This is a genomic window from Xanthomonas sp. 3498 (assembly GCF_014199795.1).
Taxonomy (GTDB): domain Bacteria; phylum Pseudomonadota; class Gammaproteobacteria; order Xanthomonadales; family Xanthomonadaceae; genus Xanthomonas_A; species Xanthomonas_A rydalmerensis.
In genome coordinates this window covers 971,555-1,064,868 of sequence record NZ_JACHOH010000002.1, presented here as the reverse complement: position 1 = coordinate 1,064,868, position 93,314 = coordinate 971,555, and the positions used below count along the sequence as shown (strand labels likewise).

71 protein-coding genes and 4 tRNA genes (1 of these 75 cut by a window edge) are annotated in these 93,314 nt (G+C 68.1%); 33 read left to right on the top strand and 42 right to left on the bottom strand.

Annotated features, from left to right (window positions below):
* From GGR66_RS09650 to GGR66_RS09635, 4 genes are all read right to left on the bottom strand, one after another.
* Positions 1 to 2,282, bottom strand: a 2,282-nt coding sequence (locus GGR66_RS09650) for a condensation domain-containing protein (protein WP_184448071.1), incomplete at its 3' end; no start/stop codon positions are given.
* The gene (locus tag GGR66_RS09645; RefSeq protein ID WP_184448070.1) at positions 2,279 to 3,982 is read right to left on the bottom strand and encodes a cyclic peptide export ABC transporter; all 1,704 of its coding nucleotides are present in this window, start codon (positions 3,980 to 3,982) and stop codon (positions 2,279 to 2,281) included. The genes GGR66_RS09645 and GGR66_RS09650, both read right to left, overlap by 4 nt.
* A 22-nt stretch (positions 3,983 to 4,004) precedes the next feature.
* On the bottom strand, positions 4,005 to 7,196 hold the full coding sequence (locus GGR66_RS09640; RefSeq protein WP_184448069.1) for a non-ribosomal peptide synthetase: 3,192 nt from the start codon (positions 7,194 to 7,196) through the stop codon (positions 4,005 to 4,007).
* A 114-nt stretch (positions 7,197 to 7,310) separates the two neighbouring features.
* Entirely contained in the window at positions 7,311 to 9,626 is a 2,316-nt protein-coding gene (locus GGR66_RS09635; protein ID WP_184448068.1) for a M28 family peptidase, read from the bottom strand.
* A 519-nt stretch (positions 9,627 to 10,145) separates the two neighbouring features.
* Here GGR66_RS09635 and GGR66_RS09630 point away from each other — a divergent pair.
* The 4 genes from GGR66_RS09630 (at position 10,146) to GGR66_RS09615 (ending at position 14,026) form a co-directional block, all read left to right on the top strand.
* Positions 10,146 to 11,054, top strand: coding sequence for a CmcJ/NvfI family oxidoreductase (locus tag GGR66_RS09630; protein WP_184448067.1), 909 nt, complete (start codon positions 10,146 to 10,148; stop codon positions 11,052 to 11,054).
* A gap of 81 nt (positions 11,055 to 11,135) precedes the next feature.
* Positions 11,136 to 11,393 (top strand): hypothetical protein, encoded by a 258-nt coding sequence (locus GGR66_RS09625; protein ID WP_160969572.1) that lies wholly within the window; start codon positions 11,136 to 11,138, stop codon positions 11,391 to 11,393.
* 74 nt (positions 11,394 to 11,467) lie between these two features.
* The gene (locus tag GGR66_RS09620; RefSeq protein ID WP_184448066.1) at positions 11,468 to 12,934 is read left to right on the top strand and encodes a hypothetical protein; all 1,467 of its coding nucleotides are present in this window, start codon (positions 11,468 to 11,470) and stop codon (positions 12,932 to 12,934) included.
* Positions 12,935 to 12,994: 60 nt separating this feature from the next.
* Positions 12,995 to 14,026 (top strand): alpha/beta fold hydrolase, encoded by a 1,032-nt coding sequence (locus GGR66_RS09615; protein WP_184448065.1) that lies wholly within the window; start codon positions 12,995 to 12,997, stop codon positions 14,024 to 14,026.
* Positions 14,027 to 14,141: 115 nt separating this feature from the next.
* Here the strand turns inward: GGR66_RS09615 and GGR66_RS09610 are convergent, their stop codons facing one another.
* The 6 genes from GGR66_RS09610 to GGR66_RS09585 form a co-directional block, all read right to left on the bottom strand.
* The gene (locus GGR66_RS09610) at positions 14,142 to 15,014 is read right to left on the bottom strand and encodes a TauD/TfdA family dioxygenase (protein ID WP_255421635.1); all 873 of its coding nucleotides are present in this window, start codon (positions 15,012 to 15,014) and stop codon (positions 14,142 to 14,144) included.
* 1,302 nt (positions 15,015 to 16,316) lie between these two features.
* Positions 16,317 to 16,904, bottom strand: a complete 588-nt coding sequence (locus GGR66_RS09605) for a hypothetical protein (protein ID WP_255421634.1) — start codon at positions 16,902 to 16,904, stop codon at positions 16,317 to 16,319.
* An 881-nt stretch (positions 16,905 to 17,785) separates the two neighbouring features.
* Positions 17,786 to 17,956, bottom strand: coding sequence for a CsbD family protein (locus GGR66_RS09600; RefSeq protein WP_184448064.1), 171 nt, complete (start codon positions 17,954 to 17,956; stop codon positions 17,786 to 17,788).
* Positions 17,957 to 18,251: 295 nt separating this feature from the next.
* Positions 18,252 to 18,803, bottom strand: a complete 552-nt coding sequence (locus GGR66_RS09595; protein WP_184448134.1) for a CPBP family intramembrane glutamic endopeptidase — start codon at positions 18,801 to 18,803, stop codon at positions 18,252 to 18,254.
* 751 nt (positions 18,804 to 19,554) lie between these two features.
* Entirely contained in the window at positions 19,555 to 21,693 is a 2,139-nt protein-coding gene (gene glgX / locus GGR66_RS09590) for a glycogen debranching protein GlgX (RefSeq protein ID WP_184448063.1), read from the bottom strand.
* 237 nt (positions 21,694 to 21,930) lie between these two features.
* A complete protein-coding gene (locus tag GGR66_RS09585) occupies positions 21,931 to 22,632 on the bottom strand; it encodes a pirin family protein (protein WP_160969586.1) in 702 nt (233 codons plus the stop codon).
* Positions 22,633 to 22,782: 150 nt separating this feature from the next.
* Between GGR66_RS09585 and GGR66_RS09580 the strand changes: the two genes are divergently transcribed.
* From GGR66_RS09580 to GGR66_RS09570, 3 genes are all read left to right on the top strand, one after another.
* Complete coding sequence (locus GGR66_RS09580; protein ID WP_160969588.1) at positions 22,783 to 23,718, top strand: LysR substrate-binding domain-containing protein; 936 nt, start codon at positions 22,783 to 22,785, stop codon at positions 23,716 to 23,718.
* A 352-nt stretch (positions 23,719 to 24,070) separates the two neighbouring features.
* On the top strand, positions 24,071 to 25,060 hold the full coding sequence (locus GGR66_RS09575) for a VTT domain-containing protein (RefSeq protein ID WP_184448062.1): 990 nt from the start codon (positions 24,071 to 24,073) through the stop codon (positions 25,058 to 25,060).
* Between the two features lie 364 nt (positions 25,061 to 25,424).
* Entirely contained in the window at positions 25,425 to 26,219 is a 795-nt protein-coding gene (locus tag GGR66_RS09570) for an SDR family oxidoreductase (RefSeq protein WP_184448061.1), read from the top strand.
* 222 nt (positions 26,220 to 26,441) lie between these two features.
* On the opposite strand, the gene GGR66_RS09565 is transcribed toward GGR66_RS09570, so the two are convergent.
* The 9 genes from GGR66_RS09565 to GGR66_RS09525 form a co-directional block, all read right to left on the bottom strand.
* Positions 26,442 to 26,518 (bottom strand) — tRNA-Arg (locus GGR66_RS09565).
* Positions 26,519 to 26,688: 170 nt separating this feature from the next.
* A tRNA-Arg gene (locus GGR66_RS09560) sits at positions 26,689 to 26,765 on the bottom strand.
* Positions 26,766 to 26,827: 62 nt separating this feature from the next.
* Positions 26,828 to 27,691 carry an alpha/beta fold hydrolase gene (locus GGR66_RS09555; protein WP_184448060.1) on the bottom strand — a complete coding sequence of 288 codons (864 nt, stop codon included), beginning with the start codon at positions 27,689 to 27,691 and terminating at the stop codon, positions 26,828 to 26,830.
* Positions 27,691 to 28,500 (bottom strand): bifunctional hydroxymethylpyrimidine kinase/phosphomethylpyrimidine kinase, encoded by an 810-nt coding sequence (gene thiD, locus GGR66_RS09550; protein WP_017913172.1) that lies wholly within the window; start codon positions 28,498 to 28,500, stop codon positions 27,691 to 27,693. The genes GGR66_RS09555 and thiD overlap by 1 nt, the downstream gene beginning before the upstream one ends.
* Before the next feature lie 47 nt (positions 28,501 to 28,547).
* Complete coding sequence (locus tag GGR66_RS09545; RefSeq protein ID WP_160969598.1) at positions 28,548 to 29,216, bottom strand: YoaK family protein; 669 nt, start codon at positions 29,214 to 29,216, stop codon at positions 28,548 to 28,550.
* 84 nt (positions 29,217 to 29,300) lie between these two features.
* Positions 29,301 to 29,753, bottom strand: a complete 453-nt coding sequence (locus GGR66_RS09540; RefSeq protein WP_184448133.1) for a hypothetical protein — start codon at positions 29,751 to 29,753, stop codon at positions 29,301 to 29,303.
* A gap of 41 nt (positions 29,754 to 29,794) precedes the next feature.
* A complete protein-coding gene (locus GGR66_RS09535) occupies positions 29,795 to 31,195 on the bottom strand; it encodes a PhoH family protein (RefSeq protein ID WP_160969602.1) in 1,401 nt (466 codons plus the stop codon).
* Positions 31,196 to 31,277: 82 nt separating this feature from the next.
* Positions 31,278 to 31,757 (bottom strand): peroxiredoxin, encoded by a 480-nt coding sequence (locus GGR66_RS09530; protein WP_010343914.1) that lies wholly within the window; start codon positions 31,755 to 31,757, stop codon positions 31,278 to 31,280.
* Positions 31,758 to 31,818: 61 nt separating this feature from the next.
* Positions 31,819 to 32,394 carry a glycine cleavage system protein R gene (locus GGR66_RS09525; protein ID WP_087943489.1) on the bottom strand — a complete coding sequence of 192 codons (576 nt, stop codon included), beginning with the start codon at positions 32,392 to 32,394 and terminating at the stop codon, positions 31,819 to 31,821.
* Positions 32,395 to 32,561: 167 nt separating this feature from the next.
* On the opposite strand from GGR66_RS09525, the gene dapA reads away from it, so the two are divergent.
* A complete protein-coding gene (dapA, locus tag GGR66_RS09520) occupies positions 32,562 to 33,470 on the top strand; it encodes a 4-hydroxy-tetrahydrodipicolinate synthase (RefSeq protein WP_184448059.1) in 909 nt (302 codons plus the stop codon).
* Positions 33,471 to 33,487: 17 nt separating this feature from the next.
* Positions 33,488 to 34,012 carry a hypothetical protein gene (locus tag GGR66_RS09515; RefSeq protein WP_048489026.1) on the top strand — a complete coding sequence of 175 codons (525 nt, stop codon included), beginning with the start codon at positions 33,488 to 33,490 and terminating at the stop codon, positions 34,010 to 34,012.
* 461 nt (positions 34,013 to 34,473) lie between these two features.
* On the opposite strand, the gene fdxA is transcribed toward GGR66_RS09515, so the two are convergent.
* The 5 genes from fdxA to GGR66_RS09490 form a co-directional block, all read right to left on the bottom strand.
* On the bottom strand, positions 34,474 to 34,797 hold the full coding sequence (gene fdxA / locus GGR66_RS09510) for a ferredoxin FdxA (RefSeq protein WP_017909525.1): 324 nt from the start codon (positions 34,795 to 34,797) through the stop codon (positions 34,474 to 34,476).
* A 92-nt stretch (positions 34,798 to 34,889) separates the two neighbouring features.
* Positions 34,890 to 35,789, bottom strand: coding sequence for a 2-dehydro-3-deoxygalactonokinase (locus tag GGR66_RS09505; RefSeq protein WP_184448058.1), 900 nt, complete (start codon positions 35,787 to 35,789; stop codon positions 34,890 to 34,892).
* Positions 35,786 to 36,709, bottom strand: a complete 924-nt coding sequence (locus GGR66_RS09500) for an SMP-30/gluconolactonase/LRE family protein (protein WP_184448057.1) — start codon at positions 36,707 to 36,709, stop codon at positions 35,786 to 35,788. Before GGR66_RS09500 ends, GGR66_RS09505 begins: the two co-directional genes overlap by 4 nt.
* Before the next feature lie 4 nt (positions 36,710 to 36,713).
* A complete protein-coding gene (dgoD, locus tag GGR66_RS09495) occupies positions 36,714 to 37,865 on the bottom strand; it encodes a galactonate dehydratase (protein WP_160946586.1) in 1,152 nt (383 codons plus the stop codon).
* Positions 37,862 to 38,482 (bottom strand): 2-dehydro-3-deoxy-6-phosphogalactonate aldolase, encoded by a 621-nt coding sequence (locus tag GGR66_RS09490; RefSeq protein ID WP_184448056.1) that lies wholly within the window; start codon positions 38,480 to 38,482, stop codon positions 37,862 to 37,864. The genes dgoD and GGR66_RS09490 overlap by 4 nt, the downstream gene beginning before the upstream one ends.
* A gap of 276 nt (positions 38,483 to 38,758) precedes the next feature.
* Between GGR66_RS09490 and GGR66_RS09485 the strand changes: the two genes are divergently transcribed.
* The 9 genes from GGR66_RS09485 to folE2 all read left to right on the top strand — a co-directional run bounded on the left by GGR66_RS09485 (position 38,759) and on the right by folE2 (position 55,891).
* Entirely contained in the window at positions 38,759 to 39,721 is a 963-nt protein-coding gene (locus tag GGR66_RS09485) for a LysR substrate-binding domain-containing protein (RefSeq protein ID WP_160969612.1), read from the top strand.
* 285 nt (positions 39,722 to 40,006) lie between these two features.
* Positions 40,007 to 42,943 carry a TonB-dependent receptor gene (locus tag GGR66_RS09480; protein ID WP_184448055.1) on the top strand — a complete coding sequence of 979 codons (2,937 nt, stop codon included), beginning with the start codon at positions 40,007 to 40,009 and terminating at the stop codon, positions 42,941 to 42,943.
* Positions 42,944 to 43,026: 83 nt separating this feature from the next.
* The gene (locus GGR66_RS09475) at positions 43,027 to 44,964 is read left to right on the top strand and encodes a sialate O-acetylesterase (RefSeq protein ID WP_184448054.1); all 1,938 of its coding nucleotides are present in this window, start codon (positions 43,027 to 43,029) and stop codon (positions 44,962 to 44,964) included.
* A 17-nt stretch (positions 44,965 to 44,981) separates the two neighbouring features.
* Positions 44,982 to 46,673, top strand: a complete 1,692-nt coding sequence (locus tag GGR66_RS09470) for a DUF5597 domain-containing protein (protein ID WP_326520969.1) — start codon at positions 44,982 to 44,984, stop codon at positions 46,671 to 46,673.
* Positions 46,674 to 46,726: 53 nt separating this feature from the next.
* A complete protein-coding gene (locus GGR66_RS09465) occupies positions 46,727 to 49,609 on the top strand; it encodes a TIM-barrel domain-containing protein (RefSeq protein ID WP_184448053.1) in 2,883 nt (960 codons plus the stop codon).
* Between the two features lie 529 nt (positions 49,610 to 50,138).
* Positions 50,139 to 51,632 carry a xylulokinase gene (gene xylB, locus GGR66_RS09460; protein ID WP_184448052.1) on the top strand — a complete coding sequence of 498 codons (1,494 nt, stop codon included), beginning with the start codon at positions 50,139 to 50,141 and terminating at the stop codon, positions 51,630 to 51,632.
* Between the two features lie 34 nt (positions 51,633 to 51,666).
* Positions 51,667 to 53,007 (top strand): xylose isomerase, encoded by a 1,341-nt coding sequence (gene xylA / locus GGR66_RS09455; protein WP_184448051.1) that lies wholly within the window; start codon positions 51,667 to 51,669, stop codon positions 53,005 to 53,007.
* 90 nt (positions 53,008 to 53,097) lie between these two features.
* On the top strand, positions 53,098 to 54,525 hold the full coding sequence (locus tag GGR66_RS09450) for a sugar porter family MFS transporter (RefSeq protein ID WP_160968947.1): 1,428 nt from the start codon (positions 53,098 to 53,100) through the stop codon (positions 54,523 to 54,525).
* 418 nt (positions 54,526 to 54,943) lie between these two features.
* Complete coding sequence (folE2, locus tag GGR66_RS09445) at positions 54,944 to 55,891, top strand: GTP cyclohydrolase FolE2 (protein WP_184448050.1); 948 nt, start codon at positions 54,944 to 54,946, stop codon at positions 55,889 to 55,891.
* 262 nt (positions 55,892 to 56,153) lie between these two features.
* Here the strand turns inward: folE2 and GGR66_RS09440 are convergent.
* Positions 56,154 to 56,228: transfer RNA gene (locus GGR66_RS09440), tRNA-Glu, on the bottom strand.
* A gap of 30 nt (positions 56,229 to 56,258) precedes the next feature.
* Here GGR66_RS09440 and pcnB point away from each other — a divergent pair.
* The 6 genes from pcnB to pgi all read left to right on the top strand — a co-directional run bounded on the left by pcnB (position 56,259) and on the right by pgi (position 61,935).
* Positions 56,259 to 57,677, top strand: a complete 1,419-nt coding sequence (gene pcnB / locus GGR66_RS09435; RefSeq protein WP_160969037.1) for a polynucleotide adenylyltransferase PcnB — start codon at positions 56,259 to 56,261, stop codon at positions 57,675 to 57,677.
* 8 nt (positions 57,678 to 57,685) lie between these two features.
* Positions 57,686 to 58,183 (top strand): 2-amino-4-hydroxy-6-hydroxymethyldihydropteridine diphosphokinase, encoded by a 498-nt coding sequence (folK, locus tag GGR66_RS09430; protein ID WP_184448131.1) that lies wholly within the window; start codon positions 57,686 to 57,688, stop codon positions 58,181 to 58,183.
* Between the two features lie 31 nt (positions 58,184 to 58,214).
* A complete protein-coding gene (gene panB, locus GGR66_RS09425; RefSeq protein WP_184448049.1) occupies positions 58,215 to 59,033 on the top strand; it encodes a 3-methyl-2-oxobutanoate hydroxymethyltransferase in 819 nt (272 codons plus the stop codon).
* Positions 59,030 to 59,869 carry a pantoate--beta-alanine ligase gene (panC, locus tag GGR66_RS09420; protein ID WP_160968955.1) on the top strand — a complete coding sequence of 280 codons (840 nt, stop codon included), beginning with the start codon at positions 59,030 to 59,032 and terminating at the stop codon, positions 59,867 to 59,869. The genes panB and panC overlap by 4 nt, the downstream gene beginning before the upstream one ends.
* Before the next feature lie 174 nt (positions 59,870 to 60,043).
* Positions 60,044 to 60,424: an aspartate 1-decarboxylase gene (gene panD, locus GGR66_RS09415; RefSeq protein ID WP_160968957.1), complete on the top strand. Its 381-nt coding sequence runs from the start codon at positions 60,044 to 60,046 to the stop codon at positions 60,422 to 60,424.
* Positions 60,421 to 61,935: a glucose-6-phosphate isomerase gene (gene pgi, locus GGR66_RS09410; RefSeq protein ID WP_184448048.1), complete on the top strand. Its 1,515-nt coding sequence runs from the start codon at positions 60,421 to 60,423 to the stop codon at positions 61,933 to 61,935. Before panD ends, pgi begins: the two co-directional genes overlap by 4 nt.
* 64 nt (positions 61,936 to 61,999) lie before the next feature.
* On the opposite strand, the gene GGR66_RS09405 is transcribed toward pgi, so the two are convergent.
* A complete protein-coding gene (locus GGR66_RS09405) occupies positions 62,000 to 63,964 on the bottom strand; it encodes an alkaline phosphatase PhoX (protein ID WP_184448047.1) in 1,965 nt (654 codons plus the stop codon).
* A 463-nt stretch (positions 63,965 to 64,427) separates the two neighbouring features.
* Here GGR66_RS09405 and GGR66_RS09400 point away from each other — a divergent pair, with 463 nt between their 5' ends.
* The gene (locus tag GGR66_RS09400) at positions 64,428 to 66,974 is read left to right on the top strand and encodes an exo 1,3/1,4-beta-D-glucan glucohydrolase (RefSeq protein WP_326520975.1); all 2,547 of its coding nucleotides are present in this window, start codon (positions 64,428 to 64,430) and stop codon (positions 66,972 to 66,974) included.
* Between the two features lie 112 nt (positions 66,975 to 67,086).
* Positions 67,087 to 68,649, top strand: coding sequence for a sodium/sugar symporter (locus tag GGR66_RS09395; RefSeq protein WP_160968975.1), 1,563 nt, complete (start codon positions 67,087 to 67,089; stop codon positions 68,647 to 68,649).
* A gap of 28 nt (positions 68,650 to 68,677) precedes the next feature.
* Here the strand turns inward: GGR66_RS09395 and GGR66_RS09390 are convergent, their stop codons facing one another.
* From GGR66_RS09390 to GGR66_RS09380, 3 genes are all read right to left on the bottom strand, one after another.
* Positions 68,678 to 70,471, bottom strand: coding sequence for a sensor domain-containing phosphodiesterase (locus GGR66_RS09390; RefSeq protein WP_184448045.1), 1,794 nt, complete (start codon positions 70,469 to 70,471; stop codon positions 68,678 to 68,680).
* A 69-nt stretch (positions 70,472 to 70,540) separates the two neighbouring features.
* Positions 70,541 to 71,107 (bottom strand): response regulator transcription factor, encoded by a 567-nt coding sequence (locus tag GGR66_RS09385; RefSeq protein WP_160958516.1) that lies wholly within the window; start codon positions 71,105 to 71,107, stop codon positions 70,541 to 70,543.
* Positions 71,104 to 72,327 carry an ATP-binding protein gene (locus GGR66_RS09380; protein ID WP_167087634.1) on the bottom strand — a complete coding sequence of 408 codons (1,224 nt, stop codon included), beginning with the start codon at positions 72,325 to 72,327 and terminating at the stop codon, positions 71,104 to 71,106. The genes GGR66_RS09385 and GGR66_RS09380 overlap by 4 nt, the downstream gene beginning before the upstream one ends.
* A gap of 125 nt (positions 72,328 to 72,452) precedes the next feature.
* Here GGR66_RS09380 and ispG point away from each other — a divergent pair, with 125 nt between their 5' ends.
* The gene (gene ispG / locus GGR66_RS09375) at positions 72,453 to 73,718 is read left to right on the top strand and encodes a flavodoxin-dependent (E)-4-hydroxy-3-methylbut-2-enyl-diphosphate synthase (protein ID WP_017913396.1); all 1,266 of its coding nucleotides are present in this window, start codon (positions 72,453 to 72,455) and stop codon (positions 73,716 to 73,718) included.
* A complete protein-coding gene (locus tag GGR66_RS09370) occupies positions 73,699 to 74,424 on the top strand; it encodes a phosphatase PAP2 family protein (RefSeq protein ID WP_048489048.1) in 726 nt (241 codons plus the stop codon). The genes ispG and GGR66_RS09370 overlap by 20 nt, the downstream gene beginning before the upstream one ends.
* 26 nt (positions 74,425 to 74,450) lie before the next feature.
* Here GGR66_RS09370 and GGR66_RS09365 read toward each other — a convergent pair whose 3' ends face one another.
* From GGR66_RS09365 to GGR66_RS09325, 9 genes are all read right to left on the bottom strand, one after another.
* The gene (locus GGR66_RS09365) at positions 74,451 to 75,635 is read right to left on the bottom strand and encodes a TPM domain-containing protein (RefSeq protein WP_184448044.1); all 1,185 of its coding nucleotides are present in this window, start codon (positions 75,633 to 75,635) and stop codon (positions 74,451 to 74,453) included.
* Between the two features lie 2 nt (positions 75,636 to 75,637).
* Positions 75,638 to 76,327, bottom strand: coding sequence for an aspartate/glutamate racemase family protein (locus GGR66_RS09360; protein WP_184448043.1), 690 nt, complete (start codon positions 76,325 to 76,327; stop codon positions 75,638 to 75,640).
* Between the two features lie 131 nt (positions 76,328 to 76,458).
* Complete coding sequence (locus tag GGR66_RS09355; RefSeq protein ID WP_326520968.1) at positions 76,459 to 77,367, bottom strand: DMT family transporter; 909 nt, start codon at positions 77,365 to 77,367, stop codon at positions 76,459 to 76,461.
* The gene (murB, locus tag GGR66_RS09350) at positions 77,361 to 78,404 is read right to left on the bottom strand and encodes a UDP-N-acetylmuramate dehydrogenase (RefSeq protein WP_184448042.1); all 1,044 of its coding nucleotides are present in this window, start codon (positions 78,402 to 78,404) and stop codon (positions 77,361 to 77,363) included. Before murB ends, GGR66_RS09355 begins: the two co-directional genes overlap by 7 nt.
* Positions 78,401 to 79,456, bottom strand: a complete 1,056-nt coding sequence (locus GGR66_RS09345; RefSeq protein ID WP_160968989.1) for a quinone-dependent dihydroorotate dehydrogenase — start codon at positions 79,454 to 79,456, stop codon at positions 78,401 to 78,403. Before GGR66_RS09345 ends, murB begins: the two co-directional genes overlap by 4 nt.
* 8 nt (positions 79,457 to 79,464) lie before the next feature.
* On the bottom strand, positions 79,465 to 80,238 hold the full coding sequence (locus GGR66_RS09340) for a class I SAM-dependent methyltransferase (RefSeq protein ID WP_184448041.1): 774 nt from the start codon (positions 80,236 to 80,238) through the stop codon (positions 79,465 to 79,467).
* Complete coding sequence (locus tag GGR66_RS09335) at positions 80,235 to 80,516, bottom strand: DUF4190 domain-containing protein (RefSeq protein WP_184448040.1); 282 nt, start codon at positions 80,514 to 80,516, stop codon at positions 80,235 to 80,237. Before GGR66_RS09335 ends, GGR66_RS09340 begins: the two co-directional genes overlap by 4 nt.
* Before the next feature lie 66 nt (positions 80,517 to 80,582).
* Positions 80,583 to 82,115, bottom strand: coding sequence for an aldehyde dehydrogenase family protein (locus GGR66_RS09330; RefSeq protein ID WP_160968995.1), 1,533 nt, complete (start codon positions 82,113 to 82,115; stop codon positions 80,583 to 80,585).
* 231 nt (positions 82,116 to 82,346) lie between these two features.
* A tRNA-Arg gene (locus GGR66_RS09325) sits at positions 82,347 to 82,423 on the bottom strand.
* Between the two features lie 352 nt (positions 82,424 to 82,775).
* Here GGR66_RS09325 and GGR66_RS09320 point away from each other — a divergent pair.
* The 3 genes from GGR66_RS09320 (at position 82,776) to GGR66_RS09310 (ending at position 87,078) form a co-directional block, all read left to right on the top strand.
* Positions 82,776 to 83,114 (top strand): hypothetical protein, encoded by a 339-nt coding sequence (locus GGR66_RS09320; RefSeq protein ID WP_237475396.1) that lies wholly within the window; start codon positions 82,776 to 82,778, stop codon positions 83,112 to 83,114.
* A gap of 554 nt (positions 83,115 to 83,668) precedes the next feature.
* Entirely contained in the window at positions 83,669 to 86,113 is a 2,445-nt protein-coding gene (gene thrA, locus GGR66_RS09315) for a bifunctional aspartate kinase/homoserine dehydrogenase I (RefSeq protein WP_184448039.1), read from the top strand.
* 29 nt (positions 86,114 to 86,142) lie between these two features.
* Entirely contained in the window at positions 86,143 to 87,078 is a 936-nt protein-coding gene (locus GGR66_RS09310) for a homoserine kinase (RefSeq protein WP_255421633.1), read from the top strand.
* A 291-nt stretch (positions 87,079 to 87,369) separates the two neighbouring features.
* Here the strand turns inward: GGR66_RS09310 and GGR66_RS09305 are convergent, their stop codons facing one another.
* A complete protein-coding gene (locus GGR66_RS09305; RefSeq protein ID WP_184448038.1) occupies positions 87,370 to 87,984 on the bottom strand; it encodes a hypothetical protein in 615 nt (204 codons plus the stop codon).
* Here GGR66_RS09305 and thrC point away from each other — a divergent pair.
* Positions 87,974 to 89,275, top strand: a complete 1,302-nt coding sequence (gene thrC / locus GGR66_RS09300; protein WP_160968999.1) for a threonine synthase — start codon at positions 87,974 to 87,976, stop codon at positions 89,273 to 89,275. The genes GGR66_RS09305 and thrC overlap by 11 nt on opposite strands.
* Positions 89,276 to 89,312: 37 nt before the next feature.
* Here the strand turns inward: thrC and GGR66_RS09295 are convergent, their stop codons facing one another.
* Together GGR66_RS09295 and GGR66_RS09290 are read right to left on the bottom strand one after the other, a co-directional pair.
* The gene (locus GGR66_RS09295; RefSeq protein ID WP_160969001.1) at positions 89,313 to 89,627 is read right to left on the bottom strand and encodes a hypothetical protein; all 315 of its coding nucleotides are present in this window, start codon (positions 89,625 to 89,627) and stop codon (positions 89,313 to 89,315) included.
* 299 nt (positions 89,628 to 89,926) lie between these two features.
* Positions 89,927 to 90,682: a helix-turn-helix domain-containing protein gene (locus tag GGR66_RS09290; RefSeq protein ID WP_184448037.1), complete on the bottom strand. Its 756-nt coding sequence runs from the start codon at positions 90,680 to 90,682 to the stop codon at positions 89,927 to 89,929.
* A gap of 111 nt (positions 90,683 to 90,793) precedes the next feature.
* Here GGR66_RS09290 and hisS point away from each other — a divergent pair, with 111 nt between their 5' ends.
* Entirely contained in the window at positions 90,794 to 92,194 is a 1,401-nt protein-coding gene (hisS, locus tag GGR66_RS09285) for a histidine--tRNA ligase (RefSeq protein WP_184448036.1), read from the top strand.
* Positions 92,195 to 92,300: 106 nt separating this feature from the next.
* Here the strand turns inward: hisS and GGR66_RS09280 are convergent, their stop codons facing one another.
* Positions 92,301 to 93,314, bottom strand: partial view of a hypothetical protein gene (locus GGR66_RS09280; RefSeq protein WP_255421632.1) — the 3' portion only. It continues 213 nt past the right edge of the window; 1,014 of the gene's 1,227 nt are visible here — the last part of the coding sequence; its start codon lies beyond the right edge, outside the window; it ends in the stop codon at positions 92,301 to 92,303.

Sequence of the window (93,314 nt, the reverse complement as noted above, 5' to 3'; positions counted from 1 at the left end):
GGATCCTTGTGCGCCCCCGGCGGCGCCAGGGCCAGGGTGGCCCCGTTCAGCAGTGGCCAGAAGAACTCCCAGACCGATACGTCGAAGCCGAAGGGAGTCTTCTGCACGACGACGTCGCGGGCGTCGAGGCGATAGGCCTGCTGCATCCAGACCAGGCGGTTGACGAGGGCGCGGTGCTCGTTCTGGGCGCCCTTGGGGGTTCCGGTGGACCCGGAGGTGTAGATGACGTAGGCCAGATGACGGGCGTGCAGGCCGAGGGCGTGCGGATCCGGATCGGTCTGCGGCTGTTGGTGCCAGGCCGGATGCGGGTGGTCCAGGTCCAGCACGTGGCGGCCCGGCAGGGCCTCGTCGCCGAGGGCGATGCGGCCGGCGGCATCGACCAGCAGCAGGGCCGGATCGGCGTCGTCGAGGATCTGCTGCAGGCGTGCGGCGGGATAGTCCGGATCCAGCGGCACGTAGGCGCCGCCGGCCTTGAGGATGGCGAGCAGGCCCACGACCATGGCGAAGGAGCGCTGCACGCACAGGGCGACCAGGCCATCGGGGCGCAGGCCCTGGGCGATGAGGTGGTGCGCGAGCTGGTTGGCCTGTGCGTTGAGCGCGGCGTAGCTGAGCGTGTGCGTGTCCAGGACCAGGGCCGTGGCGTGCGGGCTGCGTTGCACCTGCTCCTCGAACAGCTGGTGGAGGCAGCGATCGTCGGGATAGGGGGCCGTGGTCTGGTTCCAGGTCTCCAGCAATAGCTGGCGTTCCTGCGGCGCCAGCAGGTCGATGCGGGACAGGGGCTGGTCTGGTGCATGTACGCTTGCCTCGAGCACGCGGACCAGCGCGTCTGCCATGCGCTCCATCGAGGCATCCTCGAAGAGGCTGCGGTTGAAGCGCCAATCCACGATCAATCCCGCATCCGACGCAACGGCGTCCACCTGCAGGTCGAACTTCACCGGAGCGCCGGGGTTGTCCAGTGCCTCGACGTCGATGCCAGGCAGGCGCAACCCGGCGCGCTCCTGTGTTTGCAGCGCCAGGAAAATTTGCACCAACGGCGTGTAGGCGGGGCTGCGCCCCGAGCACAGGGTGTCGACCAGGGTGTCGAAGGGCACGTCACGATGCTGCAGCGCTTCGATCACGGCCTCCCGGCTGAGCGCCAGGGCATCGGCGAACGTCATGTCGCCGCGCATTGGCACGCGTAGTACCAGCGTGTTGACGAACAAGCCGACGACCGTTTCCAGTTCCTTGCGTTGCCTGCCACTGACGGGGAAACCAAGAGTGATGTCGTCCTCGTTGCTGTAAGCAGACAGGACAGTGGTCAGTGCCGCATGCAGATACATGAAAAGCGTGGCGTTGCTGGCCTGGCATAGCGTCTGCGCGGCTTGCAGCCAGCGTTGCGGCAGAATCCGGCGGACGGTGCCGCCGTCGTAGACCTGGACTGCAGGCCGCGGTTTGTCCAGCGGCAGGCTGTGCAGCGCCGGCAAACCAGCCAGCTTTGCTTTCCAATAGTCGAGCTGCGCCAACTGTTCGGAACCCTCGGCCTGCTGGTTGCTCCATGCTGCGTAGTCGATGTAGTGGAGGGTCGGTGCCGGCAGCGCCGGCGGCGTGCCGGCGGAAAGCGCCGTATAGAGCGCGCTGATCTCGTGCTCCAGAATGCCGATGGACCACTCGTCGCCGGCGATGTGGTGGATATTCAGCAGCAGCATCCAGTTGCCGTTGCCGAGGTCGCTGCAGGTGGCGCGGAGCAATGGTCCGGCGGCAAGGTCGAAACGCCACCGGTTCTCGCGCTGCAGCAAGCGCTGCAGGGCATGCTCGGCCTCATCGGAGGTGGCCATGGAGAGATCGAGGTGCTCGAATGCCACGCGCCCTGTGGGCTGCACGCATTGCCGCACCTCGCCATCTTCCTCGGCAAAGACGGTCCTCAAGGCCTCGTGGCGCGCCACCAGCGTATCCAGCGCGGCCTGCATGTGCGCGGCATCGAAACTGCCGCGCACGCGGTAGACCCCGACCATGTTGTATGCGCCATTCGCCTCCTCCAGCATGTGGAGCAGCCACATGCGGCGTTGCGCCGTGGATGCCGGAGCCGATGTCCTCGTCTCCGGGGCCAGTGCCGGGATGCCCGCGACATGCCGCGTCTCCGACTTGGCCAGTTGTTGCAGGATGTCCTGCTTGTGCCGGCGCAAAAGATCGAGCAGTGCGCGATCCGGGGTGGGACCATCGAAGTGGACGCGCAGATCGCCGTTGTTCTCGGCCAGACGGATGCCGCTGCGAACGCATTCGCTCAGGAGATCGTGAATGTTCATGTGCGCGCAGACGTCCGTTCCAAGGTGAAAGGGTTCATGGCGGGCTGGCGGCTGCCTGGGGGGCTGTCGCGTTCCACGCAAAAGGCATCGCTCGGAGTGTTTTGGGTGGTGGACGCGATCACGCCGTTGTCGAACTTCAGCACCTTGTCGGCGAGATGGAAGTAACGCTCGTCGTGACTGACCACGATCGAGGTCTTGCCCAGCTTCTTCAGCCCGGGCAGGAAGGTGCCGTAGAAGAACTCGCGAAACTCCACATCCTGGTCCGCGGCCCACTCGTCGAAGACGTAGATCTCCGACTGCTCGAAGTAGGCAATCAGCAGGGCCAGGCGCTTACGCTGGCCATAGGACAGCCTGGTGGTGGACAGGCGTCCGTGCTCGACGCTGACCTTGTCGGAGAGATGCAGCCTGTCCAGCCAGTCTCGCACCTGCTCGGGCTCAATCTCCTTGCCGTGCTTCGCCACCAGCGTTTCGAACAGGTAGTAATCCTGGAAAATCGCAGAAAAATACTGGAAGTGCGCCCGCTGGTCTGCCAACTGCACGCCATTGATCAGCACTTCGCCGGCATGGCGCTCGTACAATCCGGTCAGCAGCTTCGCCGCGGTGGTCTTGCCGCTTCCGTTGCCGCCGACGAAATAGACGATCTCGCCACGCACGATGTCCAGGTCCAGCGGGCCGACATTGAACCCGGGACATTCTCCGTCCGGATTGTCATGGCGGAAAAACAGTCCTTTCGCCGACAGCGACTGAAACGGCTCCATCGCCAAGGGTGAGGAGGAGGCGGTATCCGTGGCATCGAGTCTGAGCGCATGCAGGTGCGCGACGGCCGCCTTGGCGGCGTGCACGGTGCGGAACGAATTGATGAGGACCGTGAGCGGGCCGACGATATAGAAAATGGTCAGCACGAAGGTCACCACCGGTTCGCGGTCCGGCACGCCGATGTGCGAGGACAGGAACAGAAGCGTGCCGACCCCGATGAAGATGATCGCGGTCGCCCAGCTGTTGGAGATGTTGAGAAACAACTCCGCGGTCTTGGTGGCGTCCTTGTATTTTTGGGCGAATCCCTCCAGCTCATCCCGGATCAACCAGCCCTCCCGGTCCGGGTTCAGCTTGAGTTCCTTGCTGCCGTCGATGACCGCTTCGTAGCACTTGAACAGATCGTTCTCCACCTTGCGGCGCAACTGGAAGCGCGCCTCCGCCCGGTCGGCGATGACGACCTTGGCCACGTAGAGGCCGATGAGGAGGAGTACGAAGAAGACCAGGAACAGGCGGGATGAGATGACGGCGAGATAGACCAGGCACGCCAGCACCACGGTGATGTTGAACACGTAGTTGGGCAGCGCGACGAGGAAGTCGTGCAACGCAGGGACGTCGCGGGTGAGCGCGGCGTACAGCCGGTGGCGCCCGATGGCCTCGATTCTGCGAACCGATAGGTGGCTGATGGCCTGCACCAGCTTGTGCCGGAGGCCATGCAGCATGTTGGCGCTGAGTCGCGACAGCGCCACCTGAGAGACCAGGCCGAACCCGACCATCAATACCAAGGCGCCGGCAAATTCTGCGATTGCATCCGGCGCGGCGACGGCGGCGCGCATGTCGCGGCCAACCAGGGCCAACAGCCAGATGTTGGCTGCGCCGGCAGCGATGCTGATCGCGCTGGCGAGCGCGATTTGCGGCTTGCTTTGCTTGACGACGTCCAACACCATGGCTTGATAGTCCGTCCTGCGCTCAAAGATCGATGAAGGTGTCCGATGACGCTTCCCGCAGATCGCATGTCGCGTGGCGCACGCGCTCCAGTTCCAGTTGCTGGATCAGCAAGCGGCCTTGTGCGGCGATCGTGGTGTTGGAGAACAGCAGCGGCAGGTCGACGCGCAGCGCGAATTCGCGTTCGATGGACGAGGCAAGCTTGAGCAGCAGCAAGGAGTCGCCGCCTCTCGAAAGAAAGTTCTCGTGAATGCCGATGCCTTGTTGCTGCAGCGTCTCCTGCCACAACATGGTCAGACGGTGTTCGGTGTCATTGCGGGGTGACGCGTCGGCAGCCGCGCCGCGTGGTGCGGAGCCTGGCGCAGGCAATGCCTTGCGGTCCACCTTGCCGTTGGGGGTCAACGGCAGCGCGGAGAGCGGAATGAAGCGCGATGGCAGCATATGTGCCGGCAGGCGCATGGTCAGGAACCTGGCGAGATCGTCCAGAATCTCGGGCATGGCGGGATCTGCTTTGTCCTCGCCTGCCGGCGCCACGACGACATAGGCCAGCAGGATCCGGCCTTCGGCGACCCCCGCCGTGCCGTGGCCGACCACGGCGCATTCGGTGACCGCGGGGTGCTCCAGCAGGCATGCCTCGACTTCCCCTGGCTCGACCCGATAGCCGCGGATCTTCTCCTGATTGTCCTTGCGTCCTCTGTACTGCAGGCGGCCATCGCTGGTCCAGCGCGCCAGGTCGCCGGTCCGATAGACCCGAGTTTGCGCGTGGGGGTTGAACACGAATCGCTCCGCGGTGGGCGCGGGTTGGTTCAGATAGCCCCTGGCCAGACCGGCACCGGCGATATGGAGTTCGCCGACCATGCCGGTCGGAAGCGGATCGCCTGCCTCGTCCAGGACGTAGACCTGGGTGTTGTGGATAGGCCTTCCAATGGAGGCGTCCCCGCCTTTGCTGCGCAGGCAGACGGTGGAATAGGTCGTGCTTTCGGAGGGGCCGTAGAGGTCGTAGACCTTCACTGCCGCAAGCTGCATATAAAGCGCGTCCACCAACTCCTGCTGCAACAGTTCCCCGGCCAGGTTGAGGCAGCGCACAGAGGTGGGAATGGCTGCGGCATCGAGCAGTGCTCGGATCGCCGATGGAACCGTATTGATCAGCGAGACGCCGTCGAACTTCTGGTCCCTGAGCGCCAGCACGTTTTCTGCCAGGACGACGCGGCCGCCGATGGCGAGCGGCACGAAGAGTTCGAATACCGACAGGTCGAAGCAGATCGATGTTGCAGCGAGCACCGCGGACAACTCGCTGGCCGAATAGTGCGCGAGCGCCCATTGGATGAACGCGGCGGCGTTGCGATGCTCGATCAGGACGCCCTTGGGTCGCCCTGTCGAGCCGGAGGTGTAGATGACGTAGGCGACTTCCCGCGCGGACAGCCCGGTTGTCGCGCGCGCCGGATTCACCGCTGCACGCTCGTCCTGTGCGGCCTTGGCGCAAGGGAGGTCCGTACGGATGGCTGACCCACCGACATCACCCAGGGCTTGGGCACCCACCGCGTCGGCGAGCAGGATCGCTGGGCGCGCATCGTCGAGAATGTGGCGTATCCGCGATGGTGGATAGGCAGGGTCGATCGGGACATAGGCAGAGCCGGACTTCAGCACGGCGAGCAACGCGACCACCAGTTCCAGCGATCTGCCATGGCACACACCCACCATGTGCCGAGGGCCGGCGCCTTGCTCGATCAGCCGGGCGGCCAGCAGGTTGGCCCTGCGGTTGAGTTCGGCGTAAGTGAGCGTGGAATAGCCGCACGCCACGGCGACGGCGTCGGGTGTACGCTCGGCCTGCTCTTCGAAGAAATCGTGGATGCACGCGTCCGGGCGCAACGCGACGTCGGCGCCTTGCCAGACGCTGAACTGATCCTGCGATTCCTCCGCGAGCAGGAGCCGGTACGCAGCGACCTGCTGTCTGCCATCGGCAGCGACCTGGTGCAGGACGTGCACGAGCCTGTCGAGCACGGCCTGCGCGTCGGTCTCGCCGAAATGGCCGAGCGCATAGTCCAGATGCAGCCGCACGTCCTGGTTTCCATAGTCGCAAAGCACGAAGGTCAGTGGGGCACGCTCCTGCGAGTGCGACAGGTAATGCGTTTCCACCGGCTCGCCATGGATCTGGAAATCGAAATCCAACTTCTGATAGTTGAAGGCGATTTCGTATGGGAGATCGTCGCTGGTGCCGTGCTTTTCGCGAAGTGCCCTGACCAGGTCGCCGAGCGGGAAGCGGCCATGGCGATAGTCCTGCCGCAGCACCGAGGCCACGTATTCGACCAGTTGGATGAAGGAGATGCAGGGCTGCGCGGCGAACCGATGCATGTTGACGTTGACGATGGAGCCGATGGTGTCCTTGTCATCCGCATTGCGTCGGTTGTGCACAGGCGAGCCGATGACGAGATCGGTGCGCTGGTACGACCTGGAAAAATAGAGGTACAGCGCTGCATGCATCACCGCGACCAGATCGGCCTTCGCGTCGGCGGCCAGTTGCCGCAGCGAGGTGAGCAAGGCCGCATCCAGGACTGCACTGACACGCTTGCTGCCAATTGCTGCCGGAGTATGCAAAAGCGGGAACAGCGCATCCCTTGTGCCAGTGTGGCGCGAAAGCCAATGTTCGCGGCTGCGTAGATACTGCGGGCTGCCGCGATAGCCGGATTGGCGCAGCATGTGATCGACGAAGGAGCAGGGTGGGCGGCCGAGCGCCACCTCAGGAGCGGTCTCGCCCAGGTCTGCGTACATCCCAAGAAAGCGGCGCATCTGCAGGGCGAATCCCCAGCCATCCATGATGAGATGATGGGCTTTGGAGAAATACCAGTGCTCGCCGGATGCCAGCCGCAGCAGCGCATCTTCGAATACGTTCGATGCGATGTCGCCGAACGCCGTCGCCATGCGTTCCTCGATCCAGGCCAGCGCAGCCGCCGCGGTGGCAACATCCACGATGCGCAGTTCGGTCTGGCACACGTCGCTGAGAAACGGCGTGCAACGGCCCCCGACTTCGCGGAAACGCAGGCGATAGGCATCGTTTTCCTGCAACAGACGAGTGCGTGCCTGCCGAAAACGGCCAAGATCCAGCTCGCCGCGATAGACCTGATAGCCCCCGATGTTGTTCACCACCTTCCCGAAGAGCTGCCCCTCCAGATAGATGTCCTGCTGTGCCGGTGTCAATTCGAGAACCATGTGCTTCATCCAATCGCTTCCATCGCCATACGGTGATGCCGGACGTGCGACGCGGCTTACGCCGCCGCCGTGCTCTTGCCTTGCTGCTGGTGCCAGGTATGGATCGGGAGCGCCTCTTTCGGGTCAGAGCGTGATGTCGCTGATGACGACGCTTTGGTCGCCGTCCTGGTAAGGCACGGCGCTGCTGTCCCTGGCCTTCGCCAGCGCGCCAGCCTGCTTGGCCAGGGGTGAGAATGACTTGACCAGCACGGTGGCCGGGCCCTTGTTGGCCATCGCGAGGGTGAGCTGCATGCCGTTGCATGACCTGCCTCGACAATTGAGGACCTTGTAGTGCCCGTAGCTGGAGCGGCTGCCCGCATAGTCCATCCGCTGGTCTGCGGTTTCGATCGAGTGCAATCCCATTGCCTCCGGGAAAAACAGGCCTACACGCCGGATCGAGGCATCCGCATCGATGCGAATGGTCGAGGTCCTTCCGGTGGCGGTTTGCTCCGTTCTCAGAACGGTCACGTTTGCCGGGCTCAGCGATGCGGATGCCACAGGCGCGGCGAGATAGGTCTCACCGGACTCGGGGAAGACGGGTTTCATGGACGCCCTGGCTCCCATTGCACGCGCCACAGCGAGAGGCGGCGACGCGGTTGACGAGACGAGATGGGCCTCGCCGCCGGCGCCCTGTACGTAGAGGATGTTCACCGCCTGCGGCTGCTCTGCGTCGTAGGCGGGGGCGTGCATCGAAAAGAAGGCGCTGCCGGCAACGACCAGCAACATCGCGGCGCCGCCGTAGCGCAGGGTCCTGGAGGGCGTGCCGGTCGGCATCAATGGCGCATGGAACGAGGCGGCCAGGCCGATGAGCACGCCCATGCCGACAGCGCCGATTGCCTCATTGAACCCGAGCAGCATTTCGAAGAGGAATGCCGCGTTCAGCAAGGTCGCGAACGCCACAGATGCCGGCAGCAACAGAACAAGCGGCAAGGCCTCGCCCAATCGCGGGGCAGCCAGGAGCAGCAGTGCCGCGGCCGACAGTGCCATGGAGGGAAGGATGAACAGGTAACTGATGCCGGGCAGGAGCAGGGCCGTCACCACGCCAGCCAACAGCCACGCATATCCCATGCCGATCCAGCTTCCTTCGGGGCTGCTCCAGCGCCTGAGTGCGCGTTGCGTGGCCAATGTCGCCAGCAGCACGCACGTCCATAACAGCAACCGGTTGGCCGCGGTGGCGCTGTGCCATGACGGATCGCCCCCATTTGCCATGGACAGGGCGGCCGTCAGCAAGTAGCCGACCAGGCCGCCCAGCACGGCGCAGGCGACGACCAGCAAGAACCCGGTCAGGATGCTGACCCCGGCAATGGGCTGCCGCTGTCCGCGGCGCCAGTGGCACAACGCGAAGATGCCAAGCAGTGCGACTGCCAGGCCGGTGCCGGCGCTTGCCGGCCATCGAACCACGCCCACTCCCATGATGTCGGTGTACACCCGGCGGCCCATCGCCTCCGGTGCAGGAATGTCGCGATCCAGCAGCGAGACAAGCAGGCCGTAGACGTGATCGCCTTGTTGCTGAAGGCTACCGCGGTTCAGCGACTGCAGATTGTCGCGTGGCGTGTGGTAGTAGGCCATGTGGTCGCCATAGGCGAAGTTGACGCCCTGCATGCCGTGCGATTTGAAGATCGTCAGGTCGGTGTCGTTGGGCAGCAGCGCATATGCTGTGTCGAGCAGGGAATTGGCCAGCGGCCGTGCGGAGCTGGCGGCGAAGGCGTCGACCAGCCAGCCGCTGGTGCTGCCGGTTTCGAACAACGCACTTTGTCCGGACGTGCCGCGTGCCTCGATGTTGATCGCCAATGCGAGACCGGCGGCGAGCGGGGACTGGGTGGCGAATGCGTGGGCACCCAGCAGTCCGGCTTCTTCGCCGTCCGTGAACAGGAAGCGAACACTGTTCCTGCCTGCGGGACGTTGCGCAAGCATCCGCGCCGTCTCAAGCAGGATCGACACGCCCGCGCCGTCGTCGCTTGCACCGGGGCCTGCATCGACCGAGTCGTAGTGCGCAGACAACAGCAACGTCTTGCCGTCTGCCGATCCCTCGCGCAGCGCGGTGATGTTCTCCACCTTGGCGCAGACGTAGACCCTAAGCTTGCGGCAGGACATGGCTTGTTGGACGTCCGGCTGATAGCCGTACGCGCGCAGTGTGGCGAGAATCCGCTGGCGTACTTTGTCGTTTTCTTCGCTGTCAACAGGATGTGGAAGCTGCTGCGGCAGGAGGTGCGTCAATACGTCGAAGGCCCGATCGGCGGAAAAACGGTCCGCGTCGGTTGGCGTGGCCGGAGGAACCGGCTCAAGACGCCACTTCGTGAGCGCCGCAAAGATAATGAATAGGCTGACGGAAACAATGAATGAAATATTCGCTACTTTCCCAATCCATTTGGGGTCTGCCTGAACATTCGGTCGCGTCAAGGCCGTACTCCATGTAATTCAGCATAATGCAGCGTGCTGCAGGAATTGCAGTTCTCTGTGCGTCATCCTGGTTGCGTTGCAGCATGTCGCAAGTGAACTTGATCCTGGCGATGGTGCAGCGAAGGGATCGTTGCGACAGGCGCGAACTCTATGCATTTCCACGTTTTTTTTGGTAGACAATTCCAGCTCTGTTCGATTTCCAGATGGCGTTCCGTGTGGTTGCGCACTGTTTGCAAGTGGACAGGAAATCGCAGTCGAATGGTCACATTTTCCGTTTAGAACTGTCTTCGTAAATCTGTGCCGGATTGCGCGGCGTATCGCAGAATCTTCGTTGACAGTGCGAATCTCCCGAGAGTAGGATCGGTTCCTCGCTGAGGGGCTAGTGCCTGATTTTTCAGCAGTGCATATTCGACGCATTCGCGCTGCTGCCGCAATCGCGGCGGCTTACCAGCAGAGATCGCCGCTTACTCTGAGCGTTTCTGTCCCGACGTCAACGGCCATTGATAGGCGGTGAGAAGAATGGAAAGTGCACCTACGACGTTGTATTACTCCGCTCCGCTCACCCCAGGAGGTCGGGTGGACAACTGGCAATGCGACGCGGCCACGCGTCCGCCGGAGGTCATCTGCAACTTCCTGACAGTCGGGATCGAGCTAGGCGTAAACGATCTGCGAACCGCGCCCGATCTGAGTCCGACGCTGGATGGCTGGGGATTCCAGAAATTCGACGCCCCCACTGCAGTGGACCAGAAGGATTTTCTGGAGTACGGAAATGCGTCGATCGAGTCTTACATCGAGGAAACCAAGGACCTGCTGAAGAACGTGCTTGGCGCGGACGATGTCGTGCATTTCGATACATGCATCCGCCAGAAAGATACCGAATCCGCCGTCAAGCTGGTCAACAATCCGTTCGTCGGGCCGTACCAGCGCGTGCACGTTGACCAGAACCCAACCAGTGCGCAGGCGCGGCTCGATCATCATGCCAGCCACGCGCGGCATGTCAGCCGGTTTCAGATCATCAACGTCTGGCGTGCGTTCGTCGAGCCGGTCAAGAACTTTCCACTCGCGTTGCTCGACTACCGCACGGTGGATCCGGTAGAGGATCTGGTGGTCACGCGCAGGATCCTTCCGGAATGGATGCATGAGCGCTGGGTGCAGGACCGTGAAGGATTTTCGCTCAAGCACAGCGACGCGCATCGCTGGTATCACTGGAGTGGGCTGAGGCCGGAAGAAGTCATCCTGTTCAAATGCCACGACAGCGCCAGTAAGAGTCTGCTCACCTCGCATGGCAGTCTCTCGTCGGGAACCGACACCGGCTTGCGCGATGTCGCGGGGGTGTGTGCGCATACCGCCTTCTTCAATGCGCAGGGACCGGCCACGGGTCACCTACGCAGTTCGGCCGACCTGCGGTTTCTGGTGCTTTACAACTAGGGTCTCAGGTTGGCCATGTCGCTAGACGACCACCGCTTTCCATGTCCGAGTCACTGATCACGGTTTTCAAGGAGATTGGCAATGACGAACGAAGAAGAGCAGGTTGAATCGGTGGCAAAGCTGTACGCGAAAGCGACCGAAAACGATTGGCGCACGGTGCAGTCTGCTGCGCAGCACGCGCAAGCCGATCGCCCGGTGGCTGCAGGTGAAGAGCCGGTCGGCGGGCAGGCGTCTACCGAAGCGTCATCGTCGGCGAGTCCGATGACGACGGCCGAGACGGTCAAGCTGATGAATGTCGCCCGCTCGATTCTCGTGAACGAGAATGGCAGCGTCGGCTAGACATGGATGCGCTATCGGCGTCGTAGTGCCGCCCTGGCCTTCAGTGCGGTTTTTTTTGCAGGAGGAGTCGCAGGGTGTACTTCGTACACGAGAACCCGGTGCGCTCGTCCTTTCCGGATTTTCAGATGGCGCCAGGGAAAGGAGGCGTCCAGTTCATGCGGCACGACAGCGATCTGCTTGAGGCATCGCAGTCTGGCTCGATCCAGGCCTTGCACGCATTTCACGGTGCGCTTCTTCCCGGAACGATCGCTAACGCGCTCGATACCCCTTTTTATCGCGCGCACTGGTCAGCATGCTCGCTGCGGCATGTCGGCCTGGATAGCCTGGCAGAGTTGCCACCGGTCGAGAAGGATCACATCCGCGCGGCCGGCGATGCGGCGAGGAATCGCGCAGGGGTCATCTGCGACGATGTCTTCACCACGGGGACGACGGGAAATCCGCTGATCACGGTGCGCAGCGACCGTGAGCAGGCGTTCATCGCCGATTTCTTCGCGAGAGTGCTGCGCGACCGCCCACCGGGGCCACTGTTGCGCGGGCTGGAGTTCAAGAACCCGTATCACGGCCACCTGGTCCGGGTGCCCGGGGCTGCCCATTATCATCGTGTCAGCGTATTCGACGCGGGCAGTTTCGAGTACGGGCGGACCACTCTCCTGCGCAGCCACAACGACGCCAACGTGGATGCACGCTGCTCGGTGCTGGTGGGGCTGGAGCGCTGCTTGCGGGCGTTTACCCTGGACACGTTGCGAACCTATCCGGATGGCTTCCCAGCCACGGCGCTTCGCCTGGTGGTTTCTTACTCGCAGTATCTGACGCAGGCCTGGCGCCATAGGCTGCAGGAGACCTGGGGGGCGCCGGTCGTCGACCGGTTCGGCGTCAGCGAGGTGTTCGGCGGCGCCAGCCAGTGCCTGGCCTGTGGCTGGTACCACTTCGAGCCGTTCGTCATCGCAGAAGTGATCGGTGCAAAAAGCGGAAACCCCATTTCCACGGGGCAGGGTCTGCTCGCCTTGACCGCGCTGTCTCCCTTCCAGCAGGCGCAGCCTCTGATCAGATACTTGACTGGAGACCTCGTCGAGGTGACGCACACCTCCTCGTGCCGTCCGGGCACGACGGCGATAAAGCCGCTGGGTCGCGCGCGATACGGCGTGCCGAAGCCTGGCGGTGATCGTTGGTTGGTCACTCCGGCGTCCGTGCTTGAGGCAGTGGACGAAGTGCCTGAGATCGAGCGCACGGCACGCTTCGCCGGCATCGAGCAGGTGCGCGATCCTCATGCGGTCGGTAACCCGAAATTCCGGACCCGCTGGTCGCAGCAGGGGGGCGTCGTCGCTGTCAAGGTCGAGGTGGCGCTTTGCGATGGCCTGTCCGAACGCCGCCGCTTCGATATCCTTGCCGAACTCCGGGACGAGGTCTTGCGTCGCAACAAGGCGTTGGCGGATGCGCTTCAAGACAACGCTGCGACGCTCGACGTCGACGCCTGCGACGGTATCGAGGAGGGCGATCTGATTGCGCAGGCGCATTCGGGTGGGGTATGGAGCGCGGCATGATGCTGGTCGAGCCGTACGACGTCAGGGTGTGCGGTGCGGCGTGTCCGCAGCATTCCGGCAATGAGCGAAGAGGGTCCGATGCGAGAGGATGAAGGTGAGTCCTTGTGTCTGCGTGGAGTACGGACATGGCACGAACAGTGCGTCCAGGGAGTTTTCGGGGACGTGTTGGGCAGGCCGGTCGACCGGATAGATTTCGACAGCAGCTTCTTCACCCTGGGGGGGACTTCTACGCAAGCGGCGCAGTTGGCCAGTCGGATCGGGGAAGCGTTCGACATCGCCGTTCCTGTGCAGGCGGTTTTCGAGCAGTCGACCGTGCGGGACCTGGGGCAGTGGCTCGAAGAACGCACCAAGCGTCTACCGCAAGGTGCGCCATTGGCGCTGAGTCCAGAAGGTCGCAATCGCACGCTGGTATGTATTCATCCTTCCAGCGGATTCGGTCGGCCTTACAGGGTGTTGCTGCCGCATCTGGCAGCCGATATGTCGGTCTACGCCCTGGAGGCGCGCGGCCTGCGCGACGGTGAAGCCTTGCCAGCAACGCTTGATGAGATGTGCGCCGACTACATAGGGCAGATCCAGCGCCTTCAGGCGCGTGGTCCTTATCACTTGCTCGGTTGGTCTTTCGGAGCGATCCCGGCCCATGCCATCGCGACCGCTATGCAGGCGCGTGGGCTGGAGGTGGACAGTCTTGTCCTGATCGACGGGTTTCCCTTCGATGGCGAACCGTGGATCGAACAAATGGTGTCAAGCCATCGCACGCATTGGAGCCAGGAAATATTGAACTTCCGGGAAGTGCGTGATGCCTGTCCCGAGCGGCAGGCCGCCATGCTGGATCGTCTCTGTGCGATCAAGAGAAACAACGTGCGCCTGCAGGCATATAAGAATCGCGCTGTCTTCATGGGAGACGCGCTTCTCGTCAATTGCGGGGCGCATCCGTTCTCGTGGAACGCGTATGTGTCCGGAACGCTGCAGGAAGTGAGTGTTCCGTTTGGACACAATGTGCTGATGATGGAGGAAGCTGCTGCGTTCTACGGCCCCAAGATCGCCGATTACCTAGGCCGATGCATACGGGGTGGCGCGCCGCGAGGCGCTTGATCCAGTGTTTTTCGCAACAAAGGCGCGTCGCGCGAGCGGCCTAACGCACGTTCCGGCGGTCGTGGTGCCGCCGGAATGCGCGATCCAGTCGGGATCTGTCAGGGCCGGGTCCGCACTACTGGGGCGACTGCAGCATCTTTCCAGCGGGGCGGACGACGTACTCCCCATCAGGATGGAACTTCACGGCCTTGAGGAAGCGGATTCCCTGATATGCCTCTCTACGATGGACAAGCTGCATGTTGTCGTACAGCAGCACGTCTCCCTGCTTCCATGGGTGTGAGTAGATGTTTTCTGGCTTCAGAATCTTCTCGAGAAGATACGCGGCCTTCTTGTCGCTATCTGCGATGCTTTCGCCGTCGGGTCCAATGAACTGGCGAGTGTTTTCGCTGATGTAGATGAACTCGTTTCCAGTGAACGGGTTGGTTTCAACCACCGGATGTGCCACGATGCTTGCGGCTTGCCGTGTCGACCAGAGTTTGCGTAGTTCGGACAGTTCGCTTGGGTCGATATCGAGATTGTCCACCGCGGTCGTCGCAAAACTTGTGGCGCCCTCGTTGTCGGTGGGAATCAGGCAATACAGCATGGCGATCGATGCGGGAGCTTCCCTGAATTCCTGGTCGGAGTGCCACACGTCGGTGGAGTCCGCTGCGAATCCGAGTGCGGAACCGTCGGGTTTCTTCAGGTTGGTAAGGTAGGCGATACTATCGGAAGGGCTGTTGAACGCCTTGGGAGGCGCTTCGATCTTGCCCGACCCAAGGCGTCGCGAAAAATGGATCAGATGGTGGTCTTCGAGAACCTGATCGCGGAAGATGAGCAGGCCGTGCACCGCAAGCAACTTCCGTATCTCGACGATGTCCTGGTCGGACGCCGACTTTATGTTGTAGTGCTGCAGTTCCTTGCCGTAGCGCGCCTGTCCCGGCAACGAGTTGCCTTGATGGCCAGGCGCTTGGCGGCGCGAGATCTCTTCTACGGAGATATCAGAAAGCATTTGCAACCCTCCCTAGCTGGTGTTGGGATACTGCCTGTTGTTGATCGGTTCTCGCCTGCGTCGAGTCGAACGCTGTCCAACATGTGTTGGATCTGCATAGTGTCTTGGGAACGTCAGGAAAAAGCGCCTCCCCGGAAGCATCTCGATACTAGAGGATGGCGTCTGGGCAATCGTTAAATCGCTGCAGATGTCTACGATCGCATGCTCGGCAAGTTAATCGTGGCCAGAAGCTATCGCGATGGCGAGGCACGCCGTCAAGTGCTTCATGCCGCTGCCGTACGCGTCGCAAGTGAATGCCGCGACCATGTTTGCTGGTTCGCAGGAGCCAGTTCACTGTGCCGTTATCAGCAGTAGAGGTCGGTACGCTGGGTCGCAACGCAGAAGCGGTGTCGCATCGTGTGGGAGCAGCCTGAAGCGGAAAAACGTCCTGCGATGATCGATGTTGAAGCTCAGCAGTTCGAAGTCGTTGCGGTAGGTATGAAGCAGGGTGTTCCTACCATTGACTTCGTGGGGGCGTATAGCCATCGCCATAGCTTCCTGGCAACCGAGCCTCGCTGGCGTGGTTCTTCTTTGCCAATGGGTAGTGTGGAGGACGCGTCCAAGAACAGTCCTGCACTAACAATCCTGCAGAAGTGGGTGCGAATCTTTGTTTCTCTTTCCCATTACGGGATGTGCCGGTGCCCGTCAACATCGGACTGCCCCTGCCGGCAGGGGCATGCGACCGAAGTGCCATTGGCGGGCGATCATAGTCTGCTTCCGGCACCTGGCATCAAAGAACGGCGGTCTCAGCAAGTCTTGAATGCCACTGTCGCGGCAACGCGAAAAATCCGCATGCGTTGGGCCGCGGCGTTTCGTTCTTGCGTTTATATAGAGGTGATGTCACACAGATCGGCTTCGTCATCACCTCGGTGCTGTGCCTTTGCCTGACAGGGCCAGCATCATCGCCTTCCGAGCAGCCAACAGCAGTGCTGACATCTCTGCTGGAAGTAGATAGGACAGTCGAGAAGCTTGATGACGAAAAAAGGTGTCTTCAGAACGTCAACTTCTCCGTTGCGGAGCCGGTACTGCATTCGAAGATTTTAGTGTAGCCCCTGAGGCGATCTGTGTGGTCGCATCAATGCTGGATCGCTGTTCACGTCACCTTCGACATATGGACGGCATTCGGTAAAGATGAGGGTTTGCTTCGACGATCAAAGCCTCGGCACGCCAGAGCGGCGCTCCAGGCGTGGCCCAGAATAACTAGCTCGGCGTCGTGATCGGACTGATCGATTTGACCCTGCATGACGTATCAAGCAGGATTGTTCAACTATCCGTGTTGAGCGTCATCATGATATGGATGATTCTTTCATGTTCAAGTTGAAAGGAGATGCGCTTATTGCCCGCTTCATAATATAGCCAATGCTGACTGTTGCTGTCATCTGCCGTACCTTGGCCATACTTGCTGAGCAGCACGTTCTCCGTATCGCCGATCGTGATGCCTCTTGCTGTTTTGACCGCGGATGTGTTGATGGTTATCTGCGCGATCAGATAGCTATCGATGTCGCGCCGCTCTTCTTGCCAGAATAGGTTGGCCGTGTAGATTTCAAATCCGTCATATTGATGTCGGTAGTACTTGTAACTGATATCTCCGGCAGGCACATCGCCCACGAAATCTTCGCTGATTTGAGTGCCTGCCTGTTTTTTGGCCTGGTCACTCCATTTTTCTCCCAGGAAAAAAGAACGGTTGTTGATTTTAACGCTAAAATCAGCTTCTGTTATTTTGGCGGGCGCTGCGAGAGTTGTTGTTGCAATGGCCATATTGGCCTGGGCGGCAGGAAGCAATAGGGCAAGCAGAAGTGATGCTATTCTGGGAGAGTTAATAATGTTGATAAATGTTTTATTTAAATTCATGAGGTGGCAAGAAGACTCGCAGTGGAAGGCGCTCTAACATTATCGGCTGTCGAGTCGTGCCAAGCAACGCGTAGCGGCGTCCATCGTGAAGGCGCTTGCCATGGGCTACCGTCTTCGCAGCTGCGTCACGCCAGCGGCAAACCCTGCTCAATGGCATAACGATTGGTGCATCGTAGTCGACACCCGTGTCTGGAATGCATCGCGGCGATTGGCAGCCTGCATCGACATCGCGTCACTGCCCAAGCCGCGTGCTGCTTGGAGAGCGAAGGACTGCACCTGGGTATGGTCGCGGCGCTGCGCAGCCCAGCAATGACGTGGAAGGCGAGCCGGTGACACGTGTCGCTCAACGCCGCCAAGGCGATTCGGGGCATGGGCCGTTGCCAGCTTTCCGCAGTGCATGGCGAATTGGTAACCGATGCGGATAAATGCACGCCGCCAGCGTAAGCGGGGCTTTGACAGCGTGGAGTGGCTCCGCTTCGCTTGGGCTGAATTGCGGCAGTTGCAGCGCAAGCCACACCGTCTCCGCCAAAACGGCGCCTGTTAGTCCGAGAGTACGACGTACTTCTTCCGAGCACAGTGACCTACGCTGCGCAGTACTCGCATGGTTATCGATGCGGTCCAAGAGCTCCGCAGCGCCAAGCAACTTCAGGGCATGCTGGTGTGTGATCGACATGCGTGCCGTTGAGCGGAGGTGGCGACACGCCTGATGAACGCGGCAACGCATTTCGATACTGAGTTCGACTCGCGGGCCATGCTAGTGGGCTATACGAATCCGGAGAGTCGAAGGCATCGGATGAGTTCGCAGATCAGCGAGGCGGCATGTAGGCCGCTCCCAGAAGCTCCCCAGCCTTGCAAGGCAGGGGAGCAAGAACGCCTGGAACTCAGCTGCGCGCGTTGTCGCGCGCCTTGCCCACTTCGCTCTGCACCTTGCCGGCGTTCTTCTGCACCTTGCCTTCGACTTCCTTCATCTTGTTGCCGGTCACCTTGCCGGCGACCTCCTTGACGGTGCCCTTGATCTGGTTCTTGGCGCCTTCGGTACGATTCTTGTCCATCGTTGACTCCGCAGTAGGGATGCCCTCAAGTGGGCATCGCCAAACTGCGCGCCGGCCGGTGGCGCTCGAGTGAAAATCGGGCGGGCGCGCAGGCATCGTTTAGGCGGCGGAAGGGTTGCGCCCCATGCCTGCGCTATTCATCTAGCTTGTCATTGCGAACTCCCTGCGCTGGCGTGCTCCAGCGCCTTGTAATGTGGGCATGAACACAGTGACGCGATCTTTCGTTTCCCGCTAGAAACGAAGCCATCCGTCAGCATCGGCAGGCCGATCGATGGCCTGCGCCAGCGCTGTGCACTCAATACCAGCCGAGATACAGCGTGGTCACGCCCCAGGTGTCGATCAGGCCGTGCGCGAGGATCATTGCCCACAGGTTGCGCCTGGAACGCAGATAGGCGTACCCGAACAGCAGGCCGACCACGCCTGTCAGCAGGATGCCGGAAGCGCCCTGGGCGGCGTGCATCAAGCCGAACACCACGCCGCCGGCCAACGCGCCAATCCAGCGGCCGCCGCGTATCCGCCCCAGCAGGGCATCGAGTTGATGCATGAGGAAGGCGCGGAACACCAGCTCTTCGCCGAGCGCTGCGCTCAGCCATGCCGCGCCGATCAGATGGGTCGTGGCCTGGACGTTGCCTTTCAGCGCGCCGTAGGCACTGTAGTCGGTCTTGTGTCCGGTGATGGTGTCGATCAGCGGTTGCAGCACCGGCGTGATGACGCCGACGGTCAGCAACACCAGTAGCGCGGTCCAGCCGATCACGGACACCAGGCGAGGGCGCGCCACGCCGCAGGCCATGCGCGAGCGCGTTTCGATCCATACCAGCGCGAGGCCTAGCAGGCCGACCACCGGCATTCGCCACGGGAACGGCAGCCACGGGTAGGACGCCAAGGAGAGGACTGCGACGCTCATTGCGATGCGCAGCAGCGGGTGGCGCATGAAGGCCATGCTGGAAGCAGGGTGGAGAGTGCGTTGGGTCGAGTCGTGCATGCCGGATGCGGAAGCGAGTGAGCGCTCAGCGTAGCGAGCCGGCTTCATCGAATACCGTGCCAAAGGCCATGCAGGCCAGTTGCACCTGCATGACGACGTCACCGGCGTAGCGTGATGCAAGCTCGCATCTCATCGGTACCGGGACGTTGTCACGGCTGGCACTTGCGCAAGCACAGATAGAAGTGAGAGGCGGATCGTGCTTCTCCAGCCGTTCCGTAAGGGCCGCAGCAGGTGACCGTCGCGGTTTGCGATACGCCTTCAGATCAGAAGGATCGCCGCCTGCCGGGTCCGCAAGCAGCCGCCGCAACAGCGCAGTGGCGCTGTGAGGCGCTGCGGCCTCATCGAAGTGGTCGACGTCTCTATTGCATGCGTGAGGCAGGCACGGCGATCAGGCAAGGTATTCACGCGCTGCCAGCAATTCGCACGCGTGCAGAACGTCTCTACGCGTCACTTGCCTTGCGTCTACCGACGGCGAGCGTGAGCGTGTGGTGTGCGTGCAGGTCGCAGCGTGAGGCCGGAGCACCGCCGGGCCGAGCTTGCCTTACGCTTCTCGCCGCCAGCATCGCATCCTGGCGGCGAGAAGTGACACGGGAACGGCGCGCTCAGCGGCCTGCAATCACGCAGACGCTGACGTCTGGCACTCGAACACGCTCACACTGCGCGGCGGCGCCAGGAACTCGCTGGCGCCGGCCGGCATGCTGTCGACCTGCAGCGCGTCGTCGGTGGACAGCACCAGCTTCCAGTGCAGTTCCTCTTCCGACGAGGGCAGCACGAAGCTCACGCCCTCGTGGTAGGCATTGATGACGATCAGCAGGGTGTCGTCGTTGGCCAGCTCCTTGACGCCCGAGGTCTGGGCCTTGCCCTCCAGCAGCAGGCCGACCGAGCGCGCGCCGGCGTCGGTCCAGTGCGCCTCGTCCATTTCGGTGCCGCCGGGGTTGAGCCAGGTCAGGTCGCGCACGCCCGCATCTTCGTTGTACTGGCCGTTGAGGAAGCGGCCACGAGTCAGGATGCCATAGCGCCGCCGCAACGCACTCACTGCCTTGACGAACTCGGTCAGGCGTCCTTCGGTCGGGTCGCGCTCCCAGTCGATCCAGGTGATCTCGTTGTCCTGGCAGTAGGTGTTGTTGTTGCCGCCCTGGGTCTGCGCGCGCTCGTCGCCGGCCAGCAGCATCGGCGTGCCCTGGGCCAGCAGCAGCGTCGCCAGCAGGTTCTTCATCTGCCGCTCGCGCAACTGCAGGATGTCGGCATCGTCGGTCTCGCCTTCGGCACCGTAGTTGCAGGAGCTGTCATGGTCGGAGCCGTCGCGGTTGTCTTCGCCGTTGGCCGCGTTGTGCTTCTCGTTGTAGCTGACCAGGTCGTGCAGGGTGAAGCCGTCGTGCGCGGTGATGAAGTTCACCGAGGCCCACGGCCGGCGGCCGCGGCGATCGAACAGATCGGCCGAGCCGGTGAAGCGGGTGGCGAATTCGGCGAGCTTGCCCTCGTCGCCTTTCCAGAAGGCGCGTGCGTTGTCGCGGAACTTGTCGTTCCATTCCGACCAGCCCGGCGGGAAGTGGCCGACCTGGTAGCCGCCCGGGCCGCAGTCCCAGGGCTCGGCGATGAGCTTGACCTGCGACAGTAGCGGGTCCTGGTTGCAGGCGTCGAGGAAACCGCCGCGCTGGTCGAAGCCGGTGGGTTCGCGGCCGAGGATGGTGGCCAGGTCGAAGCGGAAGCCGTCCACGTGCATCTCGCCGGCCCAGTAGCGCAGCGAGTCGTTGACGAACTGGATCACCCGCGAGTTGCTCAGGTTGAGCGTGTTGCCGGTGCCGGTGTCGTTGATGTAGTAGCGCTTGTCCTCGGCCAGCCGGTAGTAGCTGGCGTTGTCGATGCCACGGAAGGACAGGGTGGGGCCCAGTTCGCTGCCTTCGGCGGTGTGGTTGTAGACCACGTCGAGGATCACTTCCAGGCCCTGGCGGTGCAGTGCCTTGACCATGTCGCGGAACTCGTCGCGGTGGCCGCTGGCCAGGTAGCGCGACTTGATCGCGAAGAAGCCCAGCGTGTTGTAGCCCCAGTAGTTGCGCAGGTCCTTGTCGAGCAGATGCTGATCGTCGAGGTAGGCGTGCACCGGCAGCAGTTCCACTGCGCTGACGCCCAGTTCCTTGATGTAGCGCAGCACCGGTTCCTGTGCCAGTCCCGCGCAGGTGCCGCGCAGCGCTTCCGGTACCTGTGGGTGGCGCATGGTGTAGCCGCGCACGTGGGTCTCGTAGACCAGGGTCTCGTTCCACGGCGTCAGCAGGCGCTCGTCGTCCTCCCAGTCGTAGGTATCTTCCACGACCACGCACTTGGGCATGAACGGCGCGCTGTCGCGCTCGTCGAAGCTGAGGTCGCCGTCCGCATGGCCGACGGTGTAGCCGTACAGTTCGTCGGCCCAGATCAGGTCGCCCTCGAGCTCGCGCGCGTACGGGTCGAGCAGCAGCTTGTTGGGGTTGAAGCGGTGGCCTTCGCTGGGCGCATAGGGGCCGTGCACGCGATAGCCGTAGCGTTGGCCGGGCTTCACGTCGGGCAGGTAGCCATGCCAGATTTCGTTGGTGTATTCGGGCAGGTCCAGGCGCGTCTCGGCGCCGGCATCGTCGAACAGGCACAGCTCCACGCGGGTGGCGTGCGCCGAGAACAAGGCGAAGTTGGTGCCCTGACCGTCGAACACGGCGCCGCGGGGGAAGGGACGCCCCTCGCGGATGCGCGAGGGAGTGGCATAGGCGGCGCTGGTGGGGTGGCGCATCGGGCAGGCTCTCGGCCGGAACGCCGGCAGTAGGGGAGGGAGAGCGGAAGCATGGCCGCGAAGGCCGTGCAGGACGCGTTACGGGGCGCCGAGGGTGGCGTGAGGACATGGGCGGCACGAGGTGCAGCCGATGCAGGAATGACCCAGCGACGCCATGGCGCAGCTGGGCAGGCAGACAGCGCGAGACCATCGCGGCCCGGTCCGGTATGGCCCCGGGCGCGACCTGGCCTGGCGCGCTTAGCGCGGCAGGTCGAACAGCAGGAACTCGCTGTCCTTGGCATCGGCGAACTGCAGGCTCGCCTCGTCGATCGCCTGGAGCGCGTCGCCGGCCTGCAGGGTCTGGCCGTTGACGCTCAGCGTGCCGCGCACCACCTGTACGTAGGCGCCGCGCCCGGCCGCCAGCGGGTAATCCAGGCGCGCATCGCCGTCGAGGATCGAGGCATAGATGCGCGCGTCCTGGTGGATGCGCACCGCGCCGTCCTCGCCCTGCGGAGCGGCGATCAGGCGCAGCTGGCCGCGCTTGCTGTCCGGCGCGAAGTGCTTTTCCTCGTAGCCCGGATCGATCCCGGCGCGCTCGGGCATCACCCAGATCTGCAGGAAGTGCACCGGTTCACTGGCGGAGTGGTTGAACTCGCTGTGGGTGACCCCGGAGCCGGCGCTCATGCGCTGCACGTCGCCGTAGCGCAGCACCGAGCCGTTGCCCATGCTGTCCTTGTGCTCCAGCGCGCCCTCGACCACGTAGGACAGGATCTCCATGTCGCGATGGGCGTGGGTGCCGAAGCCCTGACCCGGCTGCACGCGGTCTTCGTTGATCACCCGCAGCGGCCCGAAGCCCATGTGGCGCGGGTCGTGGTAGTGGCCGAAGGAGAAGGTGTGGCGCGAGGACAGCCAGCCGTGTTCGGCGCGGCCACGGGTGTTGGCGGGGCGGATCTGCAGCATGGGAGGCTCCTTGGTGGCGTTGATATGCAAGTGGATCGAAAGGGCTGAATTGGCGCGATTTGGCGTGCGCTTCGGCTTGGAAACAAGTATCCGCGCTGTCGCCGGGTTTGAAAAACGGATAGATTCGGCATCCATCATCGAAAAATTCGAATGCTCAAGCTCAGCCTCGACGCCCTGCAGATCCTCGACGCCATCGACCGCCGCGGCTCGTTCTCGGCCGCCGGCAAGGCCCTGCACAAGGTGCCGTCGACCATCTCCTACACGGTCGCCAAGCTCGAGGAGGACCTGGGCGTGCAACTGTTCGAGCGCCTGGGGCCGAAGGCGGTGCCGACCGCCGCGGGCGCCGAACTGCTGCGCGAAGGCCGCCACCTGCTGCGCGCGGCCGGCGATCTGGAATTGCGCGTGCGCCGCGTCGCCTCCGGCTGGGAGACCGAGTTCGCGCTGGGTCTGGATGCGGTGTTCGCGCCGGAATGCCTGGCGCAGGACATGGCGGCGTTCTACGCAGTCGCCGACCAAACCCGGTTGCGGGTGGTGCAGGAGTCGCTGTCCGGCACCTGGGAGGCGCTGCTGGACCGGCGGGTGGATCTGCTGGTCGGTGCGGCCGGCGAAGGCCCCAGCGGCGGCGGTTACGTGGCCGAGCCCCTGGGCACGCTGCCGTTCGTGTTCGCGGTCGCGCCCGGGCACCCGTTGGCGCAGGCCCCGGAGCCGCTCAGCCGCAGCCAGTTGAGCGCGCATCGCGCGATCGCGGTGGCGGATTCGGCGCGGCGCCTGTTGCCGCGCACGGTCGGGCTGCTGTTCGGCCAGGACGCGCTGACCGTGCCGGACATGCGCAGCAAGTATCGGCTGCAGCTGGCCGGGCTCGGCTTCGGCTTCCTGCCCGAGCCCTACGCGCGTGCGGCGCTGGCGCGCGGCACGCTGGTGCGCAAGGCGGTGGAGGAGCCGAAGCCGGACGAGGTGTTCCAGCTGGCCTGGCGCAGCGGCGAGGAGGGCGCGGCGCTGGCCTGGTGGCGCGCGCGCATGCGCCAACCGGGCGTGTTCGCGGCGTGGCTGGCGCAGATGGCGGCGCGGCTGGACGAGGGCGTGTGAGCTTCGTCGGCCTGCACGCGGCGGCTCGGTAACGCGTTGAGACTGCGTTGCGTGCCGTGCTCCGGCGGTCCAGCCTGAGCGCGGTGTCTGCCTTGTCTCAATGCCGCGGGCGCTTTCTCTGCGTTCGGTGTCCGTCGCTCTGCAGGCGCCGCGCACTCGGGTTGGCGCCGGCCAAGGCGGCGCCCCGTAATACCGCCAGCGCGGACGGCCAGCGCCTCTGGCCTCATGCGTGGCGCACGCTCCAGCGCGGCGATGGATGGGTCTGTTCCGCCGGTGACGCCGTGGCGCCCGCGCACCTGGCGGATGCCGGGAGGATAATGCGCGGCATCCTCCTCTCTCCACCCGGCAAGCCATGCAGGAATTGATTGCGCGCTATGGTCTGGGGCTGGTCTTCGTCAACGTCCTGGCCCTGTCGCTGGGCCTGCCGGTGCCGGCGCTGCCAACGCTGATCCTGGTCGGTGCGACCTATGCGCTGCTCGACGGGTCGGCGATGTGGACTGCGCTGCTGGGCGCCTTGTCGGTGTCGATCGCGGCCAGCCTGCTCGGCGACCTGCTGTGGTTCGGCGCCGGCCGCCGCTACGGCAACCGCACGCTGCAGTCGCTGTGCCGGCTGTCGCTGTCGCGCGACACCTGCATGAAGCGTACCGAGCGCTTCTATGCGCGCTGGGGCGTGCGCGTGCTGGCGGTGGCCAAGTTCGTGCCCGGCCTGTCGATGGTGTCGGTGCCGATGGCCGGCGCGATGCGTGTGCGCGCCGGGGCCTTCCTGCGCTACGACGCGCTGGGCGCGGCGCTGTGGGCGGGCGGCGGCTTGTTGCTGGGCCTGTGCTTCGCCGACCAGGTGCAGGACCTGCTGGATTGGCTGAGCCTGCTCGGCAGGCGCGCGGCGCTGCTGCTGGTCGGCCTGCTGGCGCTGTACGTCGGCTATCGCGCCTGGCGCCGGCACACGCTGCACAAGGCGATGGAGACCCTGCGCATCGACGTCGACGAACTGCATGCGCTGCTGCAGAGCGAGACGCCGCCACTGCTGCTGGACATTCGCGCCCCGGGCTACCGCACGCTGGAGCCGTATGCCATTCCCGGCGCGCAGGAAGTGGACGATCGCCAGGTCGATGCGCTCGTCGCACGCTTGCCGCGCGATCGACGGATCGTCATCTACTGCGCCTGTCCCAACGAGGTGTCGGCCGCGGTGCTGGCCAAGCGCCTGCGCCAGCACGACTTCGAGGACGTGCTGCCGCTGCGCGGTGGCCTGGATGCGTGGCGTGCGGCGGGTCATCCGGTGGTCGTGCTGGACGCTGCGGCTGCAGTGGCGCCGTCGTCGAAGGGCACTACGATCGCGGTGTGAGTCGGCGTGCCGGGAGTGTCATGCGTGTCGATGGCGCCTACGGCGCACAGGTCGCGCGCGTGCTCCGGCCAATGATTGCATTGTGTGCAGGCGCGCGCGGGCGGCTGGGCAGGGCCGGGCAAGCGATGCGGTCACGCGCTCGATTCTTTTGCCTGCGTCGCCTGCACCTCGCTGATGCGGCAACCCGCTGCAACGGGTGAGGTTTACATCGCTGCGTTCACGTGTCGTTCCTTGCCTTGCGATTGGATGCGCACATGATGCAGTCGACGGAACAACCGGCGCGGTCGGCGTGTGTCGGTGGTGCTCCCGCAGCGTGGGGCGCCGAAGCGGATCCTCATCCTCATCTTCGTGCATGGAGACAGTCATGAACATCGATCTATCCGGTAAAACCGCCCTCGTCACCGGCTCGACCGCCGGCATCGGCTTCGGGATCGCCAAGGGCTTGGCCGCGGCGGGTGCCGAGGTCGCGCTGAACGGTCGCGACCAGGCCCGCACCGAGGCCGCGGCTGCTGCCCTCAAGCGCGACGTCGCCACTGCCCGCGTGCGTGCCGTGGTGGGAGACGTGGCCACTGCGGCCGGCTGCGACGCGATCGTCGCGGCGCTTCCTGCCGTCGATATCCTGGTCAACAACGCCGGCATTTTCGGGATGCAGGACTTCTTCGAGACGCCCGACGCGGAATGGGAGCGCTTCCTCGCCGTCAACGTGATGTCCGGCGTGCGTCTTTCCCGAGCGTATCTGCCGGGGATGGCCGACAAGGGCTGGGGGCGTGTGCTCTTCGTCTCGTCGGAGTCCGGACTCAACATCCCGGTCGAGATGATTCACTACGGGGTGACCAAGACTGCCGATCTCGCCCTGTCGCGTGGGCTGGCCAAGCGCATGGCCGGCACTGGCGTTACCGTGAATGCCATCCTGCCGGGGCCGACGCTGACCGAAGGCGTCGCCGCCATGTTGTCCGACCAGGTGCAACAGTCCGGCAAGCCGCTGGACGAGGTCGCCGCCGATTTCGTCAAGGCGCACCGCGCCAGCTCGATCATCCGCCGCGCCGCCACGGTGGAGGAGGTTGCCAATCTCTGCGTCTACGTCGCTTCGCCGCAGGCGTCTGCGACCACCGGTGCGGCGCTGCGCGTCGATGGCGGCGTGGTGGACACCATCGCCTGAGTCGGCCGGGGGCCTCGGCGCTCGTGCAGGCGAGGCCGAGGCGGTGTGTGTCCGCCTCGTCGCCTTGGTTGATCGTCTGTAATGCGAACGCCTGTGCGCGGGCACCGTGATCGGCAGCATCGTCATGCTGCGGAGGAGCCGCTCGTCCTTGCGCGAGGCCTGCAATCGCCAACGCGCAGGCAAAAAAAACGACAAGCGCTGGCTTGTCGTTTTTGATCTGACTGGTGCGCCCGGAGAGATTCGAACTCCCGACCGCCTGGTTCGTAGCCAGGTACTCTATCCAACTGAGCTACGGGCGCGTTGTCAGGCGCGGGATTATTCACGACTTGCGGCGATTCGTCTACACCTGCGTGTCGTCGGCATGACGGTCGTGGGCGAGTGCGCCGCTGTGGGCTGCTTCGATGCGACCGGATCGCCGCGGCAGGGCAAAAAAAAACGACAAGCGGTGGCTTGTCGTTTTTCATCTGACTGGTGCGCCCGGAGAGATTCGAACTCCCGACCGCCTGGTTCGTAGCCAGGTACTCTATCCAACTGAGCTACGGGCGCGTCGTCAGGAGCGGAATTATGCGGGAGTCGATCTGGCCCGTCAATGCTCTTTCCGAAAAATTTCACTGATCGACCAGCAGCGCCGCGGCCACGGCGGCGGGGCGCTTCATCCAGGCGAAATGATCGGCGGCCGCGCCCAGCTGCGTCGCGTCCAGGCAGTGGATCTGCGCGGCCGGCGTGGCCAACTTGTCCAGCAAGCCGCGCAGCGAGGATTGCGGCGCCAGCCAGTCGTCCTGCAGCACGACGCCACGCACCGGCAGCGTCAGTTGCGCCAACTGCGCTTCCAGGTCGGTGACCAGGCCGGCCGCGGCGTAGCGGCCACTGCGGCCCACGCGCGCCCAGTCGGCGATCAGGCCGCGCGCTTCGGTGCCGCCGAAGCCCAGGCGGCGGCCGTGCAGCACGCCTTGGCGCTGCGCCAGCCACGGCAACAGGCGGTAGGCCAGCGGTAGCAGATAGCCGCGCGGTGCGGGAAAACGGCGCCAGTACGGCGTGCCGCTGGCGACCAGCCACAACGCAGCGAACGCCTGCGGCTGCAGGCTGGCGTAGCAGCAGGCGAGCTGTCCGCCGAGGCTGTGGCCGCCGACGACCAGCGGCGCCGCGATCCCGCACCCGGCGATCGCCGCCTGGCTGGCGGGCAGATCCAGTTGCAGCAGGGCGCGATAGCCCCAATCGCAGTGCCGCGAGGGTCGCAGCGTGCTGCTGCCGTTGCCGCGCCATTCGTGCAGGAACACCGCGACCCCGTGTGCGGCCAGCGCTTCGGCAAACGGCAGGTAGTGGCGCGCGGCCACACCCAGCGCCGGCAGCCAAAGCAGCGCCTGCCGCGGCGCATCGGGAATGCGCGCCAGCAAGGTCCAGCGATGGCCGTCGGCCGCGGCGACGGGCAGGGCGTGCTCGGCGACCGCCGGGCCGATGGGGGCGGCGCTCATCATGGGCCGCGCGCCGCGCCGAAATGGTCCAGCACCGCCACGTCGCTGCGGCCGGGCCGGTAGCTGCCACGCAGCGCGCGCGCCACGTAGTCGATCGCCGCTTCGCAGGCGGCCGGCAGGGCCAGGCCCTGGCACAGCTGTGCGGCGATCGCCGCGGCGAGGGTGCAGCCGGTGCCGTGTGCGTCCAGCGCCAGTCGCGCATGGCTGAATTCGCTGCGGCTGACGCCGTCGTCGTAGCGGTCGATCACCCGCTGGCCTTCCTGCAGGTGGCCGCCCTTGAGCAGCACCGCTTGCGCGCCGGCTTCGAGCAGCGCCGCGGTGGCGTGCTCGGCGTCGTCGGCGTTGTCGATCGGGCGGCCGAGCAGCAACTGCGCTTCCGGCACGTTCGGCGTCACCAGCGTCGCCAGCGGCAACAGGCGGCCGCGCAGCGCGTCCAGGGCGTCGTCCTGCAGCAGCTTGGCGCCGCTGGTGGCCACCATCACCGGGTCCAGCACCACCCAGGGCGGGCGATATTCTTCCAGCGCGTCGGCGACCAGGTGGATCACCTCGGCGTTGGCGAGCATGCCGAGCTTGACCGCGGCGATGTCGAAGTCGGCGAAGCAGGCGTCGATCTGCGCGCGCAGGAACGACAGCGGCGGCACGTGCACCGCGGTGACGCCGCGGGTGTGCTGGGCGGTCAGCGCGGCGGCCGCCGCCAGCCCGTGCACACGGTGCGCGGCGAAGGTCTTGAGATCGGCCTGGAGGCCGGCGCCGCCGCCGGAATCGGTGCCGGCGATGCTCAGTGCGGAGACGACGGTGGGTTCGCTCATGCGCCGATTGTGCAGGGCTGGCGCGGGTTATGCACTCGGCCGCGCCCTCAGCGCTCGCGGCTGCGGTAATGCGCCTGCAGCGCATACAGCGTGCCCACCGTGCCGGTCAGCAGGGCAGGGCCGAGCAGTGCGTCGAAGCCGACATGGCGGTAGGCCCAGGCGCCGAGCACGCCGCCGCACAGGAAGCCGCCGATGATCAACAGACTCAGGCGGATGCGCCGGCGCGGCAGCGGCAGGCCGCGCAGCGCCTGACCCAGGCCGATACCCAGGTCGGTGAACATGCCGGTGAGGTGGGTGGTGCGCACCACCGCGCCGCTGTAGATGGTGGTGGTGGCGTTCTGCAGGCCGCAGGCGATCGCGGCGAGCACGGCGCCGGCGAGTTGCTGCTGCTTGAACGCCTGCATCGCCGCCAGCAGCAGCAGCGCCTCCAGCGCCAGCGCCACGCCGTAGCGCCGGCCCAGGCGCAGGCGGCTGTCCTGCACGATGAAGCCGCCGAGCATCGATCCGCCGAGGAAGGCCAGGACCACGCCGGCCAGTTGCGCGATCGCGCGTGCGTCGCCGTCGGCCAGCGCCGCGCCGAGCAGGGTGGTGGTGCCGGTGAGATGGGTGACGGCCTGATGTTCGAAGCCCAGATAGCCGACCACGTTGACCATGCCGGCGACGGCGGCCAGCGCCCCAGCGAAGGCCCAGGCCCAGCGTGGCAGTTCCAGGTTCATGCCGCGCGCAGGGCAGCCGCGGCGCGGCGGCCGCGGGATGCGCACGCCCCAGCGTGCCGCCACTGGCGCCTGCCTGCAGCCACCTCAGCGTGCGCCGTTGAGCGCGATCTCGGAAAAGCGTTCGCTGGCCGGGTCGTAGACCGCGCCCCAGAAACGGCTGCCGCCGCCGCAGGCCTTTACCGCGTCGACCGTGGGGTCGCGCTCGCTGTTGTCGTCCGGCGCGAAGGCGTTGACGTAGATCGCCTGCTTGCCGCGGTACAGGATGCCGACGTATTGGCGATCGGACGCGGTGGGGTCGGCGATCTGCGGCTGCAGTTGTGCCAGGTGCGCCTCCAGTTGCGCGATCTGCTCCGGGGTCGGGATCCAGTAGCCGGCGACGTCGCCGTCGTGGCGCGCCGGGCTGTCACGCGAGCAGGTGTCGAGCACCTGCGCCGCGGTGCTGTTGCGGGTGACGATCCACGACTGCCCGGCCTTGGCCGCGGTCGGCACCGTGGCGGCGGGCCCGCGCGCGGTGGCGCAGGCGCCGAGCAGGGCCATGGCCAGCGCCGCGCCGGCCAGGCGCACGCCGGCCGCCGCGTTCACAGCACCTCCGAGGCGTAGTCGGCCAGGCGCGAACGCTCGCCGCGGCGCAGGGTGATGTGCGCGCTGTGCGGCCAGGCCTTGAAGCGATCCACCGCGTAGGTCAGGCCGGAGGTGGTCTCGGTCAGGTACGGTGTGTCGATCTGTTCGACGTTGCCCAGGCACACGATCTTGGTGCCGGGGCCGGCACGGGTGATCAGCGTCTTCATCTGCTTCGGGGTCAGGTTCTGCGCTTCGTCCAGGATCAGGTAGCGCGACAGGAAGGTGCGCCCGCGCATGAAGTTCATCGAGCGGATCTTGATGCGGCTGGCGAGCAGATCGTTGGTGGCCTGGCGGCCCCAGGTGCCGCCTTCCTGGGTGTGGGTGAGCACTTCCAGGTTGTCGGTGAGCGCGCCCATCCACGGCGTCATCTTCTCTTCCTCGGTGCCGGGCAGGAAGCCGATGTCCTCGCCGACGCTGACCGTGGCGCGGGTCATGATGATCTCGCGGTAGCGCTGCTGGTCCATGGTCTGCGCCAGGCCCGCGGCCAGCGCCAGCAGGGTCTTGCCGGTGCCGGCGGTGCCGAGCAGGGTGACGAAGTCGATTTCCGGGTCCATCAGCGCGTTGAGCGCGAAGTTCTGCTCGCGGTTGCGCGCGGCGATGCCCCACACCGCGTGCTGGCCGCTGCGGAAGTCGTCGACCAGCGCCAGCGTCGCCTTGCGCTCGGCGCTGACCTTGACCACGCGCAGTTCCACTTCGTCTTCGCCGGGCAGGTACAGGTACTGGTTCGGGTACCAGTCCTCGTCGGCGGCCAGGGCGATCTCGTAGCAGGTGCGGCCCTTGTCGCTCCAGCTGCGCAGGTCCTGGTTGTGCTTCTGCCAGAAATCCTCCGGCAGTTCGATCGCGCCGGTGTAGAGCAGGCTGAAATCGTCGAGCGCGCGGTCGTTCTCGTAATCCTCGGCGACCAGGCCGCTGATCGCCGCCTTGATCCGCAGGTTGATGTCCTTGGACACCAGGATCACCGGAATTTCCGGCTGTTCCTCGCGCAGCGCCAGCACCGCGGCCAGGATCTTGTTGTCCGGGGCGACGCTGCCGAAGCTGCGCCCGGGCTCGACCGGACGGATCTGGAAATACAGCCGGCCGATGCTGCCGGTGCTCTTGAGCTGGATGCCCTGCGGATGGCTGAGCGGAATGCCGGATTCGATCTGCTCGGCGCCGGCGCCCTCGATCAGTTCGTTGAGGAAACGGCTGACCTGGCGCGCGTTGCGGCTGACTTCGGACATGCCCTTCTTGGCATTGTCCAGTTCTTCGATCACCTGCATCGGCAGGAACACGTCGTGCTCCTCGAACTTGAACAGCGCGGTCGGATCGTGCATCAGCACGTTGGTATCCAGCACGTAGATGCGCTTGCCTCGGGTCATCATGGATTCCTGGAAGAGGAGCAGGGACGAACCATCGCTGCCTGCGGGGCAGGGCGATGCGGGGTGCGGGAAACGGCAGTGGTCACTGCTTGGCGGCGGCCTGCAGCGCGTCGAGCACGGCCTGGGCGTGGCCGGGAACCTTGACCTTGCGCCAACTGCGGACCAGTTGGCCGGTCGGCGAGAGCAGGAAGGTGCTGCGCTCGATGCCCAGCACCTGACGGCCGTACATGTTCTTTTCCTTGATCACGTCGAAGGCGCGGCACAGCGCCTCGTCGGCGTCGCTGATCAGCGGGAAGCGGAAGCCCTGCTTGGCGCAGAAGTTGTCGTGCGACTTCACCGAGTCGCGCGACACGCCCAGCACGGTGGCGCCGGCCTGTTCGAACTGCGGCAGCAGCGCGTTGAACTCGATGCCCTCGGTGGTGCAGCCGGGCGTGCTGTCCTTCGGATAGAAATACAGCACCAGCCAGCGGCCGGCGTAATCGCCGAGCGTGGCGCTGGCGCCGCCGGACAGCGCCAGCGGCAAGGCCAGCGTGCTGCGGTCCAGGGTGTCGCCGTCCTTCATGGGGTGTCCTCCGCGTGCATCGCCATCATCTGCGTTCGATTGCGTCGGTGTCCAGCGCGGCTCAGAACTTCATCGGGTCCATGATCGCGTCCAGGTTGAGGTGGTCGCAGAACTCGAGGAAGTCGTCGCGCAGGGCGGCGATGTGCATGTTCGCCGGCACCCCGATCGTCACCTGCGCCGAGAACATCTCCGCGCCGGTCTGCATGGCGCGGTAGCGCGTGCTCTGCAGGTTTTCGATGGTGATGCCCTGGCGGTCGAAGAAATCGGCCAGCTGGAACAGGATGCCCGGTTTGTCGGCGGCGATGACCTCGACGATGTACGGCAGCAGGTTGGACTGCGCCTGCTTGGCGCCGGTGCGGTACCACACCAGCTTCATGCCTTCCTCGCGGTCGAGGCGGGTGAGCATGGCTTCCAGCTTGGCCACCGAGTCCCACGAGCCGGTCGCCAGCGCGGTCACCGACACGTCGCGGCCGACCGTGGCCAGGCGCGCATCGACGAGATTGCAGCCGCTGTCGGCGATACGGCGCGTCACCGGCAACAAGGGCGACTCCGGATGCGTCGTGTAGGCGTTGATCAGGAGGTGATTTTCGGTCGGCGCGGGCCGGGGCGTGGTGTCGGTCAAAGGGGCTTCCGGCATTGCGTAAGGCTGAACGGCATCCGGGCGGTCGCCCGGCACGGTGTGCAGCATACTTGCCCGCGCTTTCGGGCCGCAAGTAACATGCGGGGCGACCCTGCCCCGCGTGCGGGGCCGATCCGTCCACGCAGCCTGCGCGGCCCTCATCCTCCCAGCGAGCACCCGGCATCTTGTCCCTCTCCGGCATCATCACCGCCCTGGCCACGCCCTTTGAGGGCAATGGCGATCTCGACCTCGACGCCTGGCAGCGGCTGCTCAAACGCCAGCTCGACGGCGGCGTGCAGGGGTTGGTGGTGGCCGGATCGACCGGCGAGGCGGCCACGCTGCTGGACGCCGAATACGACCGGATCCTGCGCGAGGCGGTGCAGACGATCGGCGGGCGCGTCCCGGTGCTGGCCGGGACCGGCCTGTCCGGCACCGCCAAGACCGTGGCGCTGACCCGCCGCGCCGCCGCCAACGGCGCGCAGTACGCGCTGGTGGTGACGCCGCCGTACGTGCGCCCGACCCAGGCCGGGCTGATCGCGCATTACACCGAGGTCGCCGAGCAGGGGGGCCTGCCGGTGATGCTGTACAACGTGCCCGGCCGCACCGGCTGCGATCTGCTGCCGGAGACGGTGGCGCAGCTGGCGCAGCACCCGAACATCGTCGGCATCAAGGACGCCAGCAGCGACCCGCAGCGCATCGCCGCGCTCGCGGCCCTGCGCAGCGAGCACTTCGCCGTGTTCAGCGGCGACGACGGCAGCGCCGCGCAGGCGATCCTGGCCGGGTACGACGGACTGATTTCGGTCGCCTCCAATGCCTTGCCGCGCGCCTACCGGCGCCTGTGCGACCTGGCGCGCGCCCGCCAGACCGAGCCCGCGCAGGCATGGGACGCGCGGCTGCAGCCGTTCCATGCCTTCTGCGGCATCGAATCCAACCCGATCCCGGTCAAGGCGCTGCTGCAGCGTGCCGGGATCGGCCAAGGCCTGCGGCTACCGCTGCTGCCGCTGTCCGCGGCGCACCACGCCACGGCCGACCGACTTGCCGCCGACGCTGTCGCGTTGGAAGACCTATCCAGCCGCGAAACGCTCGCGGCCTGACTCCAGGAGATTGATTGATGCGTGCTTCCGTTCCCTACGTCCGCGTGCTGTCGGCCGCCGTGCTGGCGACCACCCTGGTCGCGGCCACCAGCGGTTGCAGCTGGTTCCACAAGGGCAAGCCGCGCGGCGACTACGCGCTGGCGCCCGACATGCGCCCGCTGGAAGTGCCGCCGGATCTGACCTCGCCCGATACCTCGGCGGCGATGAAGGTGCCGGCGCTGGCCTCGGCGCAGCGTCCAGCGGCCCCGGCCGGCCAGGCCCCGGCGGCGTCGAACAGCGGCTTCGTGGTGCCGGGCGCGCGCGACCAGGTGTTCGGCCAGGTCGGCGACGCGCTGGGCGGCATCGAAGGCGTCACCATCGCCAGCCGCGCGCAGCTGCTGGGTTCCTACGACGTGGCCTACGAAGGCAGCAACTTCCTGGTCCGCGTGGTAGCGGTGGATGCCGGCGTGTACGTCTCGGCGGTAGACCCGCGCGGCCTGCCGGCCACCGGCGAAGCGCCGGTCAAGTTGATCGCGGCGCTGAAGGCCAAGCTGGGTCATTGAGCCGGTGCGGGTCCGGCGCGTGCGCCGGATCTGTTGCAGAACGCGAAACGGGCGCCGCAGTGCGCCCGTTTTCGTTCGGCGAGAACGGCGCGGTTTCTTTGCAGATGCAAGGGGCGGCTTTAGCCGGGATGGGCTTGATCGGGATATCCGTCGCGGCTGATCCAGAAAAGGGGACAAGCGCCATTCCTTGCTTCAGCGCGACGCTGCGCGCCGTACCCTCACCCCAACCCCTCTCCCGGAGGGAGAGGGGCTCGCGCTTCTCACTTCTCCCTCTGGGAGAAGGTGCCCCGCAGGGGCGGATGAGGGTCGGGCGAAGCCTCGCGTCCTACGAGGGTGTAACCACCCACGTGCCCGGTCGAGCGGCGGCAACGCGAGTTGTCAGAGGCGCCCTGAAGTCGCAGCTTGTCTCTACGGTTTTGTACGGTCTGGCGGGCGGCGCCTGGGCGGAATCTGCGGCGCGGTCACTTCTGCAGCAGCGGCAGCTTGTTCGGCTTGCCGTCCCACTCGGCGGCGTCGGGCAGCGGTTCCTGGCGCGTGGTCAGCACCGGCCAGGCCTTGGCCAGTTCCGCGTTGAGCGCGACGAAACCTTCCTGGCCGGCCGGCACATCGTCTTCGGGGTAGATGGCGTTGGCCGGGCATTCCGGCTCGCACAGGGTGCAGTCGATGCACTCGTCCGGATCGATCACCAGGAAGTTCGGGCCGGCGTGGAAGCAATCCACGGGGCACACTTCCACGCAGTCGGTGTATTTGCACTTGATGCAGTTTTCGGTGACGACGAAAGGCATGGCTCGATCCGGCGATTAACCCGGTAATTCTAATGCAAAGCGGCTGTCGCCGCCGTGTGTGGGCCGGCTGGGGGCGGCGCGCGACGTGCAGCTCAGCCGGCGAGACCGCCGTGCTGCCGCGCAAGGCGATACAGGCCGCGCGCGGCCAGATCTTCCGGATGGGTGCGCACGCTGCTGCCGAGTGCGACCAATGCATGCGCGTAGCGCGCCAGCAGGCCGCTGCCGCCGACCAGGTGCACCACCGGCGGCAAGGTGGCGTGGGCGCGCAGTTCGTGGCCGATCAGCAGCCCGGACAGGTAGGACGGTGCCGCGGCGCCGCTCAGGCGGTCGAACAGGCCCAGGCTACGCACGCCGAACAGATGGTGCAGCAGGCCGCCGGGATCGCCGCTGCGTTGCACGCCGGCATCGAACGCAGCGGAATCAAAGGCGCCGTCGTCGCTGTCCATCAATCGCGCCAGCAGGCTGTGCGTGCGCAGCAGCGCGTACAGTTCGCCGGTCATCAGCGTCGCCACCGAGGCGATGCGCCCGTCCTGCAGCGTCACCCACTTGCTGTGGGTGCCGGGCAGGCAGACGTGGTGGATGTCGGCCGCATGCGGTTCCTGTGCGAGCAATGCGAGCAGGCCGATCAGTTGGGTCTCCTCGCCGCGCATCACGTCCGGCACGGCATCGGCGTCGCTGGCCACGCCGGGCACGAACCACAGCGTGCGACCGGGCAAGGCCGGATCCTGGAATGGCTGCATCGCCGCGGCCAGCGCGGCGGCGTCGGCCGGGCAGGGCGCGTATGGCAGTTCGATCCAACCGTTGCGGCTGCCGATCATCCCGCACAGGACGACGTCGCCGTCCCAGCCGTCGATCAAGGTGGCCAGGGTCGCGGCGAAGCGGCCCTGGCAGGCGGCGATGCCCTGGTCGCTGCGGCGCTGTTCAAGGATGCTGCCCTCGGCATCGAGCCGATAGCCGCGCAGGCTGCTGGTGCCCCAGTCGACGACGATCATGCGCTGGCGATGCGTCCTTCGGGCAGGCCGGCGATGCCGACCGCGGCCACGAACACGCCGCCGGCCTGCGTCGTGCGCGCCAGCTCGTCGTCGGTGTGGTCCTGCCGCGAGGTGCTCAGGAACAGGGTGCCGCCATCGGCACCGCCCAGGGCGGGGCAGGTGGGATGCTTGACCGGCAGGGCTACGCTGCGCTCGACGCTGCCGTCGGGGCGATAGCGCACCACGCGCCAGGCGCGCCATTGCGCGTTCCACAGGTGGCCTTCGGCGTCGACGATGGCGCCGTCCGGCTCGGCATCGGGGTGATCCAGTTCGGCGAATACGCGGCTGTTGGCGGTGTGCGCGGTGTCCGGGTCGTAGTCGCAGCACAGGATGCGCGGCTGCACCGAGTCGCAGTAGTACAGGGTGCGGCCGTCGGCGCTGAAACAGATCGCGTTGGGGATGGCGACGCCCGGCAGCGGCAGGCGGCGCAGGCCGTGGCGTGCCGACCATTGATAGAAGCTGCCGACCGGCGCCTGGTCGTCGCGTTCGCTCATCGTGCCGAACACGAAGTTGCCGTGGCGGTCGGCGCGGCCATCGTTGCTGCGGGTGTCGTCGCGCTCCGGCTCCACGTCCGCCAGATGCTGCAGCGGCAGCGCGCTGTCGGCCTCGGCGGCGGCGTCCGGATCGGCGACGTACACGCCCTTGGCCAGGGCCAGCAGCAGGCGGCCATCGTCGAACAGGCCCAGGCAGCCGGGGCGGTCGGGCAGGTCCCAATGGCGGCTGACGTTGCTGGCGGGATCGTGGCGCCACAGGCGGCGGCCGCTGATGTCGACCCAGAACAGCACGCCGCGGCGCTCGCACCACAGCATGCCTTCGCCATGCTCACAGCGGCTGTCCACCGCCAGGGTGGCGGTGTGGCGGGGCGGAATGGAAACGTTCATCGGCTCACCACTCGGCGATGCTGCCGTCGGCGTGACGCCAGATGGGGTTGTGCCAGTCGGGTGGGTTGGCGTTGGCATGGCGCAGGCGCTCCTCATCGATCTCGACGCCGAGGCCCGGTTTGGGCAGGGCGGCGATGCTGCCGCCATTGTCGCAGGCGAAGTCGTCCTTGTTGAGCACGTAGTCGAGCAGGTCGGCGCCTTCGTTGTAGTGGATGCCGATGCTCTGTTCCTGCAGCACCGCATTGTGCGAGACGAAATCCACCTGCAGGCAGGCCGCCAGCGCCACCGGGCCGAGCGGGCAGTGCGGCGCCAGGCCGACCTCGTAGGCCTCGGCCATGCTGGCGATCTTCAGGCATTCGGTGATGCCGCCGGCGTGCGAGAGATCCGGCTGCAGCAGCGACAGGCCGCCGGCCTGCAGTACCGGCTTGAAGTCGAAGCGCGAGAACATGCGCTCGCCGGCCGCCAGCGGGATCGGCGTGGACGCGGCCAGCCGCGGGTAGTACTCGGCCTGCTCGGGCAGCACCGGCTCCTCGACGAACAGCGGCTTGAACGGTTCCAGTTCGCGCAACAGCACGCGCGCCATCGGCGCGGCCACGCGGCCATGGAAATCGATGCCGAAATCGATGGCGGTGCCGAACGCCTCGCGGATCTGCGCCACCTTGGCCACCGCCGCGTCCACCGCGCGCGGGCCGTCGATCAGCTTCATTTCCTCGGTGCCGTTGAACTTGAAGGTGTCGAAGCCGAGGTCGCGGTAGCCCTGGATCTGCGCGATGGTCGCCGCGGGACGGTCGCCGCCGACCCAGCGGTAGGTCTTCATGCGGTCGCGCACGCGCCCGCCCAGCAGTTCGTACACCGGCACGCCCAGCGCCTTGCCCTTGATGTCCCACAGCGCCTGGTCGATGCCGGCGATGGCGCTCATCAGGATCGGGCCGCCGCGGTAGAAGCCGCCGCGGTAGAGCATCTGCCAGATGTCGTTGATCCGCGCCGGGTCCTTGCCGATCAGGCTCTCGCCGAGCTCGCGCACCGCGGCCTCGACGCTGCGCGCGCGGCCTTCGATGACCGGCTCGCCCCAGCCGGTGATGCCTTCGTCGGTCTCGACCTTCAGGAACAGCCAGCGCGGCGCGGCGTGGTAGGTGGTGAGGCGGACGATCTTCATGCGCGGTCCAGATAGGCGTGGCGGAAGGCGGCGGCGTGCGCCTGGGTCTGGGTCAGCGGCTGGCCGGGGCGGTACAGCTCGCCACCGATGCCGGCGCCGATCGCGCCGGCGCTCAGGTAGTCGTGCAGGGTCTCGGTGTTGACGCCGCCGACCACGAACAGCGGCACCTGCGCCGGCAGCACCGCGCGCAGGGCGCGCACATGGCCGGGGCCGTAGGTGGCGGCAGGGAACAGCTTGAGCATCTGCGCGCCGGCGTCCAGCGCATCGAACGCCTCGGTGGCGGTGGCGAAGCCGGCCACCACCTGCAGACCGCGCGCCACCGCGTGGCGGATCACCGGCGGGCGCGTGTTGGGGGTGACGATGAAGCGCGCGCCCAGATCGGCCAGCGCGTCGACGTCGCCGATCTGCAGCACGGTGCCGCCGCCGATCCAGCTGCGCTGCCCGAACGCCTGCGCGGCCGGGCCGATGCTGTCGGCCCAGCGCGGCGAATTGAGCGGAATCTCGATCGCGTCGTAGCCGGCGTCGACCAGCGCCCCGACGTGCGCCAGCGCGTCCTCCGGGGTGAGGCCGCGCAGGATCGCGATCAGCGGGAGTCGGAACGGGGAAGCGGCGGACATCGGGGTACCTGGCGGAAGCGGCGTTGAAGGAGGCGCGCGGTCAGCGCGTTGCCGGGTGCGGCCTGGCGGCAAGGCCGCGGTCCGCGCACGCTGCATCGACGCTGGCGCGAACCCGGCTGAATCGGCCTGCCTGCGTTGGCACGGGCGGCGGCGACGCCAGCAGGGGCGCGATGGGCAATAGCCTGCGCGCGTGAGCTATGCTCTGCAAATGAAATTTTAGGCATATTCTATTCCGTCGCCGAATACACGGCGTCGCCCTCAGGATGCCTGCCCACGATGAATGCTGCTGCCAATCCCTGGTTCAATGCCGCGCGCCTGAAGACCCGGCACCTGTTGCTGCTGCTGCAGTTGCACGAACACCGTTCGGTGCTGCGCGCGGCCGAGGCGGCCAGCATGACCCAGCCGGCGGCGTCCAAGCTGCTGGCGGAAATGGAGGACCTGCTGGGGGTGAAGCTGTTCGAGCGCCACGCGCGCGGGGTCGAGCCGACCTGGTACGGACAGGTGCTGATCCGCCGCGCGCGCGCGGCGATGTCGGAGATCGGCCGCGCCCAGGAAGAGATCGCGGCGCTGTGCGAAGGGCGCATGGGTCAGGTCTCGATCGGCACCGTGGTCAATCCGGGCACCAACCTGGTGCCGCAGGCGATCGCCGAGGTCAAGCGCGAGTTCCCCGGCATCCTCGTGCGGGTGGAGATGGACTACAGCCGGCCGCTGGTGGCCAAGCTGCTCGACGGCCAACTCGACATCGTGATCGGGCGCATCCTCGGCCCTTACGGCGCCGAGGCGCTGGAGTTCGAGCCATTGGCCGACGAGCCGCATTCGGTGATCGCCCGCGCGGGCCATCCGCTGTCCACCCGCGCCGACCTGCGCCATGCCGATCTGGCCCGCTACGGCTGGGTGCTGCCGCCGGCCGACAGCGTGCTGCGCGCGCGCCTGGACGCGATGTTCCTGGAGCACGCGGTGCCGGCGCCGCAGAACGTCATCGAGACTTCCTCGCTGCCGGTGATGACCAGCCTGCTGCGCGGCAGCGACCTGCTGGCCGCGCTGCCGGCCGAGGCGGTGGCGCCGTACGTGCAGGCCAAGCTGCTGACGGTGCTGCCGATCACGCTGGGCGTGCGCATGGAATCGTTCGGCATCGTGCGCCGCCGCGACTACCTGTTGCCGCCGGGCGCCGAACGGGTGTTGCTGGCGCTGCGCAACGCCGCCAAGCGGCTGTATCCCGAGCGGGCGGCGAGCGTTTGAACGCGGCCGCAGGCACTGCCCATCGCGCGGACGATTTCGTAGACATGCCGTGGTGCGCATCCCGCTAGTCTGGAATCACATAGCTGGACGGGAATTTTTCATTTGCTTCACGCGAAGTGCATTTCTAGTCTCGGCCGATCGCGTTAGCGACCGACTTGCCACTCTGCGCAGCGGCGCCTTCCGATACGGCAACGGCTGAGACCGACGCCGTCACAACTCGCAGGACGGCGCCCTGGCGCGACCGTCGCCCGTGTCTGTGTGCATGTCTCCTGGGAGGGAAACAGCATGGCATCGCAGCATCCTCGTGGTCCGGCTCTGCCGACCGCAGCGTCACGTCGTCCCCGCGTTTTGCCGCGTTCGCTCATCGCGCTGAGCATCGGCTTGCTGCTCAGCGCACAGGCGCTGGCGCAGGAGGCGGAGCCTGCGACCGCGCAGCCTGCCGCCCGCAAGAAGGGCGACCCCGTGACCCAGCTCGATGCGGTCGAGGTCAAGGGGGTACGCGGTAGCCTGATCAAGTCGCAATCGATCAAGCACGATGCCGAGCAGATCGTCGATTCGGTCAGCGCCGAGGACATCGGCGCATTGCCGGACCGCAGCGTCACCGAAACCCTGCAGCGGGTCAGCGGCGTGACCATCGATCACTTCATGGCGCGCAACGATCCGGACCACTTTTCGGCCGAGGGCAGCGGGGTGATGATCCGCGGCATGACCCAGGTGCGCGGCGAACTCAACGGCCGCGACAGCTTCAGCGCCGCCAGCGGCCGCGGGCTCAGTTTCGAGGACGTGCCGGCCGAACTGATGGCCGGCGTGGACGTGTACAAGAATCCATCGGCGGAAATCATCGAAGGCGGCCTCGGCGGCACGGTCAACCTGCGCACGCGCATGCCGTTCGACCAGCCCGGCCGGGTGATCGGCTTCACCGCCGACGCCAACTACGGCGATCTGAGCAAGACCTACAAGCCGTCCGGCTCGTTCCTGTTCAGCGATCGCTGGACCACCGGCCTCGGCGAGATGGGCCTCATGCTCGACGTGGCGCACTCGGAACTGGCCACGCGCAGCGACGGCATCCAGGTCGAGCCGTTCGTGCGCCGCACCGATCCGGCGCTGCTCGCCGGCACCACCTTCGACAAGGTGTACGTGCCGGGCGGGGTCAACTGGCGGCAGATGGATTTCGAGCGCAAGCGCAAGGGCGTGGCGGCCGCGTTCCAGTGGCGCCCCAGCGACGCCACCGAGCTCTACGTGCAGTACCTGCGCTCGTCCTACGACATGAACTGGCGCGATCGCGCCGCGTTCTTCAACGACGACACCAACGCCATCGTGCCGGCGCCAGGCACCACCTTCACCTACGACAACGAAGGCCGTTTCGTCAGCGGCTCGCCGGTATCCAACTCGTGGCGCGGCAACGTCACCGGCAACGATGGCGTGCGCTTCTACACCGACAACCGCTATGCCCAGCAGAGCACCACCACCTCCGATCTGTCCGGCGGCTTCAGCCATCGCCTGACCGACCGGCTGACCGTGCGTGGCGACATGCAACTGGTGCGCTCGCAGAGCGACGTGCTGGATTTCACCTTGTTCAGTTCGATCTACCTGCCGGGCCTGAACGTGGACCTCGGCGGCCGCTACCCGGCGGTGACCCTGGCCGACCCCGGCTACACCGCCAACCCCTCCAACTATTTCTGGAGCGCGGCGATGGACCACCTGGCGAAGAACCGCGGCCGCGAGCTGGCCACGCGCTTCGACCTGGAATACAGCTACGACGACAACCCGTGGCTGCGCACCTTCCGCGCCGGCATCCGCGCCACCGACCGCACCCAGACCAACAAGAACTCCGGCTACAACTGGGGCGTGATCACCGACAACTGGGCCACCATCCCCGGCACCGCCACCGGCCTGGCCGACCTGGCCAACTACATGACGGCCTCGTCATCGCTGTACACCTACTCGAACCTGTTCCGCGGCAAGGTGAACGTGCCGACGCAATTGGTCTTTCCGCGCAACAGCGCGGTCAAGGACTACGCCGGCACCTCGGCGCTGATCGAGCAGATCGTTGCGCTGCGCGGTTATGGCTGGGCACCGGATCAGTACCAGTTGCAGGACACCAACCGCCAGTTCGAGCGCACCCAGGCGGCGTACATGGTGATGTACTTCGGCAACGACGACGCGCTGGGCGTGCCGATGGACGGCAACATCGGCGTGCGCGTGGTGCAGACCAAGACCGAGGCGGCGGGCTATGGCCAGTATCCGGACCTCTCTGCCACCTCGGCCTCGGGCGATCTCAAGTCCCGGTACTACGGGCAGTACTTCCAGAACTCCGCGCAGAATAGTTACACCGACGTGCTGCCGAGCTTCAACCTGCGCTTCAAGTTCTCCGATGCGCTGCAACTGCGCCTGGCCGCGTCCAAGGCGATGGCGCGACCCGACTACACCCAGTTGCAACCGTATCTGCTGTTGGCTGCCACCATGAACGACGACGGATCGCCGAAGGACTGGACCGGCACCGCCGGCAATCCCAACCTCAAGCCGATGAAGGCCGACCAGTACGACGCGGCGCTGGAGTGGTACTTCGACAGCAGCGACATGATGTACCTGACGCTGTTCTACAAGAGCGTCAAGGACTACTTCTCCAACCAGACCGTCACCGAGAACTACGGCGGCCAGGACTTCCTGGTGACGCGCCCGTACAACATGGACAAGGGCCGCATCCGCGGCTTCGAATACGGCTACACCCAGTTCTTCGATTCGCTGCCGGGCTGGATGAGCGGCTTCGGGGTCAATGCCAACTTCACCTTCGTCGACAGCAGCGGCGGTGTGAACACGGCCACCGATCCGTACACCAAGACCACCGTGACCGGTGTGGCGCTGCCGCTGGAAGGCCTGTCGCGGCGCAGCTACAACCTCGCCGGCATCTACGAGAAGGGGCCGCTGTCGGTGCGCCTGGCCTACAACTGGCGCTCGCGCTACCTGCTCACCGCCAGCGACGTGGCGACCAAGCTGCCGACCTGGTCGGACGACTATGGTCAGCTCGACGGTTCGGTGTTCTACCGCTTCACCCCGCACCTGCAGTTGGGCATCCAGGCCAACAACCTCACCAATTCGGTGACCAAGGTACTGATGGGGCCGACCTCCTACAGCGACGGCGAGGTCGATCCGCGTCTGTACACGCGCAGCTGGTTCGTCAACGATCGCCGTTACTCGCTGGTGCTGCGCGCCAACTGGTAGGCGCTGCGCAGCGTCCGGCACGCGATCCGCCTGCGGCGAGGCGGGCGGCCGCTGCCGGCCTTTCCCCCATGTAGGACCCGCTCATGGCCGCACCCTTGTTCCCCACCGTTCGCCGCCTGGCGCTGCTGGCCCTGGCGCTCGCGTCATGGCCGGCGGCGGCGGAGCTGCAACTACCCTTGCTGTTCGACGACGGCGCGGTACTGCAACGCGATGCGCCGATCCCCGTGTGGGGCTGGGCCACGCCCGGCGCACGCATCCAGGCGCGCCTGGACGGCGCCAGCGCCAGTGCGGTCGCCGGCGCCGATGGCCGCTGGCAGCTGCAGTTGCCGGCGCATGCGGCCGGTGGCCCGTACGTGCTGCAGGTGCAGGGCGACGGCAGTCAGCGCCGCATCGCCGACGTGCTGATCGGCGACGTGTGGCTGGCCAGCGGCCAGTCCAACATGGAGTGGCCGCTGGCGCAGGCGCGCGACGGCGCACGCGAAGTGGCGGCGGCGAAGGATCCGCAACTGCGCAACTTCAAGGTGCCCAAGGCCTGGGCGGCGCAGCCGCAGCCGCGGCTGCCCGGCGGCAACTGGGTCGCGGCCACACCGGCCACCGCGGGCGCGTTCTCGGCGGTGGCGTATTTCTTCGCGCGCGACCTGCGCCAGCACACCGGGGTGCCGATCGGCATCATCGACAGCACTTGGCAGGGCAGCGCGATCGAGGCCTGGATGGACGCGGCCTCGCCGGGAGTGGATGCGGCGCAGGTGCGCATGCGCATCGCGCAGATGCAGGTCAAGGACGCAAAGGAGCTCGGCGAGACCAGGCGGCGCCTGGCGCGCTGGCCGCAGCCGACGGGCGCGCAGGCGGATGCGGGCTGGGCGGCGGCCGACCTGGACGACCGCGACTGGGACCGCCAGCCGCTGCCGGGGCTGTGGGAGCAGCACGGCTACGTCGGCATGGACGGCGTCGCCTGGTATCGCACCACCTTTACCCTGAGCGCGGCCGAGGCCAAGACCGGCGCGGTCGTGGGGATCGGGCCGGCCGACGATGCCGACACCACCTACGTCAACGGCGTCGAGGTCGGCCACACCGAAGGGCGCTACACCGAGCCACGCCGTTACCGCGTGCCGCCAGCGGCGCTACGCGCGGGCGTCAACCACATCGCGATCCGGATCCTGGACACCGGCGGCTTCGGCGGCATTCCCGGCGATGCGGCGGCGTTCTTCGTGCAGCCCGACGGTGGCCAGCCGCGCTCGCTCGCCGGCGACTGGCAGTTCCGTCCCGGCAAGGTCACGCTGGCCGCCAACGACGACAAGAACCAGGTCCCGACCCTGCTGTACAACGCGATGATCCATCCCCTGCAGCCGTTTCCGGTCAAGGGCGTGATCTGGTACCAGGGCGAGAGCAACGCCTACCCGTACGGCGCGATGCGCTACCGCGAGCAGTTCGCGTCGCTGATCGGGCGCTGGCGGCAGGAACGCGCACAGCCGCAACTGCCGTTCCTGTGGGTGCAACTGGCCAACTGGAAGGCCGGCAACGACCAGGGCGACCTGAGCCCGTGGGCGCAACTGCGCGAATCGCAGACCAGGACGCTGGCGCTGCCGGCGACCGGACAGGCGGTGACCATCGACATCGGCATGCCGGACAACATCCATCCCACCAACAAGCAGGACGTGGGCCATCGCCTGGCGCTGGTGGCGCGGCATGTGGCCTACGGCGAAACGCTGGTCTACAGCGCGCCGGTGTTCGCGCGCGCCACGTTCGCCGACGGCCAGGCGCGGGTGATGTTCGACCTGATGGGCAGTGCGCTGGCGGTGCGCGGCGGCGGCAACGTGGTGCGCGGCTTCGCCCTGGCCGGTGCCGATCACCGCTTCCATCCGGCGCAGGCGCGCATCGAAGGCGACCAGGTCGTGGTCCACAGCGACGAGGTGCCGCAGCCGCAGGCGCTGCGCTACGCCTGGAGCGAGAACCCCGAGGATGCCAACCTGGTCAACCGCGAGCAGTTGCCGGTGGGCCCGTTCCGCACCGACAGCTGGTGAGGCAGGGCACGCGCCACGTGGGAGGCACCGGATCGCGGCTGCGCGCCGCGCGTTGCGGATGGGGGCTGCAGTGCCTGCTGTCGTTGCTGCTGGCCGCCTGCCAGGCCGCGCCGGATGCACCGCCGGCCCATGCGCGCGCTGCGGCCGCCACCACTGCGCCATCGGCGCCGGCACAGGTACCGATCCCGCGTCTGGTCAGCAGCGACGGCCGTCATGCGCTGCTGGTCGACGGCGCGCCATTCCTGATCCTCGGCGCGCAGGTCAACAATTCCAGCAACTATCCTGCGGCGCTGACGCAGGTGTGGCCGGCGATCCGTGCGCTGGGGCCGAACACCGTGCAGGTGCCCATCGCCTGGGAGCAGGTGGAACCGGAAGAGGGCCGTTTCGATTTCTCCTTCGTCGACACGCTGCTGGCGCAGGCGCGCACGCAGCGGGTGCGGCTGGTGCTGCTGTGGTTCGGCACCTGGAAGAACAACGGCCCCAACTACGCGCCGCACTGGGTCAAGACCGACGATGCGCGTTTTCCGCGCGTGGTCACGCGCGACGGGCGGCGTCTTGGCTCGCTGTCGCCGCTGGCGGCGGCCACGCTGGAGGCCGACCGCAAGGCCTTCGTCGCTTTCATGCGGCACCTGCGCCAGGCCGATCCGCAGCGCACGGTGATCATGGTGCAGGCGGAGAACGAGCCGGGCACCTACGGTAGCGCGCGCGACTTCTCGCCGATGGCGCAGCGCGTGTTCGACGGCCCGGTGCCGCCGGACCTGCTGCAGCGGCTCGGCAAGCCGCCGGGCAGCTGGGCGCAGGTGTTCGGTGCCGATGCCGACGAGATCTTCCACGCCTGGCACATCGCCCGCTTCATCGACCGCGTCGCCGAGGCCGGCAAGGCCGCATATCCCTTGCCGATCTACGTCAACGCGGCATTGCGCGGCCCATTCAATCCCGGCCAGCCCGGGCAATACGCCAGCGGGGGTCCCACCGACAACGTGCTGGACGTGTGGAAGGCGGCGGCGCCGCACATCGATCTGCTGGCGCCGGACATCTACATGCCGGAGTACCCGCTGTACACCACGGTGCTGCAGCGCTATGCGCGGGTGGACAACGCGCTGTTCGTCGCCGAGACCGGCAACCGCCCCGAGTACGCGCGTTATCTGTATGCGGCGCTGGGCCACGACGGCATCGGCTGGTCGACCTTCGGCATCGACTACAGCGGCTACTCCAACTATCCGCTCGGTGCCAAACGCGTGGACGCGCAGGCGCTGGCGCCGTTCGCGCTGGGCTACCGCGCCGTGGGCATGGGCATGCGCGTGTTTGCTCGAGCCGCGGCTGCGGGCAAGCTGCACGGCACCGCCGAGGCGCCAGGCCAAGCGGTACAGGAACTGCCGCTCAATGCCCGCTGGAGTGCCACCATCACCTACGGCGTGCCGCAGTTCTGGTTCCAGGGCACGCCGCCCGGCAATCCCACGCCGATCGGCGCGGCGCTGATCGCCGAACTCGGGCCGGACACTTTCCTGATCACCGCCCAGCACGCGCGGGTGACCCTGCATCCGGCCAGCGCGGCGACCGCCAACATGCTCTACGACCGGGTCGAGGAGGGCGTCTACGAGGGCGAACACTGGCGGTTCCGGCGCAACTGGAACGGCGACCAGACCGATTACGGGCTCAACTTCTCCGACGTGCCGCAGTTGCTGCGCGTCACGCTGGCGACCTACTGACGACGCGGCGGCGCCCGTGGCGCCGTGCTGCGTGACCATCCAAGGGAGTGAACATGCACAACGCGAACCGTCACCTGCCGCCATCGTTGCCACGCCTGTTGCTGCTGTCGCTATCGCTTGTCACCGCGTCCGCCGCTGCGCAGCAGGTGACCCGCGATGCCGATGGCGTCACCGTGCATCCCAGCGCCAAGGGCGCGGCGCCGGTGCGGCTGCAGGTGATCGACCGCGGCATCGTCCGGGTCAGTGCCGATCCGACCGGCGCGTTCCAGCGCACGCCCAGCCTGATGCGGGTGCCGGTGCAGGGCGACACCGGCTTTACGCTGGAGCAACACGGCGAGACGGTGCAACTCAAGACCGCCAGGCTGAGCGCGCAGGTATCCACCGTCGACGGCCATGTCGGCTTCGCCGATGCGCAGGGCGCGCCCTTGCTGGCGGAAGTGGCCGGCGGGCGCAGCTTCGCGCCGCTGCAGGTCGAAGGGCGCGACTACCTGAGCGTGCGCCAGCGCTTCGTCTCGCCGCGCGACGAGGCCTTCTACGGGTTCGGACAGCACCAGCAGGGCTGGATGAACCAGAAGGGCCACGACATTGAGCTGCTGCAGAGCAATCTCGACATGGCGGTGCCGTTCCTGGTCTCCAGCCGCAACTACGGCATCCTCTGGGACAACAATGCGATCACCCGCTTCGGCGATCCGCGCGGGCTGCAGCCGCTGCCGGCGTCGCTGCGCCTGTATGACGCGCAAGGCAAGCCCGGCGCGCTCACCGCGCACTACGCGATCGACGGCGCGCTGGTACTGGAGCGCCGCGAGCCCGATATCGACTACCAGTACATCAAGGACCTGGCGAGGTTTCCCGCCGCGGCCAAGCCCGGCGACAAGCGCCGCGTCCAGGTGCGCTGGGAAGGCCAGATCGAGGCCGAGCGCGGCGGTACGCACACCTTCTCGCTGTATGCCAGCGAATACGCCCGGCTGTGGGTCGACGGCAAGCTCCTCGTCGACCGCTGGCGACAGAACTGGAACCCCTGGCACCACGAGTTCGCGTTGCAGCTGCAGCCGGGCCAGCGGCATACCCTGAAGGTCGAGTGGGACCTGATCGACCCCAGCTACATCGCGCTGCTGCATCGCGACCCGCTCCCGGCGGCCGAAGCCGGCGACCTGTCGCTGTGGTCCGAAGCGGGGCAGATGATCGACTACTACGTGGTTGCCGGCGACAACGCCGACCAGGTCATCGCCGGCTACCGGCAACTGACCGGCAAGGCGGTGTTGCTGCCGAAGTGGGCCTACGGCTTCTGGCAGAGCCGCGAGCGCTACAAGACCCAGGACGAATTGCTCGGCGCGCTGGCCGAATACCGCCGGCGCCAGCTGCCGATCGACAACATCGTGCTCGACTGGTCGTACTGGCCGGAGAACGCCTGGGGCTCGCACGACTTCGACCGCAGCCGTTTCCCCGATCCGGACGGCATGGTCAAAACGGTGCACGCCAGCCATGCGCAGCTGATGATTTCGGTCTGGCCGAAGTTCTACCCGGCCACCGCCCACTACAAGGAACTGGACGCGGCCGGGCACATCTACCGGCGCAACGTCGCCGTGGGCGAACTGGACTGGATCGGCAAGGGCTACACCAACGCCTTCTACGACCCGTACGCGGCCGACGCACAGGCGATCTACTGGCGGCAGATCGACGAAAAGCTCAACCGCAAGGGCATCGACGCCTGGTGGCTGGACGCCGACGAACCCGACGTGCACTCGAACCTGGATATCGCCGAGCGCAAGGCGCGCACCACGCCGACCGCGCTGGGGCCGTCCACCGAGTTCTTCAATTCCTATCCGTTGCCGCACACCCACGGCGTCTACGCCGGCGATCGCGCCGCCGATGGCAAGCGCGTGTTCATCCTGTCGCGCAAGGGCTACGCCGGCATCCAGCGCAACGCCGTGGCGGTGTGGAGCGGCGACATCGCCTCGCGCTGGGAGGACATGCGCGAGCAGATCTCCGCCGGCGTCAACGTGTCGATGTCGGGCCTGCCGAACTGGACCTTCGACATCGGCGGCTTCGCCGTGGAGAAGCGCTACGAACGCCAGGATCCGGCGCATCTGCCCGAGTGGCGCGAGCTCAACACGCGCTGGTTCCAGTTCGGCGCCTTCGTGCCGCTGTTCCGCTCGCACGGCCAGTTCCCGTACCGCGAGATCTGGAACATCGCGCCGGAAGGCACGCCGTACTACGCCAGCATGGCCTACTACAGCCGCCTGCGCTACGCGCTGCTGCCCTACATCTACACGCTCGCCGGCGACACCTACCACCACGACGGGGTGATGATGCGCGGCCTGCCGATGGACTTCCCGCACGACCCCAAGGTTGCCGACATCGACGACGAGTACCTGTTCGGACCGGCGTTCCTGGTGGCGCCGGTGACGCGCTTCGGCGCAACCTCGCGCAAGGTCTACCTGCCGGCGGGCACCGACTGGATCGACTTCAATAGCGGCACGCGCCACGCCGGCGGCCAGACCATCGACGCCGCCGCGCCGCTGCAGCGCATGCCGCTGTTCGTGCGCGCCGGCGCCATCGTGCCGATGACCTCCGTGCAGCAGTACGTCGACCAGATCCCGGATGCGCCGCTGACCGTGGTGGTCTACACCGGCGCCGACGGCCGCTTCTCGCTGTACGAGGACGATGGCACCGGCTATGGCTACGAGAAGGGCGAGTTCAGTCGCATCCCGCTGCAGTGGGACCAGGCCAGCGGCGTGCTGCGTATCGGCGCGCGCGAGGGCCGCTGGCCGGGCATGCAGGCACGGCGCAGCATCCATGTGCGCTTCGTCGATGGTCCGCGCGCGGATGCCGGTGCGCTCGAACCCAAGGCCGACGCGAGCGTGGAGTACAGCGGCCAGCCCCTGGAAGTGTCGCGCAGCGGCACCGGCCATGCCACCGCGGCGCAGGCCGGATGAGCCTGGGGCGACACACGAGGGATTGCCAAGGCCGATTGCCGCATGCCGGCAGTCGTGGCGTACGGCGTGGATCGCGATGCAGCGAAGCGCATGCTCCAACGCAAGGGCGTCGTCCTGGCGATGGCAAGGAAATAGCCGCGGCGCGTTCTAGCCCCTCTCCCCTCGGGAGAGGGGTTGGGGTGAGGGTACGGAGCGAAGCCCTGGTGCCAACAACCAGCGCAAGTCGTTACCTGACGCTGGCTACGCCCGTACCCTCATCCGCCCCTGCGGGGCACCTTCTCCCGGTGGAAGAAGGGAGACGCGTCCCGTCGTCTCCTAGACCTGACTGCATCCCAACCCCATCCGCCGCGATCTTGCAGTGCAGCACGCATCGCGCTGGCCTGACGCGATGGTGGCCGGCATCATGCGCGACGGAACCACAGGCGCCTCGCGCACTACACTCTGCCCCTGGCGCGCCATCCGCGTGCGCCGACCTTTCTTCTGGAGCGACGATGGAATTGGCGGTGCGCAAGACCTGGCGGGTGCGGCAATGAGTCTGTACATCGGCCTGGACGTGGGGACGCAGAGCGTCAAGCTGCTCGCCTACGATGCCGACAGCAGGCAGGTGGTGGCCACCCACGGCCACGCGCTGGAACTGATCAGCCGTGACGACGGCACCCGCGAGCAGCAGGCGCAGTGGTGGATCGACGGCATCGTCGCCTGCTTCGCCGCGCTGAGCGCCGAACAGCGGGCGCAGGTGCGGGCCATCGCGGTGTCCGGGCAGCAGCACGGCTTCGTGCCGCTGGATGCCCAGGGCCAGGTCACCGCGCCGGTGAAGCTATGGTGCGACACCAGCACCCAGCGCGAGTGCGAGGAGATCATGGACGCGGTCGGCGGCGCGCAGCGCTGCGTGGAACTGGCCGGCAACCCGATCCTGGCCGGCTACACCGCCTCCAAGCTGCCGTGGACGCGCAAGCATCGCCCCGACGCCTACGCGGCGATGACCTCGGTACTGCTGCCGCACGACTACATCAATTTCTGGCTCACCGGCGAGCGCTATGCCGAGGTCGGCGACGCCTCCGGCAGCGGCTGGCTGGACGTGCGCACGCGGCAGTGGTCGGAGCCACTCCTGCAGGCCATCGATCCGCAGCGCGACCTGGCCGCGGCGCTGCCGCCGCTGGTGCCGACCGAGACCAGTTTCGTCCTGTCTGCCGCCGCGGCGCAGACGCTGGGCCTGCCGCGCGAGGTGCGGGTGGCCACCGGCGGCGGCGACAACATGATGGCGGCGATCGGCACCGGCAATGTGGTGCCCGGACGCCTGAGCATGAGCCTGGGCACCTCGGGCACGCTGTTCGCCTATGCCGAGCGCCCGGTGGTGGACCCCGACGCGCGCTGGGCCGCGTTCTGCTCCTCCAGCGGCGGCTGGCTGCCGCTGATCTGCACCATGAACTGCACCGTCGCCACCGAGACCATCGCGCGCCTGTTCGGCATCAAGACCGGGCAGGGCGAGGCCTTGCTCGCCGCCACCGAGCCCGGTGCCGACGGACTGGTGCTGCTGCCGTTCTTCAACGGCGAACGCACCCCGAACCTGCCGGCCGCGCGCGGTTGCCTGACCGGCATGGATCTGCACAACAGCACGCCGGCGCATTTCTATCGCGCGGCGATGGAGGGCGCCAGCTACAGCCTGCGCAATGGCTTCGACGCCTTCGTCGATGCCGGGCTGCACTTCGATGCGATCTCTCTGACCGGCGGCGGCAGCAACAGCGCCGGCTGGCGCCAGCTCATCGCCGACCTGTTCGGGCTGCCGGTGCACGTGCCGGCGCAGGCGGAGGGCGCGGCGTTCGGCGCCGCGCTGCAGGCGCTGTGGGCCGACGGCTGGGCGCAGGGCGAGCGCGCCAGCCTGGCCGAGGTGGTGCTGCAGCACCAGCAGGACGACGCCTCGCGTTCCGCGCAGCCGGATGCGCAGCGCGGCGCGCAGTATCAAGCGCACTACCAGACCTTCCAGCGGCATCTGCAGGCCATCGGCCCGCTGTACGCCGCGTGATTTCCCTTCCCCCGCAACGCACCAGGACTTCGTGATGAGCACTTCCGTCTACACCGGCGCCAAGGCGTACTTCCCGGGCATCGGCCGCATCCCGTTCGAAGGCAAGGCTTCGGACAACCCGCTGGCGTTCAAGGTCTACGACGCCGACAAGAAGATCGGCGACAAGACCATGGCCGAGCACCTGCGCTTCGCCGTGGCCTACTGGCACAGCTTCTGCGGCAACGGCGCCGATCCGTTCGGCCCGGGCACGCGCGCCTATCCCTGGGATGCCGGCAGCGATGCGCTGGGCCGGGCCGAGGCCAAGGCCGATGCGGCATTCGAGTTCTTCACCAAGCTCGGCGTGCCGTACTACTGCTTCCACGACGTCGACCTGGCGCCGGACGCCGAGGACGTGGGGCAGTATGAAAAGAACCTCAAGCACATGGTCGGTATCGCCAGGCAGCGCCAGGCCGAGACCGGGGTCAAGCTGCTGTGGGGCACCGCCAACCTGTTCTCGCACCCGCGCTACATGAACGGTGCGGCGACCAACCCGGACTTCGACGTGGTCGCGCGCGCGGCGGTGCAGGTCAAGGCCGCGCTGGAGGCGACCGTGGAGCTGGGCGGCGAGAACTACGTGTTCTGGGGCGGCCGCGAAGGCTACGCCTGCCTGCACAACACGCAGATGCGGCGCGAGCAGGAGCACCTGGCGCGTTTCCTGACCCTGGCCCGCGACTACGGCCGCAGCATCGGCTTCAAGGGCAATTTCCTGATCGAGCCCAAGCCGATGGAGCCGATGAAGCACCAGTACGACTTCGACAGCGCCACCGTGGTCGGCTTCCTGCGCCAGTACGGCCTGGACAAGGACTTCAAGCTCAACATCGAGGCCAATCACGCCACGTTGTCCGGGCACAGCTTCGAGCACGACCTGCAGGTGGCCAGCGACGCCGGCCTGCTCGGCAGCATCGACGCCAACCGCGGCAACCCGCAGAACGGCTGGGACACCGACCAGTTCCCGGTCGACCTGTACGACACGGTGGGGGCGATGCTGGTGGTGGTGCGGCAGGGCGGGCTGGCCCCGGGCGGGCTCAACTTCGACGCCAAGGTGCGCCGCGAGTCGTCCGATCCGCAGGACCTGTTCATCGCCCACATCGGCGGCATGGACGCGTTCGCGCGCGGCCTGGAAGTCGCCCATGCGCTGCTGACCGCCTCGCCGCTGGAACAGTGGCGCCGCGAGCGCTACGCCAGCTTCGACAGCGGCGCCGGCGCGGCCTTCGCCGCCGGCAAGAGCACGCTGGCCGACCTGGCCGCGCACGCTGCGCAGGCCGGCGAGCCGACCCAGCGCAGCGGCCGCCAGGAAGCCTACGAGAACCTGATCAACCAGTACCTGCTGCGCTGAACCGGTGCGCGGCGGCGGCCCGGTGCCGCCGTCGCGCATGCTGCTTCCGCGCGCCGGCCGTCTTCCTCTTGCACGCCACCAGGTGAATCCATGTCCAGTGTTCCGATCGATCGCCACGCCGACGCCGGCGAGAACACCCGTCTCATCATCCTGATCAGCTGCGTCGCCACCATCGGCGGCTTCCTGTTCGGCTTCGACAGCGGCGTCATCAACGGCACCGTCGACGGCCTCAAGGCGGCCTTCCAGTCCAGTTCCGCCGGCACCGGCTTCGAGGTCGCCTCGATGTTGCTGGGCTGTGCGGTCGGCGCGTTCCTGGCCGGCTCGCTGGCCGACCGCTGGGGCCGGCGTACGGTGCTGATCGTGTCGGCGGCGCTGTTCCTGGTGTCGGCGCTGGGCGCCGGCGCGGCGCACAACTCGGCGGTGTTCGTGCTGGCGCGGATGATGGGCGGTTTCGCGGTGGGCGCGGCCAGCGTGATGTCGCCGGCCTACATCGCCGAGGTCGCCTCGGCGCGCTACCGCGGGCGCCTGGCCACGGTGCAGCAGATCGCCATCATCGGCGGCCTGTTCTGCGCCTTCCTCAGCAACTACCTGCTGGCCAAGGCCGCCGGTGCGTCCACCGAGGCGCTGTGGCTGGGCCAGCCGGCCTGGCGCTGGATGTTCTGGATGCAGGCGCTGCCGTCCACGGCGTTCCTGCTGCTGTTGCTGGCGATTCCGGAAAGCCCGCGCTTCCTGGTGGTGAAGGGCCGCCGCGAGCAGGCGCTGGCGGTGCTGACCCGTCTGTACGGTGCCGCCGCCGCGCAGACCAAGCTGATCGAGATCTCCGGGTCGCTGTCGGCCGATCAGCACAAGCCGCGCCTGTCGGACCTGGTCAGCAAGGTCACCGGCAAGGTCCGCCCGATCGTGTGGATCGGCATCGGCCTGGCCACGTTCCAGCAACTGGTCGGCATCAACGTGGTGTTCTATTACGGCGCGGTGCTGTGGCAGGCGGTGGGCTTCTCCGAGAGCGATGCGCTGTTGATCAACGTGCTGTCCGGCGCGCTGAGCATCGGCGCCTGCCTGGTCACGGTGGTGCTGATCGACCGGATCGGGCGCAAGCCGCTGCTGTGGATCGGTTCGGCCGGCATGGCGGTGTCGCTGGCGCTGGTCACCATCGCCTTCGCCAGCGCCTCGCTGGATGCGGCCGGCAAGCTGGCGCTGTCGCCGGGCATGGGCCGGCTGGCGCTGATCGCCGCCAACGTCTACGTGGTCTTCTTCAACATGTCCTGGGGCCCGGTGATGTGGGTGATGCTGGGCGAGATGTTCCCCAACCAGATCCGCGGCTCGGGCCTGGCGGTGGCCGGCGCGGCGCAGTGGATGTCCAATTTCGCCATCACCGTGACCTTCCCGGTCCTGCTCGGCAGCATCGGCCTGGCCGGCGCCTACGGCATCTACACCGTGGCCGCCTTCCTGTCGGTGTTCTTCGTGCTGCGCTACGTGTACGAGACCAAGGGCAAGGAACTGGAGCAGATGCAGGGCTGAGGCGGAGGCTGGCGCGCGCGGCGCGCGTGCCGCGTCCGGGTCGATGCGTCTGCAGCGAGCGGCTGAAGGCATTGGCAAAGCGGCGAGGGCGCTGCGCGCTCCGTACCCTCACCCCAACCCCTCTCCCGGTGGGAGAGGGGCTTTGGCTTCTCCCTTCTCCCCTCGGGACCATGGCCCCCTTCTCGGGGGAAGGTGCCCCGCAGGGGCGGATGAGGGCACGGGCAAGCCGCGCGAGGAGGTCCACGCGACCCAGCCGGACACGGCAGCCCACACCGGCCCGACGAAAGGGCCTGCACCGCTAACGGCTGAGGTGGGCCATGAGCGCTCCTCTCGGTGTGGCCTGGATATGTTATTTTATAACAATTGTAAGCCTGGCTTCCTTACCTTTCCCTCGCCCCTTGCCGCTCCAGTCGATCCGATGAATCTGCAGACACCCTTGCCGTTGCCCGATGTCGCCGCCGACGAACCTTCGGAGATCGCCGCTCCCCTGAACTGGGTCGGCATGGACGGCATCGCGCTGCCGATCTGCCTGGAGACGGGCGAGGGCGGAAATGCGACGGCAGTGCCGGCGCAGGCCGCGCTCGCCGTCGACCTGCCGTCGGCCCAGGTCAAGGGCATCCATATGTCGCGGCTGTACCGCCTGCTCGACGAAGCCGCGGAGCAGCCGCTGTCGCCGTCGCGGCTGTCGCAGTTGCTGCGGGCGATGGTGCACAGCCATGCCGACTGCGCCTCCACCGCGGCACGGGTGTCGCTGCGCCTGGAACTGCTGCGGCGCCGTCCGGCGCTGCGCAGCCCGGGGCTGGCGGGGTGGAGGGCGTATCCGCTGCGGATCGACGCCGAACTGCGCGGCGGCGTGGTTCGCCTGGGACTGGGCGTGGAGCTGCTGTATTCCTCGACCTGCCCCTGTTCGGCGGCGCTGGCACGGCAACTGCTCAGCGAGGCCTTCGTGCAGCAGCACCTGGACCAGGCCTCGCTGTCGCGCGAAGCGGTCGCGGACTGGCTGCTCCGGCACGGCAGTCATGCCACTCCGCACAGCCAGCGCAGCGTGGCCTCGGTGCGGGTGGGCGTGTCGGCGCGCGCGGTGCGCTTCGATGCCGAGGCCCTGATCGCGCTAGCCGAGCAGGCCCTGGCCACGCCGGTGCAGGCGGCGGTGCGCCGCGCCGACGAACAGGCGTTCGCACGCCGCAACGGCGAGAACCTGATGTACGTGGAGGACGCCGCGCGGCGCCTGCAGCAGGCGCTGGGCGCGCGCTATGCCGAGGTGCAGGTGCAGGTGCGGCATCTGGAGAGCCTGCATGCGCACGATGCGGTGGCGGAGACTGCGTCGCCGCCGGTCGCCATCGCAGCCGGGCAGCCTGCGCACTGATTCGGCGCGGACCAGCCGGGCGGCGGCCTGGCCGTGGCCTGCATGCGGATCTGCGTCGACCCGATCGCGCCCAGCGCTTGAGTCAGCGCGAGGGCCTCGGGTTCTTCGAAACGCTGACCGACGTGCGCAGCCGCCTGGGGCGATGGCGCTTGGCGTCCGGCCTCCCAGGATGCGGCGTTGCCGGCCACCGCCGGTCCCCGAAACGCAAAAAACCCCGCCAGGGCGGGGTTTTTGCTGTGTCGCGCTGCAGGCGAGGCGAGGATGGCGCTCCCTAGGGGACTCGAACCCCTGTTTTAGCCTTGAGAGGGCCACGTCCTAACCACTAGACGAAGGGAGCGTTTGGTCGCGTCGATTGCAGCGCGCTAGTATATGGGTCTCGCCGCCCTTCGGCAATCCCGCAACCCGATACGGAAGCGCCATCATCAATCCGCCAGTTCCATCGCCATTCACCCTGCGCGCGATCCCGCGCGATCAGCACCCCATCTCGCGCAAGGACATCAGCCCCAACGCCCTGCGCGTGCTGTACCGGCTGCGCGAGGCCGGCTTCGGCGCGTACCTGGTCGGCGGCGCAGTCCGCGACCTGCTGGTCCAGGTGCAGCCCAAGGACTTTGACGTCGCCACCGACGCGACCCCCGAGCAGGTCAAGCAGTTGTTCCGCAACTGCCGCCTGATCGGCCGCCGCTTCCGCCTGGCGCACGTGGTCTACGGCCGCGAGATCATCGAGGTCGCCACGTTCCGCGCCAACGTCGACGACGGCAGCGGCGACCGCGAGGTGGATAACGGCCGCCTGGTCCGCGACAACGTCTACGGCAGCATCGAGGACGACGCGGTACGCCGCGACTTCACCTGCAACGCCCTGTACTACGCGATCGAGGACTTCTCGGTGCGCGACTACACCGGCGGCTTCGAGGACGTGCAGGCGCGGCTGATGAAGCTGATCGGCGATCCCGAGCAGCGCTACCGCGAGGACCCGGTGCGCATGCTGCGCGCGGTGCGCCTGGCGGCCAAGCTCGACTTCGAGATCGAGGCCGGCACCGCCGAGCCGATCCCGCGCCTGGCCGGGCTGCTGGCCGAGGCCGCGCCGGCACGGCTGTTCGAGGAAGTGCTCAAGCTGTTCCTGTCCGGCCACGGCGTGGCCAGCTTCGAGGGCCTGGAGCGGCACGGCCTGCTCGCCGCGCTGTTCCCGGAGAGTGCGGCGGCGCTGCGTTCCAACCGCAGCGGCGCGCTGCGGCGGATGCTGATCGAAGGCCTGCGCAACACCGATGCCCGCGTCGCCAACGACGAGCCGGTGTCGCCGGCGTTCCTGTTCGCCCTGTTGCTGTGGCCGGCCTACTGCCGCGCGCTGATGACCCTGCAGAAGCAGGGCATGCAGATGGAGGAGGCGCAGCGCCGCGCCGCCGACCGGGTGACCCTGCACCAGCTGAGCACCGTGGCGCTGCCGCGGCGCTTCTCGCTGCCGATGCAGGAGATCTGGCTGCTGCAGTCGCGCTTCACCTCGCGCCAGAAGAAGCGGGTGGTGCGCACGCTGTCGCATCCGCGCTTCCGCGCCGCGTTCGACTTCCTGATCGTGCGCCAGTCGGCCTCCGACGAGCATGCGGCCGACATCGCCTACTGGCGCGAACTGCAGCAGCAGCCCGGCTATGCGCCGCCGCCGCGCGGCTTCGATCCGGACGTGGACTACGCCGGTGACGAGCTGGCGTTCGCGCCGCCTGCCGACAGCGAAGAGACCCCCAAGCGCCGCCGGCGCCGGCGTCGCCGTCCGGACGCCACCGCGCCCCTCGAGTGAGCGCCGTTGTGGAGACGCCGGTCCAGGCCTGCATCGGCCTGGGCGGCAACCTCGGCGATGCCGCGGCGACCCTGCGCGCGGCCCTGGCCGCGCTCGATACCTTGCCGCAGACCCGCCTGCTGCGCGCCTCGCAGCTGTACCGCAGCCCGGCCTGGGGCCGCGAGGACCAGCCGGACTTCATCAACGCCGCGGCGCTGGTGGCCACCACGCTGCCGGCGCCGGTCTTGCTGCAGTCGCTGCTGGACCTGGAAAGCCGCCACGGCCGCCAGCGCCTGCCCGGCGAACGCTGGGGCCCGCGCACCCTGGACCTGGACCTGCTGCTGTACGCCGAGGCGGTGATCGACCTGCCCGGGCTGCAGGTGCCGCATCCGTTCCTGCACCAGCGCGCCTTCGTCCTGCTGCCGCTGGCCGAGATCGCCGCCGAGGCAGTCGTTCCGGGGCATGGAACGGTGCGTGACGTCCGCGACCGCATCGAAACCGGCGGGATCGTGCCAATCGGTAGATAATGCTCGGCTCATTACCGCAGCACATGAACTTATGAGCAGCCACGCCGACAGCAAGCCCTGGACCGTTCCCGCCCTGGCCGAGGCCAAGCGCCGCCAGCAGAAGCTGGTGATGCTGACCGCCTACGACGCCGGCTTCGCGCGTGCGTTCGACGCCAATGGCGTGGACCTGATCCTGATCGGCGATTCGCTGGGCATGGTGGTGCAGGGCCACGACTCGACCCTGCCGGTGACCGTGGACGACATCGTCTACCACACCGCTGCGGTGGCGCGGGTGCTGCAACGCGCGCTGCTGGTGGCCGACCTGCCGTTCCAGTCCGATGCCACGCCCGAGCGCGCGCTGGATGCGTCGACCCGGCTGCTGCAGGCCGGTGCGGAGATGGTCAAGCTGGAGGGCGCCGGCCACAAGCTGGAGGTGATCCGTTTCCTCAGCGAACGCGACATCCCGGTGTGCTCGCACCTGGGCCTGACCCCGCAGTCGGTGCTGACCTTCGGCGGCTACAAGATCCAGGGGCGCGAGGAGGCCGCCGCGGCCAAGTTGCTCGCCGACGCCAAGGCGGTCGCCGCGGCCGGCGCCGCGCTGCTGGTGCTGGAATGCGTGCCGTCGCCGCTGGCCGCGCGGATCACCGCCGAGATCGGGATTCCCACCATCGGCATCGGCGCCGGCCCCGATTGCGACGGCCAGGTGCTGGTGATGCACGATTTCCTCGGCCTGGACAGCGGCCACCGCCGCCCGCGCTTCGTCAAGGATTTCCTGGCCGAAGGCGGTTCCATCGCCGGGGCGGTGCGCGCCTACGCCGACGCGGTGCGCGCCGGTACCTTCCCCGACGCCGAACACGCCTACGCCAAATGATCGAGACCATCACCGACCTGGCCCGGCTGCGCGCCACCGTTTCCGGCTGGAAGCGGCAGGGCCTGCGCGTGGCCTTCGTGCCGACCATGGGCAACCTGCATGCCGGACATTTCTCGCTGGTGATGCTGGCGCGGCAATACGCCGACCGCGTGGTGTCCAGCGTGTTCGTCAACCCGACCCAGTTCGGCCCGAACGAGGATTTCACCCGTTATCCGCGCACCCCGGAAGCCGACACCAGCGGCCTGGAAGGCGCCGGCTGCGACGTGCTGTGGCTGCCGACGGTGGAGAGCATGTATCCGCTGGGCGTGGAGCTTGCGCTGCGCATGCATACCCCGGGCGTCAGCGAGGTGCTGGAAGGCGCCTGCCGGCCCGGCCATTTCGATGGCGTGTGCACCGTGGTCGCGCGCCTGTTCAACCAGGTGCAGCCGGACCTGGCCGCGTTCGGCAAGAAGGACTACCAGCAGCTGGCGGTGATCCGGCAGATGGTGGCCGACCTGGCGTTCCCGATCGAGATCCTCGGCGGTGGCATCGTGCGCGAGGCCGACGGCCTGGCGATGAGTTCGCGCAACCAGTACCTGTCGGCCGAGGAGCGGCCGCGTGCCACGCACATCCATCGCACCCTGCTGGCGATGCGCGAGGCCCACCTGGCCGGGCGCCCGCGCGCCGAGGTGGAGGCCGCGGCAACCGCGCAACTGCAGGCGGCCGGCTTCGAGGTCGACTACAGCGTGCTGCGCGCGCCCGACCTGAGCGAGCCGCAGGACGGCCGCGGTCCGCGCGTGGCGCTGATCGCCGCGCGCCTGGGCCGCACCCGGCTGATCGACAACCTGGAATTCTGAGCAAGGCAGGCCTAGGGTCGTTGTCGCAGGAGCGGCTTCAGCCGCGACAGGCTTTCCCGCGGGGGCGGTCGCGGCTGAAGCCGCTCCTACGATGGTTTGAGGCCGCGCCTCACCACCGCCAGCTAACCCCTCGGCTGCTAAACTGCGCGTCTTTCCTGACCGCAGTCCCGTGCCATGCAACTGAGCCTGTTGAAGACCAAGATCCACCGCGCCACCGTCACCCATTCCGAGCTGAACTACGAGGGCTCGATCGCCATCGACGGGCTGCTGCTGGACGCGACCGGCATCCGCGAGTTCGAGCAGGTGCACATCTGGGACGTGACCAATGGTGCGCGGTTCAGCACCTACGCGATCCGCGCCGACGAGGGCAGCGGCATCATTTCGCTCAACGGCGGCGCCGCGCGCCACGTGCAGGTCGGCGACCTGATCATCATCGCCGCCTTCGCCGGCATGAGCGAAGAGGAAGCCGCGCGCTTCCAGCCGACCCTGGTCTACGTGGACGGCAAGAACAAGATCACCCACACCAACCACAGCATCCCAAAGCAGGCCGCATGACACAGTCCACCGGTTTCGACGCACTGCATTCCCACGCCCAGCGCCTGCGCGGGGCGCGCCTTCCCGACCTGCTGGCGGCCGAACCCGGCCGTGCCGAGACGTTGGCGCTGCAGGTCGGACCGCTGTACTTCAATTTCGCGCGGCAGAAGTACGACCGCGCCGCGCTCGACGCGCTGCTCGCGCTGGCCGCCGACCACGACCTGGCCGGCGCCTTCCAGCGCCTGTTCCGCGGCGAGACGGTCAACGTCACCGAAGGCCGCGCCGCGTTGCACACCGCGCTGCGCGGCGACCTCACCGGCGCGCCGGTGGCCAGCCAGGCCCACGCCAGCGCGCGCGAGGTGCAGCAGCGCATGCGCGCCCTGATCGATGCATTGGCGCAGACCGAGGTCACCGACATCGTCAGCGTCGGCATCGGCGGCTCCGATCTGGGCCCGCGCCTGGTCGCCGATGCGCTGCGTCCGGTCGCCGGCGCGCGCTTCCGCGTGCACTTCGTCTCCAACGTGGACGGCGCGGCGATGCAGCGCACCCTGGCCACGCTGGACCCGGCGCGCACCGCCGGCGTGCTGATCTCCAAGACCTTCGGCACCCAGGAAACCCTGCTCAACGGCCAGATCCTGCGCGACTGGCTGGGCGGCAGCGAGCGCCTGTACGCGGTCAGCGCCAATCCCGAACGCGCCGCCAAGGCCTTCGACATCGCCGCCGGCCGCGTGCTGCCGATGTGGGACTGGGTCGGCGGCCGCTATTCGCTGTGGTCGGCGGTGGGCTTCCCGATTGCGCTGGCGATCGGCGCCGACGCCTTCGAACAGTTGCTGGACGGTGCCGCGCAGTTCGACGCGCACGCCCTGAACGCGCCGCTGGAGCGCAACGTGGCCGTGCTGCACGGCCTGACCACGCTGTGGAACCGCAACCTGCTCGGCTACGCGACGCAGGCGGTGATGACCTACGACCAGCGCCTGGCGCTGCTGCCGGCCTACCTGCAGCAGTTGGTGATGGAAAGCCTGGGCAAGCGCGTGCGGCTGGACGGCAGCCCGGTCGAGGCCGATACCGTGCCGGTGTGGTGGGGCGGCGCCGGCACCGACGTGCAACACAGCTTCTTCCAGGCGCTGCACCAGGGCACCAGCATCGTGCCGGCCGACTTCATCGGCTGCATCCGCAACGACGACCCGTACACCGTCAACCACCAGGCGCTGCTGGCCAACCTGCTGGCGCAGACCGAGGCGCTGGCGAACGGGCAGGGCAGCGACGATCCGGCCCGCGACTACCCGGGTGGCCGCCCGAGCACGCTGATCCTGCTCGACGCGCTGACCCCGCAGGCGCTGGGCGCGCTGATCGCCATGTACGAGCACAGCGTGTACGTGCAGTCGGTGGTCTGGGGCATCAACGCCTTCGACCAGTTCGGCGTCGAACTGGGCAAGCAACTGGCCAGCCAGTTGCTGCCGGCGCTGCAGGGCCAGTCCACCGAGGTTGCCGACCCGGTCACGCGCGCGGTGCTGGCGCGGTTGCAGGGCTGAGCGAGAACGCATCCGATCGCGCGAGCCAAGGGCTCGCGCGATCCTTCGGGCGCCGTGCGGCGTCCTACGCGTCGTCCAGGCGCAACCCGACCGGGTCGCCGGTGAGATAGCCCACCGCCGCGCCGTAGCGGTCCTTGTAGTTGGCGCGGATCAACGGATCCAGCTGCGCCTTGACCTTGTCGTGCAGCGGGCTTTCCCAGTCGCCGGGATGCTGGAAGTTGCTCATCACGTAGGTCCAGCCGTGGATCTCGTCGACCGCGTGCAGGCCGGTGGATTCGGCGCCGGCCGGCACCGACAGCAGGCGCGACAGCTTGCCGGTGTCGACGTTGTAGGCCCACAGGAAGTTGTTCACGTGCATGGCGCTGTCCTCGCCGATGAACAGTGTGCGCAAGCGTTCCGAGAACTTGATGTTGTCCGGATTGGCGATGCGCTCCGGGTCGGCCAGATTGCCCAGTGCATCGGCTGCGGGCAGATCGCGACCGACCAGCGCGGGCGGGGCACTCATGGACACCGGCACCCACTCGCTGCGGATCGGCTGGCCGAGATGGTCGCGCTGGCCGCCGCGCAGCGGCAGCGCATAGATCGCGCCGGCGGTCGGGCCTTCCACGCGGATGTCGCCGGAACCGTCGAGCATGCTGCCCTGGATGTAGGACATCGCCGAGTAGGCGATGCGGTCGCGGGTGTCGACCGTGGTGCCTTCCATCTTGGTGAAACCCAGGCTGCCGCCGACCAGCGCGGCGTAGCGGTGGGTTTCCAGGAAGGCGGCGGCCTGTTCCATGCCCGGGCGCAGCCGCACCCAGTTGAAGCCGCCGCTGTAGGGAATGCGGGTGTAGCTGGGGTCGCCCGGATCGCGCGTGGCCACGTCCATGATGTCGTCGATGCGCAGCACGTCGGCCATCGCTTCGATCTCGTCGCTGCAGGCGCTGCCCAGGCGGATCCAGTCCAGCGTGGCCGCGCCGGGGCCGCTGGCCGAGCGCTGTCGCCACTTCGCCACGTACAGGGTGCCGCTGGACAGGTCGCAGTCGCGGTCGGCAACGAACAGGAACAGGCCGCCGTTGCTGGCATCGTCGCCCATCAGCACGGTGCGCCGGTCCGGCATCACCTGCACCAATTCGTGCGAGATGCGGCCCAGACAGTAGTGCTTGCGGATGCTGCCGCTGCCGTCGGCGTGCACGGTCACTTCGGGCAGGTGCCCGTAGTGATACGGGTTGGCGCGCGTGGGATCGCCGTAGAGGTGTTCGCTGAAGCGCTGGAATTGGGTGTTGCCGGCGATGCTGGCGGCATCGGGTTCGTATTCTTCGCTGGACAGGTGCGTGTTCCAGGGCGAAAGGCTGGCGCCACAGGTGGTCCACAGGCCGTGGACCGCCGAGGTGTCGACGTTGTGGTACTTGACCAGGCGCAGGTGGCCGGTGCGCGGGTCCTGGTCCAGGGTCAGCACCGCGATCGGCGCCGGCAGCTGGCGATAGGTGCCGTTGCCGGCGAGATCGCGCGTGGTGTATTCGAACTGCACCACCGCGAACACCGTGTTGCCGCGCACGCCGGGCACCTGCGCATGCGGCAGGGTCAGCAGCGACGAGCCATCGGGACAGTCCGAGAAGAACGGGCGTTCGCTGCCGGGGATCGAGCGATCCAGGATCGGCCGGTTGTGGATGTCGTAGTAGCCGCCGGCCAGCACGGTGCCGCCCTTACCGTCAGGGACCTGGTCGCCGGTCATGAAGAACGGCCGGTAGGCCAGGGCGAAGCGTTGGCGACTGCCGTCGTGCAGGATCACCTCGACATGCGAGCGCACGCTGGTGGTGGCCATCGCCGCCGGCTCGGCCAGCGACGGAGCCGCCATGCCGTCGAAGCTGACCGCGCGCACGCGCGGCCGTGGCGGGCGGCCTGGCCGCGGCGCGGGCAGGGGCGGCAGACGCGCGGCCGCAGGATCGCTCGCCAACGCGGCGGCGGAAAGACTGCCCAGCGGCAGCAGGGAGGTGCCGGCCAGCAGGCGCAACGCTCGGCGGCGACCGGAATCGGGGAGATGCGACATCGGGGGACTCTCCAGAAAGGCGGGATACCGGTCACTCCCCTCTGTGCCGGCGCGGTCCAACCTAGGTGCGCTTGGTGACATTTGTTTGAAACCTGCGAACGCACGCGCCGTCGGCAGACGCGTCGAACACGGCTGCGCCTTGCGCAGTGCGCGCTCCGCTCGATATTGCGATGCAGCAAACGCCGTCGCGGCGGATGGCACCGGGGAGCGCGGTCGATGACCCGGATGCGGCCCCGCACAAGCGAAGCCGGTATTCCATCGCTATAGCGTCAACCGATATCCCGGCGGCATCGCGGCATACCTCGCGGCGCGGTTGACAGGCTTGGGGCGATTCGGGAAGCGTAGGCGCCGGCCGCACTCGGCGTGTGCGGTCCGGCCGCGACATGGCATGCGTTCGCCGTTCCTGGGAGGGAGTCTCTTGCACACACAGCCTGTTGGCGCGACCGCGCCGCTTCGCACTGCGCTGGCCGCGGCCGCTGCGCTTGGCCTACTCGCCCTGGTCGCGGCGGTTCCGGGCCGCTCGGTTCCCGCCACGGCGGCCCCGGCCCCTGCGCCGCCGCCGATCCACCCGGAACTGTGGCCGTCGCCGGCCTGGCCGCTGAAGGAGGATCCGGCGCTGGAGGCGCGCATCACCAAGCTGATGGCGCAGATGTCGGTGGAGCAGAAGGTCGGGCAGACCGTGCAGGGCGACATCGGCAGCATGACCCCGGACGACGTGCGCCGCTATCACATCGGCTCGGTGCTGGCCGGCGGCAATTCCGATCCCGGCGGCAAGTACGACGCCAGCCCGGCGCAATGGCTGGCGCTGGCCGATGCCTACTACGCGGCGTCCATGCAGAAAGACGGTGCCGGCCCGGCGATTCCGATCATTTTCGGCATCGACGCGGTGCACGGGCAGAGCAACATCGTCGGCGCCACGCTGTTCCCGCACAACATCGGCCTGGGCGCGACGCGCGACCCGGAATTGATGCGCAAGATCGGCGAGATCACCGCCGCCGAGACCCGCACCACCGGCATGGAGTGGACCTTCGCCCCGACCGTGGCGGTGCCGCAGGACGACCGCTGGGGCCGCACCTACGAGGGCTATTCCGAGTCGCCCGAGGTGGTGGCCAGCTACGCCGGCAAGATGGTCGAGGGCCTGCAGGGCGTGCCCGGCACGCCCGGTTTCCTCGACGGCACGCACGTGATTTCCTCGGTCAAGCACTTCCTCGGCGACGGCGGCACCACCGACGGCAAGGACCAGGGCGACACCCGGATCAGCGAACAGCAGCTGCGCGACATCCACGGCGCCGGCTATCCGCCGGCGATCGCGGCCGGCGCGCAGTCGGTGATGGCCTCGTTCAACAGCTTCAACGGGGTCAAGATGCACGGCCACAAGGCCATGCTGACCGACGTGCTGAAGGGGCAGATGCATTTCGGCGGCTTCGTGGTCGGCGACTGGAACGGCCACGGCCAGGTGCCCGGTTGCCGCAACGACGACTGCCCGGCCGCGTTCAACGCCGGCGTGGACATGCTGATGGCGCCAGACAGCTGGAAGGGCGTGTACGAGAACGCGCTGAAGGCAGTGAAGTCGGGCGAGATCCCGATGGCGCGGCTGGACGATGCGGTGCGGCGCATCCTGCGGGTGAAGCTGCGCCTGGGCCTGTTCGAGGCCGGCAAACCGTCGCAGCGCCCGCTCGGCGGCAAGTTCGCATTGCTCGGCGCGCCCGAGCACCGGGCGGTAGCGCGGCAGGCGGTGCGCGAATCGCTGGTGCTGCTGAAGAACCAGCAGCAGGTGTTGCCGCTGAAGCCGCAGATCAAGCTGCTGGTCGCCGGCGATGGCGCCAACGACATGGGCAAGCAGGCCGGCGGCTGGACCCTGAACTGGCAGGGCACCGGTACCAAGCGCGCCGACTATCCCAACGGCACCACCATCTGGGAAGGCTTGCAGCAACAGGTCACTGCCGCCGGCGGCAGCGCCGAACTGGCGGTGGACGGCAAGTTCACGACCAAGCCGGACGTGGCGGTGGTGGTGTTCGGCGAGAATCCCTACGCCGAGTTCCAGGGCGACATCGCCACGCTGCTGTACAAGCCCGGCGACGACAGCGACCTGGAGTCGATCAAGTCGCTGAAGGCGCAGGGCATTCCGGTGGTGGCGGTGTTCCTGAGCGGGCGGCCGCTGTGGGTGAACCGCGAGATCAACGCCGCCGATGCCTTCGTCGCGGCCTGGTTGCCAGGCTCGGAAGGCGCCGGCATCGCCGACGTGCTGCTGCGCAAGCCCGACGGCAGCGTGCAATACGATTTCCACGGCAAGCTGAGCTTCTCCTGGCCGCGCACCGCGGTGCAGTTCGCCAACAACGTCGGGCAGAAGAACTACAACCCGCAGTTCGCCTTCGGCTACGGCCTCACCTACGAGGACAAGGGCGATCTGAACCGCCTGTCCGAGGTGTCCGGGGTCTCCGGCGCGCAGGCGGTGGGCGGGGTGTACCTGGATCGCGGCAAGCCGGCGACGGGCATCAACCTGATCCTGTTCGGCGGCGCCCAGGCCAACCTGCCGGCGACGACCTTTCCGGCGGCGTTGGCCGACGGGTCGCTCAAGGCCACCGCGATCGACTACAAGGCGCAGGAGGATGCGCGCCGCTTGGTCTGGTCCGGTACCGGCAAGGCGGGGCTGGCGCTGGTGTTGCCCAAGCCGCTGGACGTCTCGCGCGAGAGCAATGGCGACCTGCAATTGATCCTGACCCTGAAGGTGGATGCGGCTCCCAGCGGCGCCGCCCGCATCGGCGTGGCCTGCGGCCATGACTGCGGCGCGCGCCTGGACCTCGGCAAGGCGCTGGCCGCGTTGCCCAAGGGCGAGTGGCGCACCCTCGGCGTGCCGCTGAAGTGCTTCGCGGTGGCCGGCGCCGATGTGACCCGGCTCGAGCGCCTGCCGCTGATCGAGAGCGACGGCGCGCTGGATCTCTCGCTGTCGCGGATCGCGCTGGGCAGCAGCAACGAAGCGCAGAGCGTGGTCGACTGCCCGCTGCGCTGAGTGGCGGCGCAGGCGGCCGCCGCGCCGCCATGGCAAATACGAACGGCGCCGCCCGGGTGGGCGGCGTCATGGACAACGATGCGAACCGGGCTGCGGCCCGCAGGAGAAGGCAGTGGGTCTGGCGACGTTGGATGTGGCGATCGTGGTGGTGTATCTGGCGGGCATCTTCATGCTCGCGCAATGGGTCTCGCGGGAGAAGGCCGGGCACCGCAAGAGTGCCGAGGACTACTTCCTGGCCAGCAAGACCCTGCCGTGGTGGGCGATCGGCGCCTCGTTGATCGCGGCGAACATCTCCGCCGAGCAGATCATCGGCATGGCCGGCTCCGGCTACGCGATCGGCCTGGCGATCGCCTCCTACGAATGGATGGCGGCGCTGACGTTGCTGATCGTCGGCAAGTTCTTCCTGCCGATCTTCCTGCGCAACGGCATCTACACCATGCCGCAGTTCCTGGAACAGCGCTACGGCAAGTGGATCCGCACGCTGATGGCGGTGTTCTGGCTGCTGCTGTACGTGTTCGTCAACCTGACCTCGATCCTGTGGCTCGGCTCGATCGCGGTGAGCCAGGTCACCGGCATGGACCAGACCCTGGCGCTGGCGCTGATCGGCGTGTTCGCGCTGGTCTACCAGCTGTACGGCGGGTTGAAGGCGGTGGCGCTGACCGACATCGTGCAGGTCACCCTGCTGGTGCTGGGCGGCCTGCTGGTCGCCGGCCTGACCCTGTCGCGGATCGGCGACGGTGCCGGCGTGCTCGCCGGCTTCCGGCACCTGTGGAACGCGCACCCCGAGCACTTCCACATGATCCTGTCCAAGGACAACCCGTTCTACAAGGATCTGCCAGGCCTGAGCGTGCTGATCGGCGGCCTGTGGGTGATGAACATCAGCTACTGGGGCTTCAACCAGTACATCATCCAGCGCGCGCTGGCGGCCAAGAACATCGGCGAGGCGCAGAAGGGCATGGTGTTCGCCGCGTTCCTGAAGCTGCTGATGCCGGTGGTGGTGGTGGTGCCGGGCATCGCCGCGGTGGTGCTGGCGCCGGACCTGGCCAAGCCCGACCAGGCCTATCCGACGATGATGCAACTGCTGCCCAGCGGCATCCTCGGCCTGGTGTTCGCCGCGCTGGTGGCGGCGATCGTGGCTTCGCTGGCGTCCAAGATCAATTCGGTGGCGACCATCTTCACCCTGGACTTCTACGCCAAGTTCCGCCCGCAGGCCGACCAGCCGCAGCTGGTGCGGGTCGGCCGCGTGGCCGCGGTGGCCTCGGTGCTGATCGGCATCCTCACCGCGCGGCCGCTGCTGGGCAATTTCGACCAGGGCTTCCAGTTCATCCAGGAATTCACCGGCTTCTTCACCCCGGGCGTGGTGGTGATCTTCATGCTCGGCCTGTTCTGGAAGCGCGCCAACGAGGCCGGCGCGCTGACCGCGGCGATCGGCTCGGTGCTGCTGTCGTTCGCGCTGAAGAAGCTGTGGCCGGAACTGCCGTTCATGGACCGCATCGGCCTGGTGTTCGTGCTGTCGCTGGTGGCGGCGGTGCTGGTGTCGCTGCTGACCCCGCAGGCGCCGGCGCGCGACCTGATCCGTACCGACGACGTGCGCTACGGCACCACGCTGGGCTTCAAGCTCGGCGCCGCGGCGGTGATCGCGATCCTGGTGGCGTTGTACGCGGTGTTCTGGTGAGCCACGGGCGGGCCGTGGCGCGGCGCGCTCAGGCGTCGCCGCCCTGCCACGGCTCGGCCAGCCAGGCGTCGAGCGCGTCGGCCGGCATCGGCCGCGCGATCCAGTAGCCCTGGCCTTCGTCGCAGCCCCAGTCGCGCAGCATCCGGTACACGGTTTCGCTCTCGATGCCCTCGGCCACCACCTGCTGGCCGAAGTCGTGGCCGAGATGGATCATCGACGGCACCAGCATGCCGTCGCTGCGGCTGCCGGGCAGGGCGCGGATGAACGACTGGTCGATCTTCAGCGCGCTGGCCGGGATGTTCTTCAGATAGCCGAGGTTGCTGTAGCCGGTACCGAAGTCGTCGATGGCGATCTTCACCCCGAGCGCGCTGATCTGCTGCAATTGCTCGGCCACGCGCTGCGGGTCGCGGATCATCGCGCTCTCGGTGAACTCGATCTCCAGCGCGCCGGGCGCCAGCGCATGCTGCTGCAGCAGCGCCTGCAGCCGGGCGATGAAGTCGGCCTGTTCCAGGTCCACCGCCGACACGTTCAGCGCTACGCTGAAGGTATAGCCGCGCTGTTGCCACAGCGCCGCCTGGGCGATGCCGGCGCGCAGCACCCAGGCGGTGATCCGGCTCATCAGCGCGGTCTTTTCCGCCAAGGGGATGAAGTCGTTCGGCGCCACCGTGCCCAGCAACGGATGCTGCCAGCGCAGCAGCGCTTCCACGCCCACGCATGCGCCGCTGCGCAGGCTCACCCGCGGCTGGTAATGCAGGCTCAGCTGGTTCCGTGCCTCCAGCGCCTCGGGCAAGGCGGCCAGGATCCGGAAGGCATTGCGCTGGCTGGCGTCGTGGCTGCGCTCGTACAGGCTCCAGCGCTGCCCGCGCTGGCGCGCCATGTCCACCGCGGTGGTCAGCGAGCGCACCGTGTGGTTGGCGCTGAGCGCCCCGTCCAGGCGCACCGCGCCCAGCGAGGGGCTGGCCGCATGCGGAATGCCCTGGTGGTCGATCGCCGCGGCGAAGGCGTCGCAGACGTGTTCGCACCAGTACTCAAGATGCGCCGTGTCGCTGCCTTCCATGATGAACACGAAGGTGGTGGTGTCGATGCGGTACAGCGGCAGGCTACCCAGCGCCTGGCGCAGGCGATCGCGCGCGGCCAGCAGGTAGCCCTCGGCGTACTCCCAGCCCAGCGCCTTGACCATGTCGCGGAAATAGTCGATGCCGCACACGTCGATCGCCACCGCCGTGTCGTGCTGGTCGGCGGTCTGAAGCGACAGCCACATGGTCAGGTCGTCGTTGAAGCGGCTGCGGTTGGGCAGGCCGGTCAACGCATCGACGAAGCCGCTGTTGCGCAGCGTGTCGATGCGGACCATCAGCAGGTCGCGCAGGTCCTGCAGGGTGCGGCGCGCGACCTCGTCGAACTCGTGGCGCGGCTCGCTGTCGATCACGCACAGCGTGCCGAGGCTGGCGCCGTCGGCCATCAGCAGCGGCGCACCGGCGTAGAAGCGGATGAACGGCGGGCCGGTGACCAGCGGGTTGTCGCGGAAGCGCGGATCCTGGCGCGCATCGGGCACGAACATCAGTTCCGGGCTGTGGATCGCATGCGCGCAGAACGCCTGGCTGCGCGGCGTCTGCGCAGCCTCCAGGCCGACCCGGGACTTGAACCACTGGCGCTGTTCGTCGATCAGCGAGACCAGTGCGATCGGCACCCGCAGGTAGCGGGACGCCAGCTGCGTGACCAGATCGAAGACATGGTCGGCGGGCGTGTCCAGCAGGCACAGCTGGCGCAGGGCGCTGAGCCGTTGCGGCTCGTCCAGCAAGGCGGGTGGGGGTGATTTCAACATACCGAATTAGCGGCCCGGTACCAGGGGACTTGAGCGCCGGCCGGGCCGGTGTCTACGCTGCCGCGCGGTTCAGCGTGGCGGGTCGCGCTGTGGGCTGGGCCGTTTGGCCAGCTTGCGCTGCAGCGAGCGGCGGTGCATGCCGAGCAGGCGCGCGGCGGCGGAGACGTTGCCGCCGGTCTCGTGCATGGCCTGCTGGATGTGTTCCCACTGCAGGCGGCTGAGCGGGGTCATCGCGTCCGGCACGTCGCTGCCGTCCTCGTCTTCCTCTTCCTCGGCCTCCAGGCCGATCGCGCGCAGGATCATCGGCACGGTGGCCGGCTTGGGCAGGTAGTCGTCGGCGCCGAGCTTGATCGCCTCCACCGCGGTGGCGATGCTGGCGTAGCCGGTGACCAGCAGGATGCGCATGTCGGCGCGGATCGCGCGCAGCGGCTGGATCAGCGCCAGGCCGGATTCGTCGCCGAGCTTCAGGTCGATCAGCGCGTAGTCCGGCGGCGCCTCGGCGGCCAGCGCCAGCGCGGCGGCGGCGCTGTCGGCGGTGCGCGTCTCCAGGCCGCGGCGGGCGAGGGTGCGCTGCAGGGTGCGCAGGTACAGCGGATCGTCGTCGACCAGCAGGCCCAGCGGGGTGTCGGTGTTCATGCGGAGGTCTCCAGGGCGAGCAGCGGCAGGCGGAAGCCGACCCGGGCGCCGTGGTCCGGTGCCGGCTCGGTCCACAGCTCGCCGCCCAGGCGTTCGATGGTCGCGTGCGACAGCGCCAGGCCCACACCCATGCTCTCGGGCTTGCCGCTGCGGAACAGGGTGGCCGGCAGGCCGACCTGGTTGGCGTCGAAGCCGCCGCCGTAGTCGCGGACCTCGCCGACCAGTTCGCTGCCGGTGACGCGCACGGTCAGGTCCACCTGCGGGTGGCCGGCGCGTTCGCCGGCGTCGGCGGCGTTGTTCAGCAGCACCTGCAGCAGGTGGCCGATGGCGCTTTCCATGCGCAGTTGCAGCGGCGCGTCGTCGTTGCGGCGCAGGCGCACGGTGGGCCGTACCAACTGCCACTGATGCAGCACCTGCGTCAGCGATACGGTCTGGCCGCCGGCGCGCTGCGCGGGGGCGGCCAGCGCCAGCACCCGTTCGCGGCACTGCACCAGCAGTTCGCGCAGCGTGTCCAGGTCTTCACGCAGTTCCGGCTGCTGGCTCTGTTCGGCGATGTCGTCGGTGAGCAGGGTCATCGTCGCCAGCGGCGTGTTCAGCTCGTGCGCCACCGACGCAGCATGGGTGGCCAGGGCGACGATGCCCTCGTTGCGGGTGAAGCGCTCGCGCAGCAGTGCCAGCTCGCGCTCGCGTTCGCGCATGGCCATCGCCAGGCGGGTGGAGAACACCAGCACCACCACCGTGGACAGCAGGAAGTTGGCGGCCATGCCCCAGCGCTGCAGGTCCAGCGCCTGATAGGGGCCGTGCGGCAGCGGCAGGCCGAACAGCGCGCTGACCGCATAGCCGGCCACGCAGGCCAGCGCCACCGCCAGCGCCCAGCGCAGCGGCAGGGCCAGCACCGCCAGCGCGATCAGCACCAGGAACAGCGAGCCGAAGGCATTGCCGATGCCGCCGCTCCAGCCGACCATCCAGGTCAGCACGGTCACGTCGACCAGGATGTGGCCGAAGGCGGTGGCCGGCGCGGCCGAGTCGGCATGGCGCAGGCGCAGTTGCGCGTACAGGTTGAACAGCGCCAGCACCGCCACGCCGGCCCACAGCGGCGCCTGCGGCAGCGGCAGTTGCAGCGGCCAGGTCGCCACCAGGATCGTCGCGGCCTGGCCGGCGGTGGCCAGCCAGCGCAGGCTGCACAGGGTGCGCAGGAAGGAGGCGTCGGTGGAATCCATGCTGCGCATCGTATGCGCTGGACCGGGGGCCTGCCTGCGACAAACCGTCGCAGCGTCACCGGTCTCGCTGAATCGCCGGTGCCGGCGCGTGCGGCAGGACGTGCCGCGCAGGCTAAAATGGGCGCATGTACGACGCCGTCAGCCGCCCCACGCCCCCCGCCGATGCCGCGCCCTGGGCGCGCCGTCTCACCCAGCCGGTCCGCATCGGCGGCGTCACCATGGGCGGCGGCAAGCCGGTGGTGGTGCAGTCGATGACCAACACCGACACCGCCGACGTCGCCTCCTCGGTCAAGCAGGTGGCCGAACTGTGGCGCGCCGGCTCGGAACTGGTGCGCCTGACCGTCAACAATCCCGAGTCGGCCGCGGCGATCCCGCGCATCGTCGACAAGCTGCGGATGATGGGCATCGAGGTGCCGCTGATCGGCGACTTCCACTACAACGGCCATCAGTTGCTGGCCGCCGAGCCGGCCTGCGCCGAGGCGCTGGCCAAGTACCGGATCAATCCCGGCAACGTCGGCTTCGGCAAGAAGAAGGACACCCAGTTCGCGCAGCTGATCGAGTTCGCGCTGAAGTACGACAAACCGGTGCGCATCGGCGCGAACTGGGGTTCGCTGGACCAGGCGCTGGCCGCGCAACTGATGGACGAGAACTCGCGGCGCGAAGTGCCGTGGGACGCCGGCCGGGTGCTGCGCGAGGCGCTGATCCGTTCGGCGCTGGACTCGGCCGAGCGTGCGGTGGAACTGGGCCTGGGCCGCGACCGCATCGTGCTCAGCTGCAAGGTCAGCGGCGTGCAGGAACTGATCGCGGTGTACCGCGACCTGGCGCAGCGCTCGGACTTCGCCCTGCACCTGGGCCTCACCGAGGCCGGCATCGGCAGCAAGGGCATCGTCGCCTCCAGCGCGGCGCTGGCGGTGCTGCTGCAGGAAGGCATCGGCGACACCATCCGCATCTCGCTGACCCCGGAGCCGGGGCAGTCGCGCACGCAGGAAGTGATCGTCGCCCAGGAGCTGCTGCAGACCACCGGCCAGCGCGCCTTCACTCCGCTGGTCACCGCCTGCCCGGGCTGCGGCCGCACCACTTCCGAGTTCTTCCAGGAGCTGGCCAAGGTGGTGCAGAACCACGTCCGCGCGAAGATGCCGGAGTGGAAGGTGACCCATCCCGGCGCCGAGAGCATGACCCTGGCGGTGATGGGCTGCGTGGTCAACGGGCCGGGCGAGTCGCGCCACGCCAACATCGGCATCTCGCTGCCGGGCACCGGCGAGGCACCGGCCGCGCCGGTGTTCATCGACGGCGAGAAGAAGGTGACCCTGCGCGGCGAGAACATCGCCCACGAGTTCGTCGCGCTGATCGACGACTACGTCGAACGTACCTATGTCCGCCGCACCGGGTGAGTCCGCCGCCGAGGCGGCCGGCCTGCGCCGCTGGCTGCGGTTGAACGCCTGGCGCGTGGTGCTGCTGTTCGCGGGGGTGCTGCTGCCGTTGGGCGTGTTCGTGATGCTGGCCGAGGACGTGCACGCACTCGAAGACCTCTATTTCGACGAGCCGCTGCTGTGGAGCATGCGCGGCCTGACCAGCCCCGGCTGGGACCGCTTCTTCACCGTGGTCACCGAGGCCGGTTACCAGTACGGCGTGATCCCGCTGGACACGCTGATCGTGTTGGTGCTGCTGGGCCTGCGCCGCTGGCGCGAGGCGCTGTTCGCCGCGTTGTCCTTCATCGGCTCGGCGCTGCTGAACATGGGCGCCAAGCAGTTCTTCCAGCGCGACCGGCCCAGCCTGTGGGAGTCGATCGCGCCGGAGCACCACACCTTCAGTTTTCCCAGCGGCCACGCGATGGGCTCGATGACCCTGGCAGCGGTGCTGATCGCGCTGAGCTGGCGTACCCGCTGGCGCTGGCCGGTGCTGTGGCTGGCCGGCAGTTTCACCCTATTGGTCGGTGTGTCGCGGGTGTACCTGGGCGTGCATTACCCCTCGGACATCCTCGGCGGCTGGAGCGCGGCCCTGGTCTGGGTGGTGGGGCTGTACCTGCTGCTGTTCCGCGGCGAACGCCGGCCGCGTTGGCGGGCGCGGCGCGCGCTGGCCGCCACCGACGCGCGCTGACGCCAGCGCGGGGACGTCGCCGCGCTCTACCAGCTAGAACTCGCGCCGCCGCCGCCGGAGCTGCCGCCGCCGGAGGACGAATCGCTGCTGGAGGACGAAGACGAGGAGGACGAGGACGATGACGATCCTGCGGACTCCGCCGCGGCGCGTTCCTTGGCCGCCTGGGCGGCGTGGTAGCTGGCGGTGTAGGCGAATACCCCGGGGGCGGTCTCGGCGATATGGCCCTTGCGGATCAGCGCATTGCGCTTTCGCGCCTGCGCCTGCACGAAGCGGCTGTAGCGCTGCGGCGAGCGGTAGCGCTGCGCGGCGATGGCCAGGGTCAGCACCAGGATCAGCAGTTCCAGCGCCAGGAAGATCACCGTCATCGTCATCGACTTGGCCGACAGCAGCACCACGAAGATGCCGGGGTTGGCGCTGAGGAACAGGCGGATGAACCATGCCAAGAAACCGCCACGTGCGCTGTCCTGGACCAGTTCCTCGGGCTTGGCCGACAGGCGCGGGTGCCGCCGCAGCAGGCGCCTGCGCAGATAGCCGGTCCAGGCCTGGCGCAGCGGCAGCAGCAGCCACACCAGCACCAGCAGGCCGGCCCAGGCGATGGCGCCGCGCCGCCAGTGCATGCCGTCGTCGGCCGGTTGCGCCAGTTCGGCGATGGCCTCCGGATCCTGCGCAGCGGCGCGGCCCATGAAGTCGAACGCGGCCACGATCGCATCAGCGGTGTCGCCGTGGCGCAGGCGCGGCGCCAGGTAGTCGTCCAGTGCGTGCCGCGCGACCACGTCGGGCAGCACGCCTTCCAGGCCGTAGCCGACTTCGAAGCGCGAACGCCGGTCCTGCATCGCCAGCACCAGCAGCAGGCCGTTGTCGCTGCCTTGCCGGCCGAGCCGCCAGGTGCGGAAGGCGCGTTCGGCCAGGCGCTCGATCGGTTCGTCCTGCAGCGACGGCACGATGTAGACCGCGCCCCAGAGGTGCTGGCGCTCGCGCAGGCGCTGCAGCGCCGCGTTGATCCGCTGGGTGTCCTCCGCGCTGAGCGTACCGGCGGGATCGACCACATTCGGCGTGTAGGGCGGAAGGGCGACGGCGCAGCTGCCGAGCGCCGGCCACAGCAGCAGGGCCAGGACCAGCAGGGCGCCGAGCCGGAACGGCGCCCAGCCGCGCGGAGCGCTGACGTCGTGGCGCGGGACGATGGCGGCGGCAGGTGCGGCCTGGCTGCGCATCGCTAGGCCAGGCTGTACAAGGCAGCGGCCCGCGCGTGCAGCGCGGTCGTATCGAACAGCGGCACCGCCGCGTCGGCCGGGCCGACCAGCAATCCGATCTCGGTGCAGCCCAGGATCACTGCCTCCGCGCCTTGCGCCTGCAGCGCCGCGATCACTTCGCGGTAGCGCAGCCGTGACGGCGCCTGGACCACGCCCTGGCACAGTTCCTCGTAGATGATGCGGTGCACGTCCTCGCGCGCCGGCGCATCCGGGATCAGTACCTCAAAGCCGCGCCGTTGCAGCCGTTCGCGGTAGAACGCCTGCTCCATGGTGAAGCGCGTGCCGAGCAGGCCGACGCGGACGATGCCGGCGGCCTGCAACGCATCGGCGGTGGCATCGGCGATATGCAGCAGCGGCAGCGGGACCGCGGCGGCGATCGCGTCGGCGACGCAATGCATGGTGTTGGTGCACAACACCAGGAAATCGGCACCGCCGGCCTGCAGTGCGCGCGCCGAGGCCGCCAATACGGCGCCGGCCGCATCCCAGTCGCCGTCGCGCTGGTACTGCGCGATCTCGTGGAAGTCCACGCTGTGCAACAGGAGCTTGGCCGAATGCAGTCCGCCCAGTTGTGCGCGCACCGTCTCGTTGATGTGCCGGTAGTAGGGCAGGGTGGATTCCCAGCTCATGCCGCCGATCATGCCGATGGTCTTCATCGTGCGCCGCTTGCCGCCGTTTCGAGTGCGCGAGGATGGTAGCGGCATCGGCCGCGTGCGGCGACCGCGCGCGGCGCCTGGGTCGGCGATGGCCGCGAAGCCCGGGCGCGTCGCGGCCTCATGCGCGGCATTCAGGCGTCCAGCGTCGGTGGCGTGCCGGTGCCGACGCGCGCCGCACGCCGGGCCAGCACCGCCTCGCGGTGGGCGATGTAGGCGTTGGCGCCGAGGATCACTAGCGCGCCCAGCACGGTGCCGCCGTCCGGGGTTTCGTCGAACAGCCACCAGCCGAACAGCGCCACCAGCGGCAACTGGGTGAAGCTGATCGGGGTCAGAGCGGAGACTTCGCCCAGGCGCAGCGCATGCGTCCACAGCAACTGCCCCAGGGTGCCGAACAGGCCGGTGGCCAGCAGCCACAGCCATTCGATGCCGTGCGGCCAGCGCCACACGAACAGCGCCGGCAGCAGCGACATCGGCACCCAGAACACGTAGGTATAGAACACCACCGTGTTGGCGGCGTCCACCCGTGCCAGTTGCTTGATCTGGATCGCGACCAGGGCGCTCATCACCGCCGCCAGCACCGCGACCAGGGTGCCGGGGCTGAACGCGGCAGCGCCGGGGCGCACGATCAGCAGCACCCCGACGAAGCCGCACAGCACCGCCAGCCAGCGCCGCAGGCGCACCGTCTCGCCCAGCCACAGCGCGGCGGCCAGGGTCGCGAACAGCGGGGTGGAATAGGACAGGGCCATGGCCTGCGACAGCGGCAGGTGGCCGATCGCCCAGAACCCGGCCAGCATCGACACCAGGCCGATCGCGGTGCGCAGCAGGTAGCGCGGCAGTTGCGCGGTGCGCGGCCACGGCCGCCCCGGGCGCAACAGCATCGGCAGCAGGAACAGCAGCCCGAACAGGTTGCGGAAGAAGGCGATCTGCAGCGTGGACAGCTGCGCCGAGGCCAACCGGATCGCCACCACCATCAGCCCGAAGGCCATCGTACTGGCCAGCATCAGCAGCGCCGCGCGCAGCGGCGTGGGCGCGGCTACCACTGTGCGCCGACGATACGCGGTTCCGGTTCCAGGACCACGCCGAAGCGCTCGCCCACCGAGGCGGTAATGCGCCGTGCCAGCTCCAGCAGCTCGGCACCGCTGGCCTGGCCGTGGTTGACCAGCACCAGCGCGTGCGCAGCGGACACGCCGGCATCGCCCTCGCGATAGCCTTTCCAGCCGCAGGCCTCGATCAGCCACGCCGCCGACAGCTTGCGCTGGCTGTCGTCGTCGCCGGGAAACACCGGCAATGCCGGGTGTTCGTGCTGCAGCGCCAGTGCCTGTTCCAGTGGCAGCAGCGGGTTCTTGAAGAAGCTGCCGGCGTTGCCGAGCACGTCCGGGTCGGGCAGCTTGCGTCGGCGGATGTTGATCACCGCCTGGGCCACGTCGGGCGCGCCGGGCGTGGCGATGCCCATGGCTTGCAGCTCCTCGCCGATGCCGGCGTAGTCCAGGCGCAGCGCGTGCAGCCGCGGAAGGTTGAACTCCACCGCGGCGATCAGATAACGGTCGGGCTGGCGCTTGAACAGGCTGTCGCGGTAGCCGAACTCGCAGGCGGCCGCATCCAGCCGCACGAAGCGCGCATCGGCGCGGTCGTAGGCCTCGACCACGTGCACGAACTCGCCCATCTGTGCGCCGTAGGCGCCGATGTTCTGGATCGGCGCGGCGCCGACCGTGCCCGGGATCAGCGCCAGGTTCTCCAGGCCGGACAACCCTTGCGCCAGCGACCACATCACCAGTTCGTGCCAGCCCACCCCGGCACCGGCGCGGACGATGGCGTAGTCGGCACGGTGTTCGAGGGTGTCGATGCTGCGGTTGGCGAAGCACAGCACCACCCCGGGCGCATCGCCGGCGAACAGCATGTTGCTGCCACTGCCCAGCGGCAGCAGCGCGGCGCCAGCCAGCTCCGGCGCCAGCAGCGCCTCGGGCAGCGCCTCGGGCGCGAAGATCTGCAGCAGCCACGGCGCCTGTGCGGCGACGTGGAAGGTATTGAGCGCCTGCAGCGGCGCCTGCGCGGTGAGCGACCAGGCCGTCGTGCTCATGGCGCGGCCACGGCGCCGCGGCTGGGCGCTTCACGGCGCCGACGCATCGCTTCCACGCACTCGCCGATCAGTTCCGGCCCGCGGAACACCAGCCCGCTGTAGCACTGCACCAGCGCCGCGCCGGCGGCCATCTTCGCTACCGCGTCGGCACCGGAGAGGATGCCGCCGACGCCGATCAGCGGGACGCTCTCGGGCAGGCGCGCGCGCAAGCGGCGCAGCACCAGGGTGGACTGGCCCAGCAGCGGCGCGCCGGACAGGCCGCCGCTTTCGCCGCCCAACGGTTCGTGCTCCAGGCCGGGGCGGGCGACGGTGGTGTTGGTGGCGATCACCCCGTCCACCTGCAGGTCCGACAGCACCCGTGCCGCCGCGTCGATGTCGCTGTCGCTCAGGTCCGGCGCCACCTTGACCAGCATCGGCACGCGCTTGCCGTGACGCGCGGCCAGCGCTTCCTGCGCCTCGCGTAGCCTCGCGATCAACTGCCGCAGCGCCTGTTCCTCCTGCAGCTCGCGCAGGCCGGCGGTGTTGGGCGAGGAGATGTTGACGACGACGTAGTCGGCCAGCGCGTAGACCTTCTCCAGGCAGTGCAGATAGTCGGACGCGGCGTCTTCGTTCGGGGTGTCCTTGTTCTTTCCGATATTGATCCCGAGCAGGCCGCGCCGGCGCCGCGCGCGCTCGACGTTGCGCACCAGCGCATCCACGCCCAGGTTGTTGAAGCCCATGCGGTTGATCACCGCCTGCTGCCGCGGCAGGCGGAACATGCGCGGCTGCGGGTTGCCGGCCTGCGCGCGCGGGGTGACGGTGCCGATCTCGACGAAGCCGAAACCCAGCGCCAGCAGCGCGTCGATGTGCTCGCCGTTCTTGTCCAGGCCCGCGGCCAGCCCGACCGGGTTGGGGAAATCCAGGCCGAAGGCGCGCGTGGGCATCGGCGCGATCGTGCGCGCCAGCAGCGGATTGGTGCCGGTGCGGTAGGCCAGCTCGATCGCGCGCAGGCCCAGGGCATGCGCGCGCTCGGCGTCGAAGGCGAACAGGAACGGTCGGGCGAGGGAATACATGGCGTGGCTCAGTTCAGCGTCCCGGCGAAGGCGCGGGTGCGGTAATGGAACGCGACGACGCCGTCGCGCTGGTGCCGGTCGAACAATGCGCGCAGCGCCTCCAGCATCGGCGCGTGGCGCGGGTGGCCGGGCAGCGGCACGTAGGAGGACGACAGCAGGCGTCCGCGCAGCGCCTCGAAATCCATGCGTTGCTCGTTGGGGAACTGCGCGGTGCCGCGCAGGCCGTCGCCGAACCAGCGCTGCATGGTGGCATCGTCGTGGTAGCGCTCGGCCACCGCGCTGTAGTCGGTGCCGTATTCCAGCAGCAACTGCTCGTAGCCCTCCAGGAACGGCGTGGCGTCGAGCAGGCGCGAATTCCAGTACACCAGCGCCAGGCCACCGGGACGCAGCACCCGCGCCCATTCGCGGCGCACCGCCTCCAGGTCGAACCAGTGGAAGGCCTGGGCGGCGCTGATCACATCGACGCTGGCGTCGGCCAGGGTGGTGGCCTCGGCGCTGCCGTCGATGGCGCGGAAGCCCGGCAGGTCGCGCAGCAGCGCCACCGCGGCCTCGCGCATCGCCGCGTTCGGCTCCACCGCCAGGGTCGGGTGCCCGGCCTGCAGGAACAGGCGCGTGGAGATCCCGGTGCCGGCGCCGATGTCGGCGACCAGCGCGTCGCGCGCCACGCCCAGCTCGCCGTGCACCCAGTCGAGCAGGGCCGGCGGATAGCTGGGGCGGTAGCGCACGTAGTCGGCGACGCGGTCGCTGAAGCGCTCGCGTGGCGCGGCGGCGTCCCGGCTCACGACTGGGTGCTGGCGAACCACGCCAGCCCCCCGAAGAACAGCACGAAGGCCAGGACCGCCAGGACCGCCAGCACCACCGCGGTCCAGCCCAGGATCAGTCCGCCGACCGCCAGGCCATCGCCCTGGAAGCGCTGCGGCTGGCGGCGGATCTCCGCGCGGGCCAAGTGCCCGGTGATGATCGCGCCGAGGCTGCCCAGCACCGGCATCAGGGTCCAGCCGAGGATCCCGGCGACCAGGCTGACCACCGCCAGGGAATTGGTTTCGCGCACCTGACTCATCGCTGTCGCTCCTTGCAGAAGGAAAGGGGGCGGCGGCCGCAGGGTGCGACCGCCGCGCTCACCGCGTCACAGATCGAACTTGATGCCCTGCGCCAGCGGCAGCGAGTCGGAGTAGTTGATCGTGTTGGTCTGCCGGCGCATGTACACCTTCCACGCATCCGAGCCGGACTCGCGGCCGCCGCCGGTGTCCTTCTCGCCACCGAAGGCGCCGCCGATCTCGGCGCCGGAGGTGCCGATGTTGACGTTGGCGATGCCGCAGTCGCTACCGGCCGCGGACAGGAACTTCTCCGCCGCCTTCAGGTTCTGGGTGAAGATCGACGAGGACAGGCCCTGCGGCACGCCGTTCTGCATGTCGATGGCCTCGTCCAGTGTGCTGTACTTCATCACGTACAGGATCGGCGCGAAGGTCTCGTGCTGGACGACCTCGTCGCTGTTCTTCAGGCCGGTGACGATGGCCGGCAGCACGAAGTTGCCCGGACGGTCTATCGCGGTGCCACCGGTCTCGACGGTGCCGCCGGCGGCCTTGGCCTTGGCGATCGAGTCCAGGAACTGCTCGACCGCGCCGCGGCTGTTCAGCGGGCCCATCAGGTTGGCCGGGTCGGTGGGATCGCCGATCTTGCCTTCGACCTGCTTGTAGGCCTTGACCAGCGTCGCCAGCACGTTGTCGTAGATCGATTCGTGCACGATCAGCCGGCGCGTGGTGGTGCAGCGCTGGCCGGCGGTGCCGACCGCGCCGAACACGATGCCGGGCACCGCCAGCTTCAGGTCGGCGCTCTCGTCGAGAATGATCGCGTTGTTGCCGCCCAGCTCCAGCAGGCAGCGGCCCAGGCGGCGCGCGCACTTCTCGGCGACGACACGGCCGACCTGGGTGGAGCCGGTGAAGCTGATCAGCGGGATGCGGGTGTCCTCGACCAGGCGCTCGGACAGGGCCACGCCGGCGTCGTTGATCAGGAAGAAGATGTCCGGGAAGCCGGCGTCGCGCAGCGCGTCGTTGCAGATCTTCATCGACGCGATCGCGGTCAGCGGGGTCTTGTTGGACGGCTTCCAGATGCAGATGTCGCCGCAGATCGCCGCCAGGAACGCATTCCAGCTCCACACCGCGACCGGGAAGTTGAACGCGCTGATGATGCCGACCAGGCCCAGCGGCTGGTACTGCTCGTACATGCGGTGGCCGGGGCGCTCCGAATGCAGGGTGTAGCCGTACAGCATGCGGCTCTGGCCGACCGCGAAATCGGCGATGTCGATCATCTCCTGCACTTCGCCGTCGCCTTCCGGCTTGCTCTTGCCCATTTCCAGCGCGACCAGCGAACCCAGCGCGTCCTTGTGCTTGCGCAGCGCTTCGCCGCACAACCGCACCGCCTCGCCGCGGCGCGGCGCCGGGGTGGTGCGCCAGACCTTGAACGCGGCCTGGGCGCGGGCGATCACCGTTTCGTAGTCCTGCTCGGTGGTGGCCTGGACGTCGGCGATGACGTCGTTGTTCGACGGATTGAGCGGCTGCAGCACGCCGGCGCCGGTGGCGCTGGACCACTCGCCGTTGCCGAGATAGGTGCCGGAGTTGGTGGCGGCGAGGCCGAGCGCCTTGAGCAGGTCAGCGGACATGGAATCTCCTGGGTTCGTTGCGACAGGGAAGGCGACCGCAGGCGGGGGACGCGGGACGCGCAGCCGGCAATTTTAGCAGACCGGACGCAGCCGGCCGCCGTCGCCGGCCTGGAGCGGCTGGCGAGCGCAAAAACGCACAGGTATCGCGCCGCGCGGCGACTGCGGGGCTTGCATCGGCAAGCGAGGAGAAGGCCGATGGCGCCATGGCGGTCACAGCCGGCATGAACGAAATGGTGACCCCGGCGCGATTCGAACGCACGACCTGTCCCTTAGGAGGGGACCGCTCTATCCAGCTGAGCTACGGGGCCATTGGCCTGCCGGGGGATTCTACGACGCTGAATCGCGCGTTGTCGCCCCGGTTTGCAATAACGTCGTCTACACCTTGTGCCGACGCGGCCTGAGCATCGCCCTGGGTAGGCTGGGTACGTCGGCCACTGCGGCTGCGCGGCCAGTCGCGCTGCGATTCCGCGCTGTCTGCAGCGGCGACGAACGACGATGACGGAATCGCATCCGCCGCGTCCGCTACAAGCGTCCCGTTCGCGCTACCGCGGCGAGACGATCGCCGCCGCGCATCGGCGGTCCTGGTCGCCATGGCGTGACCGCCGGAGGTTCCGGCGAGCACGCGGCGACTTCCCCACCTATGCGAAGCAGGAGTGACTCATGAAGACAGCAATGAAGATGGTCCTGGTCGGTTCGATGCTGGCCGCCCTGGCAGCGTGCAAGCGCGATGGCGACCACCCGGCCACCGACCCCAACGCGGCCAATCCGCCGGCAGCGGCCGACGGCAGCCCGGCAGGCGGCAGCACCGCGCCGGCAGGCAGCACCAGCGGCGACGCCAGCGGCACCGCGACCGGGACCGACACCGGGCAGGGCACCATGCAGGGCCAGGACGCGTCGCAGGGCACGTCGCCGACCTCGCCGACCACCCCACAGGACCCGGCCAATCCGGATCCGCAGCAGCCGACGCAGACGCCGCCGGCCGACCAGAAGCAGCAGTAAGGCTTGCGCAAGCGCGCGGCGCCACAAGCGTCGCGCGCTTGGTCGCGGAGTCTTTTGGTCTACGTCGCGCGCGGCGTTTTTTCGTGCAGGGGCAAGTATCGCAAGCCGGCGCAACGCCGGGTTTGTCAGCGTTTGGCGATAGTCACTTTTGCAACCGTCTCGTTCGACCAGCAGGTCGATGCTGCAGGTCGATGCTGCAGGTGCACACACGGCGCTTGACAGCACCCCGACGCATGATGTCCTCTTGCGTTCATGCCTCAGGTTCTCGCCCTCACCGCCATCTCGCTTCCGCGTTCGCTTCGGCACGCGGCCGCCGTTGCCGCGGGCATTACCACCGGTATTACCACCCTCACCATTCGCCCGGTGCGGTCCGTCGTCTTCGCCTGATTGTCGAACACCACGGCCCCGCACCCGGATCAGGATGCGGGGGACTCCCTCGGCCTGATGCGAGCGGGGCCTCCACTCCGAGGTCTCCCATGTCGCCCGCCGTCGCTCCCGCTGTCGCCGCTTCGCCTGATTCCCCCGTAGATCCCGCGCTCGCCGCCGCCACCGTCGTGCACAAGTTCGGCGGCACCTCGGTGGCCGACGCCGAACGCTATCGCCATGTGGCGCAACTGCTGCTGGCGCGCCCGGAACGCCTCCAGGTCACCGTGGTCTCGGCGATGAAGGGCATCACCGATGCCTTGATCGGCCTGGCCGAGCTGGCCGCGCACGGCCACGGCGACTGGCGCGAGCGCTGGCACGAGACCCGCGCCCGTCATCGCGCCGCGGCGGTGGCCTTGCTCGGCGAACATGCCGGCGCCACGGTGGAATGGCTGGACGCGCGCTTCGAGCACCTGGCCGAAATCCTCGCTGCGCTGGCGGTGATCGGCGAGTTGCCGCGGGAAGTGCTGGACCGCGTGCAGGGGCTAGGCGAGGTGTATTCGGCGCAATTGCTGGGCGACCATCTGCGGGCGCTGGGCGAGGACTGCGCCGTGCTCGATGCGCGCGAGGTGCTGGTGGTCGATCGTGGCGAACTGGGTGTGGATGTGGACTGGGCCGCCAGCGCGCAGCGGTTGGCGCAGTGGCGTGCGCAGCACCCGCAGCAGCGCATCGTGGTCACCGGCTTCGTCGCCCGCGACCGCGCCGGCCGCATCACCACCCTCGGCCGCAACGGCAGCGACTATTCCGGCGCGATCTTCGCCGCGCTGTTCGACGCCGCCGAACTGCACATCTGGACCGACGTCGACGGCGTGCTCTCGGCCGACCCGCGGGTGGTGCCCGAAGCGGTGCAGCTGGAGACGCTCAGCTACGACGAAGCCTGCGAACTGGCCTATTTCGGCGCCAAGGTGGTGCACCCGCAGACGATGTCGCCGGCGATCGAGCGCGGCCTGCCGATCATCATCCGCAACACCTTCCAGCCCGAGCATCCGGGCACCCGCATCACCGCCAGCAGCGCCACCAGCGGCCCGATCAAGGGGCTGACCCTGAGCCCGGACCTGGCCGTGCTCAACCTCGAAGGCACCGGACTGATCGGCGTGCCCGGCACTGCCGAGCGCGTGTTCGCCGCGCTGCGCAACGCGCGCGTGTCGGTGGTGATGATCTCGCAAGGCTCGTCCGAACATTCCATCTGCTGCGTGGTGCGGCAGAACGAGTCCGAGCGCGCCCGCGACGCGCTGCTCTCGGCCTTCGCCCACGAACTGGTGGTGGGCCAGGTGCAGCGCGTGCAGCTGACCACCGGCATCAGCGTGCTGGCCGCGGTCGGCGACGGCATGGCCGGGCAGCCCGGCGTGGCCGCGCGCCTGTTCGAGTCGCTGGGCCGCGCCCAGGTCAACATCCTGGCGATCGCGCAGGGCTCGTCCGAGCGCAACATCTCGGTGGCCATCGACAGCGCACACGCGACCAAGGCGCTGCGCGCCGCGCATGCCGGCTTCTGGCTGTCGCCGCAGACCTTCTCGGTCGGCGTGATCGGGCCGGGCAACGTCGGCGCGGCGCTGCTGGACCAATTGCGTGCCGCGCAGCCGCAACTGCTGGCCAAGGCCAACCTCGACCTGCGCCTGCGCGCCATCGCCTCGCGCAGCACCATGCGGCTGGAGCCGCGTGCCTTCGCCGGCGACTGGCGGCAGGCGTTGGCCGCCGGTCAGCAGCCGACGGATCTGGACGCGTTCACCGCACACCTGCTGTCGGCGCATCTGCCGCATGCGGTGATCATCGACTGCAGCGGCAGTGCCGACGTCGCCGACCGCTACGCCGGCTGGCTGGCGGCCGGCATCCACGTGGTGACCCCGAACAAACAGGCCGGCGCCGGTCCGCTGCCGCGCTTCCACGCCATCCGCGCCGCGGCCGCCGCCAGCGGCGCGCGCTTCCGCTACGAGGCCACGGTCGGTGCCGGGCTGCCGGTGATCACCACCTTGCGCGACCTGGTCGATACCGGCGATGCCGTCACCGCCATCGAAGGCATCTTCTCCGGCACCCTGGCCTGGCTGTTCAACAAATACGACGGCAGCGTGCCGTTCGCGCAACTGGTGGCCGAGGCGCGCGGCATGGGCTACACCGAACCGGATCCGCGCGACGACCTGTCCGGCACCGACGTGGCGCGCAAGCTGGTGATCCTGGCGCGCGAGGCCGGGCACGAACTGAGTCTGGAGGACGTGGCGGTGGAGAGCCTGGTGCCGGAAGCGCTGCGCCAGGCCAGCGTGAACGATTTCATGGCGCGCCTGCACGAGGTCGATGCCGCCTTCGCCCAGCGCCTGCAGGCGGCCAAGGCGCGCGGCTGCGTGCTGCGCTACGTGGCGCGGCTGGCGCCGGGCCATGCGCCCAGCGTGGGCCTTGTGGAGCTGCCGGCCGACCATGCCTTCGCCAACCTGCGCCTGACCGACAACGTGGTGCAGTTCACCACCCGTCGCTACTGCGCCAATCCGCTGGTGGTGCAGGGGCCGGGCGCCGGCCCGGAAGTGACCGCCGCCGGCGTGTTCGCCGACCTGCTGCGGGTGGCGGCGGGCGAGGGCGCGCGGCTGTGAGCCGGATGCAGACGCTGCCGACAAGCGCCATGGGTACGGCCGCGCTGCCGGCGCAGGCGCGCGCGTTCGCGCCGGCCTCGGTGGCCAACGTGGCGGTGGGCTTCGACCTGCTCGGCTACGCGGTGGAAGGCGTCGGCGACACGGTGACGGTGCGCCGCATCGATGCGCCCGAGGTCCGCATCACCGCGATCCGCGGCACCACGGTCGCCTTGCCGCTGGAGCCCGCACGCAACACCGCCGGTGCGGCCCTGATGTCGCTGAGCGAGGCGTTGGCGCTGCCATTTGGTTTCGAACTGGAGATCGACAAGGGCATCCCGCTCAGCTCCGGCATGGGCGGCTCGGCCGCCTCGTGCGTGGCTGCACTGGTGGCGGCCAATGCCTTGCTCGAGGCGCCGCTGTCGCGCGATCAGTTGTATCGCTATGCGCTGGACGGCGAGGCGGTGGCCAGTGGCAGTCGCCATGGCGACAACCTCGGCCCGATGTTGCTCGGCGGGCTGGTGCTGTCTACCTTGGAGCGGATGGTGCCGGTGTCGGTACCCAAACACTGGCACAGCCTGCTGGTGCATCCGGACGCGACGCTGGAGACCCGCCACGCGCGCGCGGCGCTGGCCGGCGAATACCGGCTTGGCGAATTCGTGGCGCAGAGCGCGAACCTGGCCTTGGTGCTGACGGGTTGTCATGCCGGCGACGAGTCTCTGGTGCGTGCCGGCCTGCGCGACGTGTTGATCGAGCCGCGGCGCGCGCCGCTGATCGTCGGTTTCGACGCGGCCAAGGCGGCGGCGCTGGCGGCAGGCGCGATGGGCGCGGGCATTTCCGGTGCCGGCCCGAGCGTCTTCGCCTGGTTCGCCACCCGCGCCGAGGCCGAGGCCGCGGCGCCGGCGGTCCAGGCTGCTTTCGCGGATGCCGGCTTCGGCAGCCAGCATTGGGTGTCGCCGCTGCAGTGTCCGGGCGCGACGTTGCTGTAGCCGAGCGTTGGCGCGGCGCGTTGACGCCTTTGTTGCTGCCGCTACTGCCGCTGCCGATATTGTTGCTGTTGCCGATTTTGCTTTTGCTTTTGCTGTCGCAGTAGCCGTTGCTGTTGCTCTGGTTATTGCTCTTGCTCTTGTTGTTGCTGTTGCCGTACCGGGTTCCCTTCCGAAGCGGCGGCCATCGCGGGGAAAAACCCGAAGGGCGGCGCACAGGGACGTGCGCCGTTCGCGGCAGGGGCAGGATGCCCCTTCCGCGAATCCCCGTGATGGACGCGGACCCGGAGCGCGTTAGCGCGGAGGGCGCGAGGCAGGGCGCGCTTTCTTTTGGTTACCTTTTCTTTGCGCGAGCAAAGAAAAGTAACTCGCCCGCAAGGGCGAAAGCTGTTGCTGTTGCTTGATTTTTGCGTGTGGCGGACGAGCGGAGCTTGTAGGAGCGGCTTCAGCCGCGACCTGGGCGATGGGCGAAGCGCCTGTCGCGGCTGAAACCGCTCCTACATGGGTCTTAAAGCAACAACAACAGCAAAAGCTTTCGCCTGGCGGCGAGTCACTTTTCTTTGCTTGTGCAAAGAAAAGTAACCAAAAGAAAGCACACCCCGCAGCGCGCCCTCCGCGCTTCGCGCTCCGGGTCCGCAGCCACGGCAGGCATTTTTCGACGGCACATCCATGTGCCGGCGAAAAACGACGCGCATCCTGCGCGTCGCCCTTCGGGTATTCGCCCGCCGTGGCTGCCGCGCCGAGGGGGCCCCGGGTGAAGCAGAACAGCAACTGCCAAAGCCAGAGCAACAGCCAAAGCAACAGCCAAAGCAACAGCAACAGCAACAGCCAAAGCAACAGCAACAGCAACAGCAAAGAACGACAGTGCGACCGAAATTCCCCTGCCACCGGAACCACCATGAACTTCATCTCCACCCGTAACGCCGCACCCCCCGTCTCACTCAGCCAGGCCATCGCCGCCGGCCTCGCCCCCGATGGCGGCCTGTACGTGCCCGAGCGCATGCCCGCCGCCCGCGACCTGCGCGCCGGCGCCAGCCTCGCCGAGACCGCCGCGGACCTGCTGGCGCCGTTCTTCGACGGCGACGCCCTGGCCACGGAACTGCCGGCCATCTGCGCCGAGGCCTTCGACTTCGATGCGCCGCTGCAGCCGCTGGCCACGCCCGGCGACCATGCATTGGAGCTGTTCCATGGCCCGACCGCCGCCTTCAAGGATTTCGGCGCGCGCTTCCTGGCCGCCTGCCTGACCCGGCTGCGGCGGGGGGCGGCGACACCGCTGACCATCCTCGTCGCCACCTCCGGCGACACCGGCGCCGCGGTCGCGGCCGCGTTCCATCGCCAGCCCGGGCTGCGCGTGGTGGTGCTGTATCCGGACGGGCGCGTGTCGCCGCGCCAGGCGCACCAACTCGGCTGCTTCGGCGACAACATCCAGGCGCTGCGCGTAGCCGGCACCTTCGATGACTGCCAGGCCCTGGTCAAGCAGGCGCTGAACGATGCCGACCTGCAGGCGCAGGCGCCGTTGAGTTCGGCCAACAGCATCAGCCTGGGGCGCTTGCTGCCGCAGATGAGCTACTACGCGCACGCAGCGCTGCAGCACCACGCCGCGCATGCGCAACCGCTGAACCTGGTGGTGCCCACCGGCAATCTCGGCAATGCGCTGGCGGCGATCCTGGCGCGTGCGCTCGGCGTGCCGCTGGGCCGGATCGTGCTGGCCACCAACGCCAACCGCGTGCTGCCGGACTTCTTCGCCGGCGCCGACTACACGCCGCAGCCCAGCGTGGCGACCGTGGCCAATGCCATGGACGTGGGCGCACCGAGCAACGTCGAGCGCCTGCGCTGGCTGTACCAGGGCGACGACGCCACCTTGCGCACCCAGTTCCAGGCGTACTCGGTGGACGATGCGCAGATCCGCCAGACCATCGGCGAGCGTTTCCGCCGCTATGGCGAGGTGCATTGCCCGCATACCGCCACCGCGCTGCACGTGCTGCAGCAACTGCGCGCCGAGGGTGCGGAAGCCGATGCCGGCGACTGGGCGGTGGCGGCCACCGCGCATCCGGCCAAGTTCGAAGGCGTGGTGGAGCCGTTGATCGGGCAGCCGGTGCCGGTGCCGCCGGCATTGGCGGCGCTGCTGCAGCGGCCGGCACAGGCCGAGCCGATCGCGCCGGACTACGCGGCCTTGCGCGCGCGCCTGCTCGCCGGTTGAGCACTGCGCGGGCGGTGGCGCCCGCGCGCCTGGCGGCTCAGTCGGACGGCTGCAGCCGCTGCCAGGCGGCCAGGACAATGCCGCGAACCTGCAGCCAGTCCAGGCGCGAGCGCGGGTGGTCGCGCAGGAACACGTCGCGCAGTTGCGCGACCACGTCCTCCACCCGCTGGCCGTGGTACTTGAGGTAGGCGTCGTAGGCCAGCTTCAGTGCCGGCTCGTAGTCATGGAAGGTGTAACCGGGCTGATGGAAGGTGCTGTGCACGAAGTGCATCTTCCAGAACGCCAGTTCGCGCTCGCGGTCCAGCATCACGCAGGCGCGCGAGGCGTGTTGCATCTCGATGGCGACGGCCATGTTGGCCCTCCGAGTGGTCCCCCCCACCGGCACCGCGGCGACGCCGCAGGTGTGTTGCGCGCGCAGTCTATGCCGGTCGGGCCGCGATGCGGCGAAGACCAGCTGAAGCGTTCAGGGGTGGCGTGGCGTTGGGGTTGCCCGCCACCGCACAGGCCATCCGTTGCCGGCCAGCCGGCGCGGCGAGGTTGTCCACACGCAGTGTGGAACGTTGCCCTGGAATCCTGTGGATAAGTGGCCGGGCGCCGCGTGGCGTCAGCGCCTGGCGCGACGTGGCGAAAAAATCGCCGCAGCGATCCGGCTCAGGCTTCGTCCGAGGCCAGCCGGTGCAGCGCGGCGAAGTCGCGGATCTCCACCACGTGCAGTTGCGGCAGCGCGATCAGGTCCTGCTGACGCAGCTTGGTGAAGGTGCGGCTGACCGTTTCCATGGTCAGGCCGAGATGGTCGGCGATGTCGCCGCGGCCCATCGGCAGCACCACCTTGTTGCCGGCATCGCCTTGGCGCGCCGCGCGCGCGGCCAGCTTGAGCAGGAAGTCGGCCAGCTTCTCGGCCGGCTGCAGCCGCGCCAGCGACAGCGCCGCGTCCTGCGCCGCGTCCAGTTCCAGACAGGCGCGCTGCAGCAGCTTGCGCTCCAGGTGCGGGAACTGGGTACGCAACTGCTGCATCTGCGCCACCGACACCCGGCACACCCGGCTGTCGGCGATCGCTTCGATGTCGTGGCGGTGCCTGGCCGATTCGCTCAGGCCGACGTAGTCGCCCGGTAGGACGAAACCGGCGACCTGGCGGCGCCCGTCGGCGAGGGTGCGGACCAGGCGCAGCGCGCCGGCGGTGACGGTATAGACGGCCTGCCGCGCCTCGCCGGTGCGCGCGATGGTGGCGCCGGTGGGATAGGTCAGCGACGTGGTGACCCGTTCCAGCGCCTGCACCTCGTCGCAGGCCAGCGCCGAGCAGATCGCCAGGTGGCGGACCGCGCAATGCAGGCACTCGTTGCCGTGCGGCGCACGCGCGGCGGCCGGTTCGGCGTAGGGCAGGGCGAATCCGGAAGGAGGCCGGTTCATGGGCGTGGCAGCGGCGTCGTCACCAGGGAATGATACGCCGATGCGGCCGGGCGTGGCCGGTGCGGCTAGAATTGGCGTCCCGCTCGCCCCCGAATCGCAGGAGTTCCGCACGTGATCAAGCCCCGTACGCCGCCCGGCATCATGGAATTGCTGCCACGCGAGCAGATCGCGTTTCAGCGCATGCTGGACGTCATCCGCCGCAATTACGAGCGGTTCGGGTTCCTGCCGGTGGAGACGCCGGTGTTCGAGCTGTCCGACGTGCTGCTGACCAAGTCCGGCGGCGAGACCGAGCGCCAGGTGTACTTCGTGCAGTCCACCGGTGCGCTGGCCAATGCCGCGGCCGAGGGCGGCGAGGGCGGGCTGCCTGAGCTGGCGTTGCGCTTCGACCTGACCGTGCCGCTGGCCCGCTACGTGGCCGAGCACGAGCACGAGTTGAGCTTCCCGTTCCGCCGCTACCAGATGCAGCGCGTGTACCGCGGCGAACGCGCTCAGCGCGGCCGCTTCCGCGAGTTCTACCAGTGCGACATCGACGTGATCGGCAAGGACGCGCTGAGCATCCGCTACGACGCCGAGGTGCTGGCGGTGATCCACGCGGTGTTCGCCGAACTGGGCATTGGCGATTTCGCCGTGCAGTTGAACAACCGCAAGCTGATGCGCGGCTTCTTCGAGAGCCTGGGCGTGGCCGAGGGCGAGCGCCAGCTCGCGGTGCTGCGCGAGGTCGACAAGCTGGACAAGCGCGGCGCCGACTACGTGCGCGAGACGCTGGCCGGCGAGGGCTTCGGCATTCCTGCCGAGCAGGTGCAGCGCATCCTCGACTTCGTCGCGGTGCGCTCCAGCGGCCATGACGATGCGCTGGCACGGCTGCAGGCACTGGAGGCCGATGCGGCGTCCAGCACGATCCTGCGCGAGGGCGTGGCCGAGCTGCGCGAGGTGCTGGCCCTGGTCAAGGCGCTCGGCGTGCCGGAAACCGCGTACTGCCTGAATTTCTCCATCGCCCGCGGCCTGGACTACTACACCGGTACCGTCTACGAGACGCTGCTGACCGACTACCCGCAGATCGGCTCGATCTGCTCGGGCGGCCGCTACGAGGACCTGGCCAGCCACTACAGCAAGTCCAAGCTGCCCGGCGTGGGGATCTCCATCGGCCTGACCCGGCTGTTCTGGCAACTGCGCGAGGCCGGGTTGATCGACGGCATCGCCTCCAGCAGCGTGCAGGCGATGGTGGCGCTGATGGACGAGACCAAGCTGGACGACGCGCTGGACATCGCGCGGCGGCTGCGCGTCGGCGGCATCAACACCGAAGTGCAGATGGAGCCGAAGAAGATCGGCAAGCAGTTCCAGTACGCGGCCCGTGCCGGCATCCGCTTCGTGGTGCTGGCCGGCGACGACGAGCTGGCGCGCGGCGTGGTCGCGGTCAAGGACCTGCTGCGCGAGCAGCAGTTCGAGATCGCCCGCGACGAACTGGCCAGCACGTTGTTGGTGGAACTGGAGCAGGCCAAGGTCATGGCCTGAGTCGGTCGCGGCGGCCGGAGACGGCCGCCGCGCCGTAAAGGATTTCGTAGGAGCGGCTTCAGCCGCGACGTATCACCGGGAACGCCTGTCGCGGCTGAAGCCGCTCCTACAGCAGGCCCGCATCCTGCAGTATCGCCTTCAGTGCTCTGCGCTGCGCGCCATCCTCCGCCGGCCACCCCTGCAATTGCGCGACGACCTTGCCGTCGCGCACCAGGAAGAACGTCGGCATGCGCCATTCGCGCGGCAGCAGCCGCCATTCCTCCACGTCGTAGAGCGGGTGCAGCGGCGTCTGTGGCTGCGCGCGGTTCCAGGCGCGCAACGCGTCCATGTCCTCGCTGCCGGGCGGTAGTGACAGCCACAGCGCGTGGTCGCGGAACACCGGCCCCAGCTCGGGATCGGCGGCGATGGCGCGTGCGGCGTCGGCCGCGAAATGGCAGCCGGCGCTGACCAGGATCCGGGTTGGCCGCAGATCGATCCGCTGCCGGCGCAGGGTGCGGCCATCGGTGTCCAGCGACCACAGCGTCGGGCCCTGCGCCGCCGCGCCCAGGCGGTCGTCGAAGCGTAGCCAGCGCGGCCAGTCGGCGCTGCCGCCATCGGCCAGCACACGTCGCGCGTCCTCCGCGCGATGCGCCAGCAGCAGCGCGTTGCCGGCGGCATCCACCTGCGTCGCACTGGCCTGCCCGCGGCGCCGCAACTGCGCCAGCACCTGCAGTTGCGCGTCCAGCCCTGCCGCGGTGGGGCGCAGCGCGTAGGTGGCGACGACGGCCCGATACAGCAGGTCCAGCGCAGTATCGTCCAGCTGTGCGATGGCGGCGCGATCGAAGATCTCGGGCAGTGCGCTGCGCAACGCGGGCCACGGATCGCGCTCGCTGTGGCGCAGGCCGTCCAGATTCCGGTGATAGCGGTTGTAACGGCGCTCCAGGTCGCCGATTCGGGCAGCGGGATCGCTGACGCGCGGCTGCGTCGCCCAGTGCGGCAAGGTTTCGGCATAACGCTCGACGCCGAACAGCGCCAGCAATGCGCGACCCTGTTCGCGGGTCAGTTGCGGCAGGTCCTGTGTATCGAATCCACCCAGGCCATTGCGGCCGAACACCAGGCCGTCGAGGAAGCGTTCGCGGGC

Coding starts and splice junctions, on each gene's coding strand:
- GGR66_RS09335 (WP_184448040.1), bottom strand. CDS start 80,516: ATGAGTCAGGTGCGCGAAACCAATTCCCTGGCGGTGGTCAGCCTGGTC.
- GGR66_RS09540 (WP_184448133.1), bottom strand. CDS start 29,753: ATGGCCCTGCTCGGCGCCTGCGCCACCGCGCGCGGGCCCGCCGCCACG.
- thrC (WP_160968999.1), top strand. CDS start 87,974: ATGAACTTCATCTCCACCCGTAACGCCGCACCCCCCGTCTCACTCAGC.
- panC (WP_160968955.1), top strand. CDS start 59,030: ATGATCGAGACCATCACCGACCTGGCCCGGCTGCGCGCCACCGTTTCC.
- GGR66_RS09570 (WP_184448061.1), top strand. CDS start 25,425: ATGAACATCGATCTATCCGGTAAAACCGCCCTCGTCACCGGCTCGACC.
- GGR66_RS09525 (WP_087943489.1), bottom strand. CDS start 32,394: ATGCCGGAAGCCCCTTTGACCGACACCACGCCCCGGCCCGCGCCGACC.
- pgi (WP_184448048.1), top strand. CDS start 60,421: ATGACACAGTCCACCGGTTTCGACGCACTGCATTCCCACGCCCAGCGC.
- GGR66_RS09480 (WP_184448055.1), top strand. CDS start 40,007: ATGGCATCGCAGCATCCTCGTGGTCCGGCTCTGCCGACCGCAGCGTCA.
- GGR66_RS09610 (WP_255421635.1), bottom strand. CDS start 15,014: ATGCTTTCTGATATCTCCGTAGAAGAGATCTCGCGCCGCCAAGCGCCT.
- folE2 (WP_184448050.1), top strand. CDS start 54,944: ATGAATCTGCAGACACCCTTGCCGTTGCCCGATGTCGCCGCCGACGAA.
- GGR66_RS09645 (WP_184448070.1), bottom strand. CDS start 3,982: ATGGTGTTGGACGTCGTCAAGCAAAGCAAGCCGCAAATCGCGCTCGCC.
- GGR66_RS09575 (WP_184448062.1), top strand. CDS start 24,071: ATGCAGGAATTGATTGCGCGCTATGGTCTGGGGCTGGTCTTCGTCAAC.
- GGR66_RS09450 (WP_160968947.1), top strand. CDS start 53,098: ATGTCCAGTGTTCCGATCGATCGCCACGCCGACGCCGGCGAGAACACC.
- GGR66_RS09365 (WP_184448044.1), bottom strand. CDS start 75,635: ATGCGCAGCCAGGCCGCACCTGCCGCCGCCATCGTCCCGCGCCACGAC.
- GGR66_RS09530 (WP_010343914.1), bottom strand. CDS start 31,757: ATGAAGGACGGCGACACCCTGGACCGCAGCACGCTGGCCTTGCCGCTG.
- murB (WP_184448042.1), bottom strand. CDS start 78,404: ATGAGCACGACGGCCTGGTCGCTCACCGCGCAGGCGCCGCTGCAGGCG.
- xylA (WP_184448051.1), top strand. CDS start 51,667: ATGAGCACTTCCGTCTACACCGGCGCCAAGGCGTACTTCCCGGGCATC.
- GGR66_RS09555 (WP_184448060.1), bottom strand. CDS start 27,691: ATGAGCGCCGCCCCCATCGGCCCGGCGGTCGCCGAGCACGCCCTGCCC.
- GGR66_RS09505 (WP_184448058.1), bottom strand. CDS start 35,789: ATGATCGTCGTCGACTGGGGCACCAGCAGCCTGCGCGGCTATCGGCTC.
- GGR66_RS09490 (WP_184448056.1), bottom strand. CDS start 38,482: ATGTCCGCCGCTTCCCCGTTCCGACTCCCGCTGATCGCGATCCTGCGC.
- GGR66_RS09535 (WP_160969602.1), bottom strand. CDS start 31,195: ATGACCCGAGGCAAGCGCATCTACGTGCTGGATACCAACGTGCTGATG.
- GGR66_RS09515 (WP_048489026.1), top strand. CDS start 33,488: ATGCGTGCTTCCGTTCCCTACGTCCGCGTGCTGTCGGCCGCCGTGCTG.
- xylB (WP_184448052.1), top strand. CDS start 50,139: ATGAGTCTGTACATCGGCCTGGACGTGGGGACGCAGAGCGTCAAGCTG.
- panB (WP_184448049.1), top strand. CDS start 58,215: ATGAGCAGCCACGCCGACAGCAAGCCCTGGACCGTTCCCGCCCTGGCC.
- glgX (WP_184448063.1), bottom strand. CDS start 21,693: ATGCGCCACCCCACCAGCGCCGCCTATGCCACTCCCTCGCGCATCCGC.
- GGR66_RS09485 (WP_160969612.1), top strand. CDS start 38,759: ATGAATGCTGCTGCCAATCCCTGGTTCAATGCCGCGCGCCTGAAGACC.
- GGR66_RS09640 (WP_184448069.1), bottom strand. CDS start 7,196: ATGAAGCACATGGTTCTCGAATTGACACCGGCACAGCAGGACATCTAT.
- GGR66_RS09585 (WP_160969586.1), bottom strand. CDS start 22,632: ATGCTGCAGATCCGCCCCGCCAACACCCGTGGCCGCGCCGAACACGGC.
- GGR66_RS09545 (WP_160969598.1), bottom strand. CDS start 29,216: ATGAACCTGGAACTGCCACGCTGGGCCTGGGCCTTCGCTGGGGCGCTG.
- GGR66_RS09295 (WP_160969001.1), bottom strand. CDS start 89,627: ATGGCCGTCGCCATCGAGATGCAACACGCCTCGCGCGCCTGCGTGATG.
- GGR66_RS09345 (WP_160968989.1), bottom strand. CDS start 79,456: ATGTATTCCCTCGCCCGACCGTTCCTGTTCGCCTTCGACGCCGAGCGC.
- GGR66_RS09625 (WP_160969572.1), top strand. CDS start 11,136: ATGACGAACGAAGAAGAGCAGGTTGAATCGGTGGCAAAGCTGTACGCG.
- GGR66_RS09595 (WP_184448134.1), bottom strand. CDS start 18,803: ATGCCGGTGGTCGGCCTGCTAGGCCTCGCGCTGGTATGGATCGAAACG.
- GGR66_RS09475 (WP_184448054.1), top strand. CDS start 43,027: ATGGCCGCACCCTTGTTCCCCACCGTTCGCCGCCTGGCGCTGCTGGCC.
- GGR66_RS09305 (WP_184448038.1), bottom strand. CDS start 87,984: ATGAAGTTCATGGTGGTTCCGGTGGCAGGGGAATTTCGGTCGCACTGT.
- GGR66_RS09580 (WP_160969588.1), top strand. CDS start 22,783: ATGCTCAAGCTCAGCCTCGACGCCCTGCAGATCCTCGACGCCATCGAC.
- GGR66_RS09630 (WP_184448067.1), top strand. CDS start 10,146: ATGGAAAGTGCACCTACGACGTTGTATTACTCCGCTCCGCTCACCCCA.
- GGR66_RS09380 (WP_167087634.1), bottom strand. CDS start 72,327: ATGGATTCCACCGACGCCTCCTTCCTGCGCACCCTGTGCAGCCTGCGC.
- GGR66_RS09600 (WP_184448064.1), bottom strand. CDS start 17,956: ATGGACAAGAATCGTACCGAAGGCGCCAAGAACCAGATCAAGGGCACC.
- dgoD (WP_160946586.1), bottom strand. CDS start 37,865: ATGAAGATCGTCCGCCTCACCACCTACCACGCCGCGCCGCGCTGGCTG.
- GGR66_RS09385 (WP_160958516.1), bottom strand. CDS start 71,107: ATGAACACCGACACCCCGCTGGGCCTGCTGGTCGACGACGATCCGCTG.
- GGR66_RS09615 (WP_184448065.1), top strand. CDS start 12,995: ATGAGCGAAGAGGGTCCGATGCGAGAGGATGAAGGTGAGTCCTTGTGT.
- thiD (WP_017913172.1), bottom strand. CDS start 28,500: ATGAGCGAACCCACCGTCGTCTCCGCACTGAGCATCGCCGGCACCGAT.
- GGR66_RS09500 (WP_184448057.1), bottom strand. CDS start 36,709: ATGAACGTTTCCATTCCGCCCCGCCACACCGCCACCCTGGCGGTGGAC.
- GGR66_RS09465 (WP_184448053.1), top strand. CDS start 46,727: ATGCACAACGCGAACCGTCACCTGCCGCCATCGTTGCCACGCCTGTTG.
- GGR66_RS09290 (WP_184448037.1), bottom strand. CDS start 90,682: ATGAACCGGCCTCCTTCCGGATTCGCCCTGCCCTACGCCGAACCGGCC.
- GGR66_RS09390 (WP_184448045.1), bottom strand. CDS start 70,471: ATGTTGAAATCACCCCCACCCGCCTTGCTGGACGAGCCGCAACGGCTC.
- GGR66_RS09370 (WP_048489048.1), top strand. CDS start 73,699: ATGTCCGCCGCACCGGGTGAGTCCGCCGCCGAGGCGGCCGGCCTGCGC.
- ispG (WP_017913396.1), top strand. CDS start 72,453: ATGTACGACGCCGTCAGCCGCCCCACGCCCCCCGCCGATGCCGCGCCC.
- fdxA (WP_017909525.1), bottom strand. CDS start 34,797: ATGCCTTTCGTCGTCACCGAAAACTGCATCAAGTGCAAATACACCGAC.
- GGR66_RS09605 (WP_255421634.1), bottom strand. CDS start 16,904: ATGAATTTAAATAAAACATTTATCAACATTATTAACTCTCCCAGAATA.
- GGR66_RS09310 (WP_255421633.1), top strand. CDS start 86,143: ATGGGTACGGCCGCGCTGCCGGCGCAGGCGCGCGCGTTCGCGCCGGCC.
- GGR66_RS09360 (WP_184448043.1), bottom strand. CDS start 76,327: ATGAAGACCATCGGCATGATCGGCGGCATGAGCTGGGAATCCACCCTG.
- panD (WP_160968957.1), top strand. CDS start 60,044: ATGCAACTGAGCCTGTTGAAGACCAAGATCCACCGCGCCACCGTCACC.
- GGR66_RS09330 (WP_160968995.1), bottom strand. CDS start 82,115: ATGTCCGCTGACCTGCTCAAGGCGCTCGGCCTCGCCGCCACCAACTCC.
- GGR66_RS09405 (WP_184448047.1), bottom strand. CDS start 63,964: ATGTCGCATCTCCCCGATTCCGGTCGCCGCCGAGCGTTGCGCCTGCTG.
- GGR66_RS09320 (WP_237475396.1), top strand. CDS start 82,776: ATGAAGACAGCAATGAAGATGGTCCTGGTCGGTTCGATGCTGGCCGCC.